This is a genomic window from Nocardioides sp. Soil805 (genome assembly GCF_001429625.1).
Classification (GTDB): Bacteria; Actinomycetota; Actinomycetes; order Propionibacteriales; family Nocardioidaceae; genus Nocardioides.
Genome location: NZ_LMSU01000001.1, coordinates 1,348,610 through 1,462,439, shown reverse-complemented (window position 1 = coordinate 1,462,439; position 113,830 = coordinate 1,348,610). Strand labels below are relative to the sequence as shown.

Annotated in this window: 107 protein-coding genes and 4 tRNA genes (1 of these 111 only partly in view); 79 read left to right on the top strand and 32 right to left on the bottom strand. The window is 71.1% G+C overall.

Features of this window, described 5'->3' with window-relative positions:
• A protein-coding gene (chrA, locus tag ASG94_RS07240) for a chromate efflux transporter (RefSeq protein WP_235537158.1) crosses the window boundary here: on the top strand, window positions 1-563 show its end. It extends 847 nt beyond the left edge of the window; only the last 563 of its 1,410 coding nucleotides appear in the window; its start codon lies off the left edge, out of view; its stop codon occupies window positions 561-563.
• Between the two features lie 31 nt (window positions 564-594).
• Here the strand turns inward: chrA and ASG94_RS07235 are convergent, their stop codons facing one another.
• A complete protein-coding gene (locus ASG94_RS07235) occupies window positions 595-1,314 on the bottom strand; it encodes a class I SAM-dependent methyltransferase (RefSeq protein ID WP_056925630.1) in 720 nt (239 codons plus the stop codon).
• A 237-nt stretch (window positions 1,315-1,551) separates the two neighbouring features.
• On the opposite strand from ASG94_RS07235, the gene ASG94_RS07230 reads away from it, so the two are divergent.
• Window positions 1,552-2,544: a calcium-binding protein gene (locus ASG94_RS07230; protein ID WP_056925629.1), complete on the top strand. Its 993-nt coding sequence runs from the start codon at window positions 1,552-1,554 to the stop codon at window positions 2,542-2,544.
• 97 nt (window positions 2,545-2,641) lie between these two features.
• Entirely contained in the window at window positions 2,642-3,460 is an 819-nt protein-coding gene (locus ASG94_RS07225; protein WP_056925628.1) for an aminoglycoside phosphotransferase family protein, read from the top strand.
• 3 nt (window positions 3,461-3,463) lie between these two features.
• On the opposite strand, the gene ASG94_RS22595 is transcribed toward ASG94_RS07225, so the two are convergent.
• Entirely contained in the window at window positions 3,464-4,666 is a 1,203-nt protein-coding gene (locus ASG94_RS22595) for a lytic transglycosylase domain-containing protein (RefSeq protein WP_327152773.1), read from the bottom strand.
• 191 nt (window positions 4,667-4,857) lie between these two features.
• Between ASG94_RS22595 and hemL the strand changes: the two genes are divergently transcribed.
• From hemL to ccsB, 6 genes are read left to right on the top strand one after another with little or no spacing between them, the layout of a single operon-like run.
• A complete protein-coding gene (hemL, locus tag ASG94_RS07215) occupies window positions 4,858-6,219 on the top strand; it encodes a glutamate-1-semialdehyde 2,1-aminomutase (RefSeq protein ID WP_235537157.1) in 1,362 nt (453 codons plus the stop codon).
• Complete coding sequence (locus ASG94_RS07210) at window positions 6,219-6,890, top strand: histidine phosphatase family protein (RefSeq protein ID WP_056925626.1); 672 nt, start codon at window positions 6,219-6,221, stop codon at window positions 6,888-6,890. Before hemL ends, ASG94_RS07210 begins: the two co-directional genes overlap by 1 nt.
• Window positions 6,891-6,892: 2 nt before the next feature.
• Window positions 6,893-7,492 (top strand): TlpA family protein disulfide reductase, encoded by a 600-nt coding sequence (locus ASG94_RS07205; protein WP_082623984.1) that lies wholly within the window; start codon window positions 6,893-6,895, stop codon window positions 7,490-7,492.
• The gene (locus ASG94_RS07200; protein ID WP_056925625.1) at window positions 7,489-8,238 is read left to right on the top strand and encodes a cytochrome c biogenesis CcdA family protein; all 750 of its coding nucleotides are present in this window, start codon (window positions 7,489-7,491) and stop codon (window positions 8,236-8,238) included. Before ASG94_RS07205 ends, ASG94_RS07200 begins: the two co-directional genes overlap by 4 nt.
• Before the next feature lies 1 nt (window position 8,239).
• Window positions 8,240-9,835 (top strand): cytochrome c biogenesis protein ResB, encoded by a 1,596-nt coding sequence (gene resB, locus ASG94_RS07195; protein ID WP_235537156.1) that lies wholly within the window; start codon window positions 8,240-8,242, stop codon window positions 9,833-9,835.
• Window positions 9,832-10,815 (top strand): c-type cytochrome biogenesis protein CcsB, encoded by a 984-nt coding sequence (gene ccsB, locus ASG94_RS07190; protein WP_056925624.1) that lies wholly within the window; start codon window positions 9,832-9,834, stop codon window positions 10,813-10,815. Before resB ends, ccsB begins: the two co-directional genes overlap by 4 nt.
• Here the strand turns inward: ccsB and ASG94_RS07185 are convergent.
• The gene (locus ASG94_RS07185; protein ID WP_056925623.1) at window positions 10,764-10,988 is read right to left on the bottom strand and encodes a hypothetical protein; all 225 of its coding nucleotides are present in this window, start codon (window positions 10,986-10,988) and stop codon (window positions 10,764-10,766) included. The genes ccsB and ASG94_RS07185 overlap by 52 nt on opposite strands.
• Window positions 10,989-11,059: 71 nt before the next feature.
• Between ASG94_RS07185 and ASG94_RS07180 the strand changes: the two genes are divergently transcribed.
• Window positions 11,060-11,326 (top strand): DUF4229 domain-containing protein, encoded by a 267-nt coding sequence (locus tag ASG94_RS07180; RefSeq protein WP_056925622.1) that lies wholly within the window; start codon window positions 11,060-11,062, stop codon window positions 11,324-11,326.
• A gap of 4 nt (window positions 11,327-11,330) precedes the next feature.
• Here the strand turns inward: ASG94_RS07180 and ASG94_RS07175 are convergent, their stop codons facing one another.
• The 5 genes from ASG94_RS07175 to ASG94_RS07155 all read right to left on the bottom strand — a co-directional run bounded on the left by ASG94_RS07175 (window position 11,331) and on the right by ASG94_RS07155 (window position 16,055).
• Window positions 11,331-12,590, bottom strand: a complete 1,260-nt coding sequence (locus tag ASG94_RS07175; RefSeq protein WP_056925621.1) for a GNAT family N-acetyltransferase — start codon at window positions 12,588-12,590, stop codon at window positions 11,331-11,333.
• 166 nt (window positions 12,591-12,756) lie between these two features.
• Window positions 12,757-13,242, bottom strand: a complete 486-nt coding sequence (locus tag ASG94_RS07170) for an SRPBCC family protein (RefSeq protein ID WP_056925620.1) — start codon at window positions 13,240-13,242, stop codon at window positions 12,757-12,759.
• A gap of 1 nt (window position 13,243) precedes the next feature.
• Window positions 13,244-13,609 carry an ArsR/SmtB family transcription factor gene (locus ASG94_RS07165; RefSeq protein ID WP_056925619.1) on the bottom strand — a complete coding sequence of 122 codons (366 nt, stop codon included), beginning with the start codon at window positions 13,607-13,609 and terminating at the stop codon, window positions 13,244-13,246.
• A 188-nt stretch (window positions 13,610-13,797) separates the two neighbouring features.
• Window positions 13,798-14,670: a 1,4-dihydroxy-2-naphthoate polyprenyltransferase gene (locus ASG94_RS07160; RefSeq protein WP_056925618.1), complete on the bottom strand. Its 873-nt coding sequence runs from the start codon at window positions 14,668-14,670 to the stop codon at window positions 13,798-13,800.
• Between the two features lie 8 nt (window positions 14,671-14,678).
• Window positions 14,679-16,055, bottom strand: a complete 1,377-nt coding sequence (locus ASG94_RS07155; protein ID WP_082623982.1) for an MFS transporter — start codon at window positions 16,053-16,055, stop codon at window positions 14,679-14,681.
• Between the two features lie 170 nt (window positions 16,056-16,225).
• Between ASG94_RS07155 and ASG94_RS07150 the strand changes: the two genes are divergently transcribed.
• Genes ASG94_RS07150 through menD form a run of 3 tightly spaced genes read left to right on the top strand, consistent with a single transcriptional unit; the run spans window position 16,226 to window position 19,793 of the window.
• Window positions 16,226-17,269, top strand: a complete 1,044-nt coding sequence (locus ASG94_RS07150) for an AMP-binding protein (protein ID WP_235537155.1) — start codon at window positions 16,226-16,228, stop codon at window positions 17,267-17,269.
• A complete protein-coding gene (locus ASG94_RS07145; protein WP_056925617.1) occupies window positions 17,266-18,207 on the top strand; it encodes an o-succinylbenzoate synthase in 942 nt (313 codons plus the stop codon). Before ASG94_RS07150 ends, ASG94_RS07145 begins: the two co-directional genes overlap by 4 nt.
• A complete protein-coding gene (gene menD / locus ASG94_RS07140) occupies window positions 18,204-19,793 on the top strand; it encodes a 2-succinyl-5-enolpyruvyl-6-hydroxy-3-cyclohexene-1-carboxylic-acid synthase (protein ID WP_056925616.1) in 1,590 nt (529 codons plus the stop codon). Before ASG94_RS07145 ends, menD begins: the two co-directional genes overlap by 4 nt.
• Here the strand turns inward: menD and ASG94_RS07135 are convergent.
• Window positions 19,765-21,369, bottom strand: a complete 1,605-nt coding sequence (locus ASG94_RS07135) for a hypothetical protein (RefSeq protein ID WP_156411453.1) — start codon at window positions 21,367-21,369, stop codon at window positions 19,765-19,767. The genes menD and ASG94_RS07135 overlap by 29 nt on opposite strands.
• A gap of 60 nt (window positions 21,370-21,429) precedes the next feature.
• Between ASG94_RS07135 and ASG94_RS07130 the strand changes: the two genes are divergently transcribed.
• Window positions 21,430-23,304 (top strand): Na+/H+ antiporter, encoded by a 1,875-nt coding sequence (locus tag ASG94_RS07130; RefSeq protein WP_056925614.1) that lies wholly within the window; start codon window positions 21,430-21,432, stop codon window positions 23,302-23,304.
• Window positions 23,305-23,527: 223 nt separating this feature from the next.
• Here the strand turns inward: ASG94_RS07130 and ASG94_RS07125 are convergent, their stop codons facing one another.
• A complete protein-coding gene (locus ASG94_RS07125) occupies window positions 23,528-24,742 on the bottom strand; it encodes a glycoside hydrolase family 16 protein (RefSeq protein ID WP_056925613.1) in 1,215 nt (404 codons plus the stop codon).
• A 151-nt stretch (window positions 24,743-24,893) separates the two neighbouring features.
• Here ASG94_RS07125 and ASG94_RS07120 point away from each other — a divergent pair, with 151 nt between their 5' ends.
• Window positions 24,894-25,529 carry an MBL fold metallo-hydrolase gene (locus ASG94_RS07120; protein ID WP_056925612.1) on the top strand — a complete coding sequence of 212 codons (636 nt, stop codon included), beginning with the start codon at window positions 24,894-24,896 and terminating at the stop codon, window positions 25,527-25,529.
• Between the two features lie 10 nt (window positions 25,530-25,539).
• Here ASG94_RS07120 and ASG94_RS07115 read toward each other — a convergent pair whose 3' ends face one another.
• Together ASG94_RS07115 and ASG94_RS07110 are read right to left on the bottom strand one after the other, a co-directional pair.
• Window positions 25,540-26,823, bottom strand: a complete 1,284-nt coding sequence (locus ASG94_RS07115; RefSeq protein WP_056925611.1) for an isochorismate synthase — start codon at window positions 26,821-26,823, stop codon at window positions 25,540-25,542.
• Between the two features lie 92 nt (window positions 26,824-26,915).
• A complete protein-coding gene (locus ASG94_RS07110; protein ID WP_056925610.1) occupies window positions 26,916-27,968 on the bottom strand; it encodes a L,D-transpeptidase family protein in 1,053 nt (350 codons plus the stop codon).
• An 82-nt stretch (window positions 27,969-28,050) separates the two neighbouring features.
• Here ASG94_RS07110 and ASG94_RS07105 point away from each other — a divergent pair, with 82 nt between their 5' ends.
• From ASG94_RS07105 to ASG94_RS07020, 18 genes are all read left to right on the top strand, one after another.
• Complete coding sequence (locus tag ASG94_RS07105; protein WP_056925609.1) at window positions 28,051-28,740, top strand: demethylmenaquinone methyltransferase; 690 nt, start codon at window positions 28,051-28,053, stop codon at window positions 28,738-28,740.
• 240 nt (window positions 28,741-28,980) lie between these two features.
• On the top strand, window positions 28,981-29,340 hold the full coding sequence (locus ASG94_RS07100) for an NADH-quinone oxidoreductase subunit A (protein ID WP_056925608.1): 360 nt from the start codon (window positions 28,981-28,983) through the stop codon (window positions 29,338-29,340).
• A gap of 183 nt (window positions 29,341-29,523) precedes the next feature.
• A complete protein-coding gene (locus ASG94_RS07095) occupies window positions 29,524-30,078 on the top strand; it encodes a NuoB/complex I 20 kDa subunit family protein (protein ID WP_056925607.1) in 555 nt (184 codons plus the stop codon).
• Window positions 30,075-30,842 (top strand): NADH-quinone oxidoreductase subunit C, encoded by a 768-nt coding sequence (locus ASG94_RS07090; protein ID WP_056925606.1) that lies wholly within the window; start codon window positions 30,075-30,077, stop codon window positions 30,840-30,842. The genes ASG94_RS07095 and ASG94_RS07090 overlap by 4 nt, the downstream gene beginning before the upstream one ends.
• Entirely contained in the window at window positions 30,842-32,206 is a 1,365-nt protein-coding gene (locus ASG94_RS07085) for an NADH-quinone oxidoreductase subunit D (RefSeq protein WP_056925605.1), read from the top strand. Before ASG94_RS07090 ends, ASG94_RS07085 begins: the two co-directional genes overlap by 1 nt.
• Entirely contained in the window at window positions 32,203-33,105 is a 903-nt protein-coding gene (gene nuoE / locus ASG94_RS07080; protein WP_156411452.1) for an NADH-quinone oxidoreductase subunit NuoE, read from the top strand. Before ASG94_RS07085 ends, nuoE begins: the two co-directional genes overlap by 4 nt.
• Window positions 33,106-33,107: 2 nt before the next feature.
• Window positions 33,108-34,415, top strand: coding sequence for an NADH-quinone oxidoreductase subunit NuoF (gene nuoF / locus ASG94_RS07075; protein WP_056926344.1), 1,308 nt, complete (start codon window positions 33,108-33,110; stop codon window positions 34,413-34,415).
• Window positions 34,412-36,814, top strand: a complete 2,403-nt coding sequence (locus ASG94_RS07070; RefSeq protein ID WP_056925604.1) for an NADH-quinone oxidoreductase subunit G — start codon at window positions 34,412-34,414, stop codon at window positions 36,812-36,814. Before nuoF ends, ASG94_RS07070 begins: the two co-directional genes overlap by 4 nt.
• Window positions 36,815-36,909: 95 nt before the next feature.
• Window positions 36,910-38,259: an NADH-quinone oxidoreductase subunit NuoH gene (gene nuoH, locus ASG94_RS07065; protein ID WP_235537224.1), complete on the top strand. Its 1,350-nt coding sequence runs from the start codon at window positions 36,910-36,912 to the stop codon at window positions 38,257-38,259.
• Entirely contained in the window at window positions 38,256-38,843 is a 588-nt protein-coding gene (gene nuoI / locus ASG94_RS07060; RefSeq protein WP_056925603.1) for an NADH-quinone oxidoreductase subunit NuoI, read from the top strand. The genes nuoH and nuoI overlap by 4 nt, the downstream gene beginning before the upstream one ends.
• Entirely contained in the window at window positions 38,843-39,748 is a 906-nt protein-coding gene (locus ASG94_RS07055) for an NADH-quinone oxidoreductase subunit J (RefSeq protein ID WP_082623981.1), read from the top strand. Before nuoI ends, ASG94_RS07055 begins: the two co-directional genes overlap by 1 nt.
• Window positions 39,745-40,041: an NADH-quinone oxidoreductase subunit NuoK gene (gene nuoK, locus ASG94_RS07050; protein WP_056925602.1), complete on the top strand. Its 297-nt coding sequence runs from the start codon at window positions 39,745-39,747 to the stop codon at window positions 40,039-40,041. Before ASG94_RS07055 ends, nuoK begins: the two co-directional genes overlap by 4 nt.
• A gap of 70 nt (window positions 40,042-40,111) precedes the next feature.
• Window positions 40,112-42,022, top strand: a complete 1,911-nt coding sequence (nuoL, locus tag ASG94_RS07045) for an NADH-quinone oxidoreductase subunit L (RefSeq protein WP_235537223.1) — start codon at window positions 40,112-40,114, stop codon at window positions 42,020-42,022.
• A complete protein-coding gene (locus tag ASG94_RS07040) occupies window positions 42,019-43,593 on the top strand; it encodes an NADH-quinone oxidoreductase subunit M (RefSeq protein WP_056925601.1) in 1,575 nt (524 codons plus the stop codon). Before nuoL ends, ASG94_RS07040 begins: the two co-directional genes overlap by 4 nt.
• Window positions 43,590-45,182, top strand: coding sequence for an NADH-quinone oxidoreductase subunit NuoN (nuoN, locus tag ASG94_RS07035; RefSeq protein WP_056925600.1), 1,593 nt, complete (start codon window positions 43,590-43,592; stop codon window positions 45,180-45,182). Before ASG94_RS07040 ends, nuoN begins: the two co-directional genes overlap by 4 nt.
• On the top strand, window positions 45,179-46,186 hold the full coding sequence (locus tag ASG94_RS07030) for a polyprenyl synthetase family protein (protein WP_056925599.1): 1,008 nt from the start codon (window positions 45,179-45,181) through the stop codon (window positions 46,184-46,186). Before nuoN ends, ASG94_RS07030 begins: the two co-directional genes overlap by 4 nt.
• A 102-nt stretch (window positions 46,187-46,288) precedes the next feature.
• Entirely contained in the window at window positions 46,289-46,840 is a 552-nt protein-coding gene (locus tag ASG94_RS07025; RefSeq protein ID WP_156411451.1) for a hypothetical protein, read from the top strand.
• A 257-nt stretch (window positions 46,841-47,097) separates the two neighbouring features.
• Window positions 47,098-47,580, top strand: coding sequence for a hypothetical protein (locus ASG94_RS07020; protein WP_056925597.1), 483 nt, complete (start codon window positions 47,098-47,100; stop codon window positions 47,578-47,580).
• Window positions 47,581-47,703: 123 nt separating this feature from the next.
• On the opposite strand, the gene ASG94_RS07015 is transcribed toward ASG94_RS07020, so the two are convergent.
• Entirely contained in the window at window positions 47,704-48,258 is a 555-nt protein-coding gene (locus ASG94_RS07015) for a hypothetical protein (protein ID WP_156411450.1), read from the bottom strand.
• Window positions 48,259-48,532: 274 nt separating this feature from the next.
• Complete coding sequence (locus ASG94_RS07010; RefSeq protein WP_056925595.1) at window positions 48,533-49,183, bottom strand: CG0192-related protein; 651 nt, start codon at window positions 49,181-49,183, stop codon at window positions 48,533-48,535.
• A 58-nt stretch (window positions 49,184-49,241) separates the two neighbouring features.
• Between ASG94_RS07010 and ASG94_RS07005 the strand changes: the two genes are divergently transcribed.
• From ASG94_RS07005 to ASG94_RS06995, 3 genes are all read left to right on the top strand, one after another.
• Complete coding sequence (locus ASG94_RS07005) at window positions 49,242-49,895, top strand: pyridoxine/pyridoxamine 5'-phosphate oxidase (RefSeq protein ID WP_156411449.1); 654 nt, start codon at window positions 49,242-49,244, stop codon at window positions 49,893-49,895.
• 66 nt (window positions 49,896-49,961) lie between these two features.
• Entirely contained in the window at window positions 49,962-50,432 is a 471-nt protein-coding gene (locus ASG94_RS07000; protein WP_056925593.1) for an NUDIX hydrolase, read from the top strand.
• 297 nt (window positions 50,433-50,729) lie between these two features.
• Complete coding sequence (locus tag ASG94_RS06995; protein WP_082623980.1) at window positions 50,730-51,620, top strand: sensor histidine kinase; 891 nt, start codon at window positions 50,730-50,732, stop codon at window positions 51,618-51,620.
• A gap of 259 nt (window positions 51,621-51,879) precedes the next feature.
• Here the strand turns inward: ASG94_RS06995 and ASG94_RS06990 are convergent, their stop codons facing one another.
• Together ASG94_RS06990 and rarD are read right to left on the bottom strand one after the other, a co-directional pair.
• Complete coding sequence (locus tag ASG94_RS06990) at window positions 51,880-52,401, bottom strand: SGNH/GDSL hydrolase family protein (RefSeq protein ID WP_162260792.1); 522 nt, start codon at window positions 52,399-52,401, stop codon at window positions 51,880-51,882.
• 22 nt (window positions 52,402-52,423) lie between these two features.
• Window positions 52,424-53,332, bottom strand: coding sequence for an EamA family transporter RarD (gene rarD, locus ASG94_RS06985; RefSeq protein ID WP_056925590.1), 909 nt, complete (start codon window positions 53,330-53,332; stop codon window positions 52,424-52,426).
• Between the two features lie 107 nt (window positions 53,333-53,439).
• Between rarD and ASG94_RS06980 the strand changes: the two genes are divergently transcribed.
• Window positions 53,440-53,856, top strand: a complete 417-nt coding sequence (locus ASG94_RS06980) for a hypothetical protein (protein WP_056925589.1) — start codon at window positions 53,440-53,442, stop codon at window positions 53,854-53,856.
• Window positions 53,857-53,973: 117 nt separating this feature from the next.
• Here ASG94_RS06980 and ASG94_RS06975 read toward each other — a convergent pair whose 3' ends face one another.
• Together ASG94_RS06975 and ASG94_RS06970 are read right to left on the bottom strand one after the other, a co-directional pair.
• Entirely contained in the window at window positions 53,974-55,104 is a 1,131-nt protein-coding gene (locus ASG94_RS06975; protein WP_082623979.1) for a 2-oxoacid:ferredoxin oxidoreductase subunit beta, read from the bottom strand.
• Window positions 55,101-57,032, bottom strand: a complete 1,932-nt coding sequence (locus ASG94_RS06970; RefSeq protein WP_056925588.1) for a 2-oxoacid:acceptor oxidoreductase subunit alpha — start codon at window positions 57,030-57,032, stop codon at window positions 55,101-55,103. The genes ASG94_RS06975 and ASG94_RS06970 overlap by 4 nt, the downstream gene beginning before the upstream one ends.
• 226 nt (window positions 57,033-57,258) lie before the next feature.
• On the opposite strand from ASG94_RS06970, the gene ASG94_RS06965 reads away from it, so the two are divergent.
• The 6 genes from ASG94_RS06965 to ASG94_RS06940 all read left to right on the top strand — a co-directional run bounded on the left by ASG94_RS06965 (window position 57,259) and on the right by ASG94_RS06940 (window position 62,353).
• Entirely contained in the window at window positions 57,259-58,317 is a 1,059-nt protein-coding gene (locus ASG94_RS06965) for a sulfate ABC transporter substrate-binding protein (protein ID WP_056925587.1), read from the top strand.
• Entirely contained in the window at window positions 58,317-59,198 is an 882-nt protein-coding gene (gene cysT, locus ASG94_RS06960) for a sulfate ABC transporter permease subunit CysT (RefSeq protein WP_056925586.1), read from the top strand. The genes ASG94_RS06965 and cysT overlap by 1 nt, the downstream gene beginning before the upstream one ends.
• Complete coding sequence (locus ASG94_RS06955) at window positions 59,191-60,000, top strand: sulfate ABC transporter permease (protein ID WP_056925585.1); 810 nt, start codon at window positions 59,191-59,193, stop codon at window positions 59,998-60,000. Before cysT ends, ASG94_RS06955 begins: the two co-directional genes overlap by 8 nt.
• 27 nt (window positions 60,001-60,027) lie before the next feature.
• On the top strand, window positions 60,028-61,047 hold the full coding sequence (locus tag ASG94_RS06950; protein WP_056925584.1) for a sulfate/molybdate ABC transporter ATP-binding protein: 1,020 nt from the start codon (window positions 60,028-60,030) through the stop codon (window positions 61,045-61,047).
• Window positions 61,048-61,183: 136 nt separating this feature from the next.
• Window positions 61,184-61,825, top strand: coding sequence for a cobalamin B12-binding domain-containing protein (locus ASG94_RS06945; RefSeq protein WP_056925583.1), 642 nt, complete (start codon window positions 61,184-61,186; stop codon window positions 61,823-61,825).
• A 258-nt stretch (window positions 61,826-62,083) separates the two neighbouring features.
• Entirely contained in the window at window positions 62,084-62,353 is a 270-nt protein-coding gene (locus ASG94_RS06940; RefSeq protein ID WP_056925582.1) for a hypothetical protein, read from the top strand.
• A gap of 95 nt (window positions 62,354-62,448) precedes the next feature.
• On the opposite strand, the gene ASG94_RS06935 is transcribed toward ASG94_RS06940, so the two are convergent.
• Window positions 62,449-62,940, bottom strand: a complete 492-nt coding sequence (locus tag ASG94_RS06935; RefSeq protein WP_056925581.1) for a YajQ family cyclic di-GMP-binding protein — start codon at window positions 62,938-62,940, stop codon at window positions 62,449-62,451.
• Between the two features lie 77 nt (window positions 62,941-63,017).
• Between ASG94_RS06935 and ASG94_RS06930 the strand changes: the two genes are divergently transcribed.
• Window positions 63,018-63,100 (top strand) — tRNA-Tyr (locus tag ASG94_RS06930).
• Between the two features lie 67 nt (window positions 63,101-63,167).
• Here the strand turns inward: ASG94_RS06930 and ASG94_RS06925 are convergent.
• Window positions 63,168-64,586: a tannase/feruloyl esterase family alpha/beta hydrolase gene (locus ASG94_RS06925; protein ID WP_056926340.1), complete on the bottom strand. Its 1,419-nt coding sequence runs from the start codon at window positions 64,584-64,586 to the stop codon at window positions 63,168-63,170.
• Window positions 64,587-64,687: 101 nt separating this feature from the next.
• On the opposite strand from ASG94_RS06925, the gene ASG94_RS06920 reads away from it, so the two are divergent.
• Both ASG94_RS06920 and ASG94_RS06915 read left to right on the top strand, forming a co-directional pair.
• Window positions 64,688-66,028, top strand: coding sequence for an MFS transporter (locus ASG94_RS06920; RefSeq protein WP_056925580.1), 1,341 nt, complete (start codon window positions 64,688-64,690; stop codon window positions 66,026-66,028).
• 86 nt (window positions 66,029-66,114) lie between these two features.
• A complete protein-coding gene (locus ASG94_RS06915) occupies window positions 66,115-66,864 on the top strand; it encodes a hypothetical protein (protein WP_156411447.1) in 750 nt (249 codons plus the stop codon).
• 31 nt (window positions 66,865-66,895) lie between these two features.
• Here the strand turns inward: ASG94_RS06915 and ASG94_RS06910 are convergent, their stop codons facing one another.
• The 4 genes from ASG94_RS06910 to ASG94_RS06895 all read right to left on the bottom strand — a co-directional run bounded on the left by ASG94_RS06910 (window position 66,896) and on the right by ASG94_RS06895 (window position 70,609).
• On the bottom strand, window positions 66,896-67,816 hold the full coding sequence (locus ASG94_RS06910; RefSeq protein ID WP_056925578.1) for a metallophosphoesterase: 921 nt from the start codon (window positions 67,814-67,816) through the stop codon (window positions 66,896-66,898).
• 39 nt (window positions 67,817-67,855) lie between these two features.
• Window positions 67,856-68,410: a dihydrofolate reductase family protein gene (locus ASG94_RS06905; RefSeq protein ID WP_056925577.1), complete on the bottom strand. Its 555-nt coding sequence runs from the start codon at window positions 68,408-68,410 to the stop codon at window positions 67,856-67,858.
• An 82-nt stretch (window positions 68,411-68,492) separates the two neighbouring features.
• Window positions 68,493-69,731, bottom strand: coding sequence for a fumarylacetoacetase (gene fahA / locus ASG94_RS06900; RefSeq protein WP_056925576.1), 1,239 nt, complete (start codon window positions 69,729-69,731; stop codon window positions 68,493-68,495).
• Window positions 69,728-70,609: a hypothetical protein gene (locus tag ASG94_RS06895; protein ID WP_056925575.1), complete on the bottom strand. Its 882-nt coding sequence runs from the start codon at window positions 70,607-70,609 to the stop codon at window positions 69,728-69,730. The genes fahA and ASG94_RS06895 overlap by 4 nt, the downstream gene beginning before the upstream one ends.
• 69 nt (window positions 70,610-70,678) lie before the next feature.
• Here ASG94_RS06895 and ASG94_RS06890 point away from each other — a divergent pair, with 69 nt between their 5' ends.
• Complete coding sequence (locus ASG94_RS06890; protein WP_056925574.1) at window positions 70,679-71,914, top strand: homogentisate 1,2-dioxygenase; 1,236 nt, start codon at window positions 70,679-70,681, stop codon at window positions 71,912-71,914.
• Window positions 71,915-71,943: 29 nt separating this feature from the next.
• On the opposite strand, the gene nemA is transcribed toward ASG94_RS06890, so the two are convergent.
• The gene (nemA, locus tag ASG94_RS06885) at window positions 71,944-73,032 is read right to left on the bottom strand and encodes an N-ethylmaleimide reductase (protein WP_056925573.1); all 1,089 of its coding nucleotides are present in this window, start codon (window positions 73,030-73,032) and stop codon (window positions 71,944-71,946) included.
• A gap of 114 nt (window positions 73,033-73,146) precedes the next feature.
• Here nemA and ASG94_RS06880 point away from each other — a divergent pair, with 114 nt between their 5' ends.
• The 3 genes from ASG94_RS06880 to ASG94_RS06870 are packed head-to-tail and all read left to right on the top strand — an operon-like array spanning window position 73,147 to window position 77,325.
• Window positions 73,147-75,579, top strand: coding sequence for an FdhF/YdeP family oxidoreductase (locus ASG94_RS06880; protein ID WP_268788569.1), 2,433 nt, complete (start codon window positions 73,147-73,149; stop codon window positions 75,577-75,579).
• A 7-nt stretch (window positions 75,580-75,586) separates the two neighbouring features.
• Complete coding sequence (locus tag ASG94_RS06875) at window positions 75,587-76,570, top strand: pirin family protein (RefSeq protein ID WP_056925572.1); 984 nt, start codon at window positions 75,587-75,589, stop codon at window positions 76,568-76,570.
• A 41-nt stretch (window positions 76,571-76,611) separates the two neighbouring features.
• Window positions 76,612-77,325, top strand: a complete 714-nt coding sequence (locus ASG94_RS06870; protein WP_056925571.1) for a flavodoxin family protein — start codon at window positions 76,612-76,614, stop codon at window positions 77,323-77,325.
• Between the two features lie 40 nt (window positions 77,326-77,365).
• Here the strand turns inward: ASG94_RS06870 and ASG94_RS06865 are convergent, their stop codons facing one another.
• Window positions 77,366-77,938 (bottom strand): TerD family protein, encoded by a 573-nt coding sequence (locus tag ASG94_RS06865; RefSeq protein WP_056925570.1) that lies wholly within the window; start codon window positions 77,936-77,938, stop codon window positions 77,366-77,368.
• Window positions 77,939-78,070: 132 nt separating this feature from the next.
• Here ASG94_RS06865 and ASG94_RS06860 point away from each other — a divergent pair, with 132 nt between their 5' ends.
• On the top strand, window positions 78,071-78,661 hold the full coding sequence (locus ASG94_RS06860) for a DNA-3-methyladenine glycosylase I (RefSeq protein ID WP_200958029.1): 591 nt from the start codon (window positions 78,071-78,073) through the stop codon (window positions 78,659-78,661).
• 27 nt (window positions 78,662-78,688) lie between these two features.
• On the opposite strand, the gene eda is transcribed toward ASG94_RS06860, so the two are convergent.
• Genes eda through zwf form a run of 3 tightly spaced genes read right to left on the bottom strand, consistent with a single transcriptional unit; the run spans window position 78,689 to window position 82,705 of the window.
• Complete coding sequence (gene eda / locus ASG94_RS06855; protein ID WP_056925568.1) at window positions 78,689-79,345, bottom strand: bifunctional 4-hydroxy-2-oxoglutarate aldolase/2-dehydro-3-deoxy-phosphogluconate aldolase; 657 nt, start codon at window positions 79,343-79,345, stop codon at window positions 78,689-78,691.
• Entirely contained in the window at window positions 79,329-81,221 is a 1,893-nt protein-coding gene (gene edd, locus ASG94_RS06850) for a phosphogluconate dehydratase (protein ID WP_056925567.1), read from the bottom strand. The genes eda and edd overlap by 17 nt, the downstream gene beginning before the upstream one ends.
• Window positions 81,218-82,705 carry a glucose-6-phosphate dehydrogenase gene (gene zwf, locus ASG94_RS06845; protein ID WP_056925566.1) on the bottom strand — a complete coding sequence of 496 codons (1,488 nt, stop codon included), beginning with the start codon at window positions 82,703-82,705 and terminating at the stop codon, window positions 81,218-81,220. The genes edd and zwf overlap by 4 nt, the downstream gene beginning before the upstream one ends.
• Window positions 82,706-82,785: 80 nt before the next feature.
• Between zwf and ASG94_RS06840 the strand changes: the two genes are divergently transcribed.
• The 7 genes from ASG94_RS06840 to ASG94_RS06810 all read left to right on the top strand — a co-directional run bounded on the left by ASG94_RS06840 (window position 82,786) and on the right by ASG94_RS06810 (window position 86,470).
• On the top strand, window positions 82,786-84,009 hold the full coding sequence (locus ASG94_RS06840; RefSeq protein WP_235537154.1) for an ROK family transcriptional regulator: 1,224 nt from the start codon (window positions 82,786-82,788) through the stop codon (window positions 84,007-84,009).
• A gap of 83 nt (window positions 84,010-84,092) precedes the next feature.
• Window positions 84,093-84,165, top strand: a tRNA-Thr gene (locus ASG94_RS06835).
• A gap of 45 nt (window positions 84,166-84,210) precedes the next feature.
• Window positions 84,211-84,287: transfer RNA gene (locus ASG94_RS06830), tRNA-Met, on the top strand.
• Between the two features lie 58 nt (window positions 84,288-84,345).
• Window positions 84,346-84,516 carry a 50S ribosomal protein L33 gene (gene rpmG, locus ASG94_RS06825; protein WP_056887613.1) on the top strand — a complete coding sequence of 57 codons (171 nt, stop codon included), beginning with the start codon at window positions 84,346-84,348 and terminating at the stop codon, window positions 84,514-84,516.
• A gap of 70 nt (window positions 84,517-84,586) precedes the next feature.
• Window positions 84,587-85,030, top strand: a complete 444-nt coding sequence (locus ASG94_RS06820) for an FAS1-like dehydratase domain-containing protein (RefSeq protein ID WP_056925565.1) — start codon at window positions 84,587-84,589, stop codon at window positions 85,028-85,030.
• Entirely contained in the window at window positions 85,027-85,416 is a 390-nt protein-coding gene (locus ASG94_RS06815) for a MaoC/PaaZ C-terminal domain-containing protein (protein ID WP_056925564.1), read from the top strand. The genes ASG94_RS06820 and ASG94_RS06815 overlap by 4 nt, the downstream gene beginning before the upstream one ends.
• Window positions 85,409-86,470, top strand: a complete 1,062-nt coding sequence (locus ASG94_RS06810; RefSeq protein WP_056925563.1) for a UDP-N-acetylmuramate dehydrogenase — start codon at window positions 85,409-85,411, stop codon at window positions 86,468-86,470. The genes ASG94_RS06815 and ASG94_RS06810 overlap by 8 nt, the downstream gene beginning before the upstream one ends.
• On the opposite strand, the gene ASG94_RS22145 is transcribed toward ASG94_RS06810, so the two are convergent.
• Both ASG94_RS22145 and ASG94_RS06800 read right to left on the bottom strand, forming a co-directional pair.
• Window positions 86,471-87,115 (bottom strand): DUF4190 domain-containing protein, encoded by a 645-nt coding sequence (locus ASG94_RS22145; RefSeq protein ID WP_200958028.1) that lies wholly within the window; start codon window positions 87,113-87,115, stop codon window positions 86,471-86,473.
• Entirely contained in the window at window positions 87,112-88,206 is a 1,095-nt protein-coding gene (locus ASG94_RS06800) for an adenosine deaminase (RefSeq protein ID WP_056925562.1), read from the bottom strand. Before ASG94_RS06800 ends, ASG94_RS22145 begins: the two co-directional genes overlap by 4 nt.
• A gap of 133 nt (window positions 88,207-88,339) precedes the next feature.
• On the opposite strand from ASG94_RS06800, the gene ASG94_RS06795 reads away from it, so the two are divergent.
• The 6 genes from ASG94_RS06795 (at window position 88,340) to ASG94_RS06770 (ending at window position 92,069) form a co-directional block, all read left to right on the top strand.
• Window positions 88,340-88,412, top strand: a tRNA-Trp gene (locus ASG94_RS06795).
• A gap of 50 nt (window positions 88,413-88,462) precedes the next feature.
• The gene (secE, locus tag ASG94_RS06790) at window positions 88,463-88,720 is read left to right on the top strand and encodes a preprotein translocase subunit SecE (RefSeq protein ID WP_056925561.1); all 258 of its coding nucleotides are present in this window, start codon (window positions 88,463-88,465) and stop codon (window positions 88,718-88,720) included.
• Window positions 88,721-88,811: 91 nt separating this feature from the next.
• Window positions 88,812-89,687, top strand: a complete 876-nt coding sequence (gene nusG / locus ASG94_RS06785; RefSeq protein ID WP_235537153.1) for a transcription termination/antitermination protein NusG — start codon at window positions 88,812-88,814, stop codon at window positions 89,685-89,687.
• Window positions 89,688-89,756: 69 nt separating this feature from the next.
• On the top strand, window positions 89,757-90,185 hold the full coding sequence (gene rplK / locus ASG94_RS06780; RefSeq protein ID WP_056925559.1) for a 50S ribosomal protein L11: 429 nt from the start codon (window positions 89,757-89,759) through the stop codon (window positions 90,183-90,185).
• 113 nt (window positions 90,186-90,298) lie between these two features.
• Window positions 90,299-91,018 (top strand): 50S ribosomal protein L1, encoded by a 720-nt coding sequence (gene rplA, locus ASG94_RS06775; RefSeq protein ID WP_056925558.1) that lies wholly within the window; start codon window positions 90,299-90,301, stop codon window positions 91,016-91,018.
• A 193-nt stretch (window positions 91,019-91,211) separates the two neighbouring features.
• Entirely contained in the window at window positions 91,212-92,069 is an 858-nt protein-coding gene (locus ASG94_RS06770; protein WP_056925557.1) for a hypothetical protein, read from the top strand.
• Between the two features lie 38 nt (window positions 92,070-92,107).
• Here the strand turns inward: ASG94_RS06770 and ASG94_RS06765 are convergent, their stop codons facing one another.
• Window positions 92,108-93,103: a DnaB-like helicase C-terminal domain-containing protein gene (locus ASG94_RS06765; RefSeq protein ID WP_056925556.1), complete on the bottom strand. Its 996-nt coding sequence runs from the start codon at window positions 93,101-93,103 to the stop codon at window positions 92,108-92,110.
• A 270-nt stretch (window positions 93,104-93,373) separates the two neighbouring features.
• Between ASG94_RS06765 and rplJ the strand changes: the two genes are divergently transcribed.
• The 15 genes from rplJ (at window position 93,374) to ASG94_RS06690 (ending at window position 113,816) form a co-directional block, all read left to right on the top strand.
• Window positions 93,374-94,042, top strand: a complete 669-nt coding sequence (gene rplJ, locus ASG94_RS06760) for a 50S ribosomal protein L10 (protein ID WP_056925555.1) — start codon at window positions 93,374-93,376, stop codon at window positions 94,040-94,042.
• Between the two features lie 89 nt (window positions 94,043-94,131).
• Window positions 94,132-94,521 (top strand): 50S ribosomal protein L7/L12, encoded by a 390-nt coding sequence (rplL, locus tag ASG94_RS06755; RefSeq protein WP_056925554.1) that lies wholly within the window; start codon window positions 94,132-94,134, stop codon window positions 94,519-94,521.
• Window positions 94,522-94,839: 318 nt separating this feature from the next.
• Window positions 94,840-95,796, top strand: a complete 957-nt coding sequence (locus tag ASG94_RS06750) for an ABC transporter ATP-binding protein (protein WP_056925553.1) — start codon at window positions 94,840-94,842, stop codon at window positions 95,794-95,796.
• Between the two features lie 7 nt (window positions 95,797-95,803).
• Complete coding sequence (locus ASG94_RS06745) at window positions 95,804-96,589, top strand: MlaE family ABC transporter permease (protein WP_056925552.1); 786 nt, start codon at window positions 95,804-95,806, stop codon at window positions 96,587-96,589.
• Window positions 96,590-96,591: 2 nt separating this feature from the next.
• Window positions 96,592-97,419, top strand: coding sequence for an MlaE family ABC transporter permease (locus ASG94_RS06740; RefSeq protein WP_156411446.1), 828 nt, complete (start codon window positions 96,592-96,594; stop codon window positions 97,417-97,419).
• Between the two features lie 7 nt (window positions 97,420-97,426).
• The gene (locus ASG94_RS06735) at window positions 97,427-98,728 is read left to right on the top strand and encodes an MCE family protein (RefSeq protein ID WP_235537152.1); all 1,302 of its coding nucleotides are present in this window, start codon (window positions 97,427-97,429) and stop codon (window positions 98,726-98,728) included.
• Window positions 98,728-99,762, top strand: coding sequence for an MCE family protein (locus tag ASG94_RS06730; RefSeq protein ID WP_056925550.1), 1,035 nt, complete (start codon window positions 98,728-98,730; stop codon window positions 99,760-99,762). Before ASG94_RS06735 ends, ASG94_RS06730 begins: the two co-directional genes overlap by 1 nt.
• Before the next feature lie 70 nt (window positions 99,763-99,832).
• Window positions 99,833-100,795 (top strand): MCE family protein, encoded by a 963-nt coding sequence (locus tag ASG94_RS06725; RefSeq protein ID WP_056925549.1) that lies wholly within the window; start codon window positions 99,833-99,835, stop codon window positions 100,793-100,795.
• 1 nt (window position 100,796) lies between these two features.
• Window positions 100,797-101,936, top strand: a complete 1,140-nt coding sequence (locus tag ASG94_RS06720; protein WP_056925548.1) for an MCE family protein — start codon at window positions 100,797-100,799, stop codon at window positions 101,934-101,936.
• Window positions 101,933-103,360: an MCE family protein gene (locus tag ASG94_RS06715; protein WP_056925547.1), complete on the top strand. Its 1,428-nt coding sequence runs from the start codon at window positions 101,933-101,935 to the stop codon at window positions 103,358-103,360. Before ASG94_RS06720 ends, ASG94_RS06715 begins: the two co-directional genes overlap by 4 nt.
• The gene (locus ASG94_RS06710; RefSeq protein WP_056925546.1) at window positions 103,357-104,640 is read left to right on the top strand and encodes an MCE family protein; all 1,284 of its coding nucleotides are present in this window, start codon (window positions 103,357-103,359) and stop codon (window positions 104,638-104,640) included. Before ASG94_RS06715 ends, ASG94_RS06710 begins: the two co-directional genes overlap by 4 nt.
• Window positions 104,637-105,248 carry a hypothetical protein gene (locus ASG94_RS21970; RefSeq protein ID WP_056925545.1) on the top strand — a complete coding sequence of 204 codons (612 nt, stop codon included), beginning with the start codon at window positions 104,637-104,639 and terminating at the stop codon, window positions 105,246-105,248. Before ASG94_RS06710 ends, ASG94_RS21970 begins: the two co-directional genes overlap by 4 nt.
• Entirely contained in the window at window positions 105,245-106,063 is an 819-nt protein-coding gene (locus ASG94_RS21965; RefSeq protein ID WP_056925544.1) for a J domain-containing protein, read from the top strand. Before ASG94_RS21970 ends, ASG94_RS21965 begins: the two co-directional genes overlap by 4 nt.
• A gap of 267 nt (window positions 106,064-106,330) precedes the next feature.
• Window positions 106,331-109,849, top strand: a complete 3,519-nt coding sequence (gene rpoB / locus ASG94_RS06695) for a DNA-directed RNA polymerase subunit beta (protein ID WP_056925543.1) — start codon at window positions 106,331-106,333, stop codon at window positions 109,847-109,849.
• 91 nt (window positions 109,850-109,940) lie between these two features.
• Complete coding sequence (locus ASG94_RS06690) at window positions 109,941-113,816, top strand: DNA-directed RNA polymerase subunit beta' (protein ID WP_056925542.1); 3,876 nt, start codon at window positions 109,941-109,943, stop codon at window positions 113,814-113,816.
• The last annotated feature ends 14 nt before the right edge of the window (window positions 113,817-113,830 follow it).

The following is a 113,830-nucleotide window of genomic DNA, read 5'->3' as shown; positions in this document are numbered from 1 at the left end:
TCGCCTACGTCGCCCAGCAGGCCGTCAACGTCTACGGGTGGCTCGCCCCCGGCGAGATGGTCCGTGGGCTCGCGCTCGCGGAGACCACCCCCGGCCCGCTCATCATGGTGGTCCAGTTCGTCGCCTTCGTCGGCGCCTACCGCGCCCCCGGCGACCTCGATCCGTGGGTCGCCGCGCTCATCGCCGCGCTGCTCGTCACCTGGGTCACCTTCGTGCCCTGCTTCCTGTTCATCCTCCTCGGCGCCCCCTACGTCGAACGCCTCCGTGGCAACCGGACGCTCTCCACCGCCCTCACCGGCATCACCGCCGCAGTCGTGGGAGTCATCGCCAGCCTCGCCGTCTTCTTCGCCCTGCACACGATCTTCGGTGACACCACGCGCATCACCACGGGGCCGCTGGACTTCGAGGTACCCGTCCTCGACACCATCCGCTGGGCCGCCGTCGCCATCACCGCCCTCGGCTGCGCCCTCATCTTCTGGCGCGGCTGGTCGGTGTTGCGCACCCTCGGCACCTGCGCGCTGGCAGGAATCGTCCTCGGCCTGCTGGGCGGGACCGTGATCTGACGGGGACGCCGACCCCCCTGCGCGGTCCGGTTCAGCTCGCCTCGAGCTCGAGGAACAGGAAGCAGATGAACGAGCGACCGTCCGGGTTCGGGAGCAGCTCGGCAGGCGTGTCCGACGCGGGTGCCGGCTCGGTGACCTGGTTGATGCGGAACCCCGCGTCGACGAACGCGGTCATGACGTCCTGCAGGGGCCGGTGCCAGTAGGTCATCCACACGGTCCGGTCGCCGTAGTCGTAGTCCTCGGAGTACTGCGTGAGGGTGAAGTAGTCGGCCTCGGGGTACACGATCGCGTAGACCATGGGGTGGATGATCGAGACGGTGAGCCGCCCGCCGGGCCTGAGCACGCGCCGCAGCTCGGCCAGTGCCGAGGCCCAGTCCTCCACGTAGTGCAGGGCCAGTGACACGACGACGAGGTCGAACGTGTCGTCGGGGTAGGGCAGTGGGGCACCCAGGTCCGCGACCCGCAGGTCCGTGTCCTCGCCCAGCCTCTCGCGGGCCAGCTCGACCATGGCCGGACTCAGGTCGAAGCCGGACACGTGCGCACCCCTCGCGCGCAGCGCCTCCGCCAGGGGGCCCGAGCCGCACCCCGCGTCGAGGACCTCCAGTCCCGCGACGTCGCCGGCGAGACGGATCATCTCCGGCCGCTCGTAGTAGGCGTTGAAGAGGCTCTTCTCGTTCCTGGCCGAGTACGCGGCGGCGAAGTCGTCGTACTCGGCGACCGGGACGGCGGACTCGTTCACCGGATCGGGCATGCAGAGGTTTCTACCCGGGTCGCACGCGCACGCCAACGGGGCGCGCGGTGCGCAGCCAGGACTCCTAGGTGTTCCCTCTGCAGGACGGTCCAGACAGCCGCTCGGCTCTCGCAACCCGACGAACGCCGACAACCAACCATGAGGTCGGCGCGTCTCAGCAAGGACCGTCGCATGCGACGTGACGTCACCGACACGCTGCCCACCGTCATCGGGGGATAGCTCACCCAAGGGGGAACCGTGCTTCGACGTTCGACCACACTTGTTGTCATCGCGCTTGTCACGGGGGCGCTGAGCGCACCGTCATCGTCGGCTTCGGCGACTGCCCAGACCTGCCAAGGCCGGCCGGCCACGATCGTCGGCACTGGCCCGGACGTTCAGGGCACGCCGGGTGATGACGTCATCGTCACCGGCGGCTCCCAGTTCGCCTACGCTGCCGCTGGCAACGACCTGGTGTGCGTGAGCCCGCCCGCCGTGTACGTGTACGCGGGCGACGGCGATGACGTGGTGGACGCGTCCGAGGCTGGGGTGACACAGATCAATGCCTATCTCGGTGCTGGTCTCGACCGCTACGTCGGGGGACCTGGCCAGAACCTGGTGCACGCGGACGGCACGGATGACACCGTGACAGACGCCGACTGGGCGTACCTTACGGTCACCGCGCCTGCGACCGGGACACCTGGCACCTACACCGGTGGCGGGATCGCCGTCTGGTCCGCCGACCATGACGTGGAGATCGACCTGGACACCCACATGGTGACCGTCGGCGGGGTCCATGCGGCCAACCTCTCTGGCATCGTCGGCGCGAACGTAGTCGCACCGCGCGCGGTGTTGCGGGGCAACGCCGCGGACAACTACCTGAGCGGTTCGGGATGCGATGTGCTGTTCGTCGGGAAAGGCGGAAGCGACACCCTCATCGGTGGAGGGATTGTCGAGGACGCCCCCCAGATCAAGTCGGAGTGCGAGGGCATGAAAGCCACGATGCGTGGTGGACCCGGCGACGACAACATCAAGGGGTGGCTGGGCCTCAACCGGCTGGTCGGGAACGCAGGCAACGACGAACTCCAAGGCCGCTCCCGATCAGACGTGCTCCTCGGTGGCAGCGGCCGCGACGACCTCAGGGGCGGCAACGAGTCGGACGTGCTCCGCGGAGGCGGCGGCCGCGACACAGCCGACGGGCAGAACGGCCGGGACCGCTGCGTTGCCGAACGCGAGCGTGGCTGCGAACGCTGAAACCACTAGGGCTGACGATCGCCCTGGGCGCTCATGGGCAGATCCGGACGTCCCAGTGTCGCCGACCTCATGAGGGGCGACACCTAGGGTCGGACGTGTGCAGAACCAGACCCACGACCTGACGTTCACCGACACCGAGGTCCGCAAGCGGTTCGTGTCCTGGGACCGCGGCGAGGCCGAGCGCGAGTGGGGCTGCCTGCGCCTGCTCGCCGAGCACGCGCCGGGCGTCGCGCCGCGGCCGCTGCGCCGCGAGATCGTCGACGGTGCCCCGGTGGTGGTGATGGAGCGACTGCCCGGCGAGCCGCTGGGTGGCGCGCCGCTGACGCTCGCCCAGACCGCCTCGCTCGGCCAAGCGCTGCGCAGGCTGTACGACGTCCCGCTCGCGGCCGCGCGCGACGCCGGCATCAGCGAGCGCGCCTACGGCATCTCCACGCACGCCACGACGGTGGCGGAGTGGCTGGGGGACACCTACGACCTGGCCGCCTGCCAGGACCCGGCGCTGGTCGGGGGAGCGGTCGACCGGGCGCTGACGTGGCTGGCCACGCCGGACGCGCTGCCCGAGCCCGAGCTGCGGGGACTCGGCATCGCCGACCTCAACCCGGCCAACGTGCTCTGGGACGGCGAGCGCTGTCGCCTCGTCGACTTCGAGGACGGCGGGCTCAGCGACCCGGCGTACGAACTCGCCGACCACGTGGAGCACATCGCCGGCCGGCTGACGGGGGTCTACGACGCCGATGCGCTGGTCGACGCCGTCGGCCTCGACGGGGACGCCCGCTGGCGGATGAGCGCCTACCGCCCGCTGTGGGCGGCGTTCTGGCTGGCCATGCTGCTGCCGGGCAACGGCGGATGGCGCCGCAACCCGGCCGGGACGACGGAGGCGCAGGCGCGCCACCTGCTGGCGCAGCTGGACGGCTGAGGGTCAGGGCGTCAGCAGGGCGTTGGCGCAGTCGTCGAGCTCGTTGGTGGCGGTGAGCGGGTTGTCGACCACGCCCTGGGTGGTGCACTGGGCCACGGCCTGGACGTAGGTCAGCGTCTGGTCGAGCGGCGGCACGCTGGTCGACGGCAGGGGCGGCAGCGTGGTCGGGACCGGCAGGCTCGGCAGCGTGGTGGGGACCTTGGTGGGCTCCTTGGTGGGCTGCTGGGTGGGGCTCTGGGTGGGCTGCTGCGTCGGCGACTGCGTGGGGGCCTTCGTGGGCTGCTGGGTGGGCTGCTTGGTCGGGGCGGCGCCGGGGGTGCCGGACACGACCACCGGGGTGCCCTTGCCGCCCTTGGTGCCCTTGCCCGTGTTGCGGGCCGGCTTCGTCGGACGCGTGGGGTCAGGGGCGAAGACACCCGACGAGGTGGTGCGCGTCGGCACCGAGAGGAAGTCGCCGTCCATGTACGCCTGCATGATCGACAGCACCAGGTCGACGTACTCGTTGGAGTGGTTGTAGCGGTAGACGCTGGCCCGCTGGCCCTGCTCCGCGGACAGGTCGTCGTCGCCCGAGCACAGGTAGACGGCGGTCGCGAGCGCCGCGTCGTCGATGTCCTGGGGGTCGCGGCGTCCGTCGTTGTCGCCGTCGACGCCCACCACCGCCCAGGTGGAGGGGATGAACTGCATGGGCCCGACCGCGCGGTCGTACTTCGCGTCCGAGTCGTACTGGCCGGCGTCGGTGTCGGTGATCCGCTGCGTGTCGTTCTTCCCGTCGAGCGCGATGCCGTAGATGCCGGGCTGGGCGACTCCGTCGTCACTGAGGACGTTGCCGCCGAAGCGGCCGTGGTCGGACTCCACCCGGCCGATGGCAGCGATCAGCTGCCAGGGCAGCTCGCAGGTCTTGTCGGCGGCGTTGATGACCGCCTCGGCCCGCTGGTAGGCGGCCAGGGCCGCCGCGGGGATGCCGCTCGTGGAGGCGGCGTCGACGACCTGGGCGGACCGCCCGCGGGGGACGCCCGGCGCGACGACACCAGGCGAGGACACGCTGGCGGGGGCCTCGATGGCCTGGGCGGGGACCGTGGTGCCGTCGGGCAGCGCACCGGAGGGGTCGTCCCCGGCGGCGGCGGAGCCGAGACCGGCGCCGGCCATGCTGATCGTCCAGGCAGCGGAGAGCACGGCCAACGGCACGAGCGCCGTGGCCTGGTGCATGCGGCCGAATGCTGACATCTGCTGGTCTCCCCGTGGTCGTGACGGAACACCGCGGCGACAGGGCCGCGTGTGTTCCCAACGAATGGTGTCACAGTGAGTTACGTCGCAACACCCCGTCGGTCGCGCCGGTGTGCGGGCCGAGCGGGCCTCCCGAATGAGCGTGGGCTTGGGTGCTGGGCGACAATGACGAGGTGACCCAGTCCCTGCCTGCAGACCACCGGGCCACCGCCCCGACCGCTCACAGCAGCGCGCTCTTCGACCGGGCCCGCGCCGTGACCCCCGGCGGCGTGAACTCCCCGGTGCGTGCGTTCAACGCCGTGGGCGGCACCCCCCGCTTCATCCGCTCGGCGTCCGGCGCGTGGCTCACCGACGTCGACGGCAACGAGTACGTCGACCTCATCTGCTCGTGGGGACCCATGCTGCTCGGCCACGCCCACCCCGAGGTGCAGGCCGCCGTCGCGGCCGCGGTCGCGCGCGGGACGTCGTACGGCACCCCCACCGAGCCCGAGGTCGAGCTGGCCGAGGAGATCGTGTCGCGCACGCCCGTCGAGGCGGTGCGCTTCGTCTCGAGCGGCACCGAGGCGACCATGTCGGCGATCCGGCTGGCGCGCGGCTTCACCGGCCGCGACCTGGTCGTGAAGTTCGCGGGCTGCTACCACGGCCACGTCGACGCGCTGCTCGCCTCCGCCGGCTCCGGCCTGGCCACCCTGGCCGTCCCGGGGACGCCCGGCGTGCCCGCGTCCGCGGCCGGCGAGACCATCGTGCTGCCCTACAACGACCGGGCCGCGGTCGAGCAGGCCTTCGCCGAGCACGGCGACCGGATCGCCTGCCTCATCACCGAGGCGACCCCCGGCAACATGGGGATCGTGCCGCCCGAGGCCGGCTTCAACGCGTTCCTCGCCGACACCTGCCGCCGCCACGGGGCGCTGTTCGTCAGCGACGAGGTGATGACCGGCTTCCGCGCCACCCGTCTGGGCGGCTGGGGCCTCGACGGCGCCGTGGAGGGCTGGACCCCCGACCTGATGACCTTCGGCAAGGTGATGGGCGGCGGCTTCCCGGCCGCGGCCTTCGGCGGCCGGGCCGACGTGATGGCCCGGCTGGCCCCGGACGGACCCGTCTACCAGGCCGGCACCCTCTCGGGGAACCCTGTCGCCACCACCGCGGGCCTGACCACGCTGCGCCTGGCCACCGACGAGGTCTACGCCCAGCTCGACGAGACCGCCGCGACCATCGGCTCGGCCGCGGTCGACGCGCTCGTCAACGCCGGCGTGCCCCACCGCCTGCAGTCTGCGGGCACCATGTTCTCGATCTTCTTCGCCGACGGCGAGGTCCGCGACTTCGCCGGCGCCAGCCGCCAGGACACCGCGGCGTACGCCGCGTTCTTCCATGCCATGCTCGACGGTGGCGTCTACCTGCCGCCGTCGGCGTACGAGGCGTGGTTCGTGTCCACCGCCCATGACGACCGCGCCGTGCAGACCGTCATCGACGCCCTGCCCGCCGCCGCCCGCGCGGCTGCCGCCGCCACCACCGACCGGGAAGGGAACCGCTCCTGATGGAGACGATCGTCCACCTGCTCCGCCACGGCGAGGTCCACAACCCCGAGGGCGTCCTCTACGGCCGCCGCGACGGGTTCCACCTCTCCGAGCTCGGCAACCGGATGGCCCGCCGCATCGCCGAGAGCATCGGCGATCGCGACATCGTGCACATCGTGACCTCGCCGCTGGAGCGGGCCCGCGAGACGGGGGCGCCGCTCGCCGCCGTCCGCGGCCTCGAGCCGGTGCTCGACCCGCGCGTGATCGAGTCGGCCAACAAGTTCGAGGGGATCAGCTTCCGCGACGGAGGGATGACCTTCGTCAAGCGGCCGTCGCTGCTGCGCCACATGTACAACCCGCTCACCCCGTCGTGGGGCGAGCCGTACGACGAGATCGCCGCGCGGATGATGGCCGCCGTCCACGACGCGCGCGACGCCGCCCGCGGGCACGAGGCCGTCGTGGTCTCCCACCAGCTGCCGATCTGGACCACCCGCCTGCATGCGGAGGGCCGCTCCTACCTCCACCACCCCAAGAAGCGGCAGTGCACGCTGTGCTCGCTCACCTCGCTGCACTTCGACGGCGACCGCCTGGTGCGGGTCACCTACTCCGAGCCCGCCGGCGACCTGATCCCGGTCGGCGACCGGTCGGCCCCCTTCTCGGCCGGCGGCGCGCCCGCGGAGGACCGGCCCTGATCGTGCGCCCTCCCACCTCGCGCCCCCGCGGCGCCCTCGTCTCCCTGCTCGCCTGCCTGCTGCTCGGCACGGCGGTCCTCAGCGGCTGCTCGTCGCTGGAGGGTGCGGGGGACAAGGGCTACGTCACCAGCGACGGCCAGCTCGAGGTCGTGGCCGCCGCCGACCGCGGCGAGCCGATCGAGCTGGAGGGTGAGGACCTCGACGGCAAGGCGGTCTCGCTCGCCGACCTCCGCGGCAAGCCCGTGGTCGTCAACGTCTGGTGGTCGGCCTGCCCGCCGTGCCGGGTCGAGCAGCCCGACCTCAACGACGCCGCCGCCGAGCTCGACGGCGAGGCCGCCTTCGTCGGGGTCAACATCCGTGACTCCTCGGTCGACCAGGCCCGCGCCTACGTCCGGTCCTTCGAGGTGCCCTACCCCTCCGTCTTCTCCGCCGACGGCAAGGCGCTGGTGCCCTTCTACGGCACCCTGACGGCCTACACCGTGCCGGCGACCGTCGTCCTCGACTCCGAGGGCCGGATCGCGGCCTCGATCCTGGGCCGGCTGCCGTCGAAGCAGACCCTGCTCGACGTCGTGGCCGACACGGCCGCCGAGGGGACGTCGTGACCGACTGGTTCACCGACCAGGCGTCGTCGGGGTCGCTGGCGCTCGCCGTGCCCGTGGCCCTGCTGGCCGGGCTGGTCTCCTTCTTCTCCCCGTGCGTGATCCCGCTCCTGCCGGGCTACCTCTCCTACGCCACCGGGCTGTCGGGTGCCGACCTGGAGAACGCCCGTCGCGGCCGGATGCTCGCCGGCGCGCTGCTCTTCGTCCTCGGGTTCACGGTGGTCTTCGTGGCGATCGGTACGGCGGCCGGCTCGCTCGGCGGCTGGCTGATCGACTGGCAGCGCGAGATCACCGTCGTGCTCGGCCTCGTCACCATCGTCCTGGGCCTGATGTTCGCCGGGTGGCTGCCCGGCCTGCAGCGGGACTGGCGCATCCACCGGGTGCCGGCCGTCGGGCTCGCCGCCGCGCCCCTGCTCGGCTTCCTCTTCGGTCTCGGCTGGAGCCCCTGCATGGGCCCGACCCTGGCGGTGATCACCCAGCTCTCGCTCAACGAGGGCACCGCCGCGCGGGGCGCGCTGCTGTCGGCGATCTACGCGCTGGGCCTCGGACTGCCGTTCATCCTCGCGGCCCTCGCCTACCGCCGGGCGCTGGCCGTCTTCGGCGTGGTCCGCCGCCACCAGGTCGCGGTGATGCGCGCGGGCGGACTCATGCTCGTGCTGGTCGGCGTGCTCCTGGTGACCGGCCTGTGGGACCAGATGATCCAGTGGCTGCAGCTGCGCATGGTCACCTCCTTCGAGACGGCGGTGTGAGGTGAGCACCCACTCGTCCGGCGACGACCGGCAGGCCCAGCCCATGCCCACCGACATGAACGCGCGCGAGCTCGTGCGCTGGTCGTGGCGCCAGCTCACCTCGATGCGCACCGCCCTGGTGCTGCTCCTCCTGCTCGCCCTGGCCGCCATCCCAGGCTCGGTGATCCCGCAGGACGACGTGGACGCCCTGGCCGTCGGTCGCTGGAAGGACGCGCACCCCGACCTGGCGCCGATCTACGCGAAGCTCGGGCTGTTCTCGGTCTACGACTCGCCGTGGTTCTCCGCGATCTACATCCTGCTGATGATCTCGCTCGTCGGCTGCATCCTGCCCCGCTCGGCCGTCTACTGGCGTGCGCTGCGGGCGCGGCCGCCGCGGGCCCCCCGCAACCTGTCCCGCCTCCCGGAGCACGCGTCGTACACCACGGACCAGGGCGTGGACGACGTCCTGGCGGCGGCGGCCACCGAGCTCAGGCGGCGCCGCTACCGCGTCGAGGTGCGCGAGGGCGCGGTGTCGGCCGAGAAGGGCTACCTGCGCGAGGCCGGCAACCTGCTCTTCCACCTCTCGGTGCTGGTCGTGCTCGTCGGGTTCGCGGTGGGCGGGCTGTTCGGCTTCAAGGCCGGCGTCATCGTGGTCGTCGGCAACGGCTGGTCCAACAACCCCACGCAGTACGACGAGTTCGTCCCCGGCAGCCTCTTCGGCGCCGACGACCTGGACGGCTTCTCCGTCGAGGTGGACGACTTCGACATCACCTGGCTCACCGACGGCCCCGCCAAGGGGCAGGCGCGCAAGTTCGTCTCCCACCTCGACTACACCACCGCCGACGGCGACACCGGCACCTACGACCTGCGGGTCAACCACCCGCTGTCCATCGACGACACCGAGGTCTTCCTCATCGGGCACGGCTACGCGCCGGTCGTGACGATCAAGGACGGCAACGGCGACGTCGCCTACAGCGGACCGACGATCTTCCTGCCCACCGGACCGACCTTCGAGAGCTTCGGCGTCATCAAGGCCCCGGACGCCCGCCCCGGACAGGTCGCGCTGGAGGGCACGTTCTACCCGACGTTCGCCCTCGGCGACGGTGCACCCCGCTCGGTGTTCGGCGACGCGGTCAACCCGCTCATGTCGCTGTTCGTCTACACCGGCGACCTCGGCCTCGACGAGGGCGGCAGCCAGTCGGTCTACGTCCTCGACAAGTCCGACGCGACCCAGCTGATGAAGGACGACGGGCAGCCGCTGCGCCTCGACATGCGCCCCGGCGACACCGTCGAGCTGCCCGACGGGCTCGGCACCGTGACCTTCGAGGGCCTGCAGCGCTGGAACAAGCTGCAGGTCAGCGAGACCCCCGGGAAGCTCGTCGCCCTCGCCGGCGTCGTGCTGGCCCTGGTGGGCCTGCTCGGCTCGCTCTTCATCCGCCCCCGCCGGACGTGGGTGCGGGCCCGTGCGGAGGGTGGGGCCACCGTCGTGGACGTCGCCGCCCTCGACCGCTCGAACGGCGGTGACCCCGACCGGGGCGCCGCCGAGCTCGCGGCGATCATGGACACCCTGCGCGCCGGCTCCGGCGACGCAGGCAGCACCACCAAGGAGGACTCGTGACCGACGCATCGTGGGAGACCCTGAGCAACCAGGCGGTCGCGGCCGCCGGGGTGGTCTACTTCCTCGCCCTGATGGCGCACCTGGTCCAGTGGGCCTCGCTGCGCAAGCTGCCGGCCGACGAGGAGGTCAGCGACGGACGGACCGCGATGGCCGGGCGCCTCGCGGTGCTGCTCACCGCCGTCGCCGTGCTGGTGCACGCCGTGGCGCTGGCCGCCCGGGGCATGGCCGCCGACCCCAACCGGGTGCCGTGGGGCAACATGTACGAGTTCACGCTGTCGGGCACCTTCGTGGTCGCCCTGCTCTACCTGGTCCTGCTCCGTCGCTTCGACCTGGAGTGGATGGGCCCGCTCGTCGTGGCCTTCGTGCTCTCGCTGATGATGGTGGCCGTCATCTGGCTCTACTCGCCGGTCGCGCCGCTCACCGAGGCGCTCTACAGCCCGTGGCTGGTCATCCACGTGGTCTCCGCCGTCATCGCCACCGGCGCCTTCACCCTGGGAGGCATCTGCTCGGTGCTCTACCTGCTCAAGGAGCGCTCGACCAAGGAGCGCGGCTACCTCGCCCGGGTCCCGGAGCTGAAGTCACTGGACCGGCTCTCCTACCGGATGCACTCCTTCGGCTTCCCGGTGTGGACCTTCGCGGTGCTCATCACCGGGCCGATCTGGGCGCACCAGGCGTGGTCGTCGTACTGGAACTGGGACCCCAAGGAGGTCTGGGCGTTCATCACCTGGGTCGTCTACGCGGCGTACCTGCACGCCCGGGCCACCGTCGGCTGGAAGGGTCGCAACGCGGCGTACGTCGCCCTCGTCGGCCTGGCGACGCTGTGGTTTAACTTCATCGGGATCAACTTCTTCAGCACCAGCTCGCAGCACTCGTACGCCGCGCCCGCGGTGGTCGAGCCGGGCCCGGCCGCTGCCGTGGAGGCCTCGGCTCAGGTGCCGCTGCCGCCGGTGCCCGGTCCGCCCGCGCCGCCGTCCTCCTGACGGCGCTTGCGGTCGAGGTCACGCAGGAAGTCGGGGTCGTCATCGGGTCCGTGCGGACGCGGTGGGGGCGCCGAGGGGCGTCGCGGTGGGGGGCGCAGGCCACGCTGCTGGGCCACCCGCACCAGCGCGTAGACGACCAGTGCCAGCAGCACGAGGAACACCAGGAACTTCACCCCCCCAATGTAGGCGCCCCCCGCAACCGCCCTCGTGCCGTCGGCTCCCGGCGAGCACCTAGGCTGGTGGCGTGAAGGAGTTCCTCGTCTACACCGCCCTGCGCATCCTGCTGTTCATCGGCATGGTCGGCCTCGTCGTCGGCGTCTGGACCCTGCTCGACGACGACGGGGAGGTCAACCTGCTGTGGCCGGTCGTCATCGCGTTCGCGCTCTCCGGCGTCGCGTCGTACTACGTGCTCAACCGCCAGCGCGACGCGTTCGCCCGCAAGGTCGAGGAGCGGGCCGCCCGCGCCTCGGCGGCCTTCGAGGAGCGCCGCGCCCGCGAGGACCAGGACTGAGGCGCTAGAAGCTCGTCAGCGAGTACGGCGCGGGGCCACCGTCCAGCAGCCGTCCGAGCCGCTCGACCTGCGCGGGGTCGCCGGCCAGCCGCCCGGCGGAGGCCAGTGACGCGACGCGCACGCCGCCGAGGTAGAGCGAGCCCAGGGTCTCCGCGCTCAGGGTGAGGTCGGCGGCGTCGTCGGCGGGCACGACCTTCGCCCGCCCGTCGTGGGCCTCGATGCGCCACGTCCCCTCCGCGTGCCCGAGCGGGTCGGTGACGGCCAGGACGAACGAGTCGTCGGTGTACCACGGTCGCGCCTCCAGCGCCGTCGCGACGTCGAGCACCCGGATCCACAGGTGGTCGTAGACGCTCCTGACCTCGACCACGTCGCTGTTGACCAGCGCCCACCAGAGCGGGTCGTCCGGGTGGCTGTTGCGCACCGCGACCCGCGAGGACAGGTCGATGTCGGCGAGGAAGCGCCACAGGCCCAGGTGTGCGGAGGTGTCGAGCGTGAGCAGCTCGGCGGTCACCGTGGCCGGCTTGTCGCCCTCGCCCTCCGCGTGCTTCCACAGCACGTAGCCGTCGGGCCGCTCGTCGGCGTCGAGGTGGACCGCGGCGCGCAGCTTGTCGTCGGTGCTGCCGGTGGCCGGGTCGAAGCGACCGGTCTGCCAGGCCCGGTAGAAGTGCGGGCGCTCGACCGAGCCGCGCGAGCCGGCGTGGAAGCGGGCGAAGAGGTCGCTGGCGGTGTCCCACAGCTCGGCGGGCTCGACGAGCTCGACGCGGCCCGGGTCCACGAAGTCGCGCAGCGCGAACGTCGACGTCGTGTCGACCTCGATGCGCCGGCGGAACGACGCGGGACCGAAGCCGAAGCGGCCGTAGATCGAGGCCTCGGAGACGGTCAGGGCGGCCACCGGCGCCGAGGTCTGGGCGAGGTCGTCGACCATCATCGTGCGGAGCAGCCCGCGCCGGCGGTGGGCCGGGCTCACCGTGACGTCGCTGATCATGTGGACCGGCACCATCGTGGCCCCCGCGTTGAGCGTCATGTCCCACGAGCTGAAGGTCGCCACCGGCATCGGCCCCGCGCCGTACACGCCCTCGGGCAGCCAGGCGCCGGCGATCCGCATCGAGTCCGCGCGGGCCGTCTCGCGCCAGATCTCGCGGGAGCTCTCCGACGGACGGCCGTCGTGGAAGCCCCGGGACACCGCTCCCATCCAGGCGTCGACCGCCGCCTTCGCCTCGGCGGTGTCGTCGTGCGGGTCCAGGGTCCGGTGCTCGTACTCCACCCTCCTCACGCTAGTCATCGCGGCAACCCGATTTCCGACCGGGCACTTGTGTGCACCTGGATCGTGCCGACCGGGCAGTTCTGTGCACCTGGACGGTGCCGACCGGGCAGTTGTGTGCACCTGGATCGTGCCGACCGGGCAGTTGTGCGCAGGTGGCGTACGCCGTTCAGGCTGCGAGCAGCGCGTCGACCTGGTTGACGGCCTGGGTGATGCCCTCCTCCATCCCCATGTCCAGGACCTTCTGCAGGTCCTCGGCGGTGGGGTACGTCGCGGTCATCACCATCTGGGTGCCGGAGTCGGTGGCGAGGAGATCGACCGTGCTGGACCCGACCGGGGCCGACTCCTGCGGTTCGCCGTCGGCGTCCGCGAAGCCGTCGTCGTACGCCAGACGGCTGGGCTTGGCGACCTCGGTGATGTCCCAGTAGCCCGGGTAGACCTCCCCGTCGGGGCCGGTCATGTAGTACTTCACCCGAGCGCCCGGCGTGAGGTCGTGGTCGGTGAAGGTGGCCGGGTGGGTCGGCGGGCCCCACCAGCGCTCGAGCTGGCGCGGGTCCTCCCAGATCTGCCAGACCCGGTCCACCGGGGCGGCGAACTCGGAGGTCACGGTGATGGTGCGGGACTCGAGGTCCTTGGTGACGTCGGTGACAGGCATGTCAGTGCTCCTTCTTCGGTGTGGTGTCCGTGGTTTCGGTGGTGCCGTCGGCCAGCAGGTCGTCGATCCGGTCGATGCGGCCGCGCCAGATCTCCTCCAACTCGGCGAGCAGCGCGGTGACCGACCGGACGGCCCCCACCTCGCCGCTCGCGAGCTGCTCGCGACCTTGGCGTCGCTTGGATACGAGGCCCGCCCGCTCGAGCACCGCAACGTGCTTCTGCACGGCCGCGAAGCTCATCGGGTAGTGCCGAGCCAGCGCCGAGACCGAGTGCTCGCCCGCCAGGACCCGTCGCAGGATGTCGCGCCGGGTGCGGTCGGCGAGCGCGTGGAAGAAGGCATCCGCCCGGTCCTCCGCGTCATCGATCATGGGACCAACGTACAACCAATCAGTTGTATGTTGTCAAGGGCGACCGGGCACTTTGGTGCGCGTCAGGACCGCCGACTTCCCCCTTCCTTGCACACCAGGTGCACACAAGTGCCCGGTCGGCGGGCGGGAGGTGTCAGGAACTGCCCGGTCGGCGGGCGGGAGGTGTCAGGAACTGCCCGGTCGGCGGGTCAGGCGAGGAGCAGGGGTACGGCGACGAGCACCGACCACAGCAGCTGGCCGACCCCGGTCTGCTGGAGCACCGGGACGAGCGCCGGCCCGACGGCCCCGCCGAGGACGGTGCGCACGGGCGGGACCATCCGCAGGAGGAAGCCCAGGCCCACCAGGACCCACCACGTGGTGGCCGCCGCGACGGCGACCACGGACAGCGCGGCGGCGAGCACGAGCAGGGCGTACAGGCCCCGGGTGCGCTCCGCGCCGAGCTTGACCGCCAGGGTGCGCTTGCCGGCCTCGACGTCGGTGGGGATGTCGCGCAGGTTGTTGGCCACCAGGATCGCGCAGGCCAGCGCGCCGACGCCGACGGCGGCGTACAGGGCGGCCCACTCGAAGGTCTCGGTCTGGACGTACGTCGTGCCGACCACCGCGACCAGGCCGAAGAACACGAAGACCATCACCTCGCCGAGCCCGAGGTAGCCGTAGGGGCGGGACCCGCCCGTGTAGAACCACGCGGCCAGGACGCAGACGAGCCCGACGGCGACGAGCCACCACGCCGTCGTGGCGGCCAGCACCAGACCGGCCACGGCGGCGACCCCGAAGGCCGCGAACGCGGCGGCCTTCACCGACGCGGGGGAGGCGGCTCCGGAGCCGACCAGGCGCATCGGCCCGACCCGGTCGGCGTCGGTCCCGCGGATGCCGTCGGAGTAGTCGTTGGCGTAGTTGACCCCCACCTGGAGGGCGAGCGAGACCACGAGGGCCAGCAGCGCCTTCCACCACACCGCCCCGTCGACGTACGCCGCGACGCCGGTGCCGGCGAGCACCGGGGCGACGGCGGCGGGCAGGGTGCGGGGGCGGGCTCCGGCGAGCCAGTCAGACGGTGATGCCACCGGAGGATTCAAGCACCCGGCCCGACCGCGCCGGAGGGCGAGCCCGGCGTGCCGGGGCTGGCCGGCTGCTCGATCGTCGGGGGACCCACGGGCGCCACGTCGTCGTCGGGGTCGTGGGCAGCCGCGTCGGCGAGGACGTCGGCGGGCACGTGCCTCTCGAGGAAGCGGCGGGCCACGGCGGTCGAGGGGTGGATGGCGACAGCCGCAGCGGTGATCAGGCCCGCGATGACCAGCCAGCCGTAGGTGCTCCAACCCATGGCGAGGAAGGTGAAGACCGCCGGCGCCCAGACCCGACCGAGGGTGCCGCTGAGCTCGGCCGCACCCTGGTACTCGCCGCGACGGCGCGGGTCCATCAGCTCGGCCTCGAAGGTCCAGCTGGCCGCCGAGAGGAAGAGCTCGGCGCCGGTCAGCGTGACGTGGCCCAGGAAGAACAGCAGGATCGTCCACACGCCGACCGTGTGGTGCGTCGACAACGTGATGACGCACGAGATCACGAAGAAGACCGTCGAGACCCGGATCGCCCGCAGCGCCGTGGTCACGTCCTTGACGCCGCGCGCGGCCGCCATCGGCAGGACGATGCACATCACCGTGTTGGTGCCGAAGAGCAGCGACAGGATCACCCACGGGGCGTCGGTCTTGTCGACCAGCCACAGCGGGATGACGACGTTGAGGATGACCTGGTTGGTCCAGAGCATGCCGGTGAAGAAGCTGGTGGCGAGCCAGCCGACGTTGCGCATCGGACCGGGACCGGCGATCTTCACCTGGCGCTCCTCGGCGGTCCGCATGTCGTGCGAGGCGTCGGGCAGGCGGGTGATGTTGAAGGCGTTGAGCAGGAACACCACGGAGGTGAACAGCGGCATCGCCATGAGCAGCGTCAGGGACTCCGGACCCAGGGCGACGATCCCCAGCAGCGAGCCGAGCGTGAAGCCGACGTTGAGGGCGGAGTACATGTAGGCGCGCGACTTGACCCGCTCGTGGGGCGGCAGGACGTCGATCGTGTAGGCGCCGTGCGCCACTCCGCCGAGGGCCCCGATCACCTCCATCACGATCGCCATCGCGAGGTAGCCCTGGAAGCTGTCGATGAACGGCCAGACCGCGAACATCGCGCCCTGGCCCGCCGAGCTGATCGACCAGCAGCGCTTGGCACCGAGGCGGTCGACGATGCGTCCCATCGGATAGGCCGCGATGAACGACGCGATGCCCGCGATCGTCAGTCCCAGCCCCACCTGGACGACGGACAGTCCGACCACCTGGGTGAAGAAGACGGCCGACCCGGCCATGAAGGTTCCCTCGCCGAGGGCGAAGAGCAGCGACTGGGTCGCCAGCCGCCCGGCCAGCGGCGACGGGGGCGTCGCCTGTTGCTTGGCCGTGGTCCAGATGCTCATCGGGTTGCGGTGGTCCTCTCCGAGACCCCTCGGTCGAGGGGGATGTGCTGCGCGTGGTGGTGGTCGCGACCGGCGACCCGGCAGTGTGACCGATACCGGTGGGTGGGTGGTACTCGGCGCGCTGGGTGGCCGCTGCCGACCATTCTCCCCCCGGGACTAGCGTGCGTCTCGTGAATTCTCTGCGCCCGGTGAGGGGCGAGGCCCCCGAGGTGGTCTCCGCGCTGCGCGACTGGCTGGCCGTGATGGCCGAGCCGACGCCGCTGGTGGTGGAGACTTCGGGCTCCACGGGGGTCCCCAAGCGGGTCGAGCTCGCCCGGCACGCGGTCCTCGCCTCGGTGCACGCCTCCGCGCGGCGGCTGGGCGCCAGCGGCCAGTGGCTGCTGGCGCTGCCGGCGGCGTACGTCGCGGGCGTGCAGGTGGTCTGCCGGTCCCTGGTCGCGGGGCACGAGCCTGTCGTGGTGGACGGCACCTTCGCCGAGGCCCTGGCCGGGATGCCGCACCACCGCGACGTCCCGCTCTTCACCTCGCTCGTGCCGACCCAGCTCCACCGCCTCCTCGACGACCCCCGCGAGGTCGAGGCGCTCGCCGCCCTGCACACGATCCTGCTCGGCGGCGGGCCGATCGACCCCGCCCTGCGCCGGCGGGCCGAGGACGCCGGGCTGCACGTCGTCGCGACGTACGGCGCCAGCGAGACCGCGGGGGGCTGCGTCTACGACGGCCACCCGCTCGACGGCGTGGCCCTGGCCATCGGCACCGACGGCCGGATCCGGATCGGCGGGCCGACGCTCTTCGAGGGCTACGTGGGGGACCCGGAGCTCACGGAGCGCACCCTCGTCGACGGGTGGTACCTCACCGCCGATGCCGGACGCCTCGACGAGGACGGCCGGTTGCAGGTGCTCGGCCGCCTCGACGACGTAGTGGTCAGCGGCGGGGTCAACGTGCCGCTGCCCGCGGTCGCCCGGCGCCTGCGCGAGCACCCCGCCGTCGAGGTCGTGGAGGTCTTGGGCGTCGAGGACGAGGAGTGGGGGCACCGGGTGGTCGCGTTCGTGGTCGGTGCCGTCGTGCTCGAGGAGGTCCGCGACTGGGTGGGCAAGGCCCACCCGCGTTCCTGGGCGCCGCGCCAGGTGGTCGCGCTCGACGCGCTGCCGCTGCTCGACAACGGCAAGGTCGATCGCCGGGCACTCGTCGCTCGGGCGGACGAGGGGGAGCGATGAGGGTCTTCAGCATCCCGCTGCGCACCCGCTTCCGGGGGATCACGGTCCGCGAGGGCGTGCTGGTCGAGGGACCGGCCGGGTGGGGGGAGTGGAGCCCGTTCACCGAGTACGACGCCCCGACCGCGCGGCCGTGGCTGCGGGCCGCCGAGGAGGCCGCGGCCGGTGACTGGCCCGCCCCGCTGCGCGACGCCGTACCCGTCAACGTCACGGTGCCCGCCTGCAGCCCCGAGCGTGCCCACGAGATCGTGACCGCCGGCGGGTGCACGACCGCCAAGGTCAAGGTCGCCGAGGTCGGCCAGACCCTCGGCGACGACGAGGCCCGGCTGGAGGCGGTGCGCGACGCGCTCGGCCCGGGCGGGATCGTCCGCGTCGACGCCAACGGCGGCTGGGACGTCGACGGCGCAGTGGGCGCCATCCGGCTGCTGGAGCGCGCCGCCGGCGGCCTGGAGTACGTCGAGCAGCCCTGCGCGAGCGTCGAGGAGCTGGCCGCCGTACGCCGCGCGGTCGACGTGGCCATCGCCGCGGACGAGTCGATCCGCCGCGCCGAGGACCCCTACCGCGTGCGCGACCTCGAGGCCGCGGACATCGCGGTGCTCAAGGTGCAGCCGCTGGGTGGGGTGCGCGCCTGCCTGCGGATCGCCGAGGACATCGGCCTGCCCGTCGTGGTCTCCAGCGCGGTGGAGTCGAGCGTCGGCATCGCGGCCGGCGTGGCGCTGGCCGCAGCCCTGCCCGAGCTGCCGCACGCCTGCGGGCTTGCCACCGTGCAGCTGCTCACCGACGACGTGGTGACCGAGCCGCTGCTGCCGGTGGCGGGGATGCTGCCGGTCCGCACGCCGGTCGTGGACCCGGCCGCGCTGGACCGGCTGGCCGCCGATCCCGACCGGGTCGCCTGGTGGGAGCAGCGGCTGGCGGCGGTGCGGCAGGATCGGTCGTCGTGAACCCCTCCACCGCACTCGCCCGGGCCGTCGTCTCCGCCCTGATGGCGGCCGGCGTGCGCGAGGTGGTGCTGTGCCCCGGGTCCCGCAACGCGCCGCTGTCCTTCGCCGTCCACGACGCCGCCCGGGCCGGCCTGCTGCGGCTGCACACCCGCATCGACGAGCGGACCGCCGGGTTCCTGGCCCTGGGCCTGACCCGGGTGGGCTCCCGGGCCGCGGTCATGTGCACGAGCGGTACGGCGGTCGCCAACCTGCTGCCCGCCGTCATGGAGGCCGCGCACGCCGGGGTCGACCTCGTCGTCGTGACCGCCGACCGGCCGGCGCGGATGCGGGGGACCGGCGCCAACCAGACGACCGACCAGGTGGGGGTGTTCGGGGCGTTCGCCGCGACCACCGTCCTGGAGGCGGGGGACGCCGGGGCCGTCGAGATCGGGCGCGCCGGCGGCCCGGTCCACCTCAACGTCCACCTCGACGAGCCGCTCGTGCCCGAGGACGCCTGGACCGACGCGGCCGCCGACTCCTGGGAGATGACGTGGCGCGACGAGCACGCCGAGTCGGTCGGGCTCCCGGCCGGACCCCGCACCGTCGTGGTGGCCGGCGACGACGCGGGCCCGCCCGCGCGCGTGCTCGCTGAGGCCGCGGGCTGGCCCCTGCTGGCCGAGCCGACCAGCGGCGCGCGCACCGGCGACCACGCGATCCGCACCTACCGGCTGCTGCTCGGCAGCGACCTGGGCGAGCGCATCGAGCGGGTCGTGGTCGCCGGCCACCCGACCCTGTCGCGCCCGGTCGCCCGGCTGCTCGCGCGCGCCGACGTCGAGGTCGTCTCGCTGCGCGCCCGTGGCCTCTGGTCGGCCCGACCCTTCCCGGTGGCCCTCGAAGCAGACCGTTTCGTGGCCGCGGCCGGCGACCCGGGCTGGCTCGAGGAGTGGCGCGAGGCCGACCGCTCGGTCGGCCGCCAGCTCGACCGGCTGCTGGGCGCCGAGCCGGACCTCACGCCGTACGAGGTGGCGGGCGCGGTCAGCCGGGCCCTGCCGGCCGGGGGGCTGCTCCACGTGGGCGCCTCCAGCCCGATCCGCGACCTCGACCTGATGGTCGCGCGCTACGCCGTGGGCGACCGGCGCAAGGTGATCGCCAACCGTGGCCTCGCCGGCATCGACGGCACCGTGTCCTCGGCGATCGGCGCCGCCCTCGGCCGGCCCCGCAGCACCCGGGCGCTGGCCCTGGTGGGGGACGTGACCTTCCTCCACGACGCGACCGGGCTGGTGCTCGGTCCCCGGGAGGAGCGGCCGGACCTCACCGTCGTGGTCGTCAACGACAACGGAGGCTCGATCTTCAGCATGCTCGAGCAGGGCGCCGAGGAGCACCGCGACTCCTTCGACACCCTCTTCGGCACGCCGCACGACGTCGACCTGGCCAGCCTCTGCGCCGCGACCCGCACCCCGCACCTGCGCGTGCGGAGCCTGCCCGAGCTCGAGCAGGCGCTCGCCTCGCCCAACGGGGGCATCGAGGTCGTGGAGGCCGTCGTACGCCGCGACAACCGGCGCGACCTCGACGCGCGGATCAGCGCACTCCGGCCGGGACCTCGCTGAAGGTCGACCCGACCAGCGCGGGGCGACCCCGGTCGGGCAGGTGCACCAGCCCGACCGCGAGCTCGTCGACGACCAGCACGCCGTCCCTCCCGGCCCGGAGCCGGGTGTACGGCGGGTTCCACCGCACCGCGAGGTCCGGTCGTCCCCGCAACCGGGTGACGACCCGCAGGGCCACCACGGCCAGGCGGCCGTCCGCGACGTCGACCACCCGGACCGGGGCGTCCACCGGGGTCGCAGCGACCCCCCAGTCGCGGAAGATCGTCCGCGACCCGAGGTCGGACATGGCCCGCCGCCATGCGCGGGAGGCGTCGTCGACGTCCAGCCCGTCTGCGTCGCCGCCACCGGTGAGGTAGGCGGCCCACGCGTCCCTGGCGGCGATGGCGGCCCCGCGAGCCGCGCCCGTGGGCAGGACTGTGGGGCGCCCGGGGTCCGGGAGGTCGCCGGTGACGTCGGTCCGCGCCTCGAGCAGCCACGGTGACGTCACCGAGTCCCGGACCAGCACGTGCAGCTCAGGATCGCTGCCGGGGGTGCGGGCCGCGACCATGGCCCACATCGGGTAGGCGTCGAAGCGGGCCGCGTAGACCCGCTCGCCGGTGTGGGCCGGGGCGGACGGGGGCCGGAGCGCCATCAGCCGGCGTGCGGCCGTCTCGTAACGGTCCACGTCCAGCGCGAGGCCGCGGTCCACGGAGCGCCACGCACCGTCCCGGTAGGCCGGGGGCCCGGACGCCGCGACGGCCCGTGCCCGCCGGCGGTCGTAGGAGTCGTAGAGAGCCGGCAGGTCGGCCTCGGTGAGCGACACCTTGGACCGTGCCGTGGTGGCGCTCGCCTCTGTGGAGGGGCGAGGCAGCTGGCACCCGCCGGCCAGCAGGACGGCCGCGAGCGAGACCGCGGTGGCGCGGGTACGGCGACCGGGTCGCTCGGCCTTGCGGGCCCCGCCCCGGCGGACGGGGGAGGCCGCGGCACCGGGCGACTCCCCGTCGTGTGGTCCGCGCGTGCGCCGGGACCGCCGGGGACGCAGCAGCTCGACGGCGAGCACGAGCAGCAGCAGGCCGACGCCCGCCACGCCCAGCGCCGCGACGTACGCCCCGTCGACGGTGATCCCGAACGAGACGGTCGTGGGGCCGACCCCGCCGAGCGGGGCGATCACCCACTGCACGGCCGCCGTGGAGCGGTCGAGGGTGAGCTCCTGGGGACCGGGTCCGCTCATCGAGCGGGTCCAGAAGTCGGCGTCCTCGGGGTGCCGCGGCCGGCCGGTCCCCACCTCCGCGGCCAGGACCCCGTCCCGGGTGACGCCCTCGAGCCGCACCCGCGGGGAGTCGCCGACGAAGTCGGCCACGTCGACCGGGTGCGCGGTCCCGATGAAGACACCCCCGGGCGCCTGCGCGCGCAGGGTCACCGTCAGCCCGTCCCACGCCAGCAGGTCCGGGGCGGTGAGCACCGGCCGGCCGTCCGCGCCGAGGTCGGCCGGTCGCGTGAAGACGGTGTCGTCGGAGCCGACGTACGCCGCAGCCCCCGCGCCGGCAAGCAGGAACGCCAGGCCGAGGAGGGCCACCACGATCCTCGCGAGTCGGCGCACGCCCGAAGTATCCCTGTCACCCGAAGCATCCCTGTCACATGGTGCTGCCAGACTCTGCGGGTGGAGATCGCCCTCTTCCTCGTGGCCCTCGTGGTCGTCGTCCTCGCCGGCACCGCCCTGGCCGAGCGCTTCGACGTGCCCGCGCCCCTCCTGCTGATCCTCGTCGGTGTCGTCGGGACCTTCCTGCCGTTCGTGCCCGAGGTGCGCCTCGAGGCCGAGGTGGTGCTCCTCGGCTTCCTGCCACCCCTGCTGTACGCCGCCGCGCTGCAGACCTCGCTCGTCGACTTCAACGCCAACCGGCGCTCGATCCTGCTGCTCTCGGTCGGGCTGGTGCTCTTCACGGCCCTCGGCGTCGGCGCCGTGGTGCACTGGCTGGTGCCGGTCATCTCGTGGCCGCTGTCCTTCGCGATCGGCGCGGTCGTCGCGCCACCGGACGCCGTCGCGGCCACCGCCATCGGGCGGCGGATCGGGCTGCCCCGGCGGATCGTGACCATCCTCGAGGGCGAGTCGCTGCTCAACGACGCGACCGCACTGGTCTCGCTGCGCACCGCGCTGGCCGCCACCTTGGTGGGCGTGGAGTTCGTCGACGTCGGCCGGGACTTCCTGTGGGCCTCGGTGGGAGGCGCGCTGCTCGGCTTCGCGGTGTTCGTCGTGGTCGCCAAGGTGCGCAAGCTGGTCACCGACCCGCTGATGGACACCGCGATCTCGCTGGTGACCCCGTTCGCGGCCTACCTCCTCGCCGAGGAGCTGCACTCCTCGGGCGTCATCTCGGTCGTGGTGACGGGCCTGCTGCTCGGGCACAAGGCGCCGGTCATCCAGACGGCCCAGTCCCGGATCGCCGAGCGCATCAACTGGCGCACCATCGCCTTCCTGCTGGAGAACACCGTCTTCCTGCTCATCGGCCTCCAGGCCCGCTGGATCCTCGAGGGGGTCGCCGACAGCGAGCTGTCACCGGGCCGCATCGCCCTCGTGTGCGGGGCGGCGCTGCTCACCACCGTCGTGCTCCGGATGGTCTGGGTCTTCGCCACCCGCTACGCGCTGGTCCGCCCCGGCCCGGACCCCGACAGCGGCCAGAAGCCGCCGTGGCAGTACACCTTCGTCCTCGGCTGGGCGGGGATGCGCGGCGTCGTCACCCTGGCGGCGGCGTTCGTGATCCCGGAGGACACGCCCCAGCGCGAGGTGCTGCTGCTCATCGCCTTCACCGTGGTCGCCGGCACCCTGTTCATCCAGGGGCTCTCGCTGCCGTGGGTGGCCCGCACGCTGCGCGTGCCCTCGCCCGACCCGCTCGACGACGCGCTGGCCCGTGCCTCGGTGCTCCAGCAGGCCTCCAAGGCCGGCTTCAAGGAGCTCGAGCACATGGAGACCGAGGACCCGCACGGTGTCCTGGACCAGATCCGCCAGCGGGTCGAGCAGCGCAACTTCGCCGCTTGGGAGCGTCTGTCCACCACGGCCGGGCAGGAGTCGCCCAGCGACCTCTACGCCCGGGTCCGGCTGGCCATGATCAACGCCGAGCGCGAGCGGGTGCTCGAGATCCGCAGCACCGGCACCGTGGCCAGCGACGTCATCCGCGACGTGCTGGTGGTGCTGGACGTCGAGGAGTCGATGCTCGACGCCGCGGTCGGGGACGCCGAGGAGCTCGAGGAGGGGCGCAACGCCCGGCTCGTGCGGGGTGACACCTGCGCGCACCTCGACGAGTCCCCCGCACAGCCCCCGACCGAGGTCGGGGCCGACCTGGTCTGCGCGAAGTGCGTCGAGGCCGGGGTGCACTGGGTCTCGCTGCGTCGCTGCCTGACCTGCGGGGACATCGCCTGCTGCGACTCCTCACCCTTCCGCCACGCCACCGAGCACTTCCACGAGACCACGCACCCGGTCATGCAGTCGGCCCAGCCCGGCGAGGACTGGCGCTGGTGCTACGTGCACCACCTCACCGGCTGAGCCACGCGGCGTACGCCGTCCGGCGCTGCAGCCGCGGTGAAGTCCCCGCTCGAGCGGGGACTCCGCCACCGTGTGACCGTTGCAACCGTCACACGGTGACGGACTCCCCGGCTGAGCGGGGACTCCGCCAGGGGGGCTCGGACCACCCCGCAACGCAGCGACGCGCCGTCCCGCCGGAGCGGGACGACGCGTCGTCGGTGGTGCTGGCCCGGGGGCCGGTGGCTCAGGCCTGCCAGACCCGGATCCAGTCGACGTTCATCGTCTGGGGGAGCTTGCTGTCCTTGCCGATCTTCGAGATCTCGTAGTCCGAGGCGAGCATGCTCAGGATCGGGTACTGCGGCTGACCGGAGACGCCCACCTTGGTGCGGTAGGACTCCTTGCCGTCGATGCGGAAGATGTAGACCTTGGGAGTCCACTCGACCGAGAACACGTGGTAGCTCTTGGACCAGCCGTCACGCTTGTTGGCCAGGAAGGACTTGGAGTCCTTGATCCACGAGCCGGTCTTGACGCCCTGGCCCTTCTTGTTCTTCGAGTAGACGAACGAGGTCAGGCCGCCCTCGGGGTGCTTGTCGCCGAAGTACTCGATGACGTCGATCTCGGCACCGGTCAGGCGCGGGTCGGTGGCACCCTCGACGCTGGAGGCGGGCTGCATCCAGAACGCGCCGTGCTGGCCGCGGCTCTTCTGGAACTTGATGCGAGCGGCGGCGAAGCCGTACTTGAACGAGAACGCGCCCTGGGTGCCGATGTGGCCGTTGAGGCGGTAGGCGAACTTGCCGGTGGACTTGCCGTCCTTCTTGGCCACGCACTTGTCGGACCGGCTGGGGTCCTTGATCACGCTGAGGCGAGCGGTGCCGCCGCCGACGGAGACGGCGCGCGGGTCGCCCTTGGAGCAGGCGCGGAGGCTCTCGGCCTCGTAGGTGTCACCGCGGGTGTTCCAGGCGGGGTTCAGCGTGCTGCCGGAGAACTCGTCGGTCCAGGTCGCGGTCAGCCAGCGAGCGGTGCTGACGGACTTGCTCGTGCCGGCCTTGGAGCCCTTGAACGCGGTGGTGGTGGCGCGGTAGGTCAGCGCGGCGCCGCCCTTGGAGATCGGGGCACCGAAGACGGCACGACCCTTCTTGTCCAGCTTGGCCTTCTTGACCGTCTTCCACTTGCTGCCCTTCTGCACCTGCAGGGCGACGGGGCGTCCGGCCTTGCCCGGCTTCACGGTGGCGGTGAAGCCGGCCTTGGCCGAGTTGGCCGACGTGGGGCGCTTGCCCTGGCCGACGATCTGCGGCATGGCCTGCAGCTTCACGCGGGTCTTGGCCCGACGCTCGCTGACGGAGGTCGAGATGGAGTCGTTGCTGTCAGCGCTCGACGAGCTGGTCTGCGTGACCAGGATCATCGACGCGGGCATCAGCAGCGCGAGCAGGGATCCTGCCAGGGCGCGGCGTCCAGACATGGGTTCTCTCAATCGGGTCGGGTGCGGTTGTCATTCCCCCACTGCACTCGAGGGCGACCACACCTTAACTTCCATCGCCTGAACTCCGGCATCGAACACCGTGTCCGGACGGAGGCGTCCGAAATGTGCGGATCCTGCCTACTGTGGGGGGATGCGCCTCACGAAGTTCGGTCACGCCTGCGTCCGCATCGAGCACGAGGAGGCCGTCGTGGTCCTCGATCCGGGCGTCTTCAGCGAGCCCGAGGCCCTCGACGGCGCCACCGCGGTGCTGATCACCCACGAGCATGCCGACCACGTCCACCCCGACCTGCTGCGCGCCTCCGACGCCCCGATCTGGACGATCGAGGCGGTCGCGAGGCTGCTGCGGGAGCAGGCGCCCGACGTGGCCGAGCGGGTGCGCGTCGTACGCCCCGGGGAGCATCTCGAGGTGTCCGGGATCGCCGTCGAGGTGGTCGGGGAGAAGCACGCGGTGATCCACCCGGACTACGACCGCTTCGACAACTCCGGCTACCTCCTGACGGTGGACGGGCAGGCGATCTACCACCCCGGTGACGCGCTGACCGCGCCCGGGCGCCCGGTCGACCTGCTCCTCGCACCGGTGAGCGCACCGTGGCTCAAGGTCGCCGAGGCCATCGACTTCGTCCGCGAGGTCGGGGCGCCGCGGTCGCTGGGCATCCACGACCGGGTCTACAGCGACATCGGCCTCGACATGGTCGCCTCGCACATGGCCAACCTGCTCCCCGAGGGGCAGGAGTACGTACGCCGCCGGGCCGGCGAGGACCTCTAGGTCCGCTCCGTCAGATCTCGCCGGAGAGCGCGTCGCGGACCGGGACGAACTTGGCCTGGGACTCGGCCAGCTCCGCCTCGGGGTCCGAGCTGCCGACCACGCCGCAGCCGGCGAAGAGCCGCACCGTCGAGTCCCGGACGAGCGCCGAGCGCAGGGCGATGCCCCACTCGCCGTCCCCGGCGGCGTCGATCCAGCCCACGGGGCCGGCGTAGCGGTCGCGGTCCATGCCCTCGACCTCGCCGATGAGGGCGACCGCCTCCGGCGTCGGCGTGCCACCGACGGCGGCCGAGGGGTGCAGCGACTCGGCGAGCTGGAGGGAGGAGACGGTGGCCGCGTCGTGCACGACGCCGGCCACGTCGGTGGCCAGGTGCATCACGTTGGGCAGGTGCAGGACGAACGGGGCCTCGGGGACGTTCATCGAGGAGCAGTGCGGCTCCAGGGCGTCGGCGACCGAGCGGACGGCGTACTCGTGCTCCTCGAGGTCCTTGGAGGAGCGCGCCAGCGTGGCGGCGAGGGCCAGGTCGCGCTCGTCGTCGCCGGTACGCCGGATGGTCCCGGCGAGCACCCGGGACGTGACGAGTCCGCGCTCGCGGCGCACCAGCATCTCCGGCGTGGCGCCGAAGAGCCCGTCGACGTGGAAGGTCCAGCACATGGCGTAGTCGGTGGCCAGGCGGTGCAGCGGCCACCGCACGTCGACCGGCTCGTCGCAGGTGGCGACCAGGTCGCGGGCGAGGACGACCTTCTCCAGGTCGCCGGCGTTGATCCGGGCCACGGCGTCGGCGACGACCGACATCCAGGCCTCGCCGTTGAGCGCGCCGTCGCCGAAGCTCAGGCCCACGGGCGCGCGGGGGACGTCGGTGTGCTCCAGCCCCGGTGCCTCGTGGAGCGCGGACTCCCCGACGGTGGTCACCCACGCGCGGTCGCCGCGACGACCGAGCACGACGCAGGGCACGACCAGCACCGAGTCGCCGGGGTCGTCGGCGAAGCCGAACGAGCCGAAGGCGACCAGGCCGGTGCCGGGCTCGACGACCTCGTCGGTGACCTCGGCCCGGGCGGTCGTCTCGGCCCACCACTTGTCGGCGTCGCGGAAGCGCGCCGTGCCGCTGGTGCGCACCTGCGCGGCCACGCCCCAGCCGACGAGTCCCTCGCCGTTGCGCAGCCAGCTGACCGGCGCGTCGGCCGGCAGCAGGTCGAGGAGGCGGGTCGAGCCCGGATCCCCGAGGTCCACCGCGGTCGTCCGCACCACGAGGGGCCCGGACGCCGTCGCCACGGGGGTGGTCGCCGCACTCGTCACGCCCCGGAGCCTACGCGGAGACACCTCGTCGTCCCGAGCCCGGAGCAGCCCCGGCAGACGGGGTCGTGGCGGGGATCACGCCCCCGAGCCGCTCAGGAGCGGTAGACGATCACCTTGTCACCGAGGCGCACCTGGTCGAAGAGCCAGCGGACCCCGTCGTAGTCGCGCACGTTGACGCACCCGTGGGAGGCGCCGTTGTAGCCGGTGGCGGCGAAGTCGGGGGAGTAGTGCACCGCCTGCCCGCCGGAGAAGAACATGGCGAAGGGCATCGAGGTGTCGTAGAGGCTCGACACGTGGTCGCGGCTCTTGCGGAACACCGAGAACGCGCCCTCCCGCGTCGGCAGCTCGTCGGAGCCGAAGCGCACGTCGAAGCGGGTCTTGACCACTCCGTCGACCACCCAGCGCAGCGAGCGTGACGTCTTGTCGACGCACATGGCCCGCCCGGTCATGCAGCGCGGGTCCAGGGTCGGCCCCTGCGGCTCGATGTTGAAGAGCTCGGCCTTGGTGGGCTGGCGGGTCATCGCGGCCAGCCGGTCGAGGGTGCGCCGGTCGACCTCGCCGGTCACCGGGATCCGACGCTTCTCCTGGAAGCCCCGCACGGCCGTGGTGGTGCGTGCGTCGTAGACGCCGGTCACCTCACCGGTCCACCACCGCAGCTGCGCGAGTCGCGCCTGGAGGCGGCGCACGGCCAGTCCCTGGTCGCCGGCCGCGAGCAGGGCGGGACCGGGCGTGTAGATGTTGTGCAGCGCCTCCCGCGTCGGGTCGGTGGTGACCGCCACGAGCCGGGTCCAGGTGCGGGCGTCGACCCGTCCGGTCGTCTCGCGGTGCCGACGGGCCTGGAAGGTGCGCACGCCGTCGCGGGTCTGGGCGTCGAAGCGGCTGGTGACGACCTCGGAGTGCAGGCCGAGCTGGTGGAGCCGGCTCTGCAGCTCGCGCACCCGCCAGCCCGTGTCACCGAAGCGCAGCGGCGTGAAGGCCGCCCGGGCGGCCGGGCCGACACCGTCGGCGGCGCCGGCGGGCGCGCCGAGGGAGGTCGTGCCGAGGCCGGCGAGGCCGAGCGTCAGGACGATCGCCAGCAGGAGGCGGGTGGCAGTGGCGAGGGTCGTCCGGGCGGAAGGCCGGGTGAAAGGCCGGGCGAAAGGCATGGGATCTCCGAGGTAGGCAGGTGTCGTCATCGTAGAGACGCCCACCGACGCCCTGCGGTTGCGTCCGCACTACGCTCGCGGCGTGGCCCGTGCAGAGCTCGACAAGCAGCCGACCGACGTCCGACACATGTTCGACGCGGTCGCGAAGCGCTACGACGTGACCAACGACGTGCTCTCGCTGGGCCAGGACCGACGTTGGCGGCGCGAGGTCATCGCCGCGGTCGGCCCGTCGTACGGCGACCGCGTGCTCGACCTCGCGGCCGGCACCGGCACCTCCAGCCAGCCCTTCGCGGACGCGGGCGCGCACGTCGTCCCGTGCGACTTCTCCCTCGGCATGCTCCGGGTGGGCAAGCGGGCGCGTCCGCACCTGCCCTTCACCGCGGGCGACGGCACCCGTCTGCCGTTCGCGGACGACACCTTCGACGCGGTCACGATCTCCTTCGGACTGCGCAACATCGTCGACCCGGAGGCCGGGCTGCGGGAGATGCGCCGGGTCACCCGCCCCGGCGGGCGCCTCGTCGTGTGCGAGTTCAGCAGCCCGACCTTCCGGCCGTTCCGCACCGTCTACATGGAGTACCTGATGAAGGCGCTGCCGGCGATCTCGCGTGCGGTCTCCTCCTCCCCGGACGCCTACGTCTACCTCGCGGAGTCGATCCGCGCCTGGCCCGACCAGCAGGGCCTCGCCGCGATGATCGCCGCCGCCGGGTGGCAGTCCCCGCAGTGGCGCAACCTGTCGGGCGGCATCGTCGCCCTGCACCGCGCGACAGCCTGACGTCCCGCGTCCGCCGACGCCGCCCCGGCCCGCCATTTAGCCAAGCCTCGCGTGCGGTAAATCCGCAGGTGAGCGGCCGTTCCGGGGTGCCACCCCCCTGCGTGACGCGGCGCACACCGCGTCCTACACTGTGGGCTGCGCCACTAGTGAAGTAGTTCACAAAGTCACATGCGACCCCGGGTCGCGGTGGCTGCTCACGTGGCCGATTCCGCTGCACAGGGACGAGGAGGGGACGGCTCCATGGAGCTCTACACGCCGGTGCTCGTGCTCGCGGCGATCGCCGCGGCCTTCGCGGTCGGCTCGGTCGTGATGAGCGCCTTCGTCGGGCCCAAGCGCTACAACCGCGCCAAGCTCGACTCCTACGAGTGCGGCATCGAGCCCACCCCGCAGCCGGTCGGCGGCGGTCGGTTCCCGGTGAAGTACTACATCACCGCGATGCTGTTCATCGTCTTCGACATCGAGATCATCTTCCTCTACCCGTGGGCCGTGCACTTCGACGCCATGAAGGTCTTCGGGCTCATCGAGATGGTCGTCTTCATCGCCACTGTCTTCGTCGCCTACGCCTACGTGTGGCGTCGCGGCGGACTGGATTGGGACTGAGGCCCGCGATGCACGCACCCTGCCTTCGTTGTCCGACCACCCCACGGAAACGCGCTCCGCTTGCCTTTCCGCAGGGACCCCGGTGGTCGACGACCGCTCCGCTGCGCTCCGCTGAAGGTCGCCTTCCCTCCTCCGCCTTGGCATGGCACGCGCCTCGCGACCCTCAGAGAGAGGTCTGAATCCATGGGACTCGAAGAGAAGCTGCCGAGCGGCGTCCTGCTCACCACGGTGGAGGGCGTCGCCGGCTACATGCGCAAGGCGTCCTTCTGGCCGGCGACCTTCGGACTGGCCTGCTGCGCCATCGAGATGATGACGTCCGGCGGTCCCAAGTACGACCTCGCGCGCTTCGGCATGGAGGTCTTCCGCGCCAGCCCGCGCCAGGCCGACCTGATGATCGTGGCCGGGCGGGTCAGCCAGAAGATGGCCCCGGTCCTGCGCCAGATCTACGACCAGATGGCCGAGCCCAAGTACGTCCTCGCCATGGGCGTCTGCGCCAGCTCCGGCGGCATGTTCAACAACTACGCGATCGTGCAGGGCGTCGACCACGTGGTCCCCGTCGACATGTACCTCCCCGGCTGCCCGCCGCGTCCCGAGATGCTCATCGACGCGATCCTCAAGCTCCACGACCAGGTCCAGGCCACCAAGCTCGGAGCCAACCGGCTCGCCGAGATCGAGGAGCGCGAGACGCACGCGCTCCAGGCCCTGCCGACGAGCCAGATGCGAGGCCTGCTCCGATGAGCAACCCGTCCGACAACCCCTCCGACAAGCCGGAGACCGCGCACGTCGACCAGCCGGCCGTCGAGCAGTCCCCGGAGAACCTCCCCGCCCCCCGCGGCGAGGGCACCGAGGTGCGCTCGGCCGGCCAGCGCCGCGGCATGTTCGGCGTCTCCGGCACCGGTGACACCTCCGGGTACGGCGGCATGGTCGCCCCCATCGTGTTCCCGGGTGCCTCCCAGCGCCCGTACGGCGGGTGGTTCGACGAGGTCGCCGACGCGCTCGAGGCACGGCTCGGCCAGACCGACCTCACCGCCGCCGTCGAGTCCGTGGTCGTCCACCGGGGCGAGATCACCTTCCACGTCCGCCGGCAGGACCTGCCCTTCGTGGCGCAGATGCTGCGTGACGACGAGGCGCTGCGCTTCGAGTTCTGCTCGGGCGTGAGCGGCGTGCACTACCCCGACGACGCGGGACGCGAGCTGCACGCCGTCTACCACCTGCTCTCGATGACCCACAACCGTCGCATCCGCCTCGAGGTGTCCTGCCCCGACTCGGACCCCCACGTGCCCAGCCTGGTGAGCATCTACCCCACTAACGACTGGCACGAGCGCGAGACCTGGGACATGTTCGGGATCGTCTTCGACGGTCACCCCGCCATGACCCGGATCCTGATGCCCGACGACTGGCCGGGCCACCCGCAGCGCAAGGACTACCCCTTGGGCGGCATCCCTGTGGAGTACAAGGGCGGCTCGATCCCGCCGCCGGACCAGCGGAGGTCGTACAACTGATGGCCACGACACAGAACGACTCGACAGCGAACCAGCAGGACCTGTACGCCGACCCCAGCGACACCACGCAGGGCAAGGTCTTCACGGTCACCGGGCAGGACTGGGACTCCATCACCCAGGGGCTCGGCGACTCCGCCGACGAGCGGGTCGTCGTCAACATGGGTCCCCAGCACCCGTCGACGCACGGCGTGCTGCGCCTGATCCTCGAGCTCGAGGGCGAGACGGTCACCGAGGCCCGCTGCGGCATCGGCTACCTCCACACCGGCATCGAGAAGAACATGGAGTACCGCTCCTGGGTGCAGGGCACGACGTTCTGCACGCGGATGGACTACCTCTCCCCGTTCTTCAACGAGGCGACGTACGCCATGGGCGTGGAGCGCCTGCTCGACATCGAGGACGACATCCCCGAGAAGGCCCAGGTCATGCGGGTCCTCCTCATGGAGCTCAACCGCATCTCCTCCCACCTGGTCTGCATCGCGACCGGCGGGATGGAGATCGGGGCGCTGACCGTGATGACGATCGGCTTCCGCGAGCGCGAGCTGGTCCTCGACCTCTTCGAGCTCATCACCGGCCTGCGGATGAACCACGCGTTCATCCGCCCCGGCGGCGTCGCCCAGGACCTCCCGCCCGGTGCGCTCGACGAGATCCGCGACTTCATCTCCCTGATGGAGAAGCGCCTCACCGAGTACGCCGCGCTCTGCAACGCCAACCCGATCTTCAAGGCGCGCCTCGAGGGTGTCGGCCACCTCGACCTGGCCGGCTGCCTGGCGCTGGGCCTCTCCGGTCCGCCGCTGCGCTCCACCGGCTACGCCTGGGACCTGCGCAAGACGCAGCCCTACGCCGGCTACGAGGACTACGACTTCGACGTCCAGACGTGGGACACCGCCGACGCCTACGGCCGGTTCCGGGTGCGCCTCGCGGAGATGCACGAGTCGCTGCGGATCGTGGCGCAGGCGGCCACACGTCTCGCCGACCTCGAGGGCGCCCCGGTGATGGTCGGTGACAAGAAGATCGCCTGGCCCAGCCAGCTCGCCATCGGCTCCGACGGCATGGGCAACTCCCTCGACCACATCCGCCACATCATGGGCGAGTCGATGGAGGCACTGATCCACCACTTCAAGCTGGTGACCGAGGGGTTCCGGGTGCCGGCCGGCCAGGCCTACGTCCCGATCGAGTCGCCCCGCGGCGAGCTCGGTGCCCACGTGGTCTCCGACGGCGGTACCCGTCCGTTCCGGGCCCACTTCCGCGACCCGTCCTTCACCAACCTCCAGGCGACGAGCGTGATGAGCGAGGGCGGCATGGTCGCCGACGTCATCGTGGCCATCGCCTCCATCGACCCCGTGATGGGAGGCGTCGACAGATGAGCTCGATCGACCCCACGACCGCACCCGCCGTCGACCCCGGCATGGCCGTCAGCACCGCGCCGTACGCCGCGCCCAGTCCCGACCGGTTCTCCGAGAACGACGCGGCGCTGACGCCCCAGACGTGGAGCGAGCTGCGCCAGATCGCGGCCCGCTACCCCGAGGCCCGTTCGGGCCTGCTCCCGATGCTGCACCTGGTGCAGTCGGTGGAGGGCCGGGTGACGCCGGAGGGCATCGAGGCGTGCGCCGAGATCCTCGGCATCTCCGCCGCCGAGGTGAGCGGGGTCGCGACCTTCTACACGATGTACAAGCGCAAGCCGGTCGGCGACTACCTCGTCGGCGTCTGCACCAACACCCTGTGCGCGGTCATGGGCGGCGACCTGATCTTCGAGCGGCTCAAGGAGCACCTCGACGTCGGCAACGACGAGACCAGCGCGGACGGCTCCATCACCCTCGAGCACATCGAGTGCAACGCGGCCTGCGACTACGCGCCGGTGATGATGGTCAACTGGGAGTTCATGGACAACCAGACGCCGGACTCGGCGGTCCGGGTCGTCGACGACCTGCGCTCCGGCGCCGAGGTCCGCTCCACCCGCGGGCCCGCCCTGTGCACGTGGAAGCAGGCCGAGCGGGTGCTCGCCGGCTTCCCCGACGACCTCGCCGACGAGGGACCCTCCGCCGGCCCCGCGTCGCTGGTGGGCCTGGGCATCGCCCGCGCCAACGGCTGGACCGCCCCGGGCGGGGAGGCCTCCGGTCGCACTTCCGACGAGCCGGCCGAGGCCGCGACCGGGACCGAGGGCTCCCACGAGGCCGACCGGGCCGACTCCGAGGGCGAGGTCGAGCGCTCCGGCGCCGAGCTCAAGCACGAGGACGACGCCCGGGGAACCGAGGAGGCACAGTGAGCATCGACACCCTGACCCCGGTCCTCACGGACAACTGGGACGCGGAGCGCTCCTGGACGCTGGCGTCGTACGAGCAGCACGGCGGCTACGAGGCGATGCGCACGGCGCTCGGGATGGACCCCGACGCCATCATCGCCGCCGTCAAGGACTCCGGCCTGCGCGGGCGCGGCGGCGCGGGCTTCCCCACCGGCATGAAGTGGGGCTTCATCCCGCAGGACAACCCCAAGCCCAAGTACCTCGTGGTCAACGCCGACGAGTCCGAGCCGGGCACCTGCAAGGACATCCCCCTCATGATGGCCAGCCCGCACACCCTGGTCGAGGGCGTCATCATCAGCTCGTTCGCGATCCGCGCCAACCACGCCTTCATCTACGTCCGCGGCGAGGTGCTGCACGTCGTACGCCGCCTGCAGCGCGCCGTGCAGGAGGCCTACCTCGCCGGTCACCTCGGCAAGGACATCCACGGCTCGGGCTACGACCTCGACGTGGTCGTCCACACCGGCGCCGGCGCCTACATCTGCGGCGAGGAGACCGCCCTGCTCGAGGGCCTCGAGGGCCGCCGCGGCCAGCCGCGCCTGCGTCCTCCGTTCCCCGCCGTCGCCGGCCTCTACGCCAGCCCGACGGTCATCAACAACGTCGAGTCGATCGCGTCCGTGCCGAGCATCATCGGGCGCGGCGCCGAGTGGTTCGCCTCGATGGGCACCGAGAAGTCCAAGGGCTTCGGCATCTTCAGCCTCTCGGGCCACGTCACCCGTCCCGGGCAGTACGAGGCCCCGCTGGGCATCACGCTGCGCGAGCTGATCGACCTCGCCGGCGGCATCCGCGAGGGCCACGAGCTCAAGTTCTGGACCCCCGGCGGGTCCAGCACGCCGCTGCTCACCACCGAGCACCTCGACGTGCCCCTCGACTTCGAGGGCGTCGGCGCGGCCGGCTCGATGCTCGGCACGCGCGCGCTGCAGCTCTTCGACGAGACGACGTGCGTCGTGCGCGCCGTGCTGCGCTGGACCGAGTTCTACAAGCACGAGTCGTGCGGCAAGTGCACGCCCTGCCGCGAGGGCACGTGGTGGTTGGTGCAGACCCTGGCCCGGCTCGAGAAGGGCGAGGGGGCCGAGTCCGACCTCGACCTGCTGCTCGACCAGTGCGAGAACATCCTGGGCCGTTCGTTCTGCGCCCTGGGTGACGGTGCGACCAGCCCGATCTCGAGCTCGATCAAGTACTTCCGCGACGAGTACCTCGCGCACCTCGCCCATGGCGGGTGCCCCTTCGACCCGAACGCCTCGACGGCGTTCGCCCACACCGGAGCCACTGCATGACGACCACCCCGGCCAAGGTCGACCTGGTGACGCTGACGATCGACGGCGTGGAGGTCAGCGTCCCCAAGGACACGCTGGTCATCCGCGCCGCCGAGCAGGTCGGCGTACAGATCCCGCGCTTCTGCGACCACCCGCTGCTCGCCCCCGTCGGGGCGTGCCGCCAGTGCCTGGTCGACGTCCCGGACGCCGGCAACGGCAGGCCGATCCCCAAGCCGCAGGCCTCCTGCACGCTCACCGTCGCCGAGGGCATGGTCGTCAGCACCCAGGCGACGAGCCCGGTGGCCGACAAGGCCCAGCAGGGCGTGATGGAGTTCCTCCTCGTCAACCACCCGCTGGACTGCCCCGTCTGCGACAAGGGCGGCGAGTGCCCCCTGCAGAACCAGGCCATGTCCAACGGCCGGGGCGAGACCCGCTTCGAGGGCGTCAAGCGCACCTTCCCCAAGCCGATCAACCTCTCGGCCCAGGTGCTCCTCGACCGCGAGCGGTGCATCGTGTGCCAGCGCTGCACGCGCTTCTCCGACGAGATCGCCGGCGACCCGTTCATCGCGCTGATCGAGCGGGGCGCGCAGCAGCAGATCGGCATCGCCGACGACGCGCCGTTCCTGTCGTACTTCTCCGGCAACACCATCCAGATCTGCCCGGTCGGGGCACTGACCAGCGCGGAGTACCGCTTCCGCTCGCGCCCCTTCGACCTCGTCTCCACGCCCGGCGTGGCCGAGCACGACGCGTGCGGTGCGGCGATCCGCATCGACCACCGGCGCGGCAAGGTGATGCGCCGGCTGGCCGGCAACGACCCCGAGGTCAACGAGGAGTGGATCAGCGACAAGGACCGCTTCGCCTTCCACTACGCCCGGCAGGACGACCGCATCACCTACCCGATGGTGCGCGAGGACGGCGAGCTCCGCCCGGCCTCGTGGCCCGAGGCCTTCGCCGTCGCCGCCCGCGGCCTGCACGCGGCCGGCAGCGCGGCCGTCCTCACCGGCGGTCGGGTGAGCGCCGAGGACGCCTACGCCTACGCCAAGTTCGCCCGCGTCTCATTGGGCACCAACGACGTCGACTTCCGCGCCCGCCCGCACTCCGCCGAGGAGGCGGACTTCCTGGCCGCCCACGTCGCGCTGTCGATGGACGTCACGTACGACGACCTCGAGCGCGCCTCGGTCGTCGTGCTGGCCGGCCTGGAGCCCGAGGACGAGGCGGCCACGATCTTCCTGCGGCTGCGCAAGGCGTCGAAGCGGACGACCAAGGTCGTCGCGATCGCGCCGTACGCCACGCGGGGCCTGGGCAAGATGGGCGGGCGACTCATCCCGACCGCCCCCGGCCAGGAGGTCGAGGCGCTGCGCGCCCTGGCCGAGGACGGCGTCACAGCCCTCGACTCCGGAGGCGTCATCCTGGTGGGTGAGCGGCTGGCCCAGCACCACGGAGCCCTGACCGCGGCCGTCGAGCTGGCCCGCACCACCGGAGCCCGGCTGGCCTGGGTGCCGCGTCGGGCCGGGGACCGCGGAGCGGTCGAGGCCGGCTGCCTGCCGACCCTGCTGCCCGGTGGCCGCCCCGCCGGCGACGCGTCCGCCCGTGTCGACGCCGCCACCGCCTGGGGTGTCGCGCACCTGCCCGAGGCCGCCGGCCGCGACGCCGACGCGATCGTCGCCGCGCTCACCGACGGCAGCCTCGGCGCCGTGGTCGTCGGCGGCGTGGACCCCGACGACACGACCGACCCCGCCGCGACCCTCGCCGCGCTCGACGCCGCGTCCTTCGTGGTCAGCCTCGAGCTGCGTGAGACCGAGGTGACCCGCCGCGCCGACGTCGTGCTCCCGGTCGCCCCGGTCACCGACAAGGCCGGCACGTTCGTCACCTGGGAGGGCCGTCCGCGTCCCTTCGAGGCCGTCTTCACCAACCCCGGCTCGCTGCCGGACCTGCGGGTGCTGGCCGGGATCTCCGACGAGCTCGCCGCCCTCGGGCAGGGGAGCCCCCTCGGGTTCCGCACCGTCCCCGAGGTGCGCGCCGAGATGGAGGCCATGGGCCCGTGGGACGGCGAGCGTCCCGCCCCGGTCCTCGGCAAGCCCCCGCGCGCCCCGCGCAGCCGTGCCGGTGCGATCGTGCTCTCGACCTGGAAGCAGCTGCTCGACGGCGGGTCCATGCAGGACGGCGACCCGCACCTGGCCGCCACCCGCCGCCCGGCCGTGGCCCGGGTCAGCCCCGGAACTCTGGCGTCGGTCAAGGGCGCCAGCGACGGCGGCGTGGTCGTGACCGGTGACCGGGGCGAGGTCCGCCTGCCCGTCGAGGTCGTGCCGGACATGGTCGACGGCGTGGTCTGGCTCCCGACCCACAGCCACGGACGGGGCCTCCTCGTCGAGCTGGCCTCGCCCGGCAGCACCGTCACCCTGAAGGGAGCCGGCCAGTGATCATCTCCCAGCCCGTCTCGCAGGCGCTCACCCTCGCGGCCCAGGCGCCGCAGGGCGACGGGCTCGAGGCGTTCGGCCAGGACCCGTGGTGGCTCGTGCTGGTCAAGGCGCTGCTGATCTTCGTGGTCCTGGTGCTCCTCACGCTGTTCAACATCTGGTTCGAGCGCCGCGTGGTCGCCCGGATGCAGCACCGCATCGGGCCCAACGTCAACGGCCCCTTCGGCCTGCTCCAGTCGCTGGCCGACGGCGTCAAGCTGGCGCTGAAGGAGGACATCATCCCCAAGGCCGCCGACAAGGTGGTCTTCCTGCTGGCGCCGGTGCTGGCCACCATCCCGGCCTTCGTGACCTTCGCGGTGATCCCGTTCGGCCCCGAGGTCGGGCTGCCGTTCACCGACCGCACCACGCCGCTCCAGCTGACCGACATGCCGGTCGCCGTGCTGTTCGTGATGGCCATCGCCTCGATCGGCATCTACGGCATCGTGCTCGGCGGCTGGTCCTCCGGGTCGACGTACTCCCTCCTCGGCGGGCTGCGCTCCAGCGCGCAGATGATCTCCTACGAGGTCGCCATGGGTCTCGCGCTCGTCGCGGTCTTCCTGTACGCCGGCTCGATGTCCACGTCGGAAATCGTCGCGGCGCAGAACCCCGACCCGCAGTACTGGCTCGGCGTCATCCCGATCCCGACCTGGTACGCCCTGATCCTGCTGCCGTCCTTCGTGATCTACGTGATCGCGATGGTCGGCGAGACCAACCGGGCGCCCTTCGACCTCCCCGAGGCCGAGGGCGAGCTGGTCGGCGGCTTCCACACCGAGTACTCCAGCCTCAAGTTCGCCCTGTTCTTCCTCGCCGAGTACATCAACATGGCGACGGTCTCCGCGCTCGCCACCACGCTGTTCCTCGGCGGCTGGCACGCTCCCTGGCCGATCATCCAGCTGTGGGAGGGCGCCGACTCCGGCTACTGGCCGCTGCTGTGGTTCTTCGGCAAGATGCTGATCTTCATCTTCATGTTCATCTGGCTGCGCGGCTCGCTGCCCCGGCTGCGCTACGACCAGTTCATGGCGTTCGGCTGGAAGCGGCTCATCCCGATCTCGCTGCTGTGGATCATCGCCGTGGCGAGCGTCCGGGTGCTGACCCTCGACGGCGGCCTCGACCGCGACTACCTCATGGGTGCCGCCGGTGTGCTGCTCGTCCTGTTCCTCGTGCTGTTCTTCGTGGGCGGCCGTGGCACGGAGGACGAGGAGGCGCAGGCCCCCGTCGACCGCGAGCCCGTGGACGCCTTCGCCGGAGGCTTCCCGGTGCCCCCGATGCCCACTGGTGGCGCGGTCCGCGGTGCGGCCGCCCCGCTGACCTTCGCCGACCGTCGTACGACGGTGCCGGGCACCTCGAGCACGTCCGTCGCCGACGGCACGGCCACCCCCGGGTCCGTGTCGCAGGAGGAGAAGTCATGAGTGAGCCCAAGGGCTTCAAGGAGCAGTTCTGGGACCCGGTCGCCGGCTTCGGCGTCACGTTCCGGACCATGTTCAAGAAGGTCGTCACCGAGCAGTACCCCTTCGAGAAGATGCCGACGGCGCCCCGCTTCCACGGACGCCACCAGCTCAACCGGTGGCCCGACGGCCTCGAGAAGTGCATCGGCTGCGAGCTGTGCGCCTGGGCGTGCCCGGCCGACGCGATCTACGTCGAGGGCGGCTCCAACACCGACGGGCCCGACGGCGAGCGGTTCAGCCCCGGCGAGCGCTACGGCCGCGTCTACCAGATCAACTACCTGCGCTGCATCCTCTGCGGGCTGTGCATCGAGGCCTGCCCGACGCGGGCTCTCACGATGACCAACGAGTACGAGCTGGCCGACAACAACCGGGCCGACCTCATCTACGAGAAGTCCGACCTGCTGGCCCCGCTGCTGCCCGGCATGGAGCAGCCGCCGCACCCGATGCGCCTCGGCGACGACGAGGGCGACTACTACCGCGGCACGTACGGCGCTCCCACTGACCTGGTCACCGACCGCACCGCGCCCGCGGGGGAGGGGAGCCACTGATGGCCTTCTGGATCCTCGCCCCGATCATGGTGGTGGCCGCGCTCGGCATCCTGTTCGTCCGCAAGGCGGTGCACGCAGCCCTGCTGCTCGCCGTCGTGATGATCAGCCTCGCGGTGCTCTACGCCGTCCTGGACGCGCCGTTCCTGTTCGCCGTGCAGATCATCGTCTACACCGGCGCCATCCTCATGCTGTTCCTCTTCGTGCTGATGCTGGTCGGGGTCGACGCCTCCGACTCGGTGGTCGAGACGATCCGCGGCCAGCGCGCCATGGCCACGGTGCTGGGCCTGGTGCTGGGCCTCGTGCTCGTCACCGCCTTCTCCCAGGTCGCGCTCGGGTCCGCCGTGGGCCTCGACGAGGCCAACGCCGGCGGCAACATCCAGCAGCTCGCCAACATCTTGTTCAGCCGCTACGTCTTCGCCTTCGAGGCGACCAGCGCACTGCTGATCACCGCGGCCATCGGTGCCATGGTGCTCGCCCACCGCGAGCGCCTCACGCCCAAGCCGACGCAGGCCTCGCTGGCCGCGCAGCGGATGCGCGACTACGCCGAGTCCGGCAAGCACCTCGGGCCGCTGCCCTCGCCGGGCGTCTACGCCCGCCACAACGCGGTGGACACCCCGGCGCTGCTGCCCGACGGCACCGCCTCGGAGGCGTCCGTCTCGCGCGTGCTGGCCGCGCGCGGCACCGTCCGCTCGGCCCCGGCGTTCGCCGACGACATCGACGAGGTACGCCGCCAGCTCGGCGGCGGACGCAGCGACGCGGCCGCCGACCCGGACCGGATGCCCGAGCAGTCCGGCAAGGCCGGCGCCCCGGCAAGCACCGAGGAGGACGTGCCCGGCACCCCAGGACGTTCTTCGGCTCCTCCGCTTCGCTCCTCCGACGAACAACGCCCAGGGGACCCCGCATGACCAACGAGTACGTCGTGCTCTCCGCGATCCTGTTCACCATCGGCTGCGTGGGGGTGCTGACCCGACGCAACGCCATCGTGGTCTTCATGTGCGTCGAGCTGATGCTCAACGCCTGCAACCTCGCCCTGGTGGCCTTCGCCAAGCAGCACGGCAACCTCGACGGCCAGATCGCCGCCTTCTTCGTGATGGTGGTCGCTGCTGCCGAGGTCGTCATCGGCCTGGCCATCATCATGACCATCTTCCGCACGCGACGCTCGGCCTCCGTCGACGACGCCAGCCTGCTGAAGTACTGAGGACCTGACTGTGAACCTGACTGTGAACGCGGGCGCCGTGGTGCTCGCCTCCGAGGGCGGGGCCGTCCCGGTGGTGCACCCCGGTGCCGCCGACGGGGTGTTCTCGCTGCTGTGGCTGGTCATCGCGCTGCCGCTGGCCGGTGCCGTCGTGCTGCTGCTCGGCGGCGCCATGGCGCGGGGTGCCCTCGACAGGGTCGGCCACTGGCTCGGCACCGCCACCGTGGCCGGGTCCTTCGCGCTGAGCGTGGCCCTGTTCGTCTCCCTGCTCGGTCGCTCCGAGGAGGAGCGCCAGGTCGGCCAGCACCTCTACACCTGGTTCCAGGTCGGTGGGCTCGACGTGGGCATGGACCTGCTCTACGACCCGCTGTCCGCGCTGTTCCTGCTGCTCATCACCGGCGTCGGCGCGCTGATCCACGTCTACTCCATCGCCTACATGGAGCACGACCCCCGCCGGCGCCGCTTCTTCGGCTACCTCAACCTGTTCGTCGCCGCGATGCTCGTGCTGGTCCTGTCGGCCAACTACCTCGGCCTGTTCCTCGGCTGGGAGGGCGTCGGCCTCGCGTCGTACCTGCTCATCGGCTTCTGGCAGCACAAGCACTCCGCGGCCGCGGCCGCCAAGAAGGCCTTCGTCATCAACCGGGTCGGTGACATCGGGCTCTCGCTGGCCATCGCCCTGATGTTCGCCACCTTCGGCACCACCGACTTCGCGGCCATCAGCGCCGTGTCCGGCGAGGCCGGCCAGGGCACGCTCAACGCCCTCGGCCTCCTGCTGCTGCTCGGTGCGTGCGGCAAGTCGGCGCAGGTGCCCCTCCAGGCGTGGCTGCTCGACGCGATGGAGGGCCCGACCCCGGTCTCGGCGCTCATCCACGCCGCGACCATGGTCACCGCCGGCGTCTACCTCGTCGTCCGCTCCAACTTCATCTACGAGCTGGCGCCGGCCGCGCAGACCGTCGTGGTCATCGTGGCCACCGTCACGCTCCTGTGGGGTGCGATCCTCGGCTGCGCCAAGGACGACATCAAGAAGGCGCTCGCCGGCTCCACGATGAGCCAGATCGGCTACATGATGCTGGCCGCCGGGCTCGGCGTCGCGGGCTACCCGTTCGCGATCTTCCACCTGCTCACCCACGGCTTCTTCAAGGCCAACATGTTCCTCGGCGCCGGCTCGGTCATGCACGGCATGGACGACGACGTGGACATGCGCCACTACGGCGGGCTCTCGAAGTACATGCCGGTGACGTTCCTGACCTTCGCGATGGGCTACCTCGCGATCATCGGCTTCCCCGGGTTCTCCGGCTTCTGGTCCAAGGACAAGATCATCGAGACCGCCCTGGCCGAGAACCTCGTCGTCGGCCTCTGCGCCCTCCTGGGCGCCGGCATCACCGGCTTCTACATGACCCGGCTGATGCTCATGACGTTCTTCGGCGAGAAGCGCTGGTCCGAGGGCGTCCACCCGCACGAGTCGCCGAAGCTGATGACGATCCCGCTCGTCGTGCTGGCCGCGCTCTCGGTCCTCGGCGGGGTGCTGCTCCTCGGTGACTTCGTCGTCGACTTCCTGGCCCCGGTGACGGGCGTCGCCGAGCACCACGAGCCGCCGCTGGCGCCGATCGCCATCACGATCCTCGCCGTGCTGGTGGTCGCGGTCGGCGTCGGTGCCGCGTGGTACCTCGTCGGCCGCCAGGCCGTGCCCCGCGAGGCCCCGCAGGACGTCTCCTTCGCCACCCGCGCCGCGCGCGCCGACCTGTACGGCGACGCCATCAACGACGCGGTCGTCGTCCGGCCCGGCCTGCACCTCGTGCACGGCCTGGTCACCTTCGACCGGGTCGGCGTCGACGGGGCCGTCGAGGGCGGCTCCGCGGCGGTCGGCGGCATCTCCGGCGTGCTGCGCCGCGTCCAGAACGGTTTCGTCCGCTCCTATGCCCTGTCCCTGCTCGGCGGCGTCCTGCTCGTCGTCCTGGCCCTCCTGGCGGTGAACCTGGCATGAGCGACCTTCCTGTGCTGACCATCCTGATCGCGCTGCCCCTCGTGGGCGCGCTGGTCACGGCCTTCCTCCCGGGGGCCACGGCGCGCCTGGTCGGCGTCGGCGTCTCCGGCGTCGCGCTGGTGTGGGCCGTCCTGGCCGCGCTGACTTCGTACACCGTCGACGGCGGCATGCAGCTGACCGAGACCCACACGTGGATCGAGGCCCTGGGCGTGCACTACGCGCTGGGCGTCGACGGCCTCGGGCTGGTCATGGTGCTGCTCACGACGCTGCTCGTGCCGATCGTGCTCGTCGCCTCCTGGCACGAGGCCGACGCGCCCGGCAACGGCGGCAGCCGGGCCTTCGTGGCCTGGGTGCTGGCGCTCGAGGCGATGTCGCTGGCCGTCTTCACCGCCACCGACGTGTTCCTCTTCTACGTCGTCTTCGAGGCCACCCTGATTCCCGCCTACTTCCTCATCGGCGGCTTCGGCCGCGAGGGACGCGGGGGAGCGGCCGTCAAGTTCCTCATCTACCAGCTCGCCGGCGGCCTCGTGATGCTCGCGTCGGTGATCGGGTTCTACGTCGTGTCCGCCGACGCGGGGCGCCCCAGCTTCCTGATCAGCGACCTCGCAGCCCTGGACATCGACCCCGTCACCCAGCGCTGGCTCTTCCTGGGCTTCTTCATCGCGTTCGCGATCAAGGCGCCGCTGTTCCCGGTCCACACCTGGCTGGCCGACACCACCGAGCACGCGACCACGGGCACCTCGGTGCTGCTGGTCTGCGTGCTCGACAAGATCGGCACCTTCGGGATGCTGCGCTTCTGCCTCGGCCTGCTTCCCGACGCCTCGCAGTGGGCGACGCCCGCCGTGGTCGTCCTCGCCCTCATCTCCATCGTGTACGGCGCGCTGGTGGCGATCGGGCAGGACGACGTCCTGCGCCTGATCGGTCTCACGTCGCTGAGCCACTTCGGCTTCATCGTCCTGGGCATCTTCGTGCTCAACACCCAGGGCGGCTCCGGCGCGGTGCTCTACATGGTCAACCACGGCGTCGCGACCGCCGCGCTCTTCCTGGTGGCGGGTTACCTCGTCCAGCGCCGGGGGACCGCCTCGATCCGCGCCATGGGCGGCGGCATCGAGAAGGGCGCCCCGGTCCTGGCCGGCATCTTCCTCATCTCCGGCCTCGCGGCGTGCGGCCTGCCCGGCCTCTCGACGTTCGTGTCGGAGATGCTCGTGCTCATCGCCGCCTTCCAGCACGCCTGGTGGGCCGGCGCCGTCGCGGTCACCGCGATCGTGCTCGCCGCGATCTACGTGCTGTGGCTCTACCAGCGCACCATGACCGGCCCCGAGCAGGTGGACGTCCGTGACCTCGACCGTCGCGAGGTGGGCACCCTGGCTCCGCTGGTCCTGGCCCTGGTGCTCTTCGGCTTCGTGCCGATGCCGCTGCTCGACGCGATCAACCCCTACGTCGAGGACACCCTCGCGGAGGTCGGCGTCACCGACGAAGCCCCGACCGTCCCGGCTGCGGACGACACGGGCGACCACGCAACCGATGAGGCAGCCGACGGCGCGGCCAGCTCGCAGGGAGGCCACGAGTGAACGAGTTCATCAAGCCGACGATCGAGTACTTCGAGCTCTGGCCCCTGCTCGTCGTCTTCGGCGTCGCCTGCCTCGGCGTCGTCGTCGAGGCGTTCGCGCCCCGCTCGGCCCGCTACCTGGCGCAGGTCCTGCTCACCGCTGGCGGGCTCGTCGCCGCGCTCGTGGGCGTCGTGCTGATCGCCCGCGACAGCGAGGTCTACGCCGACGGCGCCGCGCGCGGCGTGCTCGCCGTCGGCGGCACCATCGCCGTCGACGGCCCCACGCTGTTCATCTGGGGCCTGGTCCTGGTCCTCGCCCTGGGCGGGACCCTGCTCTTCGCGGAGCGGCACCTCGACGGCGGCGTCTCGGCGTTCGCCGGCCAGGCGGCCGCGCTGCCGGGCACCGAGGCCGAGCGCGAGGCCTCGACCCGCGGGCTCGACCACACCGAGGTCTACCCGCTGCTGATGTTCGCGGTCTTCGGGATGATGCTCTTCCCGGCGGCCAACGACCTGCTGACCATGTTCGTGGGCCTCGAGGTCCTCTCCCTGCCGCTCTACCTCCTGTGCGGCCTGGCGCGCCGGCGCCGGTTGCTGAGCCAGGAGGCCGCGCTCAAGTACTTCCTGCTCGGCGCCTTCTCCAGCGGCTTCTTCCTGTACGGCGTCGCGCTCGTCTACGGCTACGCCGGCTCGATGCAGTTCGCCGCCATCAACGAGGCCGTCCGCAACGACACCGGCAACAGCGCCCTGCTGCTCATCGGCGTCGGCATGCTGGCCGTCGGCCTGTTCTTCAAGGTCGGTGCGGTGCCCTTCCAGGCCTGGACCCCGGACGTCTACCAGGGCGCCCCGACCCCGGTCACGGCCTTCATGGCCGCAGGCACCAAGGTCGCGGCGTTCGGCGCGATGCTCCGGCTCTTCTACGTCGCCTTCGGCGCGGACCGCTGGTCGTGGCAGCCGATGATGTGGATCATCGCGATCCTCACCATGCTGCTCGGCGCCGTGCTCGCCGTCACCCAGACCGACATGAAGCGGATGCTGGCCTACTCCTCGGTCGCCCACACCGGCTTCCTGCTCACCGGCGTCCTCGGTGTCCAGCAGACGTCGGCGCTGGCCGACGGTGAGCTGACCGCCCTGCAGGCGGTGCTGTTCTACCTCGCGACCTACGGCTTCGCCGTGCTGGGCGCCTTCGCGGTGGTCGGCCTGGTCCGGGACTCGGGCGGCGAGGCCACGGCGATGTCGCGGTGGTCGGGCCTGGGCAAGGAGTCGCCCGTCGTGGCCGGCGTGTTCGCGTTCTTCCTCCTGGCGATGGCCGGCATCCCGCTGACCTCCGGCTTCGTGGGCAAGCTCGCGGTGTTCTCGGTGGCCCTGGCCGCCGGGGCGTGGCCGGTCGTGATCGTGGCCGTGCTGGCCAGCATCATCGCCGCCTTCTTCTACATCCGGGTCATCAAGGCGATGTACTTCGACGAGCCGGTCGGGGACGGACCCACCGTCGCGTACCCGAGCGTGCTCACCGCGACGACCATCGCGCTGGGTGCCGCTGCGACGTTGATGCTGGGGATCCTGCCGGGCCCGTTGCTCGATCTGGCGGGTCTTGCGGGACAATTCATCAGGTGACCACCCCTTCCGCGCCGGCGCTGGCGCTCCCCGTCGTCGACGAGGCCCTCGCACGACGCCTCTCCGCACGGCTCGAGGTCGTCGAGGAGATGCTCGTCGGGCACACCCGTGCGCGGACGGCGTACGTCTCCGAGGCCGCCGGCCACCTGATGCGCGCCGGAGGCAGGCGCTTCCGCCCGTTGCTCGTGCTGCTCGCGGCCGAGGCGGGGGACACCCCCGACGCGGACGAGGTGCTGGCCGCGGCCTGCGTGGTGGAGCTGACCCACGTGGCGTCGCTCTACCACGACGACGTGATGGACGAGGCCGCCATGCGGCGTGGGGCCGACACGGCCAACGCCCGCTGGGACAACCACGTCGCGATCCTCACCGGGGACTACCTGTTCGGGAAGTCGTCCGAGGTGACCGCGCAGCTGGGCCCTGAGGCCGTGCTCATCCAGTCGCGCACCTTCACCGAGCTGGTCGAGGGCCAGATCCTCGAGACCGTCGAGCCGGGGCCCGACGAGGACCCGCTCGAGCACTACCTCGAGGTCGTCGCCGGCAAGACCGGTTCCCTGATCGCCACCTCCGCCGAGTACGGCGCGATGTTCGGAGGCGCCTCCGCCGAGGTGCGCACCGCCCTGCGCGGGTACGGCGAGATCGTGGGCGCGGCCTTCCAGCTCTCCGACGACATCGTGGACATCGCCTCCGAGTCGACCGAGTCGGGCAAGACCCCCGGCACCGACCTGCGCGAGGGCGTGCCGACCCTGCCGGTGCTCATGGCGCGCGCCTCCACCGACCCCGCGGACGCCCGGCTGCACGAGCTCCTCGACGCCGACCTGACCGACGACACCCTGCGCGCCGAGGCCCTCGACCTGCTGCGCAAGCACCCGGCCATGGATGAGGCGCGGGCCTACGTGGTCGCGGAGTCCGAGCGGGCCAAGGCGCTGCTCGGCGTCCTGGAGCCCGGGCCGGTCCGCACCGCGCTCGAGTCCTTCGCCGACATCGTCGCCAGCCGCACCTCCTGAGGCAGACCGCCCCGTCTGGCTGGGTGGGCCGATGGGTGACCTCGCGTGCCGGGATCTGCCGATGTCAGCGTGTCCGGTAGCGCATCATCCAGAATGGCTCGCATGACCGACGACTCACATCGACTGCCCTTGGACAGCCCGAGATGGAGCCGACTGTGGACCCGGATGGGGCCCGGTGCGTATCCGGTTCCGCAGGCGCTCCGGGACCTCGGCGACGACCCGTCGGACCTCGAGCTCTTCCGGGAGATGTGGCCGGAGATCTGCGCCGAGGAGACGACGTACGACGCCGCCTTCGCCGCTGTCCCCTACCTGATGGACTTCGCAGGGCGCCTAGACCCGGCGGATGCGGACGAATACCTCATCGTCGCCGGACTGATCGCAACTTACGCCTCCGACGTGCCGAGCGACTTGGAACCGGCCTTCAGGACAGCGATGCGCCGGGGACTGACCCTTGCGCTCGAGCGCCTCAAGACCTGCAAGACCAATGCAGACCTGCGGTACCTACTGGCATCGGTGGCCGCCATGAGAGGGCGCACGGACCTCGCGGAGGTGCTGCAGGACCTCGACGCGATCCAGGAACCCTGCCCGACGTGCGGAACCGTCGTGTACCCCTCGGCGTTGCAGGCGGCGATCGAACGGGACCGATCGTCCTGAGCCGGAGTCCTTGGACCTCAGGCCATCCGGATCTGCCTCGACGAGTGCACGCTCATGCCGATGACAGGATGCGGTGGGGCACCAATTGGACGGCGCATTTGGCGCGCAGTCTAGACCGGCTAGGCGATGGCCGGATCGTCCTGAACAGTGGCAAGGAGGTCGCTCGGTCAGGTACGGCGAACCCGCGTCGCTCCAGATGCCCAACGGCTGAAGGAGCAGTCATGCGTACAAAAATTCGCCGACTGGCGCTACCGGGCATGCTGATGGTCTGCTCGCTCGGGGTGGGGCTGGTGACCCCAGCGAACGCCGCGGGCACCACCCAGGTCTCCGGGTCGGGAACCTACGCCACTACCGGTAGCGAGTGCGACACGCCGCCCGCGGGGTTCGCCGACTATCCGGGGCTGATCCTCACCGGCGACCTGGAGGGCTGCCTGTACACAGACGTCGTGACGTCCAAGGATCTGGGAGCCCCTAGCGGGATCTACATCGAGACCGGCCGCGAGCTGGTCGTGGCCAGTCTGAACGGCGGGCCCGTCGGCACCTTCACGACGACGTACAAGTTCGAGTCCAAGTGGGCCCCGGACGTGTCGACAGGAGTCGAGGTCAAAGGACGGTGCCAGCACCCGATCACCGTGGGGTCCGGAACCGGCGGCTTCACCGGTGCTACCGGACGGCTCAACTTCAAGGACGAAGTCACCACCGGCACGTACTTCTACCGGGGCCACATCGCGCTCGGCTGACCACCCGGGTCCCGTCGTCCCGCCCGGCGTAGGACGAGCCAGGTCAGCTCGGCGGGCCGAGAGCGCCGCTCTTGAGCCGCGGACGTCGTCCTCGCAGTCAGGTAGATGGGCCGTCACCGGCGTCTACTCGAAACTGCCCCCGGACGAATCAACGGTCAGGTCGTCGATCAGCCACTCGCCGTCCCGGTTCTCGAGCGTCGCGGTGCCGTTCCAGTAGGACTCCCCGGGTGAGCCCGCATCCAGCAGCAGCTCGGTGCCCTCAACGGGGTAGTTCACGCTCGTACCTGTGAACTCAAAGTCGATCCGGATGTCGTCGCCGGCCCAACGCGAGTCCGACAGCTCGACGCGCACGTTCGTGTCGGTGACGCCGGTCGGTCGGCCGCGCATGGCTGCCTCGTACGCCGCGCCGGGGTGGACCTCGCGCGCCGTGAGGTAGGGCGCCTGAGCGTCAATCCGAGCGCTCAGGTCGTCCTGTGCCTGACTCCGCACGGCGAAGAAGGCCCGCAAGGTGCCCTCCGCCGCCCGCATCGCATCAGCGTGAGCTGAGCTCTCGGACTCGGCAACAGCGGCTGGCGCACCATCTGGCGGAGATGACTCTGCCGCGCACGCGGCCGTGGTCAGCGCCAACATCAGCACCGCGCACGCCGCCAGGCTCACTCGGTATCGCCCCGTGCTCATGGGCTGATGCTAGGGAAGTCGACACGTGGCCCGTGCGGAACGCACTCATCTGCCGTGATCCGTGCGTCCGCTCATGCCGAATTGCGGATGCGGGCAACGAGTCGGGTGCTCAACTGGGGCGCACTTCGGGTGCGTCTGTCGTCGTTTGCCGCAATGACGACCCGCGAGATCCTGGCGCGGGAGAGCTGTGAAGAGTGCACGCTCGTGCCGCTGGAAGCGCGTGGAACTGCTGATGAACGGACTGCCCGGCGCCCACGCTGACCATCCGGCGCCGTCAGAGTCCTCTCGCCGTGGCCAGTGGGACTGGCTGCTCCAGACCGGACCAGGTGCCGTGGAGGGCATGCTCGTGGGTCGTGCGTGCAGCGGGATCGACCACGCGGAGCAGCGTCAGCTCATGCGTTCGCGACGTGATGACCGTGCGGTTGCCATCGCTCGAACAATCCACGTCTTCACGCTGCCGAACGGCTGGTGCCCCACGGTCGGTCGGGCCAGTCCCTGTGCCCGTGACGAAGACGGTGGGAGTGCGCCGATCCCGGCGACCGTCGCCCTCGACGTACTCCTCCGCCTGAGTGGCGTAACCGAGAACGACGTCGGTGAGCACGCTCGCATAGACGGGGTCTGCGCATGCGTCATAGACCCAGCGTCGACCCAGGACCGAATGCTGTGTGGTCCCGATCAGAAAGCGCTCGCCGCCGGGAAGCGGTACCCCGCGATAGGTCAGCGGCACCTGAAGAATCGGGCCACCCTCGGCACGAATGAGGTGAGTCTCGATGCCGACTTCTCCCAGGGGATCGTCGAACCTGTAGGCGCCGACAGCCACGAGCTGGGAATGTTCGTCCCCGACGTACCACGACTGAGCCGGAAGCCAACCGCCGAGCAGTTCGAGCTTCGTGGGGCGGAGGTCGGCGCGATGGAGGATGGCCACCGGAAGACGTTAGGCCCCAGCCACGGAGCGGCATGCCTCCCTCATACAGTGGCGTTTCGTGCAGTCGCTTCGCGCAGAGCTCCGCGCTCTACCCGTCCTGTCGTCGGTTCCCCGCCCCTTCGACGTCAACAGCGCCCCGGCCACTCCGCAGGAGCTGTTCGTCGACTGGTTCAGGCAAGCCGTTGATGCCGGCGAGGCAGAACCGCACGCAATGACGCTGTCCACCTGCGACGCGCTGGGGCGGCCTGACGCCCGCGTCCTCATCCTCAAGGACCTCGACGAGCAGGGTTGGTGGTTCGCGACCAGCTCCGCGAGCACCAAGGGTCAGCAACTCGAGCAGCGGCCCACCGCGGCGCTCACCTTCTACTGGCGAACGCTGGGGCGCCAGGTCCGGGTTCGCGGCACGGTCCTCACCGCTTCCGACGAACGGGCGGCCGCTGACTTCCGGGCGCGCGGTCTGGGAGCACGCGCAGTGGCACTCGCAAGCCGGGAGAGTCAGCCCCTCGCGGACCCGTCAGAGTGCAGAGAAGCGGTTCAGGTCGCACGGGCAGCCCTCGAAGCCCACCCCGGACTCGTCTCGCCCAACTGGGCGCTCTACTCGGTCAACCCGGATCAGGTGGAGTTCTGGCAAGCGGACCCGGATCGCCAGCACGCTCGGCTCCGTTATGCGGGCAGCGGATCGAGGTGGGTGCAGACCCTTCTGTGGCCCTGAGCAACAACACAAGGGAACGAACGCGCCGCCGTCTGTCTCGGCACCTACACTCCGGGCGTGCCTCGGATGACGGTCAAGCTGTTGCTGCTGGACGAGGAGGATCGTGTTCTGCTCATTCGCGCGGCAGACCCTCGAACGGGTCGTCAGCGGTGGTACCCAGTTGGTGGAGGTGTTGAGCCCGGCGAGTCGCTTCAACAGGCGGCGAGACGTGAGGCCTACGAGGAAACTGGGCTCGCGGAGCTGCCGATGGGAACGCTCGTCTGGACCCGCGATCACACCTATCGGTACGACGGTCGGACCGTGGACGTCCATGAGGACTGGCTCGTCCACTCCGTGCAGCACTTCGACCCGGCCCCTGCGGACTTGAGCGAGCACGAGACCACGAGCGTCCTGGGGTTCCGCTGGTGGCATGCCCGGCAGTTGTCGCAGACGAAGGACACCGTGTTCCCGCCGGGACTGGGAGACCTGCTGTCAGCGCTACTGCGGGACGGACCGCCGCCCGTGCCGGTAGACATCACCGAGCCGGTCCGCTCCTGATTGTCGAGCCGATCTCACCAACGGGAGGTGAGGTGGCGAGGACGTCCCGGTGCGAGCCTGCCGATGGAGGGCGGCGTCTCGAAGCGGCCACACCGAGGCCCAGGTCGACCCGACCGGGATCCTCCCCGAAATCGAGAAATGACCTGACAGGACCACACCATGACCGCCGTCATCATCGTCGCCGCCATCATCGTCGCCGCCGTCCTTGCGAATGTCGCCAAGCACTTCGGTCTCTGACGCTGTACCCAGGGTCTTTCGCCTCGTGCCCACCCGAGGCATGGGGTGCAGGCTGGATTCATGGATACCGAGGCACTCCCCGTGCATCCGTCTGCCGACGAGCTGCTGCACGCCCTCGGGCACGCCGTGATCGCGACGGACACGCGGGGGACGGTGCTGTTCTGGAACGGTGCCGCCGAGCAGCTGTACGGCTGGCCCGCCGCGGAGGCCGTGGGGCGTGACGTCACGGAGGTGACGGTGCCGGAGCTCTCCCAGCGGGCGGCGGCGGAGATCATGGCTGCTCTGCGGGAGGGCCGTCCCTGGTCCGGTGGATTCCCGGTACGGCGCCGCGGCGGCGAGGTGCTGCACGCGCTGGTCACCGACAGCGGCGTGTACCGCAACGGTGAGCTGGTCGCCATCGTCGGCGCCTCCCTCAACCTCGGCGACGCCGTCCGGCACCTGATGGAGCGTTCCAGCGACGCCGCAGTCCTGGTCGACGCGCACCATGTCGTCAGCTACGCCAGTCCAGCCGTCGCGAACCTCTTCGGTTGGCCGGTCGACGAGGTCGTGGGCAGACCCATCACGGACCGCATCCACCCGCAGGACCTCGACGTCTTCGAGGAGCTGCTGGCCGCCGATCCGACCCGGGCGGAGCGGGTCGGTGAAGTCCGGGTCCGCACCGATGACGCCTGGTCCTGGGTGGAGGTGGCGGCGACCGACCTCTACACCCAGCCCGGGTCGCTGGGCCAGGTCTGCAACATCCGGCGCAGTGAGCGACTTGCCCGCCTCGAGGAGCGCGAGCGCATCCTCGAGGCGGTCCATTCCGAGGTGCTCCAGGACCTGTTCGCGGCCACGCTCGAGATCGACCTTGCGCTGACGGACGCGGCACCCTCGAGCGCGGCGCGGATCGATGCCGCCCGCGAGGCCGTGGGGCGAGCCATCCAAGCCCTCCGCGAGGTCGTCAAGCCGTAGTGGCCGGCGATCCATCCCGGCCCGCCGGTCCGAGCCAGGTCTCGGGGAACCACACGTCAGTGACCTGCAGCTCGCCTCGCAGGCGCGCGGCGAGTGCGGAGAACGCTGACGCCGCATCAAGCCCGAAGCCCCGATCCCCGGCTGTCCGGCATGTGCGCGGTCACCCCCACGATCGTCAGCCGGCCGAAACGCTCCTCGTCGGCCGGCCACAGACAGCGCGCACGTGCCGTTGGCAGTGCGCGCCTGCTACGGCCCGCAGCTATTGGAGTGCTCTGCAGGCTGACGTGATGGCGGGGACCAGGACGCGATAGCCGGTCCCGTTGAGATGGACCCCGTCCTCCGCGAACGCCTTCGCGCCCGACGACTCGAGGAGGAGGTCCGTGCGCACGACGTGCCCGCCGACTCCTTCACACACCTCGATGGCCGCCAGCCGGTACTCGTCGATCACTGCGTTCGTGCGGTCACGAGCTCCTGACAGACGTCCTTCGACCACCCCGGGTGGAGCGACGAGCACCCAGCGCCGCGGCGACTGGGACGCCATGAACGTCGACAGGGTCTGCACGAACTCGGAGACGGGAACGTTCTTCCACGGAGCAGCGTCATTCGTGCCCACCGACAGGACCACGGTGTCCGAGTCGTGCAGACCGACCGCGCCTGCCTGCCTCAGCAGGTCGCGCGAGGATGCGCCACCCTCGGCTGCATTGCGAACGTCGCCGGAGAGCCTCGGTAGCTCCCGGCGCAGCCTGGCCAGGTGGCTGTCCCCGACCAACACCGTGCGCACGAACGCCACCCTAGAAGGACGCTCAACAGGCGGAGGCCTCGGCCACCAGGCGCAGCTGGCGGCGCCGGTGGTTGACCGCCTCGACGGTGAAGATCATCAGCGCGACCCAGACCAGCCCGAAGCCGATCCAGCGCCCGGGCGGCATGGCCTCGTGGAACAGCAGGACGCCGAGCGCGAACTGGATGACCGGAGCGAGGTACTGCAGCAGCCCGAGCACGACCAGCGGCACCCGGATCGCCGCGGCCCCGAAGCACAGCAGCGGGATCGCGGTCACCACCCCGGTCGTCGTGAAGAGCAGCGCGTGCCCCAGTCCCTCCGAGCCCATGCTCGAGCTCCCGGTGAGGACCAGCCACGCGACGTACGCCCCCGCGACCGGGGCGATGACGGCCGTCTCGACGGTCAGGCTGACGACGGCGTCGACGCCGGCCTGCTTCTTGGCCAGCCCGTAGGAGCCGAACGTGAAGGCCAGCACCAGCGCGACGTACGGCAACCGGCCGTAGTCGACGGTGAGCACGACGACGGCCAGCGTTCCGATCCCGACGGCGACCCACTGCAGCTGCCGCAACCGCTCCCCGAGGACGAGGACGCCCATCAGGACCGTGACGAGCGGGTTGATGAAGTAGCCCAGCGACGTCTCCACCACGCGACCGTTGTTGACGCCCCAGATGTACGCCGCCCAGTTGACCGAGATCACCACGGCGGCGAAGGCCAGCAGCCGGAACCTGCGCCGGTCGCGGACGACAGCCATGACGGCCGAGGTCTGCCGCAGCGCGACCATGACGAGGGCCATCGTGACCGCGGACCACATCACCCGGTGGGCGAGGATCTCGACGGCACCGGCGGGCTCCAGAAGCGGCCAGTAGAGCGGGAACGCACCCCACAGCGAGTACGCCGCCACCCCGAAGAGGAAGCCGCGACGAGATTCCTGCACGACTCCGACCCTAGTGGCGTCATGACCTAGGATGCGGCTGGTCTCGAAACCGTGCGGTGCGCTGCGCACCGCCCGACCACACCCGATCCGTCCAAGGGGGACACACCATGCGGAACTTCCGCACCGTGGCAACCGGCGTGCTGGCCTCGCTCGTGGGCTTGGCGGCCGTCGTCGCCGGCCCGACCACCGCGAGCAACGCCCAGCAGTCGAAGCCCGAGCGCGTCATCACCGAGACGCCGCCGAAGCAGGTCTCTTACAACGCCTTCCGCCTCAAGGGCAAGGTCGAGAACCCGCAGGCCGACGGCACCCTGGTGCCGTTCCAGGGCAAGGTGCTGCTCACCAAGAAGGCCTGCAAGACCTGCAATTTCAAGACGGTCCGCAAGATCAAGGTCAACGACAAGGGCGTCTTCAAGGCCCGCCTGACCGTGCCCGATCGGGGCCGCTGGAAGTGGCAGGTCAAGGTCAAGAGCAACGCGACCTACGCCACCACCAAGGGCGAGAAGTGGACGCTCTTCTTCAACTGAGACACGACCGCTGACCCACTCCCCGGAGCGGGCCGCACCGCTTTCCACGACGACCCGGCGCCTCGCGCCGGGTCGTCGTCGCATCCCGGGGACCGCGGTGACTCGGTGGGAGAGCGCTCAGACGACGGTCCACGTGTCGCCGGCGCCGATGAGCGCGGCGAGGCGGGACTGCTGGTCGTCGTCGGCGGCACCGCCGCGGGCGGTGGTGATCTGCGCGCGCGCCTGGTCGTCGTACGTCGCCCGCTCGACCTGACGGAAGATGCCGATCGGCGACTGGTTGAGGTAGCCGGAGTCGGTGAGCCTACTGATCGCGAACGCGGTCGACGGGTCGGGGTGGTGGGCGTCGTGGACGAGGACGTCGGCCTCGTCGACGTCGGCCGAGTCCACGACGAGGACCCCGCTGCCGGCGGGATCGCGGACCAGGGCCTTGGACCCGAGCCCCGACTCCAGGGGCGTCCCGAAGCGGATCGGCTCGCCGTGGACGAGCGGGATGATCGCGTCGGCCTTGGTGTCGGGGTTCTTGATCGCGTCGAACGCGCCGTCGTTGAAGATCGGGCAGTTCTGGTAGATCTCGACCAGCGACGTGCCGCGGTGCGCGGCGGCGGCGGCGAGCACCGACGTGAGGTGCTTGCGGTCGGAGTCGATGGTGCGGGCCACGAAGGACGCCTCGGCGCCCAGGGCGAGCGAGACGGGGTTGAACGGGTGGTCGACCGACCCCATCGGGGTCGACTTGGTGACCTTGCCGGTCTCCGAGGTGGGGGAGTACTGCCCCTTGGTCAGGCCGTAGATCCGGTTGTTGAACAGCAGGATCGTCATGTTGACGTTGCGGCGCAGCGCGTGGATCAGGTGGTTGCCGCCGATCGAGAGCGCGTCGCCGTCGCCGGTGACGACCCAGACCGACAGGTCCTCGCGGGCGGTGGCGATGCCGGTCGCGATCGACGGCGCCCGGCCGTGGATCGAGTGCATGCCGTAGGTGTCGAGGTAGTAGGGGAACCGCGACGAGCAGCCGATGCCGGAGACGAACACGATGTTCTCGCGGCGCAGCCCGAGGTCGGGCAGGAACGACTGGACGGCCTTGAGGACCGCGTAGTCACCGCAGCCGGGGCACCAGCGCACCTCCTGGTCGGAGGTGAAGTCCTTGCCGGTCTGCGTCTCGCCCTCGCCGATCGTGGGGACGCCCTCGGTGCCGGTACGCAGCCCGGGCAGGCCCAGGTCGGTGGCGCTTCCGGTGGCGCTGTCGGTGCTCATGCGATGTCGTCCTCTCCGTCGGTGGTTCCCGTGCCGGCGGGGGAGGTCACGAGGTCGACCTCGATCCCCTCGGCCTCGGCGACGAGGCCGCCGATCACGTCGGCCAGCACGGCCGCCTTGAGGGGCAGGCCGCGCACCTCGTTGTAGCCGACGACGTCGACCAGGTACTTGGCGCGCAGCAGCAGGGACAGCTGGCCGAGGTTCATCTCGGGGACCAGCACCCTGTCGTAGCGGCGCAGGATCTCGCCGAGGTCCTGCGGGAAGGGGTTGAGGTGGCGCAGGTGGGCCTGCGCGACCTGGTAGCCGGCCTTGCGGACGCGGCGTACGCCGGCTCCGATGGGGCCGTACGTGGATCCCCAGCCGAGGACCAGGACCTTGGCGGCGCCGTCGGGGTCGTCGACCTCGAGCGGAGGCAGCGAGGCGGCGATCCGGTCGACCTTCGCCTGCCGGGTGCGGACCATGTAGTCGTGGTTGGCCGGGTCGTAGGAGATGTTGCCGTGCCCGTCGCCCTTCTCCAGGCCGCCGATGCGGTGCTCCAGGCCCGGCGTGCCGGGGATCGCCCACGGACGGGCGAGCGTCTCGGCGTCGCGCTCGTAGGGCCAGAACTCGGCCTCGTCCCCATCGCCGTGATTGGGCACCGTGGCGAAGGCGGGGTCGATCGCCGGCAGCTCGGAGACCTCGGGGATGCGCCACGGCTCGGAGCCATTGGCGAGGTAGCCGTCGGAGAGCAGCATCACCGGGGTGCGGTAGGTGATGGCGATGCGAGCGGCCTCCAGGGCGGCGTCGAAGCAGTCGCCGGGGGAGCGGGGCGCCACGATCGGCACCGGGGCCTCGCCGTTGCGGCCGAACATCGCCTGCAGCAGGTCGGCCTGCTCGGTCTTGGTCGGCAGGCCCGTCGAGGGACCACCGCGCTGCACGTCGATGACCAGCAGCGGCAGCTCGGTCATCACGGCGAGGCCGATCGCCTCGGACTTGAGGGCGATGCCCGGGCCCGAGGTGGTGGTCACCCCGAGGTGGCCGGCGAAGGAGGCGCCGATGGCGGCGCCGACGCCCGCGATCTCGTCCTCGGCCTGGAAGGTCGTCACGCCGAACGACTTGTGCTTGCTGAGCTCGTGGAGGATGTCCGAGGCCGGCGTGATCGGGTAGGAGCCGAGGAACACCTGGAGCCCGGACTGCACGCCACCGGCGACGAGGCCGTAGGCCAGCGCGAGGTTGCCGGTGATGTTGCGGTAGGTGCCCGCCGCCATCGGGGCCGGCTTGATCTCGTAGCGGACGATGAACGTCTCGGTGGTCTCGCCGAAGTTCCAGCCCGCCTTGAACGCCGTCACGTTGGCGTCGCGGATGTCGGGGACCTTGGCGAAGCGGCGCTCGAGGAACGTGATCGTCGACTCGGTCGGGCGCCCGTACATCCACGACAGCAGCCCGAGGGCGAACATGTTCTTGGCCCGGGCGGCGTCCTTGCGTGACAGCCCGAACTCCTTGACCGCCGCGACGGTCATGCCGGTGAGGTCGACGGGGTGCACCGCGAACTCCGCGAGGTCGTCGCCGTCGAGGGGGTTGGCCTCGTAGCCGGCCTTGGCGAGGTTGCGGGCGGTGAAGTCGTGGGTGTCGACGATGATCGTCGCCCCGACCGGGAGGTCGCCGAGGTTGGCGCGCAGCGCGGCGGGGTTCATCGCGACCAGCACGTCGGGTGCGTCACCGGCGGTGAGGATGTCGTGGTCGGCGAAGTGCACCTGGAACGACGAGACGCCGGGGAGCGTGCCCTGGGGGGCGCGGATCTCCGCGGGGAAGTTGGGCAGCGTCACCAGGTCGTTGCCGAAGACGGCCGACTCCTGCGTGAAGCGGTCCCCCGTCAGCTGCATGCCGTCGCCGGAGTCGCCGGCGAACCTGATGATCACCCGATCGAGCTGCTTGACCTGCTTGGTCACGGCCTTGTCACCTCTATGCCTCACTGCCTGTTCGTCCGGCTCACCACTGTAGTAGGGGGCCCACGTACGACGGCTCGTGCGCCGGTGCGTGGACCGGTCGCCGGAGGTGATGCGCGACACGTCCCGAGAAGTGGTGAAAGGAAGCGGGAAACCCTCCTAAGTCATGTAGCCTGCTCGACATTAGTCAGTAACTGTCCATCTCGGGACGTCCGAAAGCGAGCTCCCCATGTTCATCCCCCGCAAGGCCTCCCGGCGGCTGGTCGCCGCTTCACTCACCGGGATGCTGGCCTTGACCGCGTGCTCGACCAACTCGAGCGGCGCGGCCGAGGGCGGTACCGACACGATCGACGTCAACGCGTTCTCCGTCATGGAAGCGGCCAACGAGCCCGTCTTCGAGGACTTCCAGGCCACCTCCGAGGGCGAGGGCGCCGAGTTCGCCACGTCGTACGGCGCGTCCGGTGACCAGAGCCGCGCGGTCGTCTCCGGCGCGGACGCCGACGTCGTCCACTACTCCCTCGAGACCGACGTGACCCGCCTGGTCGACGAGGGCCTGGTCGCCGAGGACTGGAAGGACACCCCGACCAAGGGCATCGCCACGTCCTCGGTCGTCGTCTTCGTGGTCCGCAAGGGCAACCCGGAGGGCATCGAGACCTGGGACGACCTCGTCAAGCCGGGTGTGGAGATCATCACGCCCAACCCGGGCTCGTCGGGCTCGGCCCGCTGGAACATCCTCGCCGCGTGGGCCCACGTCGTCGGCAACGGCGGCACCGAGGACGACGCCACCGCGTTCCTGACCGACATGCTCAACAACACCATCGCCCTGCCGGGCAGCGGCCGTGAGGCCACCACCGCCTTCACCGACGGCAGCGGCGACGTCCTGCTCTCCTACGAGAACGAGGCGATCCTGGCCAAGCAGAGCGGCGCCGAGGTCGACTACATCCTCCCGCCGGACACCCTGCTCATCGAGAACCCGGCGGCCGTCACCGTCGACGCCGACGAGACCGCGCAGGCGTTCCTCGACTTCATCACCGGTCCCGAGGCCCAGGCCGACTACGCCCAGTCGGGCTTCCGCCCGGTCGTGGACGGCGTCGAGATCGAGGACGTCGAGGGTGCCAACGACCCGTCCGACCCGTTCCCCGCCCCCGAGAAGCTCTTCACCATCGACGGTGACTTCAACGGCTGGGGCGAGGCCGCCGACAAGTACTTCGGCGACGGCGAGGACGGCAACCCGCTCGGCATCATCACCCAGCTCCAGCAGGACACGGGCAAGGTCGGCGAGGAGTAATGACCACCGCCCTGCTCGACGGGGCGCACACGCCCGCCGGCCCGGAGTCCCCGCAGGGACCCCGGCGCCGGCGTGCGCGTCGTGCCACCCCGCGCAACACCCTGACCCGGGGCGCCGCCCTGGGCCTGGGCGTCACGATGATGTGGTTCAGCCTCCTGGTGCTGATCCCGCTCACGGCCGTGGTCGCGGCGGCCGCTGAGGGGGGCTGGGACCGGTACTTCTCGGTCCTCACCAACTCCCAGACCTGGGCGGCCGTGACGCTCACCGTCACCCAGGCCCTCCTCGTGACGGCGGTCAACGTCGTGATGGGCACCGTCATCGCCTGGGTGCTGGTCCGGGACCGCTTCTGGGGCCAGTCGCTGCTCAACGTCATCATCGACGTCCCCTTCGCCCTGCCGACCATCGTGGCCGGCCTGGTGCTGCTCTCCCTCTACGGCCCCAACAGCCCGCTGGGCCTGCACTGGGCCTTCACCGAGCGGGCGGTCACGCTGGCGCTCGCCTTCGTGACCCTGCCGTTCGTGGTGCGCACGGTGCAGCCTGTGCTCGAGGAGCTGGAGGCGGACGTCGAGGAGGCGGCCGCGTCTCTGGGCGCCCAGCGGCTCACCGTCTTCCGGCGCATCATCCTGCCGAGCCTGGTGCCCGCCGTGATGGCCGGCGCCGCGCTGTCGTTCGCCCGGGCCATCTCCGAGTACGGCTCGTTGGTGCTGCTCTCGGGCAACCGTCCCTACGAGACCGAGGTCGTCTCGGTGCGGGTGCTGACCTTCATCGAGAACGGCAACAACGCCTCGGCCGCGGCACTGGCCTCCGTCATGCTGTTCGTGGCCCTCGTGGTGATCGTGGCGCTCGACCTGGTGCAGAGGCGGGTGGCCCGCCGTGGTTGACGTCTCCGCTCCCACGAAGTGGCTGCTGCGCCTGCTCGCGGTCGGCTACGTCTTCTTCCTGGTCGCCTGGCCGGTCGCGCTGGTCGTCAAGGAGACCTTCTCCGACGGCCTCGGCAACCTGGTCGAGGCCCTGACCGACAGCCAGGTCACCGGGGCTCTCCAGCTGACGTTGATGGTGGCCCTGTGGGCCGTCGTCATCAACACGCTCTTCGGCGTCGGCATCTCGCTGCTGCTGGTGCGCTACGAGTTCCCCGGCAAGCGGATGCTGTCGGCGATGATCGACATCCCCCTGTCGGTCTCGCCCGTGGTGGTCGGCCTCGCCCTGCTGCTCGTCTACAACGGCCGCACGGGGTGGTTCGGCCCGTCGATCGAGGAGGCCGGGTACCAGGTCATCTTCGACACGCCCGGCATGATCATGGCGACCTGCTTCGTGGCCCTGCCGCTGGTCATCCGCGAGGTCGTGCCGGTGCTCCACGAGATCGGCGACGACCAGGAGCAGGCGGCCCGCAGCCTCGGGGCCAACGCGCCGCAGACCTTCTGGCGGATCACCCTGCCCTCCATCAAGTGGGCGGTCGTGTACGGCGTCGTGCTCTCCCTCGCCCGGTCGCTCGGCGAGTTCGGTGCCGTCAAGATCGTCTCCGGCAACATCACGGGACGCACGCAGACCGCCACGTTGGTGGTGGAGGCGAAGTACCAGAACTTCCAGCAGTCGACCGCCTACGCGACCTCCTTCCTGCTCATCTTCGTGAGCATCGCCTGCCTGGTGGTCGTCGCCTTCCTCCGCCCCAAGCACGACTCCTGATCCTCTCGAGACCCGAGGAAACATCCCATGAGCATTGACGTGTCCGGACTCACCAAGACCTTCCCTTCGACGGGCTCAGGACGGCGCGGGGACTTCGTCGCCCTCGACGACGTCTCCGTCTCGCTGCCCACGGGCCAGCTGACCGCCCTGCTCGGGCCGTCCGGGGGTGGCAAGAGCACCCTGCTGCGCATCATCGCCGGCCTCGACACCGCCGACACCGGCACCGTGACGATCGAGGGTACCGACGCCACCCGGTTGCCCCCGCAGAAGCGCAACGTCGGCTTCGTGTTCCAGCACTACGCCGTCTTCAAGCACATGACGGTGGCCAAGAACGTCGCCTTCGGCCTCGAGATCCGCAAGCGCCCCAAGGCGGAGATCGCCGAGCGGGTCGACGAGCTGCTCAAGCTCGTCCACCTCTCGCAGTTCGCGCACCGGCTGCCCTCCCAGCTCTCGGGCGGCCAGCGCCAGCGCATGGCCCTGGCCCGCGCGCTGGCGGTCGAGCCGAGCGTCCTGCTCCTCGACGAGCCGTTCGGGGCCCTGGACGCCAAGGTCCGCAAGGAGCTGCGTGAGTGGCTGCGTCGCCTGCACGACGAGGTCGCGGTCACCACGGTGTTCGTCACCCACGACCAGGAGGAGGCCCTCGAGGTCGCCGACGAGATCGTGGTCATCAACGAGGGTCGCGTCGAGCAGGTCGGCACCCCCGACCAGCTGTACGACGACCCGGCCAACGACTTCGTGATGTCGTTCCTGGGGGAGGTCACCCACCTCTCCGGGACCGTCGTGCGACCCCACGACATCGACGTGTCGACGTCACCCCAGTTCGCGGGGGCCGTCGAGGGCACCGTCTCCCGGATGCTCCGCGTGGGCTTCGAGGTCCGGCTGCACGTGTTGACGGTGGACGGCGAGGACGTGTCGGTCGTCATGACCCGCACGCACGCCCGGTCCGTGGGCATCCGGGAGGGCAGCACCGTCTGGCTGACCGTGGCGGCCGGCGCGACCGTCGTACCGTCCATGCGCGCGGCCTCGCAGGTCGAGATGGCCGGGTGAGACGCCCGGCCGGGCCCGGTCGAGGAGGCCGCCCGGGAGGGCCGGTACTCCGCCGGTGTCATCCGAACAGGTGAATCCCGCGGTCGAGTCCGGGATCGTGGTCCCGCGGCGGGGATCGCCGGGCTATCGTGCGCAGGTGAAGGTCGTGAGTCCGCTGGACGAGCTGTGGGAGGGCATCGAGGCCTTCGACGAGGACACGGCCGACCGGGCCCTCGTGGGACTGTTGTGGGACGTGCCGCTCGACGAGGCGCTGACCCGGGTCGTGGTCCCCTTCCTCGCCCAGCTCGGCACGCGGTGGGAGGACGGCTCCCTCTCGGTGGCCCACGAGCACTTCGCGAGCAACCTGCTGCGTCGTCGGCTCTCCGCGCTGGCCCACCGGCACGAGGCGCTGCCCGCGCCCGACGGCCAGCGACGGCCGCGGGTCCTGCTGGCCTGCCCGCCGGGCGAGAGGCACGACCTGATGCTGCTCTGCTTCTCGTTGATGTTGAGCGAGGCCGGGTGGCGCACGCTCTTCCTCGGCGCCGACACCCCGGTCACGGCGCTGGTCAGCGCCGCCCGGGCGGTCGACGCGGACGCGGTGGTCCTCGCGGCCACGCGCGCGACCGCGCTCACCGCCCACAGCACGTCGGTGGCCAGGCTCTCGGACGACCACCCGGTCTTCATCGCCGGTCGGGGCGCGGACGAGGAGGTGGCCCGCGTCGTCGGTGCCCGCCTGCTCCCGAGCGACCTCGTGACAGCCCTGGACCTCCTCAGCCCGAGGACGGCTGCTCGGCTGTAGCTGGCGCGCGCGGGCACGACGTCGACCCGGCCTCCTCGGCGGCCGACCGCAGCCGGGCGTGGTCCCGCTCGAGAGCTCGTTCGAGCCGCCTGCGCACCTCCTTTGCGGAGGCCGTGTCGGGCAGCGCTCGAGCGAAGACAGTGCCAGCGGGGAGGTCCGGGCTGGCCCGCTCCACCTGAATGTCCGGTTCGCAGATGAGGGACCGGTGCCGTGGCCTACGTTTCGCAGGAGCTTCAACACCTTCGAAACGGGAGATCGATGACCAACCTGCAGGCTCCTCACGATCCGACGGCACAGGCGGAGCGACTCGTGACCACCATCGGCGCGATTCGCACCCTGTTGCTGGTCCTCACCGGCTTGGCGACCGTGGTCGGAGCGGTCGGAGGGCTGGCCGCTGACGTCCCGGGCGTGGCGTTGGTCGCACTTCTGTACGGCACCATCTCCGGCCTGACGATCTACGTCCTGTTCGGATGGTTCCAGCAGACGCTGGCCATGCTTGCCGGCATCTTCCGGAACACAGCGCGCTAGCTGTACCTGCTCGCGCCGGGGGAACCCCCACGGGCTCCCTGGCGTAGCGCGCCCCAGGCGGTCCCGGGCCACCTTTGACGCGTGCGACCCCGACGTCAGCGGTAGTTGGTGAACTGCACCGCGAAGTCGTAGTCCTGCGCCTTGACCAGCGCCTGCACCGCCTGCAGGTCGTCACGCTTTTTCGACGACACCCGCAGCTCGTCGCCCTGCACCTGCGCCTTGACGCCCTTGGGGCCCTCGTCGCGGATCAGCTTGCCGATCTTCTTCGCGTCCTCGGAGGTGATGCCCTCCTTGAGCGCGATCGAGATCTTGGACTGCTGCCCGGACGCGCGCGGCTCCGAGGCGTCGAGGATCTTCAGGCTCTGGTTGCGCTTGACGAGCTTGTCCTTGAAGACGTCGAGCACCGCGGTGGCGCGGTCGTCGGCGGAGGCCGTGATCTCGATGGCCTGCTCGCCCTGCCACTCGATCGTGGCGCCCGTGCCCTTGAAGTCGAAGCGGGTGGCGATCTCCCGCGCGGCCTGTCCCAGCGCGTTGTCGACCTCCTGACGGTCCAGCTTGCTCACGATGTCGAAGCTCGAGTCGGCCATGGGTCCCTCCGGTTTCTCCTGTACGTCGGACAGACGCTATCCTCTCTTGCTGTCGATCCCCACAGGGGTGACGCACTGGCAGATTGCCCGAGCGGCCAATGGGAGCGGACTGTAAATCCGTCGGCTTACGCCTTCGAAGGTTCGAATCCTTCATCTGCCACACACGAACGGCCGGACCCGCACGGGTCCGGCCGTTCAGTGCGTCCGGGGGCCTGTCGCCTCGTGGCTCAGAGCGAACAGGTGTTGAGCAGGTCGCCGTCCGCCGGCCGGGGACGGAGGCCGTCGGCGGGCGGCGCCACCCCGTCCTCCACCCAGGCGGTCAGCAGGTCGAAGGCGTCCCGGGCGCAGGGCAGCAGCGGACGCAGCCGGTCCGGGTAGGCGGTGTAGAGGCCGTCGGTGTGCGTGCCGTCCTCGACGAGGTAGTAGCGGTGCAGCCGTCCGCTCCCGGCGCGGTCGACCAGCGCGTCGTACACGTCCGAGTCGACGGCCGGCGGCAGGAGGGTGTCGAGGGAGCCGTGCACGGTGATCATCGGGCGGCGGATGCGACCGGTCAGCGAGATGGACCGGACGGCGTCCTTCACCGACTGCGGGCGTGAGGCGTAGTCGTAGTCCGCGTCGCACGCCGGCGTTCCGCTGGCGCAGAAGGGGACGCCGGCGTCCAGCGCGCCGTCCCACGTGGGGTCGAGCTCCTCACGGTAGATCCGCTGGGTGAGGTCCCAGTAGTAGGAGTGGTGGAAGGCCCACAGGAACTCCGACCCCGGCGCGAAGCCGGCGCCGATGATCGCGTCGTGGGCCGCGGCGTCCCCGGTCGCGGCGTACGCCGGGTAGTTCTTGAGCGCCGTCGGCAGGAAGGTGAGCAGGTTCGGGCCCTCGGCGCGGAAGAGGGTGCCCTCCCAGTCGAGGCCGCCGTCGAAGAGCTGCGGGTTGTTCTCCAGCTGCCAGCGCGTGAGGTAGCCGCCGTTGGAGATGCCGGCCATGTAGGTGCGCTCGGGCTGTGCGCCGTACGCCTGGCGGACCACGCGCTTCGTCGCGCGGGTCAGCTCGGTGACCCGCTGGTGCCACTCGCGGATCGAGCCGCCGGGCGTCGAGCCGTCGCGGTGGAACGCCGGCCCGGTGTTGCCCTTGTCGGTGGAGGCGAACGCGTAGCCCTTGCTCAGCACCCAGTCGCTGATGATGAAGTCGTTCGCGTACTGCCCGCGCACGCCGGGGGCGCCGGTGACGACGATCCCGCCGTTCCACTCCTCGGGGAGCCGGATGACGAACTGGGCGTCGTGGTTCCACCCGTGGTTGGTGTTGGTGGTCGAGGTGTCCGGGAAGTAGCCGTCGACCTGGATCCCCGGGACGCCGGTCGGGTTGCGGGTGCCGGCCGCGTGCAGGCCGTTCCAGTCGGCCTGGTTGGTGTGGCCGGACGCGACCGTGCCGGCGGTGGTGAGGTCGTCGAGGCAGGCCGAGACCTGGAGCTCGGCGCCCTTCACCACGAGCGCGTCGTGGGCCGCGCACCAGCCTGGCCCGGCCGGGTGCTGGCGGGTGGCGGAGGCGTCCGGTCCGGCGTGGGCGGCGGCGCCGGGCAGCGTGCCGGCCAGCGCTGCTCCGGTGAGCACGACGAGGGCGGTGGCCCGGGCGATGAGGTGCGGAGGAGGGGTCATGCGGTCCACCCTGTGACCGATGTCACGCGCCGACAATGTGGGCTCCTCACACATCGGACCGCCCCGCGTGTGGCCCGGCCACGCGGGGCAGACTGGCGCCCGTGAGCAGCCTCCAGATCCACGACATCGGCCGTCGCCGGGCGTGGTCCATCTGGTCGGTGGCACTGGCGGTCTACGTGCTCGCGGTCCTCCACCGCAGCTCCCTGGGCGTCGCCGGCCTGCTGGCCGCGGAGCGCTTCCACATCAACGCGACCAGCCTGGCGGCCTTCACGGTCCTCCAGCTCGTCGTGTACGCCGCGATGCAGGTGCCCGTGGGCGTCATGCTGGACCGCTTCGGCTCGCGGGCGATGCTGCTCGCCGGGCTGGCGATGATGACGGTCGGGCAGCTGGTCTTCGCGTTCACCACGTCGTTCGGCGGGGCCGTGCTGGCCCGCGCCGTGCTCGGGGCGGGCGACGCGATGGTCTTCGTCAGCGTCATCCGGCTGGTGACGGTGTGGTTCCTCGTCCGCCAGGCCCCGCTGGTCACCCAGCTCACCGGGCTCGTGGGCCAGATGGGAGCGATCCTCGCGGCGGCGCCGCTGGCGTTCCTGCTGGACCGGCTGGGGTGGACCGGCGCCTTCGGCCTCGTGTCGAGCCTGGGGGTCGTGCTGCTCATCGCCGTGGCCCTGCTCGTGAAGGACTCGCCGTACCGGCGCGACGAGGTGGTCCAGGTCAAGCTCCGCGCCCTCGCGCAGTCGGTCCGCACCCTGTGGGGCAACCCCGGCACCCGCCTCGGCATGTGGTCGCACTTCACCTCGCAGTTCGCCGCCACCGTCTTCACGCTGCTGTGGGGCTACCCGTTCCTCGTGCAGGGACTGGGCTGGTCCGAGGCCGCCGCGAGCACGCTGCTCATGGCGATGACCGGGTGGGCCGTGCTCAGCGGACTGGTGCTGGCCCGGCTGGTCGGCCGGCTGCCCTACTGGCGCTCGTGGATCGTGATCGGGATCGTCGCCGCGATGGTGGTGCCGTGGACCGCGGTCCTGCTGTGGCCCGGCCCCGCGCCGGCGTGGATCGTGGTGGTGATGGCCTTCACGACCGCGACGGGCGGTCCGGCCGCGATGGTGGGCTTCGACCTCGCCCGCACGTTCACCCCCGTGCAGGCCATCGGCCGCGCCAACGGGCTGGTCAACGTCGGCGGCTTCACCGCCGCGCTGCTGACGATGGCCCTCATCGGTGTCGTCCTCGACCTCGTGGAGCCGGGCGGCATGGACGCCTACACCCTCGACGACTACCGCCTGGCGCTGTCCGTGCAGTACCTGTTCTGGGGGTTCGGCGTGGTGCAGATCCTGCGCTACCGACGCCGGGGCCTGGCCCACCTCGAGCGCGTCCACCCGGGCGCGACCGAGCAGATGAGGGCGGGGCAGCCCTTCGTGCACCCCGGCATCGGCACCGAGGGCGTCTGAGTCGACCGGACCAATCCGGTGACGCAGGTCACTCCGAAGCGCGCGCAACCGCCGACCGGCGGTGTCCGCCGATGAAGGGTCCCACCATGCGTCCATCCACCAGGCGTCTCCCCTCCCTGCGCCGCCCCTCCCCGTCCATGGCCGTCTCCGTCATGGCGCTCGTCGTGGCCTCGACCGGCACGTCGTACGCCGCCGGCCTCATCGGCTCCGACGACATCCGCAACGACTCGGTCAAGTCGGTGGACGTCAAGGACAACAACCTCAAGGGTCGCGACGTGAAGAACGGCTCGCTCGGCTCGATGGACATTCGCGACGAGTCGCTCAAGGCGCGCGACTTCGCCCCCGGCCAGCTCCCCGCCGGTCAGCAGGGCCCCGCCGGCCCGGCCGGCGTCGGCCGGTGGGCGCTGGTGGACGCGACCGGCGCGATCGTCGCCCAGTCCGGCGGCTTCACCGTCGCCGCGGCCTACCCGACGCTCGCCCCCGTGGGTGCCGACGTCAACGGCCTGCGCGCCAACGGCAACGTCTACATCAACGCGGGCGAGAACCTCGCCAACAACGGCGTCCTGGCCGTGGTCGCCCTCCAGAACACCGTCGACCAGAACGGCGACACCGTGACCAACGGCCGCGCCGCAGGCGCGGACGCCAACCCGGAGTTCTCCGGCGAGGTCGCGGTGGCCATGTGCCAGCCCGGCGTCGTCAACTGTGCGCCCCCGGGCACCGGCAACAGCAACCACCTCGTGGTGAGCCCGCGGCTGAGCGACGGCAGCGTCACGACCCCCGACAACCGCAAGCGCTTCTACGTCGTGGTGACCGGGGACTCCAGCGACCGCTCCTGAGACCCGCGGGCGGCGGGGCGCGGCGTGGGGCCTACGCCCCGCCGTCCGTGTTGAACGGTGACGACTTGCTCGAGGCCAGCTCGACGGCCTCCTCCAGGCTGATCGACTCCAGTGCGTCCCGGATGTCGAGGCCGACACCGTTGACCTCCGGACTCGGCACCAGGGGCACGATCGTGTGCACCAGCCGGTCGTCGTACGCGTGGACCATCGTGAAGGAGTGCGAGCCGTCGACGCCGGAGACGAACCGGTCGACGGGGGCGGGGTCGGTGGTGTAGCAGGACGCCGAGGCGACCGAGACGGGCACGCCGGCGAAGGTCGACCAGGTCGAGAAGTGCAGGTGGCCGGCCAGGATCCCCCGCACGTCGGTCCCCTCGACCACCGCCGCGAGCCGGTCCTGCTCGTGCAGCTCGATCAGCTCGGCCGCACGCAGCATCGGCAGCGGGACCGGGGGGTGGTGCATCGCGAGCAGCGTGCCGTGCGGTGCCGGCGTCGCGAGCACCTCACCGAGCCAGGCCAGCTGTGCGCCGGTCAGGTCCCCGTGGTGGTAGCCGGGGACGCTCGTGTCCAGGGCCACGATCCGCAGTCCGTCGACCTCGTGCACCCGGTCCTGCGGGCCCTCGTCGTCGGAGCCGAAGAGGCTGCGGGCGTACGGCGCCCGCTCGTCGTGGTTGCCCATCGTCCAGACCACGACGGCGCCCATCGCGGCGGCGGCCGGCTCGACGAGTGCCCGCAGCCGCTCGTACGCCGCCGGCTCGGCCCTGTCGGCGAGGTCCCCGGTGAAGACCAGCGCCTGCGGGGCCGGGTCCACGGCGGCGAGCCGCTCCAGGGCCCGGACCAGCCCGGCCTCGGTGTCGACGGCGCCGTACTGCAGCCGTCCCTGCGCGAGCAGGTGCGGGTCGGACAGGTGTGCGACGACGTGCCGGGGCGGCGGGTGCTGGCCGAGCTGCTTCATGTCCGGCAGGCTAGCCCGCCCTGCTCGCCCGGAGCGGGCTCAGACCTGCGGCGCCGGGCCGTAGGCCAGGTGCACGACGCCGTTGGCGTAGACGTCGTGGGCCAGCAGGCCGAGCCGCGTCGGGCCCTCGCCCTCCGCCCAGAACCGCTCGCCCTCACCCAGCGCGATCGGGTAGACGAACAGGTGGAGCTCGTCGACGAGCCCGTCGGCCAGCATGCCGCGGACCAGCCGGCCGCTGCCCGAGACGTACAGGGTCCCCTCGCGCTCGGCCTTGAGCGCGCGCAGGGCGTCGGCGTCGTACGCCCCGAGGGGAGTGGTGTGGGCCCATCCCTCCCCGAGCGGGCGGGCGCCGACGACGAGCTTCTCGGTCTCGTTGAAGAACGGGGCGCCCGGGTCGTCCTCGACCGTCCGGTCCCTCCAGGCCGGAGCGAACATCTCGAACGTGCGGCGGCCCAGCAGGATGGCCGTCGCCGCCCCGGTGATGCCCGCCAGCGTCTCGCCCATGGCGGGGTCGAAGCCGAAGTCGAAGGTCCAGCTCGGCGACTCGAAGACGCCGTCGGCGGAGATGAACTCGTGCACTGCGATGGTGGCCACGGTGGGTCCTTCCGTAGGGGCTTCCTGACAGACCGACGAACGGGACCGTCCCGGTGCGACACGGGTCGGGAGAACTCTTCGCTCAGCGGGCCGGCACGACCCGTCCCGTGACCTCGCCGAGCGCGATCCGGCCGCCCGCCGTGCCGGGGGCGGTGTAGCGCAGCGTGACCACGTCGCCGTCCTCGAGGAAGGTGCGCTCGCGTCCGGCGACGGTGAACGGCTCCTTGCCGCCCCAGCTCAGCTCGAGCAGCGAGCCGCGCTGGTCGACGTCGGGGCCCGAGACGGTGCCCGAGCCCCACAGGTCGCCGGTGCGCACGGTCGCGCCGTTGACGGTGGTGTGGGCGAGCATCTGGGCGGGCGACCAGTACATCGAGGAGTACGGCGGCCGGGAGACGACCTCGCCGTCGAGCACCACCTCGACCGCGATGTCCAGCCCGGCCGGCCCGTCGACGCGCAGGTAGTCCAGCGGCTCGGGGTCCTGGCCGGGCAGCTCTGTCCACGCGGCGTCGAGGGCGGCCAGCGGGGTGACCCAGTGGCTGATCGAGGTGGCGAACGACTTGCCCAGGAAGGGCCCCAGGGGCACGTACTCCCACGCCTGCACGTCACGCGCCGACCAGTCGTTGAGGCCGACGACGCCGAAGGTGTGCGCGGCGAAGTCGGCGGTGGACACCCGCTCGCCGAGCCGGCTCGGGGTGCCGATCACGAAGCCGAGCTCGGCCTCGATGTCGAGTCGCCGGCTCGGTCCGTACGTCGGGGCGTCCTCGGTGGGCGCCTTGCGCTGCCCGCAGGGGCGGACGATGTCGGTCCCGGACGGCACGACGGTGCCCGCGCGGCCGTGGTAGCCGACCGGCAGGTGCTTCCAGTTGGGCAGCAGCGGCTCCTGGTCGGGCCGGAAGATCCGGCCGACGTTGGAGGCGTGGTGCTCGGAGGCGTAGAAGTCGACGTAGTCGCCGACCTCGATCGGCAGGTGGAGGGTGACGTCCGCCAACGGGTGCACGTGCGGGGCGGTGCGCGCCTCGTGCACGTCGTGGCCGAGCACCTCGGTGATCCACTCCCGCGCGATCGCCCACTGCTCGGGACCCATCGCCATGAAGGCGTTGAGGCTGGGCGTGCGCCACGCCGCCGCCAGCACGGAGGCGGGGCTCTGCCCATCAGTGACAGCGATCTCCGCCACCGGCGCCAGGTCGAGCACGTGGTCGCCGATGCGCACGCCCACGCGGGGGCTGTCGTCGGTGAGCGAGAAGACGCCGTACGGCAGGTTGTCGAGGTCGAAGAGGGAGCCGGCGGCTCCCGCCACCCAGGTGGTGGGCATCTCGGTCATCGGGGCGGCTCCGTGCTGTCGTGGGGAAGGAGGTCGAGGGCGCGCAGGTCGGCGACTGGCTCGTCGACGGAGCATGTGCCGAACGAGGTGAACCAGCGCCGGGCGCGGGTGATGCGCTCTTCGGTGACCTCGAGGCGGGCGGGGTCGCGCTCCTCGAGCACCGCCACGGTCTCCGCGCGGGAGGCGCCGTCGAAGGCCGCGACGGTGGCGAGCAGGACGTTGAGGAAGCCGTGCTGCTCGAAGCCCTCGGGCGAGGTGTGGCGGACGGCGTGGTGCAGGCCGGCGGTGCACTTGAAGGGCAGCTCGCGGTCCAGCGCGGCGTCGATCCACGCCGCGAGCCGATCGGCGGTGGGGAAGAGGTGGGCCTCGACGCCGCCGGTGCGCAGCTTGAGGCGCAGCTCGGCCGCGGCCACCTCGTCGGCCGCCGCCTCCCAGCCGTACGTCGGGTCGCCCTGGGGCAGCTCGACGTGGACCGGCACCTCGTCGTCGAGCACCCCGTCCGCGCGGGCGTGGTCGACGGCGGCGACCACCCGACGGGCGTTGCCGGCGAGGTCGTCGGGGTCGCGCAGCGCGATCTCGAGCCCGGCGACCCGCAGGCCCAGGCGTGCCGCGGCCCCGAGCGGTCCGGCGACCTGGCCGGCCCCTCCGGTGACGACGACGGAGAGGGCGTGGGGGACCCCGCGCACCAGGGGCAGGTCGGTGTCGCGGAGGACGAACGAGCCCAGCAGGTCGCCGTACGACGCCTCGCGGTGCGCGCCGTGGGCGACGGTGGCCTCGTGGAGCGGGACGTCGCCCGGCGGGAAGATCGCGGCGTCGTCGAGCAGGCCGGACCAGGCGGTGGACGGGACGGGCGACGTGGCTGGTCGTGGGTCGGGCACGGCGCTACTCTAGCCATGACCCAGATAGCGGACGAGCGTGTCCGATTAACGGACGACAGGCGGGCGACGATGACGCACTACCGGAGCGCGGGGACGATCCCCCCCAAGCGGCACACGCAGCACCGTGACGCCGACGGGCGGCTCTACTTCGAGGAGCTGATGGGCGAGGAGGGGTTCTCCTCCGACTCGTCCCTGCTCTACCACCGCGGCGTCCCGTCGGCGCTGGTCGACAGCACAGTATGGGAGCTCTCGGACCAGTCCCGCACGCCCAACCACCCGCTCAAGGCGCGGCACCTGCGCCTGCACGACCTCGAGACCGGCGCCTGCCCGGTCGAGGGGCGCCGCCTCGTGCTCGGCAACAACGACGTCCGCATCGCCTACGTCCTCACCGGCACCGAGCCGTCGCCGCTCTACCGCAACGCCATCGGCGACGAGTGCGTCTACGTCGAGCACGGCTCCGGCACCGTGGAGACCGTCTTCGGCGTCGTCGCCTACCGCACCGGGGACTACGTGGTCGTCCCGCGCGCGACCACCCACCGCTGGGTCCCGGCGGAGCCGAGCCGCCTCTACGCCATCGAGGCCAACAGCCACATCCACCCGCCCAAGCGCTACCTCTCGCGCTTCGGCCAGCTCCTCGAGCACGCGCCGTACTGCGAGCGGGACCTCCACGGCCCCGTCGACCTCGACGCCCTCGTCGAGGGCAGCCGCGACGAGGTCGACGTCGACGTGCTGGTCAAGCACCGCACCAGTGCCGGCATCGTCGGCACCCGGATGACCTACGCGACGCACCCGTTCGACGTCGTCGGCTGGGACGGCTGCCTGTACCCCTACACGTTCAACATCGACGACTTCATGCCGATCACCGGCAAGGTCCACCAGCCGCCGCCGGTGCACCAGGTCTTCGAGGGCTGGAACTTCGTGATCTGCAACTTCCTGCCCCGCAAGGTCGACTACCACGAGCTCGCGGTGCCGGTGCCCTACTACCACTCCAACGTCGACAGCGACGAGGTCATGTTCTACGTCGGCGGCGACTACGAGGCGCGCAAGGGCTCGGGCATCAACCTGGGCTCGATCTCGCTGCACCCGGGTGGCTACGCCCACGGACCCCAGCCGTCGGCCATCGAGGCGTCCCTGGGGGCCGACTACTTCGAGGAGTCGGCCGTCATGGTCGACACCTTCGCGCCGCTCGACCTCGGCGAGGGCGGGCGCGCCGTCGAGGACCCCGCCTACGCCTGGACGTGGGCGGGACGGGGTCCCGACGCGGACGGCACCGACGGGGGTCCGGCGGTCTTCAGCAACAGCTGATCAGTCCGACGCCGGACAGCGACAGCTGATCAGGCGTACGCCGGGTAGTCGACGTAGCCGGCGGCACCGCCGCCGTAGAAGGTCGAGCGGTCCTGCTCGTTGAGCGGCAGCGACTCCTCGAGCCGCCGCGGCAGGTCGGGGTTGGCGATGAACGTCCGCCCGAACGCCGCGGCGTCGATCCAGCCACGCCGCAGCACCTGCTCGGCCTTGTCCTTGTCGTAGGCGCCCGCGCCCACGATCACCCCGTCGTACGACGCCCGCAGCTCGTCGCGGAACGCGTCGGTGAGCGGCTCGCCCCCCGCCCAGTCGGGCTCGGAGAGGTGCAGGAAGGCGAGCCCGCGGGAGGAGAGCTCCCGGGCCAGCGCGAGCCCGGTCACGTCGCCGTCCGGGTCCTCGAGGCCGTTGAACGCCCCGATCGGGGAGATCCGGATGCCGACCCGGTCGGGGGACCACGCCTCGGCGACCGCGTCGACGACCGCGAGCGGCAGCCGGAGGCGGCCGGCGAGGTCGCCGCCCCACCCGTCGGTGCGGGTGTTGACCGTCGAGCTGAGGAACTGGTGGAGCAGGTAGCCGTGGGCGCCGTGGATCTCGACGAGGTCGAAGCCGGCGTCGCGGGCGTTGCGGGTCGCTGCGGCGTAGTCCTCGACCAGCCGGGGGAGCTCGTCGGTGTCGAGCGCGCGCGGCGTCGGGCAGTCGGCGCGGAAGACGGCGCCGTCGGCGTCGACCAGGCTGGTGCGGGACCGGAAGGGCTGGTCGGTCGCGGAGACGGGGAGGGCGCCGTCGTGCAGCGACTCGTGGTCGACGCGGCCGGTGTGCCAGAGCTGGGCCGCGACGAGCCCGCCCTCCGCGTGCACGGCGTCGGTCACCGCGCGCCAGCCCTCGACCTGCTCGGGGCTGTGGATGCCGGGGGTGTCGGCGTACCCCTTGCCCTCGGCCGAGATCTGGACGCCCTCGGTGATGACCAGGCCGGCGCTGGCGCGCTGGCGGTAGTAGTCGACCGCGTGGCGCGACGGCAGGTCGCCGGGCTGCTCGGCGCGCTGCCGGGTGAGCGGGGCCATGAAGACGCGGTTGCGGGCCGTGACGGCGCCGAGGTCCAGGGGGGAGAAGAGATCGGTCACGGGGAGGCCAACGGGCGTCACGGAGCCGACATTCCCCGGCGCGACCTTCCTCACGCGCTCCGGGGACCCCTCCGGGCGGTGTGCGATGAACGCGTGCGGGGCAGGATGGGGGCCGTGAGCCTCCTCTCCCAGCTGCGAGACGTCCCTGCCCGACTGCGCAACGAGTCGCGGCAGGTCCCCACCCACGACATCGACGAGTCGGAGGTCGAGGTCGACTCCACGTCCCACGCGGCTGCCGGTGCCACGGCGGTCGCCGTGGCCATGCGTCGCGCCATCGGCCAGATGGGCGTGCGCCGTACGGCGTCGACGCTCACCCGGCTCAACCAGGTCGACGGCTTCGACTGCCAGGGCTGCGCGTGGCCCGACCCCGAGGCCGGGCACCGGCACGCGGCGGAGTTCTGCGAGAACGGCGCCAAGGCCGTGGCCGAGGAGGCCACCCGCCAGAAGCTCGACCGGGAGTTCTTCGCGACCCACTCGGTCGCCGAGCTCGCCGAGCGGAGCGAGTTCTGGCTCGGCAAGCAGGGCCGGATCACCGAGCCGATGGTGCTGCGTCCCGGCGCCACCCACTACACGCCGATCTCGTGGGACGACGCGTTCACCACGATGGCCGGCCACCTGCGCCGCCTCGACGACCCCGACCAGGCGGTGTTCTACACCTCGGGCAAGACCTCCAACGAGGCCGCGTTCGTCTACCAGCTCTTCGTGCGCGCCCTGGGCACCAACAACCTGCCCGACTGCTCCAACATGTGCCACGAGTCGTCCGGCTCGGCGCTCAGCGAGACCATCGGCATCGGCAAGGGCTCGGTCAGCCTGGAGGACATCCACCAGGCCAAGCTCATCGTCGTGGTGGGCCAGAACCCGGGCACCAACCACCCGCGGATGCTCTCGGCCCTGGAGATCGCCAAGGAGCGCGGCGCGAAGATCATCGCGATCAACCCGCTCCAGGAGGCGGGCCTGGTCCGCTTCAAGAACCCCCAGAACGCCAAGGGACTCACCGTCGGCACCGGGATGGCGGACCTGCACCTGCCGGTCCGGCTCAACGGCGACCTCGCCCTCTTCCAGGCCATCGGCTCGCTGCTGGTGGAGTGGGACGCGCTCGACCACGACTTCCTGTCCGAGTACACCACCGGCTACACCGAGTACGCCGCCCACGTCGCCGACCTCGACTGGGCCAAGGTCGAGGCCTCGACCGGCCTGACCCGCGCCCAGATCACCGAGGCCGCGCGGATGTTCGCCGACTCCCCGGCCACGATCACCTGCTGGGCGATGGGCATCACCCAGCACCACAACGCGGTCGCCACCATCAAGGAGATCGTCAACGTCGCCCTGCTGCGCGGCGACATCGGCAAGCCCGGCGCCGGTGTCTGCCCGGTCCGCGGCCACTCCAACGTCCAGGGCGACCGGACCATGGGCATCTGGGAGCGCGTCCCCGACCACTTCCTCGACGCCATCCGCGACGAGTTCGGCTTCGAGCCGCCGCGCGAGCACGGCTTCGACACCGTCGGCGCCATCCAGGCGCTGCGCGACGGCAAGGCCCGCGTCTTCATGGGGATGGGCGGCAACTTCGTCGGCGCCGCCCCCGACACCGAGGCCACCGAGGCGGCGATGCGCAACGCCGCCCTCACGGTGCACGTCTCCACCAAGCTCAACCGCTCGCACGTCGTGCACGGCGGCGAGGCCCTCATCCTCCCGGTCCTCGGCCGCAGCGAGAAGGACCTCACCGGCGGTCGGGTCCAGCGCGTCACGGTCGAGGACTCGATGTCGGCCGTGCACGCCTCGAAGGGCCCGCTCGAGCCCGCCTCGGAGCACCTGCGCTCCGAGGTCGACATCGTCTGCTCGCTGGCGCTGGCCACCCTCGGCGAGGACTCGCCGGTGCCGTGGGCCGCGTTCCGCGACGACTACTCCGAGATCCGCCGCCGCATCGCCCGCGTCGTGCCCGGTTGCGCGTCGTACGACGAGAAGGTCGACCAGCCCGGCGGCTTCGTGCTCCCGCACCCGCCGCGCGACAACCGCATCTTCGAGACCGAGAGCGGCAAGGCGGTCATCACCTCGACCCCCGTCGAGGTGCTGGACGTGCCGGAGGGGCGCTTCCTGCTCCAGACGATGCGCTCGCACGACCAGTTCAACACCACCATCTACGGCCTCGACGACCGCTACCGCGGCGTCAAGGGTGGCCGGCGCGTCGTGTTCGTCCACCCTGACGACATCCGTGACCTCGGCTACGCCGACGGTGACCTCGTCGACCTGGTGAGCGAGTGGAAGGACGGTGTCGAGCGGGTGGCGAAGTCCTTCCGCGTCGTGCCCTACGACCAGCCGCGCGGGTGCGTGGCCGCCTACTACCCGGAGGCCAACCCGCTGGTGCCGCTCGACTCGACGGCCGAGAAGAGCAACCAGCCGGTCTACAAGTCCATCGTGGTCCGTCTCGAGCGAGCGGCCCCGGGCGCGGGGCAGGGCGACGGCCGACGTGAGGAGCGGACGGGATCCCACGGGTCCGACGAGCAGGGCACCGGCTCGATGCGCACCGACCACCCGCACCACCTGGCCTGAGCCCGCCATGACCAACCCGGAGCGCGATCCCGACGAGGTGGCCCTCGCGGCCGGCGACACCTCCTGCGGTGTCGAGGTGCTGACCGCGCGGGAGGTCCCGTTGGGCGGGCCACGGGCGATGACCGTACGCCGCACGCTCCCGCAGCGCGGTCGCTCGCTGATCGGCGCGTGGTGCTTCGTCGATCACTACGGGCCCGACCTCGTGGCCGAGACCGGCGGGATGAAGGTCGCCCCGCACCCGCACACCGGGCTGCAGACGGTGAGCTGGCTGTTCACCGGGGAGATCGAGCACCGGGACTCCGCGGGCCACCACGCGCTGGTCCGCCCGGGTGAGGTCAACCTGATGACGGCCGGTCGCGGCATCAGCCACTCCGAGGTCTCCACGCCCGGCACCACCGAGCTGCACGGCGCCCAGCTGTGGGTGGCGCTGCCCGGCGACTCCCGCGGCGTCGAGCCCGCGTTCGAGCACCACGTCCCCGACCCGGTGTCGGGGGACGGGTGGGAGGCCCGGGTCTTCCTCGGCTCCCTGCTCGGCGTCACCTCGCCGGTGGCGACGCACACTCCGCTCCTCGGTGCCGAGCTGATCGTCACGGCGGGCACCACGCTGGTCCTCGACGTGGACCCGGACTTCGAGCACGGGCTCCTGCTGGACTGCGGGGTCGCCACCGTCGACGGCCAGGAGGGCAAGCCCGCGGAGCTGGTCTACGCGGCGCCCGGCCGCGACACGCTCACCGTCGAGGCCCACGAGGACGTGCGGGCCCTGCTGCTGGGCGGCCCGCCGTTCGGGGAGTCGATCGTCATGTGGTGGAACTTCGTGGGCCGTACCCACGAGGAGGTCGTCGCCTTCCGCGAGGAGTGGCAGGCGCAGGTCGACGGCGTCACCGACAGCCAGGACGTCCGACCCGGTCGGTACGGCGTGGTGGTCGGCGACCACCTGGCCCCGATCCCCGCCCCGCCCCTGCCCAACGCGAGGCTGCGCGAGCGCCGCTGAACCCCTTGCGTGCCGTCCCCGTGGCGGGGACAGTTCGGTCCATGAGCGAGTGGGACTTCTCCGGCCTGTCGGCCATGTTCGTCAACTGCACCCTCAAGAAGAGTCCCGAGGTGAGCAACACCGAGGGACTCATCGACGCCAGCGCCGCGATCATGCTCAAGCACGGCGTCTCGGTCGAGGTGCTGCGCGCCGTCGACCACGACATCGCCACGGGCGTCTACCCCGACATGACCGAGCACGGGTGGGAGCGCGACGCCTGGCCGGACATCTACCCCCAGGTGCTGGCCAGCGACATCCTGGTGATCGCCGGCCCGATCTGGCTGGGGGACAACTCCAGCATCACCAAGAAGGTCATCGAGCGGCTCTACTCGCTGTCCGGGGAGCTCAACGACAAGGGCCAGTACCTCTTCTACGGCCGGACGGCGGGCTGCATCATCACCGGCAACGAGGACGGCATCAAGCACTGCGCCCAGAACGTCCTCTACTCCCTGCAGCACATCGGCTACACGATCCCGCCCAACGCCGACGCCGGATGGATCGGCGAGGCCGGGCCCGGGCCGTCGTACCTCGACCCGGGCAGCGGTGGCCCCGAGAACGACTTCACCAACCGCAACACCACGTTCATGACGTGGAACCTCATGCACACCGCGCAGATGCTCAAGGACGCCGGCGGAGTGCCGGGCCACGGCAACCAGCGGACCGCGTGGGACGCCGGAGCCCGCTTCGACTACGAGAACCCCGAGTACCGGAGCTGACGCCGCCCCTCGGGCACGCCGACGGTCGGGCGCTGGTGGGTCAGGCGTAGGGGAGCAGCACCGAGACGTCGTCGGTGGGCGTTTTGAGGGCGACCCCGGCGCCGATGGCGCGAAGCCGCCAGCCGGCACCGTCGCGGACGAGCGCGGCCATGACCAGACCGGTCTCGCGGACGCCGAGGGTCAGGGTGAAGCGGGCCAGCTCGGTGCCCGTGTCGTCGACGAGGCGGCAGTAGGCGTTGCGGATGAACTCCAGCGTGTGGCCCTGGTAGCTGCTCACCAGGAAGACGATCGAGTCGACCTTGCCGTAGACCTTGGACAGGTCGACGGTGAGGACCTCGTCGTCGCCCTCGCCCTTCCCGGTCAGGTTGTCGCCGAGGTGCACGACCGACCCGTCCCGCGTCTCGAGGTGGTTGAAGAACGCGAGGTCGAAGAGGGCCCCGCCCGCGAACTGCACCGCGGAGGCGTCCAGGTCGATCGGCGCCGCACCCGAACCGGCGAAGCCGGCCTTGTGCTCGTGGTCCCAGCCGACGCCCATCCGCAGCCGGGTCAGCGGCTTCCCGTCGCCCGCGGTCAGCGCCAGCTCCTGGCCCTCGTCAAGCTCGATCACGTCCACGTCCCGACCCTCCGCCCGGCGGTGCCCTCACCGCGTGCGTCCGAAACTACCCGTCCGCCCGTGACGGCCTCCCGAGCGGTGCCCGCGGCCAGCGCGCCGGGGGTGTCGGTGGCGTGCGCGAGGATGGCGCACATGAGCGCACCGGTGATCGGCGACGACGGGCTGGCCCGCTGTCCCTGGGCGGCGGGCGACCCCGTCAACCGGGACTACCACGACACCGAGTGGGGGCAGCGCGTCACAGGTGAGGCGGCGCACCTCGAGCGGCTGACGCTGGAGGCCTTCCAGTCGGGCCTGTCGTGGCTGACCATCCTCAACAAGCGCGAGGCGTTCCGCGAGGTGTTCGCCGGCTTCGACGCCGACGTGGTGGCGGCGTACGACGACACCGACGTCGAGCGGCTGATGGCCGAGCCGCGGATCGTGCGCAACCGCCGCAAGATCGAGGCGGCCGTCGCCAACGCCCGCGCCACCGTGGCGCTGCGCGAGCAGGGCGGGCTCGAGGCGTTCATCTGGTCGTTCCGGCCCGACGAGACGCCGGAGCCCGAGCACACCGGGCAGATGGCGACCACCTCGCCGGAGTCCCTCGCGCTGAGCAAGGCGCTCAAGAAGGCCGGCTTCGCCCACGTCGGGCCGACGACGATGTATGCCCTGATGGAGGCGGTCGGGCTGGTCGACGACCACCTCGTCGGCTGCCACCGGCGGGGCGCCAGCGGCGTCTGGGCCTGACCGGGCGCGGCCCGAGGCCGAGCGACCTCAGCCCAGTGCAGCGGCCTCGGCGGCGAACGCGCTCACCCGGTCCCAGTCGCCGGTCGCGAGCGCGTCGGCCGGGGTGAGCCACGAGCCGCCGACGCAGCCCACGTTGGGCAGGGCGAGGTACGACGGCGCGCTGGCCGCGGTGATCCCGCCGGTCGGGCAGAAGCGGGCGGCGGGCACCGGGGAGGCGATCGACTTCAGGTACGCCGCGCCGCCGGACGCCTCGGCCGGGAAGAACTTCATCTCGCTGAAGCCCGCCTCGAGGACGGCGAGGGCCTCCGAGACCGTCGCCGTGCCGGGCAGGAACGGCAGCCCGGAGTCGGCCATCGCCGCGAGCAGCGTCGGCGTCGAGCCGGGCGAGACCAGGAACTGCGCGCCCGCGTCGCGCGCCTGCTTCACCTGCCCGGGCGTCACGATCGTCCCCGCGCCGACCCGGATCTCGGGCACCGCGGCGGCGATCGCGTGGATCGCGTCCAGGGCGACCGGCGTCCGCAGCGTCAGCTCGATCACCGGCAGCCCGCCGGCGACGAGCGCCCGCGCGACCGGGACCGCGTGGGCCAGGTCCTCGATGACGACGACCGGCACCACCGGGACGAGAGAGAGCAGGGAGTCGGCGCCGAGGGCGTCGGCACCGTGGGACTCAGACGTGCTGGACAAGGGGGGCCTCCTCGGTGGGGGCGGGCAGGGGACGGATGACGCTGGCGCCGGTCTCGGCGGTGCCGACGATGGCCCGGAAGCCGGAGAACAGCTCGCGTCCGGTGCCCGCCCACTCGACGTCGTGGGGGGCGCGGCTGGTGGCCTCGCGGCGGTCGAAGTCGGCGTCGGGGACGTCCACCTCGAGCACGCCGGTCGCGGCGTCGACGGTGACCAGGTCGCCGTCGCGCACCCGGGCGAGCGGTCCGCCGAGGGCGGCCTCCGGGGTCACGTGGATCGCCGCCGGGACCTTGCCCGACGCACCCGACATCCGGCCGTCGGTCACGATCGCGACCTTCTGGCCGCGGTCCTGGAGCACTCCGAGCGCCGGCATCAGCTTGTGCAGCTCGGGCATCCCGTTGGCCGCAGGTCCCTGGTAGCGCACGACCGCGACGAGGTCGCAGCCGTCGAGACGGCCCTCGGCGAAGGCCGCGAGGAAGTCGGCCTGGTCGTCGAAGACCATCGCCGGGGCGGTGACCACGCGGTGCTCGGGCGCGACCGCGGAGGTCTTGACCACGGCGCGGCCCAGGCGCCCGGACAACATCCGCAGGCCCCCGTCGGGTGCGAACGGGTCGTCGGCCGGACGCAGCACCGAGGTGTCGAGCGAGGACTTGGGGCCCTCCTCCCACACCACCGCGTCGCCGTCGAGCCGGGCCTCGCGGGTGTGCCGCCACAGGCCCCGTCCCGAGACGGTGAGCACGTCGTCGTGGAGGTAGCCGTGCTTGAGCAGCGTGTGGACGAGGAACGGCGTCCCGCCGGCGGCCGCGAAGTGGTTGATGTCCGCGGTGCCGTTGGGATAGATCCGGGTCAGCAGCGGCACGGCGGCCGACAGGTCCGACAGGTCGTCCCAGGTGAGCGTGATGCCTGCGGCGGCCGCCATCGCGACGAGGTGCATCGTGTGGTTCGTCGAGCCGCCGGTCGCGAGCAGCGCGACACAGGCGTTGACGATCGCCTTCTCGTCGACCAGGTGCCCGACCGGGGTGGGCTCGCCGCCGGCGTGGGTGATCGCCACGATGCGCTCGCCCGCGGCGCGGTCCAGCGCCGCCCGCAGCGGGGTTCCCGGGTTGACGAACGTCGCGTCGGGCAGGTGCAGGCCCATCACCTCCATCAGCATCTGGTTGCTGTTGGCGGTGCCGTAGAAGGTGCAGGTGCCCTTCGAGTGGTACGACTGCGACTCGGCCTCGAGCAGCTCCTCGCGCCCGACCTTGCCCTCGGCGTACAGCTGGCGCACCCGCGCCTTCTCGCCGTTGGGCAGCCCCGAGGTCATCGGCCCGGCGGGCACGAAGACGGTGGGCAGGTGGCCGAAGGACAGCGCCCCGATCAGCAGCCCGGGCACGATCTTGTCGCAGACGCCGAGCATCATCGCGGCGTCGAACATGTCGTGCGAGAGCGCGACCGCGGTCGACATGGCGATGAGGTCCCGGCTGAAGAGCGAGAGCTCCATGCCGGCGCGGCCCTGGGTGATGCCGTCGCACATGGCGGGGACGCCGCCGGCGAACTGCGCCAGCCCGCCGGCCCGCACGACCGACTTCTTGAGCACCTCCGGGACGTCACGGAAGGGCTGGTGGGCCGAGAGCATGTCGTTGTACGACGACACGATGGCCACGTTGGGCTTGCGGCCGGAGCGGAGCCCGGTCTTCACCGGCTCCTCGGAGGCTGCGAAGCCGTGCGCGAGGTTGGCGCAGGCCAGCCGGCCCCGGGCCGGCCCCTTGTCGGCGGCGGCGTCGATGCGGGCGAGGTACGCCGAGCGGGTCGCGGCGCTGCGCCGGGCGATCCGCTCGGTGACCTCCGCGACGACGGGATGGACGCCGGGGTGGACGGGACGGGACGAGGTGCTCATTCGGTCTCCTGCCAGGATCGGCCGTCGCGCTCGAGGAGCGTGGCGGCGGCGACGGGTCCGTGCGTGCCGGCGGGGTAGCGCCGGGGTCGGTGCGTGGGCCGCGACCAGCGGTCGAGGATCGGGGCCACCCACGCCCAGGCCGCCTCGACCTCGTCGCGACGCATGAACAAGGTGGTGTTGCCGCGCACGACGTCCATGAGGAGCCGCTCGTAGGCGTCGGGTGAGCGACCGCCGAAGGCGGCGGCATAGCTGAGGTCGAGCGAGACCGGCCGCAGCCGGATGCCCCCGGGGCCGGGCTCCTTGGCCGTCATGTGCAGCCGCATGCCCTCGTCGGGCTGGACGCGGATGTGCAGGCGGTTGGGCTCGGTGGGGCCCTCGCTGTGCGGGAACATCGGGTGCGGCGGCTCCTTGAAGACCACGACGATCTCCGAGACCCGCTCGGCCATCCGCTTGCCGGTGCGCAGGTAGAACGGGACGCCGGCCCAGCGCCAGTTCTGCACCTCGGTGCGCATCGCGACGTACGTCTCGGTGCTGCTCTCGTGGCCGACCTCGGCGGCGTACGACGGCGCGGGTGCCCCGTCACAGAGCCCGGCGGCGTACTGACCGGCCACGATGTCGCGGTCCACCAGCTCGGGGGTCAGCGGTCGCAGGGCCTGGAGGACCTTGAGCTTCTCGTCGCGGACCGTCTCGCGGTCGACGTACGTCGGGGGCTCCATCGCGACCAGGCAGACCAGCTGGAGCAGGTGGTTCTGCACCATGTCGCGCAGCGCGCCGGAGCGGTCGTAGTACGAGCCGCGCTCGCCGACCCCCAGCGACTCCGAGACGGTGATCTGCACGTGGTCGACCCAGCGGCTGTTCCACAGCGGCTCGAGGAAGGTGTTGGCGAAGCGGGTGACGAGGAGGTTCTGGACGCTCTCCTTGCCCAGGTAGTGGTCGATGCGGAAGATGTGCGACTCGTCGAAGACCCGGCCCACGGCCTCGTTGACCGTCCGGGCGGTGTCCAGGTCGGTGCCGATCGGCTTCTCCAGCACCACCCGGGAGCGGTCGGTGGCCAGGCCGACCTGGTCGAGGTGCTCGCAGATGGGCCCGAAGAGCGCCGGTGCGACCGCGAGGTAGAAGACCCGGATGACGTCCTCGCTCGCGGCGCCGTCCTTGAGCCGGTCGTGGAGGCGGTGCCAGTCGCTGACGTCCTCCACGTCGAGGGTGACGTGGTGCAGGCGGCCGACGAGGCGGCGTACGACGTCGTCGGTGAGCTCGTCGGCGGCGACGTGCTCGGACAGGGCGTCCTCGACCATCGAGCGGTAGCCCTCGTCGTCGACCTCGGCCCGGGAGACGCCGATGATCCGGAACCCGTCGGGCAGCTGGCCGTCGCGGTCGCGGAGGTAGAGGGCGGGGAGCAGCTTGCGCAGGGCGAGGTCCCCGGTGCCGCCGAAGACGGTGAAGTCGCAGGGCTCCACGGGGGTGGCCGCCGTTGGTCCGTTCATGGGAGACCACCGTACGGAGCATTAGGCACTCCGGCAACCGAAGTTCGGTTTTTTCAGGACGTAAGTCATGCAGTGCTTGAATGCCGAGCACCATGTCCCTGCCCGCGAGCGCTCCACCGCCCCCACCGCCGACGCCGCCGTCGCCCGGCGCCACTGCCGGCGACCTCCTCGAGCTCATCCGGTCCGGGCGGGCCACGACGCGCGGCGAGCTGGGTCGCGTCACCGGTCTCTCGCGCACCGCGGTGAGCGCGCGGCTGACCTCCCTCGTCGCTGCCGGCCTCGTGCTGGAGGGCGAGGAGGAGTCCGCGACGGGCGGACGTCCGGCCTCGACCCTGGTGCTCGACCGGGACGCCGGCCTGGTCCTCGCCGTCGCGGTCGGCCGCAGCCGCTCGCAGATGTCCGTCTGCGCCCTCGACGGCACCGAGCTGGCCTCGGTCAGCCACGACCAGGAGGTCGGCCTGGGCCCCGACGTGCTGATGCCCGTGGTCGCCGGCCACCTCGCCCGGATGCTGGCCGACCTGGGCCGCGCGGGCGACGAGGTCCGCGGCATCGGGATGTCGCTGGCCGGCACGGTCGATCGCGACCGGGGCGTCAGTGTGGACTCGCCGGCGCTGTCGGGCTGGGACGGCGTCCCGCTCGCGCCCTACCTGCGCGAGGTCGCCGACGCGCCGCTGGTCGTCGACAACGACTGCAACGTGATGGCCGCCTCCGAGCGTGACGGCCACCTGATCGACCACGACGACGTCCTCGTCCTCAAGGCCTCCACCGGCCTCGGCCTCGGCATCGTGGCCGGTGGGCAGCTCGTGCGCGGCCACCGCGGGGCGGCCGGCGAGCTCGGCCACGTCAAGGTCCCGGCCGCGGCCGGGCTGCCGTGCCGCTGCGGCGACACGGGTTGCCTGGAGGCGGTCGCCGGGGGGTGGGCACTCGTTGAGCGACTGCGCGAGAGTGGCCGCGAGGTCCACCACGTCCGGGACCTGGTCGCCCAGGCCGTGATCGGCCACGGCGAGGCGCGCGCGATCGTGCGCGAGTCAGGGCGCCGGGTCGGGGAGGCCCTGGCCGCCACCGTCACCGTCCTCAACCCACGGGCCGTGGTCGTCGGCGGTGACATGGCCGGCGCCTTCGACACCTTCGCCGCGGGCCTGCGCGACACCCTGTTCCCCGGCACCACGGCGCTCGCCGGACGCGACCTGCAGGTGCTCCCGGCGACGTACGGCGAGCGCGCCGGCCTGGTCGGCTGCGTCCGTCTGGTCCTCGACGAGGTGCTCTCCCCGCGGGCCGTCGACGCCCTCCTGGCCCGGCCTTGATGAGCCTGATTTAGGGCCGTGGGACGGCAGGGTGGAGGCGATTTCTCGTATCCCCGGAGCCGTGTGTATTCTCTTCCGCTGTTGCCCCTTTAGCTCAGTCGGCAGAGCGTCTCCATGGTAAGGAGAAGGTCTACGGTTCGATTCCGTAAAGGGGCTCTGGTTGGAGCACCGTCGTAGACTTCGGCGGTCGCCCCTCCCGGCGGCGGGGTAGCTCAGGTGGTTAGAGCACACGGCTCATAATCGTGGTGTCGCGGGTTCGAGTCCCGCCCCCGCTACCACCAAGACCAGCACCATCCAGGCGCAGCCCGCATCACGCACACCGACGAAGGACTTCCCGTGGCCAGCAAGAGCTCTGACGTTCGCCCCAAGATCACGCTCGCGTGCGTCGATTGCAAGGAGCGGAACTACATCACCAAGAAGAACCGCCGCAACGACCCCGACCGCATCGAGCTGAAGAAGTTCTGCCCGCGTTGCCGCACCCACACCGCGCACCGCGAGACCCGCTGAGCGAGCGGCCCCCTCTCCACCACCGACCCGTCGAGGATCTCGACGGGTCGGTGTCATTTAGTCTCTGACCATGCCTGTCGACCAGTCCCTGGTGGGGCGCGAGTTCCCGCCGACCGCCCCCCTCGAGGTGACCGTGGAGCGGGTGGCCGCGTTCGCGGCGTCCCTCGGCACGTCGTACGACGACGCCGGCACCCCACCCGCGGTGCCCCCGACGTACCCGATCGTGCTGGCCTTCGACGCCATGCAGGCCTTCCTGGCCTCCGAGCAGATCGACCTGTTCCGCATCGTGCACGGTGAGCAGCGCTTCACCTACGAGCGCCCGGTCCGGCTCGGCGACGTGCTGACCGCCACCCTCAGCGTCGTCAGCCTGCGCCAGATCGGCGGCGCCGACATCATCGGCACCAGCAGCGCCATCACCGACGCCGACGGCGCCCTCGTGTGCACGGGTCGGGCCACGCTCGTCCACTCGGCCGCTCCCGCGGCCACCCCGTCCGCAGAGCAGGAGACGGCATGAACGCCGGCGACGCCCTCACGCCCCGCACCTTCGCGATCACCCGCGCCGACCTCGTGGCGTACGCCGAGGCGGCCGGCGACCCCAACCCGATCCACCAGGACGAGGCGGTCGCCCGCAGCGTCGGCCTGCCCGGCGTCATCGCCCACGGGATGCTCACCCTCGGGCTCGTCGGGCGTGCCGTCGAGGAGTGGACCGGCGGCGCCGAGGTCGTGGAGCTCGGCTGCAAGTTCACCCAGCCGGTGGTGGTGCCCGCCGAGGGCGCGGCCGAGGTCGTCGTCGCCGGCACCGTCAAGAGCGTGGCCGACGGCCTGGTCACCTTGGCGCTCGAGGTCACCTGCGAGGGCACGAAGGTGCTGGGCATGCCCAAGGCCGTCGTCCGTGCCTGACGCCCCCGTCCTGCTGCGCGACCACACGACCCTGCGACTCGGCGGGCCCGCCCGCGAGTGGGTGCGGGCGACGAGCGAGCAGGAGCTGGTCGACGCGGTCGCCGAGGCCGACGACGCCGGGACCCCGGTGCTCGTCCTCGGCGGCGGGTCCAACCTCGTGGTCGCCGACGCGGGCTTCGAGGGCCGCGTCGTCGAGGTCGCCACGCGCGGCATCAGTGCCGACACGGACGGTGAGGACGGCGCGGTGTGCGGCGGGGTCGTGGTCCGCGTCGCCGCAGGGGAGGGCTGGGACGACCTGGTGGCCACCGCCGTCGAGCGGGGCTGGGTCGGCGTCGAGGCGCTCTCGGGGATCCCCGGCAGCGTCGGTGCGACCCCGATCCAGAACGTCGGCGCCTACGGCCAGGAGGTCAGCCAGACCATCGCGTCCGTGCGCGTCTGGGACCGGACCCTGCGCGGGGTGCGCACCTTCGCGGCTGCCGAGTGCGACTTCGGCTACCGGCACTCGCGGTTCAAGGGCGACCCGGGGCGGCACGTCGTGCTGACCGTCGACTTCCAGCTGCCGGTCGGCACCCTGGGCGCTCCCATGGCGTACGCCGAGCTCGCCCGCACCCTCGGCGTCGAGCTGCACGGTCGGGCTCCGCTCGCCGACGTCCGTGCGGCCGTGCTGGGCCTGCGTGCGGGCAAGGGGATGGTCCTCGATGCCGACGACCACGACACGTGGAGCGCCGGCTCGTTCTTCACCAACCCGTTCCTCACCGCGGAGCAGGCGGCCGCGCTGCCCGACGACGCCCCGCGCTGGCAGCAGCCCGACGGTCGCACCAAGTCCAGCGCGGCGTGGCTCATCGAGCACGCCGGCTTCCGCAGGGGCCACGGGCGCGACCTGCGGGGTGGTCGCGCCAGCCTCTCCACCAAGCACACCCTGGCCCTCACCAACCGCGGCGGTGCCAGTGCCGACGACCTGCTGGCGCTGGCCCGCGAGGTCCGCGACGGTGTCGAGGCGGCGTACGGCGTCCGGCTGGTCAACGAGCCGGTGCTCGTCGGCTGCGAGCTCTGACTAGAGGTTCGACTCGAACGTCGTGGTCGAGTCGACCGTGCTGACCTCCCCGGTCACGGCCACCGCCAGGACCACGAGCCCGACGACCGCCAGGATGCCCAGCACCAGCAGCACGGTGCCGATGATGCCCATGATCCGGCCCGCCTGCGCCTGCTCGCGCCCGCTCCAGCGACCGGGCTGCGCGTCGATCTCCTTGACCACGCGGCCGCCGGTGCGCCAAGCGAACGGCGCGGCGAGGACCGGGAAGATGCAGATGAACAGGCCGATGAGCGACACCAGGCCGAGCACCAGCGCGGTGGTCGCCTGGGGGTGCGGCGGCGGCGCTGCGTAGCCGGGTTGCGCGTACCCGCCGTACTGCCCCGGCTGGACCGGTTGGCCGTAGGTGCCGGGCGGCTGGGCGTAGGGGTCCTGGCCGTAGGGCGACGGCTGCACGCCGTACGGCTGCGTGGGCGGCTCGCCGCCGTAGGGCGTGTGCGTCGGGGGAGCGCCGTACGACGAGGTGTCCGCGTCGCCGTAGGGGTTGGCCGGCTCGGCGCCCTGCCCGGGGTACTGCGGCGTCTGCGACCCGTCCGGGTTGGTGTGCAGGTAGTCCTCGGGGCGGTGCTGCGGGTCCGGCTGCTGGCCGGGCTGGTCCTCGGTGCTCACGAGGACATACTCCCAGCCGGGACGGCGTCGCGCAGGTGGTCTGCACCGGCGAGCCAGGCGTCGACCTCGGCCAGCGCACGGCGGCGTACGTCGTCAGGGGCGCGGGACGCGGCGAACGACGAACGGGCCAGCGACGCCAGGTCGGCGTCGGTGAGCTCGTGCGCGGCCCGCATGGTGGCGTACTGCCCGGCCAGCCGGGAGCCGAAGAGCAGCGGGTCGTCGGCGCCCAACGCGATCGTGGCCCCCGCGGCCATCAGCTGGGGGAGCGGCACCGAGGTGAGGTCGGAGTAGACCCCGAGCGCGACGTTGGAGACGGGGCAGACCTCGAGGGCCACCCCGGCCTCGACGATGCGGTCGAGCAGGGCGGGGTCCTCGGCGGCGCGCACGCCGTGGCCGAGCCGGTCGGCGTGCAGGTCGTCGAGGCAGAGCCGGATGTGGTCCGGACCGCGCAGCTCGCCCCCGTGGGGGACCAGCAGCAGCCCGGCGCGCTCGGCGATCGCGAAGGCCGGCGCGAAGTCGCCGGTCACGCCGCGGCGCTCGTCGTTGGAGAGCCCGAAGCCGACCACCCCGCGGTCGGCGTACTGCGCGGCGAGCCGGGCCAGGGTGCGGGCGTCGAGCGGGTGCCGGGTGCGGTTGGCGGCCACCACCACCGCGATCGCCAGGCCGGTGCGCTCGGAGGCGTCGCGGACGCAGTCCAGGACCAGGTCGGTGAAGGCGGTGATGCCGTCGAAGCGGGCGGCGTACCCGCTCGGGTCGACCTGGATCTCCAGCCAGCGGCCCCCGTCGGCGACGTCGTCCTCGGCGGCCTCGAGGACCAGGCGTCGTACGTCGTCGGGTGTGCGCAGCACCGACCGGGCCACGTCGTAGAGGCGCTGGAAGCGGAACCAGCCCTTCTCGTCGGCGGCCGAGAGCTGCGGCGGCCAGTCCTCCACCAGCGAGTCGGGCAGGGCGATCCCGTCCCGCTCGGCGAGCTCGAGCAGCGTGCCGTGGCGCATGGAGCCGGTGAAGTGGAGGTGGAGGTGCGCCTTGGGCAGTGCTCGCACGTCCCGGCGTGCTGCCCGGCTGTCCCCGTCGTTCCCGGCGTGACCCATGGCGGCGATCGTAGGCGGAGCGACGCCGGTTCGACGCGGCTGGGGCCCGCCCCGTATGCTTCCCGTTTGGTGGATTCCCCGCATGCTTCGCCATGCCCGTCACCGGGTGCGGCAGCCGCGGGGGGACCGTCGGAGGGCACTAGCTCAACTGGCAGAGCATCGGTCTCCAAAACCGAAGGTTGGGGGTTCAAGTCCCTCGTGCCCTGCGAAACAACACTGCAAGGACAAACGGATCAACGAGTGAGAGGTGGCAGGCGTGTCGGACTCCCCGGCTGTGCACGAGCCGCGTGAGGAATCGCGCGGCGACGATCGCCAGCGCACGGGTCCGGTCACCTTCTACCGCCAGGTGATCGCCGAGCTCCGCAAGGTCGTGTGGCCCACGCAGGAGCAGCTGACCACCTACTTCCTCGTGGTGATGGTGTTCGTGATCGTGATGATGGCCTTCGTGTCGGTGCTGGACCTGGCCTTCGGCAAGCTCGTCTTCGCGATGTTCACGGGCAACTCCGACCAGTGACCCGACGCCGGCTCGTCCGGCGCGCAGTCCCCATCCACCCCGGCCCACCACTGGGCCGGGACACCTGTACACCGACGTGACGGAGCAAGCCGTGTCCGACCAGTTCGACTCCCCGGACCAGAACGACGCCGAGGCGTCCACCGACGAGACCCCCGAGGTCGCGTCGCAGGACGCCACCACCGGCGACGACCTGGTGACCGACGAGTCGGTGCCGTCCGGCGTCCAGACCGTCGACGCGTCGCTCACCACCGAGGCGCTCACCGACGCCGAGGAGCCCGCCCCGACGGACGAGGCCGGCGACGAGACCGACGAGCAGGCCGACGAGCAGGCCGCCGACGCCGACGACCCCCTCGAGGCCTTCCGCCGCGAGCTGTGGGCCAAGCCGGGCGACTGGTTCGTCGTGCACACCTACTCCGGCATGGAGAAGCGGGTCAAGCAGAACCTCGAGAACCGCATCATCTCCCTCAACATGGAGGACTACATCCACGAGATCGTGGTCCCCACCGAAGAGGTCGCCGAGATCAAGAACGGCCAGCGCAAGATGGTCACGCGGACCGTCCTGCCCGGCTACGTGCTCGTCCGCATGGACCTCACCGACGAGTCCTGGTCGGCCGTGCGCCACACGCCCTCGGTCACCGGCTTCGTCGGCCACAGCCACCAGCCCGTGCCGCTGAGCATGAGCGAGGTCGAGGACATGCTCGCCCCCGCCGTGGTCGCCGTCGCCGAGGCCGAGGCTGCTGCTGCCGCCGGTGACAAGCCGGCCGCGGCCGCCGCGGCCAAGAAGCCCGTCGAGGTCGCCGACTTCGACGTGTCCGACTCCGTGATGGTGGTCGACGGTCCGTTCGCCACGCTGCACGCGACGATCACCGAGATCAACGCCGAGTCCCAGAGGGTCAAGGCCCTCGTCGAGATCTTCGGCCGGGAGACCCCGGTCGAGCTGAGCTTCAGCCAGATCCAGAAGGTCTGACGCTCACCCGCAACACCCGTGGCAGGGGGCACCCGCCCTCGTCAGGACCACAGAGAACAGGAAGAGAACATGCCTCCCAAGAAGAAGATCGCTGCGCTCGTCAAGGTGCAGCTCCAGGCCGGTGCCGCGACCCCGGCCCCCCCGGTCGGTACGGCGCTCGGCCCGCACGGCGTCAACATCATGGAGTTCTGCAAGGCCTACAACGCGCAGACCGAGTCGATGCGCGGCAACGTGATCCCCGTCGAGATCACGATCTACGAGGACCGCAGCTTCGAGTTCATCACGAAGACGCCGCCCGCCGCCGAGCTCATCAAGAAGGCCGCCGGCCTGTCGAAGGGCTCCGGCGTCCCGCACAAGGAGAAGGTCGGCAAGCTGAGCAAGGAGCAGATCCGCGAGATCGCGACCACCAAGCTCCCCGACCTCAACGCCAACGACATCGACGCCGCGATGAAGATCGTCGAGGGCACCGCTCGTTCCATGGGCGTCACCACCGACTGATCACCTCCGAGGCGCCGCGCCCGCGGCACCGACGGACATCCCGGCTCCCCAGCCGACACCCCGTGGCAGGACCGCGCTGGTCCACTGACCACAACTGACGAAAAGAGACAGACATGCAGCGCAGCAAGACCTACCGCGCGGCGGCCGAGCAGTTCGACAAGGACGAGCTCCACGCCCCGCTGACCGCCATCAAGATCGCCAAGGGCGGCTCCAAGAAGAAGTTCGACGAGACCGTGGACGTCGTCATGCGCCTCGGTGTCGACCCGCGCAAGGCCGACCAGATGGTCCGCGGCACCGTCAACCTCCCGCACGGCACCGGCAAGACCGCCCGTGTCCTGGTGTTCGCCAACGCCGACAAGGCCGAGGCCGCCCGTGAGGCCGGCGCCGACTTCGTCGGTGGCGACGAGCTCATCGAGAAGGTCAACGGCGGCTGGCTCGACTTCGACGCCGTCGTCGCGACGCCCGACATGATGGGCAAGGTCGGCCGCCTCGGTCGCGTCCTCGGCCCCCGCTCGCTGATGCCCAACCCGAAGACCGGCACGGTGACCCCCGACGTCGCCAAGGCCGTCACGGACATCAAGGGCGGAAAGATCGAGTTCCGCGTCGACCGCCACGCCAACCTGCACTTCATCATCGGCAAGGCGTCCTTCTCCGAGGCCCAGCTCGCGGAGAACTACGCCGCCGCCCTCGAGGAGGTGCTGCGTCTCAAGCCGGCCAGCTCCAAGGGCCGCTACATCAAGAAGGTCACCGTCTCCACGACGATGGGCCCCGGTGTCCAGGTCGACCCCAACCGCACCAAGAACGTCGCGGTCGAGGACGACGCCCAGGCCTGAGCCGCACTCCGGCACAGCCTGAGCGGCACCCCGCTCCACCGACGCCCCGGTCATCCACGTGATGGCCGGGGCGTCGTCGTCCGCTGGGACCGGGTGGGAGGATGAGGAGGCGCGCGGGTACCGACACGCCGGGTTTGTCACGGGGACGGCCGGGTAGGCACCTCGTCGCGACCACCACGACGAAGGAGCCCCCATGGCCCGCCCCACCCTCGCCCGACGCCTCGGCGCCGCCACCTTGCTGACCACCCTCGCCCTGTCCACCGCCGCGTGCGGCAGCGACAGCGGCTCGGAGGCCTCCAGCGGCACCGACGCGAGCGGGACGAGCGAGTCCTCGGACGAGGAGTCGCCCGAGGCGTCCGGTGACCTCGAGGAGCTCGACGCCGCGGAGTTCTACCCCTCCGTGATGGAGGCCCTCCAGGACGCCGAGACGTTCGCGTTCACCATGAGCAGCAGCACGGAGGGCTCCGATGCGGGCTCCATGGACATGCAGGGCGTCATGCGGTACGACGACGACGGCGTCGACCTCCAGGCCACCGGCACGGGCCAGGGGGCCGACGAGCTGGAGATGATCATGCTGGACAAGGTGCTCTACATGAGCGGCGTCGGCATGGACCTCGGCGGCAAGAAGTGGCTCAAGATCGACATGAGCGACCCCGACAGCCTGTTCGGCATGCTCGGCAAGTCCACGGACCCGGAGCTGATGTTCAAGGCGATGGAGGAGCCGAAGGAGTTCGAGCTGCTCGGGACCGAGGAGGTCGACGGCGTCGATACCAACCACTACAAGGTCGTCATGGACACCGCCGCCTACGTGAAGGCGATGGAGATGCCGGCCGAGCTCGCGTCCTCGATGCCCGAGGACATCGCGGTCGAGATGTGGGTGGACGCCGACAACCTGCCGCGCCAGTTCCGGCAGGAGCTCGAGGTCCCCGGCATCGCCGGCGGCGAGGCCAGCACCAGCAGCACCGAGGGCACCTACACCGACTACGGCACCGATGTGACCATCGAGGCGCCGCCCGCGTCCGAGGTCGCCGACAAGATGCCCGGCATGTGACCCGCACGTGACCGGCAGGCGAGCGGCTCGCCGGGCAGCTACTCGACGAACACCCGGTCGTCGATCAGCTGCTCGGCGACCTCGCGGCCGTCGGGCTCGAAGCGGCCCTGGTCGAAGCGCTTCTTGTACTCCAGCTCGATGCTGTCGCGACCGAACCGGTTCTTCTCCACGCTCAGCACCGCCCACTGGCGGAAGCGCTCGGCGTTGCCGAGGTCGTAGGTCAGGTGGTGCTTGGCGACGACGTCGAACTTGTTGCTCAGCACCAGGATGACGTCGGCCTCGTAGGCCAGCGCGGAGGACCCGCGCAGGTGGTGGGTGCGCATCCGCATCCCGGTGCGCAGGGCCTGCTTGTCGGCCGCGACCACCGCGAGGACCGGGGCCGCGAGGTCGATGGCGAGGTCCTTGAGCCCCTCGACCACCACGGTGCTGCGCTCGACCTCGTCGCCCACCCGGCCGGGAACCAGCACCTTCTGCAGGTAGTCGACCACGACCATCGGCGTGGTGCCCGTGGCCGCGCGCACCTCGTCGACCCGCTCACGGATCTGGGCGAGGTCCGTGCGGGCGCCTGTGGAGCGGTGCACGAAGAGCATCTCGGCGTACGACCGGACCTCGGCCAGAGCCCTCAGGGCCCCGGGGACGTGCGCGAGCCGCTCCTCGAGGGGGCCGGCGTCCACCGCGTCGAAGGCCTCCCGGATGGAGCTCAGGCGGACCTGGTGGGAGTCGTCCTTCTCGCCTGCCTCGAGGGCCATCAGCTTGAGGACGAGGTCCTCGGCGTCGTGCTCGAAGGAGAAGTACACGACCGGGCGGCCGGTGCGGGCCACGGTGCGGCAGACCTGCACCGCGAAGGTCGTCTTGCCCAGGCCCTGGGGCCCGGCGAGCAGCACCAGCGAGCCCGCCCGCAGGCCGCCGCCGATGAGGGGGTCGAGGGCGCCGAAGCCGGTCGGCCACAGGCGCTCGGAGATCCGGCGGCCCCCGCGCATCCGTTCCTCGGTGTGTGCCAGGGTCGCGCCGATGGTGCTGAGCTTGTCGTCCACGGGACCATGGAACCAACTGTGCGCCGTCGGCGTGGGAGATCGACGATTTGTCCCTCTCCCTCCAGGCGCCTAGTGTTGCCCCCTGAAACCAGAGACCGCCGGTAGTCGAGGGGCATCAGCCCCGAGATCGAAGGTTCCGCACAGTGCGGACGGCCAGCGCAGGTGGGAGCACGATCCGCAGTGATGCGGGTTCCACGCCCCGAGCCTGTGCTCGGGGCGTTCGTCGTCGTACGGGGTCCTTCGCCGGTGGTCACATCCGGAAGGAGACCCATGGCGCGGCCAGAAAAGACTGCCGCCGTAGCGGACATCGTTGAGTCCTTCAACGATTCCGCCGGTGCTGTGCTGACCGAGTACCGCGGTCTCACCGTGAAGCAGCTGCAGGACCTGCGGCGCTCCCTCGGCGAGAACGCCAACTACGCCGTGGTCAAGAACACGCTCGCCAAGATCGCCGCCACCGAGGTCGGCATCGAAGGCTTCGACGACCTGCTCACCGGCCCCACGGCCATCGCCTTCATCAATGGAGACGTGGTCGAGGCAGCCAAGGGTCTGCGTGACTTTGCCAAGGCAAACCCCGCCCTCGTCATCAAGGGCGGTGTCCTGGACGGCAAGTCCCTCGACGCTGCGGAGGTCGCCAAGCTGGCTGACCTCGAGTCGCGTGAGGTCCTCCTGGGCAAGCTCGCGGGCGGCATGCTCGCGTCGCTGTCCCAGGCCGTCTACCTCCTCAACGCCCCGCTCGCCCAGGCTGCCCGGCTCGCCGGCGCCCTGGAGGCGAAGGCGACCGAGGACCCCTCGATCCTCGCAGGTGGTGCCGGCACGCCGGCCGCTGCCGAGGAGAGCCCGGCCGCCGAGGAAGCCGCCCCCGCCGAGGAGACCGAGGCTGCCGCCGACGTCCCCGCGGCAGAGGCAGCCGACGAGGCGTCCGAGTCCACCGACGCCTGACCGGGCCGACGTACACCACCTGAAACCCATCGGGCGGGCGTGACGCTCCGCGCCACGCTGCCGCCCATCAAACGGAAGGAAACGCCACCATGGCGAAGCTCACCACCGACGAGCTGCTCGACGCGTTCAAGGAAATGACCCTCATCGAGCTCTCCGAGTTCGTGAAGCAGTTCGAGGAGACCTTCGGCGTCACCGCTGCCGCCCCCGTCGCCGCTGCCGCCCCGGCCGCTGCCGGTGGCGCCGCTGCCGCTGACGAGGCCGCCGCCCAGGACGAGTTCGACGTCATCCTCGAGGCTGCCGGCGACAAGAAGATCAACGTCATCAAGGAGGTGCGCGCCCTGACCTCCCTCGGCCTGAAGGAGGCCAAGGACCTCGTTGAGGGTGCCCCCAAGCCGGTGCTCGAGAAGGTCGCCAAGGACGCTGCTGACAAGGCGAAGGAGTCCCTCGAGGCTGCCGGCGCCACCGTCACCGTCAAGTGACCCACCCGGTGCCGGTCTGACCGGCACCACCGCGGCCCCAGGCCGCACCCGTCCTCAGGGCGGTCACCTCCGGGTGGCCGCCCTGAGGCCATTTCCGAGCGCCGTCCGCCCCCACCCGGTGCCGCCACCGGCGCGGGGTTACCGCCGGGTAGGAGAGAAGTCGTCACGCGGAGTGACACTTTGCGTTCGGCTGGTGACGTGGAGGCAATTCCCGCGTAACCTCGCGGCGACGTCCGCGTTGGTCCCCCGTCGGGAGCGACGCGGAGTCGCTCTGTTCGGCACCGACGTACGACGAGTGAGCCAGAGGGAGGCTGCGACATGGGCGTGGAGATCAAGGTCGACGACCTGACCAAGTCCTTCGGCAAGCAGCTCATCTGGGGCGACGTCAGCCTGACCATCCCGGCCGGCGAGATCTGCGTGATGCTCGGGCCGTCGGGCACGGGCAAGTCGGTCTTCCTCAAGACCCTCATCGGCCTGATCAAGCCCGACAAGGGCTCGATCCTCATCGAGGGCACCGACATCGCGAGCTGCTCGGAGAAGGACCTCTACGAGATCCGCAAGCTCTTCGGCGTGCTGTTCCAGGACGGCGCGATGTTCGGCTCGATGAACCTCTACGACAACGTCGCCTTCCCGCTGCGGGAGCACACCAAGAAGTCCGAGTCCGAGGTGCGCGACGTGGTCATGGAGAAGATGGACCTCGTCGGTCTCGTCGGCTCCGAGGACAAGCTCCCCGGCGAGATCTCCGGCGGCATGCGCAAGCGTGCCGGCCTGGCCCGGGCCCTGGTGCTCGACCCGGAGATCGTGCTCTTCGACGAGCCGGACTCGGGCCTCGACCCGGTGCGCACGGCCTTCCTCAACCAGCTGATCGTCGACCTCAACGCCCAGATCGACGCCACGTTCCTCATCGTCACCCACGACATCAACACCGCTCGCACCGTGCCCGACAACATCGGCCTGCTCTACCACCGCCACCTGGCGATGTTCGGTCCCCGCGAGATGCTGCTGAGCTCCGAGGAGCCGGTGGTGCGCCAGTTCCTCAACGCCCAGAAGGTCGGCCCGATCGGCATGTCGGAGGAGAAGGACGCCGACGAGCTGGCCGCCGAGCAGGGCCAGGAGCTGCCGCCGCTGCCGCCCATCCCCATGCAGCTGGACCCGTCCAACGGCGTCCCGCGACGCAGCCAGCGCCCGCCGGGGGAGTGGTGCGCGGCCCACGGCGTGACGCCTCCGCCCGGCTCGTTCGAGAGCTCCAACGCCGGCCTGGCTCCGGGGGCCTGATCGCGTCGTGTCCTCCCTCACCGCATCCCGGGCCCTCGCCCCGGTCGGCGCCGCCGGCAAGCTCTTCGCCTTCGCCCTCGACGTCGCCCGGGCGAGCGTCCGGCGTCCCTTCCAGCTGCGCGAGTTCATCCAGCAGGCCTGGTTCATCGCCTCGGTCACGATCGTGCCGACCGCCCTGGTCGCCATCCCCTTCGGCGCGGTCATCGCGCTCCAGGTCGGCGGGCTCATCAAGCAGTTCGGCGCCCAGTCCTTCACCGGCTCCGCGTCGGTCCTGGCGGTCATCCAGCAGGCCGCGCCCATCGGCACCGCCCTGCTGATCGCGGGGGCCGGTGGCTCGGCGATCGCCGCCGACCTCGGCGCGCGCAAGATCCGCGAGGAGCTGGACGCGATGATGGTTCTCGGCATCGACCCGATCCACCGCTTGGTCGTGCCCCGCGTGCTCGCCTGCATGCTCGTCGCCTTCTTCCTCAACGGCATGGTCAGCGTCGTCGGCGTGGCCGGCGGCTACGTCTTCAACGTCGTCCTCCAGGACGGCACCCCCGGTGCGTACGTCGCCAGCTTCACCGCGCTCGCCCAGCTGCCCGACCTGTGGATCGGCCTCTTCAAGGCGCTGGTCTTCGGCCTCATCGCCGCCATCGTCGCGTCGTACAAGGGCATGAACGCCGGCGGCGGTCCCAAGGGTGTCGGCGACGCGGTCAACGAGTCCGTCGTCATCACGTTCCTGCTGCTCTTCGTGGCCAACTTCGTCCTGAGCATGATCTACCTCCAGGTCGTGCCCCCGAAGACGGGATGACCATGGCCGATCTCAGGAGCATCTACCGCACACCGCTCAGGTCGCTGGACGACCTCGGCGGGCAGCTCGCCTTCCACATCGGCGTGATCAAGGCCGTGCCCCGGTCGGTGACGCGCTACCCCAAGGAGATCCTGCGGATCCTGGCCGAGGTGACCCTCGGCTCCGGTGCCCTCGCCGTCATCGGCGGGACCGTCGGCGTCATCCTCGGGATGACGTTCTTCACCGGCGCCCAGGTCGGCCTGTCCGGCTACGCCGCCCTCAACCAGCTCGGCACGGCCGCCTTCTCCGGCTTCGTCTCCGCCTACTTCAACACCCGCGAGATCGCCCCCCTGGTGGCCGGCATCGCGCTGGCCGCCACCGTCGGCTGCGGCTTCACCGCCCAGCTCGGCGCGATGCGCATCTCCGAGGAGGTGGACGCCCTCGAGGTGATGGCCATCCCGTCGATGCCGTTCCTGGTCGCCACCCGGGTGATCGGCGGCCTCATCGCCATCGTCCCGCTGTACGTCGTGGGCCTCCTGTCGTCGTACTTCGCCAGCCGGCTCGTCGTCACCATGTTCTACGGCCAGTCGACCGGCACCTACGACCACTACTTCAACGCGTTCCTGCCGCCGGGCGACGTGCTGTGGTCCTTCGGCAAGGTGCTCGTCTTCGCGGTGACGGTCATCCTCATCCACTGCTACCACGGCTACAACGCCTCGGGTGGCCCCGCGGGCGTGGGCGTGGCCGTGGGCCGCGCGGTCCGCACCAGCATCGTGGCCGTCAACGTCATCGACCTGTTCCTGTCGATGGCCATCTGGGGCACCACCACCACCGTGAGACTGGCGGGGTGAGGCGCGGATGAATCCCCTGCGTGCCCTCACGGGCAACCACAAGGTGCTCGGCGTCGTCTTCCTGTGCCTGATCCTCGCCGGCGTCTGGCTGTCGTACGGCGTGTTCACCAAGAAGTTCACCGACTACGACGAGGTGACCCTCCGGACGTCCAAGATCGGCCTCCAGCTGCCGATGCGCGCCGACGTCAAGATCCGCGGCGTCCAGGTCGGCGAGGTGATCGCCATCGACGCCGACTCCGACGGTGCCAGCCTGACCCTGGGCCTCTACCCCGACGAGCGCGGGCAGATCCCGGCGAACGTGACCGGCTCGATCGTCCCCAAGACCCTCTTCGGTGAGAAGTACGTGTCGCTCGTCGTGCCCGAGCAGGCCTCCGACGACAGCCTCGGCGTCGACGCGACCATCGAGCGCACGGAGGTCTCGACGGAGGTCGAGCAGGTGCTCTCCGACCTCTACCCGCTGCTGCGCGCCGTGCAGCCCGCCGAGATCAACATGACCCTCAACGCCATCGCCACGGCGCTCGAGGGCCGCGGCGACCAGCTCGGCGAGAACCTCGAGGTCCTCGACGGCTACCTGCGGCGCTTCAACCCCGAGATCCCGGCGCTCGTGGAGGACCTGCGGCTGACCGCGAAGGTCTCCGACATCTACGCCGACGTGCTGCCCGAGGTCGCCACCATCCTGCGCAACACCATCACCACCACCCAGACCCTCGAGGGCCGCGAGGACAAGCTCAACGCGCTCTTCAAGGACATCGGCCGCTTCTCCGCGACCACCGAGCGCTTCCTCGACGCCAACGGCGACAACCTGATCCGGCTCGGCGAGCTGGGCCGCACCCAGCTTCGCGTGCTCGCCAAGTACGCCCCCGAGTACCCCTGCCTGCTCGAGGGCATCGTCAAGGCCGGGGACCTGCAGGCCGAGGCGTTCCGCGGCTTCACCCTGCACATCGTCCTGGAGACCCTGCCCAACCAGCCGCGCGGCTACGGGCCGCAGGACGCCCCCGTGTACGGCGAGACCCGCGGCCCGCACTGCGGCTCGCTGCCGAACCCTCCCGGGGACCAGGCCGACCCCTTCGACGGCCAGCCCGACTTCGTGGACGGCATCGACGAGCCCACCGGCAAGGGCACCTCGCGGGTCGCGACCGGCTGGGCCGGTGGCGACGGCTACACCGGGGGCCGCGACGAGGCGGCGCTGCTCAAGGGGCTGCTCGGGACCTCGATCGGGACCACCGCCGCGGACGTGCCGGACCTCGGCGTGCTGCTCGTCGGACCCATGGCGCGGGGCGCCACTGTGACGCTGGGGGAGGCCCGCTGATGCCGCTGCTCGACTCCAGGACCTCCCTCGACCTCACCAAGCTGATGGTCTTCATCCTCGTCACGACGCTGGCCACCGCCGTCCTCGTCGTCACCATCGGCAACCTCACCTTCGGCCAGACCCGCACCTACCGGGCGGTGTTCGCCAACGCGACCGGCGTGGTCAAGGGCGACGACATCCGCGTCGCCGGCGTCAAGGTCGGGGTGGTCGAGGACATCGAGGTCGCCGACCGCACCCAGGCACGGCTGACCTTCACGGTCGACGAGGACACCGCGGTCACCGGGGCCACGTTCGCCACCATCAAGTACCGCAACCTCGTGGGGCAGCGGTACGTCGCGCTGACCCAGGAGATCGGCGACACCGCGCGGCTGCCGGACAACGCGGAGATCCCGGTCGAGCGCACCAAGCCGGCCCTCGACCTCACGGTGCTGTTCAACGGGTTCAAGCCGCTGTTCCAGGCGCTGTCGCCCTCGGACATCAACCAGCTCTCCTACGAGATCGTCCAGGTCTTCCAGGGGGAGAGCGGCACCCTCGAGGGGCTGCTCCAGCACACGGCGTCGGTGACCTCCACGCTGGCGGACCGTGACGAGGTGATCAGCGACCTCATCGTCAACCTCAACGAGGTGCTCGACCACGTCGGCGACCGCGACGAGCAGCTGTCGCGCCTGATCACCTCCTTCCGCACCCTCGTCGGCGGGCTCAAGGACGACCGGCAGGCCATCCTCGGCTCCCTCGACGAGATCTCCGACCTGTCGGTCGAGACCTCCGACCTGCTGTCGGGCATCCGCCGCCCGTTCGTCAAGGACATCAAGGAGCTGCGCACCGTCGCCGGCAACATCGACAAGAACAAGGCCGAGCTCGACCGGGCGCTCCAGGTGCTGCCCATCAAGCTGGAGAAGGTCGGGCGCACCGCCATCTACGGCTCGTGGTTCAACTTCTACCTCTGCGAGTTCCAGGGCCGGGTCAAGCTGCCCGGCAACCTCAACGTCCCGGTCTCCTACCAGCCGGGCTCCGATCGGTGTGATCTCGGATGAACTCACCCCACGACCTTCTCCGCTCCCCCCGCTGCGCTCCTCCCGCGGACAACGCCGAGGGGACCCCGAGATGATTCCCTTCCGCGAGCGCAACCCCGTCGTCATCGGGTTCATCAGCCTCGTCGCCCTCGGCCTGCTGCTCACGGCGGCGCTGCGCGCCGACGACCTGCCGCTGATCGGCGGCGGCGACACCTACCGCGCGGCCTTCACCGAGTCCGGCGGGCTCAAGAAGGGCGACGAGGTCCGCATCGCCGGCGTCCGCGTCGGCAAGGTCGACGAGGTGGCGCTGGACGACGGGCACGTCGTGGCGACGTTCAAGGTCGACCGCGCCGAGTCCTTCGGCCCCGACACCCGGGCCGCGATCAAGGTCAAGACGCTCCTCGGAGCGATGTTCCTCTCCCTCGAGCCGGCCGGCGAGGGCCAGCTCGCCGAGGGCTCGACCATCCCGGTCGAGCGCACGTCCTCGCCGTACGACGTGGTGGAGGCCTTCGAGGGCCTCGCCGACACCTCGGAGCGGATCGACACCGACCAGCTCGCCGGTGCGCTCACCACGCTGGCCGACCTGACCCGCAACACGCCCGAGGAGTTCCGCTCGGCGCTGGACGGCGTCACCCGCCTCTCGGCCAACGTGGCGGCCAAGGACCAGCAGATCAACGAGCTGCTGGTCAACCTCGACAAGGTCGCCACGGTGCTCGACGCGCGGGACGAGGACATCGTCGCCCTGATGCGGGACGCCGACGTGCTGTTCCGCGCGCTCGTGGGTCGCCGGGAGGCGATCCACGACCTCCTCGAGTCGACCTCGACCCTGTCGCAGGAGCTGACCCTGCTGGTCCGGCAGAGCCGCGAGGACCTCAAGCCCGCCCTGACGCACCTGGAGAACGTCGTCGCCGTGCTCAACAAGAACGAGGACAACCTCGACAACAGCCTGCGGCTGATGGCGCCGTTCTACCGGGTGTTCGCCAGCACCCTTGGCACCGGCCCGTGGTTCGACACCTACATCCAGAACCTGCCTCCGGCACCGCAGGTGGGCTGACATGGAGACCCTGCGCAAGCTCGCCGTCCCGCTCGTGGTCATCGCCCTGGTGACCGCGGCGGCGATCACCATGTTCACCGGCACCGACTCCAAGCGGCTGGTCGCCCACTTCCCGCGCACCATCTCGATCTACGAGGGTAGCGAGGTGCGCGTCCTCGGGGTGCCGATCGGCAACGTCGAGTCGGTGGAGCCCTCGGGCACCGACGTCGTCGTGACCATGACCTACGACAGCGAGGTCGAGCTGCCGGCGGACGCCAAGGCCGCGATCGTGGCGCCCTCCATCGTCGGCGACCGCTTCATCCAGGTCACCCCCGCCTACACCGGCGGGGAGGTGATGGCCGACGGCGTCGAGCTCCCCGTGGAGCAGGCCGGGGTGCCGATCGAGCTCGACCAGATCTACGCGAGCCTCGACACCCTCAACGTCGCCCTCGGCCCCAACGGCGCCAACCGCGACGGTGCGCTGTCCGACCTGCTCGCGGTGACGGCCGACAACTTCGACGGCCAGGGCGAGAACCTGCGCTCGACCCTGGGCAACGTCGCCCGGCTGACCGCCACCCTCGACAACAACAAGGAGGAGCTGTTCGGCAGTGCCGAGCAGCTCGGCAAGTTCGTCAGCACCCTGGCCGAGAACGACCAGACCGTCCGCAGCTTCAACCGGTCGCTGTCGGACGTGTCCGGCCTCCTCGAGGGCGAGAAGGAGGAGCTGTCGGCCTCGCTGCGCAACCTGTCGGTGGCGCTCACCGAGGTGTCCTCCTTCGTCAAGGACAACCGTGAGGTGCTGGGTCGCAACATCTCCGGGCTCAACCGGGTCTCCAAGGTCCTGGTCAAGCAGCGCGACGCCCTCGACGAGATCCTCCGCGTCGGCCCGCTCGCCCTCAACAACCTCGCGCTGACCTACAACCCGCAGTCCGGCACGCTCGACACCCGGGCCAACCTCGGCGAGCTCGTCAACCAGCTCACGGCCGACCCGGCGACGTACCTGTGCGGGCTCACCAGCCAGGTCAAGGGCGCCGGCGGCGTGTGCGACACGATCAAGCAGGTCCTGCCGCGCTCGGGTGCGCTCCCGAAGGGACCCGTGCCGGCGCGGCCCGACCAGCGGTTCGACCCCACCCTCGGTGGTCTCGTGGAGGTGTCGCGATGAACCGCGTCAAGGCCGTCGTGCTGCTCTTCGTCACCGCGCTCGCCCTGTCCGCGTGCGACTTCGACGTCTACGAGCTGCCGCTGCCCGGGGGGCCCGACGTGGGCTCCGACCCGATGACGGTGCGGGTGCACTTCGCTGACGTCCTCGACCTGGTGCCGAGGTCGACGGTCAAGGTCAACGACGTCACCGTCGGGCAGGTGAGCGACGTGTCGCTGGACGGGTACGCCGCGGTGGTCGAGCTCGAGATGCGCAACGACGTCGAGCTGCCGGACAACGCCGTGGCCGAGATCCGCCAGACCAGCCTGCTCGGCGAGAAGTTCGTCTCGCTCGCGGCGCCCGCGGAGGGGGCCAGCAGCAACCCGCTCGAGAGCGGCGACGAGATCCCGCTCGAGCGCACCGGGCGCAACCCCGAGGTCGAGGAGGTGCTCGGTGCGCTGAGCCTGCTCCTCAACGGCGGCGGTGTCGCGCAGCTCAAGACCATCACCCAGGAGCTCAACCTGGCCCTCGAGGGCAGGGAGGGCACCGCCCGCTCGGTGCTGCGCCAGATCCGGGACTTCATGGCCCAGCTCGACGACAACAAGGGCGACATCGTCGACGCCATCGAGAAGCTCAACCGGCTGGCCCTGGGGATCCGCAAGGAGCAGCCGACGATCGACGCGGCCCTCGAGGAGCTGCCCAGCGCGCTCGACTCGATCGACCGCCAGCGCGAGGACCTGGTCGCCATGCTGCGGTCCCTGGAGGACCTCAGCGCGGTGGGCGTCCGGGTCATCCGCGCGTCCAAGGAGGCGACGATCGACTCGCTCGAGGCGCTCGACCCGGTGCTGACCCAGCTCGCGGCGTCGGGCGACGACTTCACCAACGCCTTCCACGTGTTCCTCACCTACCCGTTCGTCGACGAGGTGGTCGGCCGGGACCCGCAGGTCGCCCGCAACCTGCACATGGGCGACTACACCAACCTCTCGATCACCCTCGAGGTCGACCTCTCCCAGGGCGCGACCGGGCTGCCCACGCTGCCCACCAACCTGCCCACGCCGATCGACCCCACCGTCATCGTGGACAACGTCCTGGAGTGCATCGCCAGCGGCGACCTGAACAGCCCGGCCTGCCAGAAGGTCCTGGCCACGCCCACCGAGCTGCTCAAGCTCCAGCAGGAGTGCCGCAAGGACGCCAACAAGGACAAGGACGTGTGCCGCGAGCTCAACCAGCTGCCCAACCTGCCCCTGCCCACGGAGACGACGACCATCCCGGGTGTCCCGGTCCCGCTGCCCAGCGTGCCGACCGCCACGGGGCTGCCCACCCTGCCGGGCCTCGGCCGCGCCGGCACGCAGGAGCGGACGCCTCAGGGCCCGACGTACGGACAGCTGATGGACGCCTACGACCCCGCCCTCGTCAGCCTGCTCGTCCCCGGGATGGTGCTGCGATGATCACCCGTCGTACCAAGCTGCAGCTGCTGGTCTTCGCCATCATCACGCTGCTCGGCGTGAGCTACGTCGGCGCGCGCTACGCGCGGCTCGACCGGGTGTTCGTCGACGACACCTACACGGTGGTCGCGCACTTCAAGGACTCCGGCGGGGCGTTCGCCGGGGCCGAGGTGTCCTACCGCGGGGTGCGCATCGGCGAGGTGTCGCAGATGGTGCTCACGGACGAGGGCGTCGACATCCACCTCGACATCGACAAGGAGCAGGACCGCATCCCCGCCGACAGCCTGGCGCTGGTCGGCAACCGCTCGGCGGTGGGGGAGCAGTACGTCGAGCTCCAGCCGCAGGTCGACGACGGCCCCTACCTGGAGGACCGCTCGCAGATCGCCGTCGACCGCACCCGCACGCCGATCCAGACCGACACCCTGCTGACGCACCTGTCCGAGACCGTCCGCAGCGTCGACGAGCGCGACCTGCAGACCGTCACCACCGAGTTCGGCGCGGCGTTCGGCGGTGCGGGGCAGGACCTTCAGACGATCATCGACTCGGGCACCGCCTTCATCGACGCCGCCGACGCCAACTTCGAGGTCACCACCAAGCTGATCCGCGACGGCAACGTCGTGCTCAACGGGCAGATCGACTCCGAGAGCGCGCTGCGCTCCTTCGCCCGCGACCTCAGCACCTTCTCCACCTCGCTGGCCGGGTCCGACAAGGACCTCCGCTCGGTGATCGACAACGGCAGCGCGACCGCCACCCAGCTGCGCACCTTCATCGAGGACAACGAGGTCGAGCTCGGCGAGCTCCTCAACAACCTCGTCACCACGGGCGAGGTCGTGGTGAAGAACATCAAGGGCGTCGAGCAGCTGCTCGTCATCTACCCGTACGTCGTCGAGGGCGGGTTCACCGTCGTGTCGAAGACCTCGGCGACCGGCAACTACGACGCCCACTTCGGCATGGTCCTGACCGAGGACCCGGCGGTGTGCCACGCCGGCTACGAGGGGACCGACACCCGGCCGCCGCAGGACGGGGAGAACCGGGCCATGAACACCGCGGCCCGCTGCACCGAGCCCGCCTCGCAGTCCAACGCGCGCGGCGGCCAGCACGCGCCCCGCCCGGCGGCGTCGTACGCCCCACCGGTCGCCGCCTACGACCCCGACACCGGCGAGCTGGTGTGGGGCGAGGCGGAGGCCGCCCGCCTCGAGTCGCGCGGTAGCGTCGCGCCCCGGACCCTCGGAGAGGAGTCATGGAAGTGGTTGTTCCTCCAGCCCCTGCTGACGCAGGAGTGACGCGCACCGACCCCGCCACCGCCACAGCCCCCGCGGTCGAGCGCCGGACCGCCGGCTTCCGCACGGTCCTGCTGGCCGTCCTGGTGGTCCTGGCCCTGGTCGCGGCCGGCCTGCTGGCGTGGCTGCTCCTGGCGCGTGGCGACGACGGCGACGACGTCCAGTCCTCCCGCGAGGAGGTGATGGCGCAGACCGAGCAGTTCATGCTGCGGATGGGCACCTACGGGCCCGACCTGCTCGACGAGAAGGGCGCGATGCCCGAGTACCGCGAGCGCGTCACCGACGTCATCACCGACAAGTTCGCCGCGTCCTTCGAGCAGGAGGCCGGCACGGCGGAGCAGCTGGTGGCCCAGGCGGGCGTGACCCGGGTCGCCGACGTCTTCGCCACCGGGGTGTCCAGCATCGACCAGGACTCGGCCCGCACCCTGGTCGCCGGGACGTTCAGCGACTCCTACGACGTCAAGGGCAAGACCGTCGACCAGGAGCCGATCCCCTTCCGCATCGAGGTCAGCCTCGTCGAGGTCGACGGCGAGTGGCTCGTCGACGACTTCGACCCGGTCTCGGGCGACGGGGCGGCCCCGACCGAGCCCGACCCGGGAGCCCAGCCGTGAGCGACCTCAAGCCCTCCACCCACAGCCCCAGCTGGTACGACGTCCTCGACGTCGAGCCCAGCGCGTCCGCCGACGAGGTGCGCGCGGCCTGGCGGGCCGGCATCGCCGACCTCGAGCCGGGCTCGCGCCGCTTCGCCTCGCTCAACGCGGCCGCCGAGGTGCTGCTCGACCCGGCCCGCCGAGCGGCGTACGACGCGTCGCTCCCCGAGCGCGAGGCCGCGCCCGCCGTGGTCGAGGAGGAGCCCGTCGAGGACGGGCCCGACAGCGCCGGCACCACCGGTGCCGCCGAGACCGCCGGCACTGCCGGTGTGGTCGGGGCGCCGCCCCGCGCCGTCCCGGCCTGGCTCCTGGCCGTCGTCGGCCTGCTGCTCGCCGGTCTGCTCGCCGGCTGCGCGTGGGCGTGGCAGACGACGTCGGGGGAGACGACCGAGGAGGCGACGCGCGCCGCCCAGGCCGCCGCCGAGCGCGCCATCGTGCCGGTGCTGTCCTACGGCTACGAGTCGCTGGCGGAGGACCAGGCGCGGGCGCAGGGCTACCTCACCTCCGACTACCGCGCCGACTACGACAAGCTCTTCGCGGTCATCTCCGACAACGCCCCGCAGACGCAGACGACCGTCGAGGCACGGGTGGTCGCGTCGGGGATCGTGCGCTCGGGCCAGGACCGGGTCGACGTCCTCGTGTTCGTCGACCGGCCGACCACCAACAAGCTGACCCCGGAGCCGGAGACCTACAAGGACCAGGTCACCGTCACGATGCAGAAGGTCGGCGACGAGTGGCTGGTCGACAACCTGGTGACCTCCCCGGCGCAGGGCTGAGCGGGGCCGGTCACGGGTCCCCGCGACGCCCCGAGGGGGGTCGGTGCTTGACCTGTCCCCGGCCGCCGGTCATCATCGTCGGCAACGCGTGAGCGAACGGCGAGCACGAGCAGTGGAATGCCATCGACCCCGCCTTTGAAGCGAGCCCTGTGTTGCGGTAGCCTGTGACTTTGCGCCTGCCCTCATATGCCCTTCACCCTGCCCGGACGGGTGTCGTGGTGGTCGGCCGGCGATCTCTTGGATCACGATCCTTCGAAGGACACCCTCTTGGCCGCGCGCAGCTCCGCTGGTAACTCCCTGCTCAAGTCCAACCGCACCTCTTTCGCGAAGATCGCCGAACCTCTCGAGGTTCCCGCTCTCCTCTCCCTCCAGACCGACAGCTTCGAGTGGCTCGTCGGCGGCGAGAAGTGGGAGGAGATGGTCGCGGCCCGTCGGGCCGCGGGCGAGGACGTGTCGGAGAAGTCTGGTCTGCAGGAGATCTTCGAGGAGATCTCCCCGATCGAGGACTTCTCCGAGACGATGATGCTCTCGTTCGACAACCCCGTGTTCGTCGACCCGAAGTACACCGAGGAGGAGTGCAAGGAGAAGGACTTCACCTACTCCCGCCCCCTCTACGTCTCGGCCGAGTTCATGAACCACGAGACCGGTGAGATCAAGGGCCAGACGGTCTTCATGGGCGACTTCCCCATGATGACCCGCAAGGGCACCTTCATCATCAACGGCACCGAGCGTGTCGTGGTCTCCCAGCTCGTGCGCTCGCCCGGCGTCTACTTCGAGCGCTCCGCGGACAAGACGTCCGACAAGGACATCTACACCGCCAAGCTCATCCCGAGCCGCGGCGCCTGGCTCGAGTTCGAGATCGACAAGCGCGACCTCGTCGGCGTCCGCCTCGACCGCAAGCGCAAGCAGAACGTCACCGTCCTGCTCAAGGCCCTCGGGTGGACCGCGGAGCAGATCCGCGAGGAGTTCGGCCAGTACGAGTCGATGATGCTCACGCTGGAGAAGGACACCCCGCAGACCCAGGACGAGGCGCTCCTCGACATCTACCGCAAGCTGCGCCCGGGCGAACCGCCCACGCGTGAGGCCGCGCAGACGCTGTTGAACAACTACTACTTCAACAACAAGCGCTACGACCTCGCCAAGGTCGGCCGGTACAAGATCAACAAGAAGCTCGGCCAGGCCGAGGCCTTCGACCAGCAGACGCTGACCGTCGACGACATCGTCGCGGCGATCCGCTACATCGTCGAGCTGCACGCGGCCGGCACGCCGGTCGAGGCGCCCGACTTCGTCGACGCGGCCGGCAACGTGGTCATGGGACCCGACGACAAGCCCGTCAAGGTCCAGGCCGACGACATCGACCACTTCGGCAACCGTCGCATGCGCACGGTCGGCGAGCTGATCCAGAACCAGCTCCGCACGGGCCTGGCCCGCATGGAGCGGGTGGTCCGTGAGCGGATGACGACCCAGGACGTCGAGGCCATCACGCCGCAGTCCCTGATCAACATCCGTCCCGTGGTCGCGGCGCTGAAGGAGTTCTTCGGCACCTCGCAGCTCTCGCAGTTCATGGACCAGACCAACCCGATCGCCGGCCTGACGCACAAGCGTCGCCTCTCCGCGCTCGGCCCCGGCGGTCTGTCCCGTGACCGCGCCGGCATGGAGGTCCGTGACGTCCACCCGTCGCACTACGGCCGCATGTGCCCGATCGAGACCCCGGAAGGCCCGAACATCGGCCTGATCGGCTCGCTCGCGTCGTACGGGCGGATCAACCCGTTCGGCTTCGTCGAGACGCCCTACCGGCGCGTCGAGAAGGGTGTCGTCACCGACAAGGTCGACTACCTGACCGCCGACGACGAGGACCGCTACGTCATCGCCCAGGCCAACGCCCCCCTCGACCCGAACAACAAGTTCGCCGAGGAGCGCGTGCTCGTGCGCCAGAAGCACGGTGAGGTCGACGCGATCCTGGCCGAGGAGGTCGACTACATGGACGTCTCGCCGCGCCAGATGGTGTCGGTCGCGACGGCCCTGATCCCCTTCCTCGAGCACGACGACGCCAACCGCGCCCTCATGGGTGCCAACATGCAGCGCCAGGCCGTGCCGCTCATCACGAGCGACTCGCCGCTGGTCGGCACCGGCATGGAGTACCGCGCCGCCGTCGACGCCGGTGACGTCGTGGTGGCCGAGAAGGCCGGCGTCGTCAAGGAGGTGTCCGCCGACTTCATCGAGACGATGAACGACGACGGCTCCTACCAGACCTACAAGCTGGCCAAGTTCCGTCGCTCCAACCAGGGCACCTGCATCAACCAGCGCCCGCTGGTGGTGGAGGGCGACCGCCTCGAGGTCGGCTCGCCGATCGCCGACGGTCCGTGCACCGACCAGGCGGAGATGGCGCTCGGCACCAACCTGCTCGTGGCGTTCATGCCGTGGCAGGGCCACAACTACGAGGACGCGATCATCCTCAGCCAGCGCCTGGTGCAGGAGGACGTCCTCACCTCGATCCACATCGAGGAGCACGAGGTCGACGCCCGCGACACCAAGCTCGGCCCCGAGGAGATCACCCGGGACATCCCGAACGTCTCCGAGGAGGGTCTGGCCGACCTCGACGACCGCGGCATCATCCGCATCGGCGCCGAGGTCACCACCGGTGACATCCTCGTCGGCAAGGTCACGCCCAAGGGCGAGACCGAGCTGACCCCCGAGGAGCGGCTGCTCCGCGCGATCTTCGGCGAGAAGGCGCGCGAGGTGCGCGACACCTCGATGAAGGTGCCGCACGGTGAGTCCGGCACGGTCATCGGCGTCCGCGTCTTCGACCGCGAGGACGGCGACGAGCTGCCCCCGGGCGTCAACCAGCTGGTCCGCGTCTACGTCGCCCAGAAGCGCAAGATCTCGGTGGGTGACAAGCTCGCCGGCCGTCACGGCAACAAGGGCGTCATCGCCAAGATCCTGCCGATCGAGGACATGCCGTTCATGGAGGACGGCACCCCGGTCGACGTCGTGCTCAACCCGCTGGGTGTGCCGCGTCGTATGAACATCGGCCAGATCCTCGAGCTCCACCTCGGCTGGCTGGCCAAGCAGGGCTGGGACCTCAACCTGCACGACGACCAGGGCTCCGCGGAGTGGAAGGACCGCCTCATGGCGATCCACGCCGAGAAGTCCGAGCCCGGCACCAAGGTCGCCACGCCCGTCTTCGACGGTGCGCGCGAGGACGAGATCACCGGCCTGCTGGGTGCGACGTACCCGACGCGTGACGGTGTCCGGATGATCGACGAGACCGGCAAGGCGTCGCTCTTCGACGGCCGCTCCGGCGAGCCGTTCCCCGAGCCCGTCTCGGTCGGCTACATGTACATCCTCAAGCTGCACCACCTCGTGGACGACAAGATCCACGCGCGCAGCACCGGCCCCTACTCGATGATCACCCAGCAGCCGCTCGGCGGTAAGGCCCAGTTCGGTGGCCAGCGCTTCGGTGAGATGGAGGTCTGGGCGATGGAGGCGTACGGCGCCGCCTACGCCCTGCAGGAGCTGCTGACGATCAAGTCCGACGACGTGCCCGGTCGCGTCAAGGTCTACGAGGCCATCGTCAAGGGCGAGAACATCCCCGACTCCGGCATCCCCGAGTCGTTCAAGGTGCTCGTCAAGGAGATGCAGTCGCTGTGCCTGAACGTCGAGGTGCTGTCGCACGACGGGTCGGCCATCGAGCTCAAGGACGCCGAGGAAGACGTCTTCCGGGCTGCCGAGGAGCTGGGCATCGACCTGTCGCGTCGCGAGCCGAGCTCGGTCGAAGAAGTCTGAGTGACGAGGCGGTGCGCCGATCCCCGGCGCACCGCCCCTCCTCGGTCCCTCACCCACTGAATTTCGTACCAACTGAAGGGTTGCAGCCATCGTGCTCGACGTGAACTTCTTCGACCAGCTTCAGATCGGCCTGGCCACCGCGGAGGACATCCGCGGGTGGAGCCACGGCGAGGTCAAGAAGCCGGAGACCATCAACTACCGCACGCTCAAGCCGGAGCGTGACGGCCTCTTCTGCGAGAAGATCTTCGGTCCCACCCGGGACTGGGAGTGCTACTGCGGCAAGTACAAGCGCGTGCGCTTCAAGGGCATCATCTGTGAGCGCTGCGGCGTCGAGGTCACCCGCTCCAAGGTCCGCCGCGAGCGGATGGGCCACATCGAGCTCGCCGCCCCGGTGACCCACATCTGGTACTTCAAGGGCGTCCCCTCGCGCCTGGGCTACCTGCTCGACCTCGCCCCGAAGGACCTCGAGAAGGTCATCTACTTCGCGGCGTACATGATCACCTCGGTCGACGAGGACGCGCGTCACCGCGACCTGTCCTCGCTCGAGGGCAAGGTCGGCCTGGAGCGCGAGCGCCTCGAGAAGCGTCGCGACACCTCCATCGACGACCGCACCAAGAAGCTGGAGGAGGACCTCGCGGCCCTCGAGGCCGAGGGTGCCAAGGCCGACCAGCGTCGCAAGGTCAAGGACGGCGCCGAGCGGGAGATGAAGCAGCTGCGCGACCGTGCACAGCGCGAGATCGACCGCCTCGACGAGGTCTGGAACACGTTCAAGTCCCTCAAGGTGCAGGACCTGCTCGGCGACGAGCTCCTCTACCGCGAGATGAAGACGTGGTTCGGCAAGTACTTCGAGGGCTTCATGGGCGCCACGGCGATCCAGAAGCGCCTCCAGGACTTCGACATCGAGGCCGAGGTGGAGTCGCTGCGCGACACCATCGCCAACGGCAAGGGCCAGCGCAAGGTCCGCGCCCTCAAGCGCCTCAAGGTCGTCGACGCCTTCCGCAAGACCGGCAACCAGCCCATCGGCATGGTGCTGGACGCCGTCCCGGTCATCCCGCCGGACCTGCGTCCGATGGTGCAGCTCGACGGTGGCCGCTTCGCGACCTCCGACCTCAACGACCTGTACCGCCGCGTCATCAACCGCAACAACCGCCTCAAGCGACTGCTCGACCTCGGTGCGCCCGAGATCATCGTCAACAACGAGAAGCGGATGCTGCAGGAGGCCGTGGACAGCCTCTTCGACAACGGTCGTCGTGGTCGTCCGGTCACGGGCCCGGGCAACCGGCCGCTCAAGTCGCTCTCCGACATGCTCAAGGGCAAGCAGGGGCGCTTCCGCCAGAACCTCCTCGGCAAGCGCGTCGACTACTCGGGCCGTTCGGTCATCGTGTCGGGCCCGCAGCTCAAGCTGCACCAGTGCGGTCTGCCCAAGCAGATGGCGCTCGAGCTGTTCAAGCCGTTCGTGATGAAGCGCCTCGTCGACCTGTCGCACGCGCAGAACATCAAGTCCGCCAAGCGGATGGTCGAGCGCGCCCGCCCGGTCGTGTGGGACGTCCTCGAAGAGGTCATCACCGAGCACCCCGTGCTGCTCAACCGTGCGCCCACGCTGCACCGCCTCGGCATCCAGGCCTTCGAGCCCCAGCTGATCGAGGGCAAGGCCATCCAGATCCACCCGCTCGTGTGCGGCGCGTTCAACGCCGACTTCGACGGTGACCAGATGGCGGTGCACCTGCCGTTGTCGGCCGAGGCCCAGGCCGAGGCCCGGATCCTGATGCTGTCGACCAACAACATCCTCAAGCCGTCCGACGGCCGTCCGGTGACCATGCCCTCGCAGGACATGATCATCGGCCTGTTCTGGCTGACGACCGACCGTGACGACCAGGTCGGCGACGGCCGGGTCTTCTCGACCCCGTCCGAGGCGATCATGGCCTACGACCGGGCCGAGATCACCCTGCAGAGCAAGGTGCGGATCCGTCTCGACGACATCGTGCCGCCGCTCGAGGACGAGGCCGGCGCGGACTGGGAGCAGGGCCGCTCGGTGCTGCTCGAGACCACGCTGGGCCGGGTGCTCTTCAACGACACCCTGCCGGCCGACTACCCGTTCGTGAACTACGAGGTGGGCAAGAAGGCCCTCGGCGCGATCGTCAACGACCTCGCCGAGCGCTACACCAAGGTCGAGGTCGCGGCCTCGCTCGACGCCCTCAAGGACGCCGGCTTCCACTGGGCCACCCGCTCCGGTGTGACCGTCTCGATCGACGACGTCACCACCCCGGGCAACAAGGCCGAGATCCTCGCCGACTACGAGGCGCAGGCGGAGAAGGTCCAGAAGCAGTTCGAGCGCGGTCTCGTGACCGACGACGAGCGTCGCCAGGAGCTCATCGAGATCTGGACCCAGGCGTCCAACGACGTCGCCAAGGCGATGGAGGCCAACTTCGACCGGACCAACCCGATCTACATGATGGTCGACTCGGGTGCCTCCGGAAACATGATGCAGATCCGTCAGGTGGCGGCCATGCGTGGTCTGGTGGCCAACCCGAAGGGCGACATCATCCCGCGGCCCATCAAGGCCAACTTCCGTGAGGGCCTCTCGGTCCTGGAGTACTTCATCTCCACCCACGGTGCCCGCAAGGGTCTGGCCGACACCGCGCTGCGTACCGCCGACTCGGGCTACCTGACCCGTCGTCTGGTGGACGTCTCGCAGGACGTCATCATCCGTGAGGACGACTGCGGCACCGAGCGCGGCCTGCCCAAGCGGATCGGTGAGCGGGGCGAGGACGGCCTCGTGCGCAAGCACGAGAACGCCGAGACCGCGGCGTACGCCCGCTCGTCGGCCGTCGAGATCACCCACCCGGACACGGGCGAGGTGCTCGCGGGCGCCGGTGACGACCTCGGCGACGTCAAGATCGGCGAGCTCATCGCGGCCGGCATCGAGGAGGTCAAGGTCCGCTCCGTGCTGACCTGTGACGCCCGGACCGGCACGTGCGCGAAGTGCTACGGCCGTTCGCTGGCGACCGGCAAGCTCGTCGACATCGGCGAGGCCGTCGGCATCATCGCGGCCCAGTCGATCGGTGAGCCCGGCACGCAGCTGACGATGCGTACCTTCCACACCGGTGGTGTGGCCTCGGCCGACGACATCACGCAGGGTCTGCCCCGCGTGGTCGAGCTCTTCGAGGCCCGCTCGCCCAAGGGTCGCTCGCCGATCGCCGAGGCGGCCGGTCGGGTCGAGATCGAGGAGACCGACAAGGCCCGCAAGGTCCTGGTCACCCCGGACGACGGCTCGGAGGTCCAGGAGTACCCGGTCAGCAAGCGCTCGCGCCTGCTGGTGGCCGACGGCGACCACATCGAGGTCGGCCAGAAGCTCACCGTCGGTACCGAGGACCCGCAGGACGTCCTGCGCATCCTGGGTGTCCGCAAGGCCCAGGAGCACCTGGTCGACGAGGTGCAGAACGTGTACCGCTCGCAGGGTGTGTCGATCCACGACAAGCACATCGAGATCATCGTGCGGCAGATGCTGCGCCGGATCACGGTCATCGAGTCGGGTGACACCAACCTGCTGCCGTCCGACCTGGTCGACCGCGTGCGCTTCGAGGAGGAGAACCGCCGCGCGGTCTCCGAGGGCACCAAGCCCGCCTCGGGTCGTCCGGTGCTCATGGGCATCACCAAGGCCTCGCTCGCGACCGAGTCGTGGCTCTCGGCGGCCTCCTTCCAGGAGACCACCCGGGTGCTCACCGACGCCGCGATCAACGGCCGCTCCGACAGCCTGCGTGGCCTGAAGGAGAACGTGATCATCGGCAAGCTGATCCCGGCCGGCACCGGCCTGGAGCGGTACCGGAACATCCGGGTCGAGCCGACCGAGGAGGCCCGCGCCGCGGCGTACTCCGTGACCGGCTACGACAGCTACGACTACGACTTCGGCAACGGCGGCCAGGCCGTCGCGCTGGACGACTTCGACTTTGGTTCGTACCAGAACTGAGCGAAGCTCAGGTC

Bases quoted from the DNA above. Each gene is read 5' to 3' on its own strand.
- ASG94_RS22595 (WP_327152773.1), bottom strand. From the start codon at position 4,666: ATGCACCAGGCCACGGCGCTCGTGCCGTTGGCCGTGCTCTCCGCTGCC.
- ASG94_RS07095 (WP_056925607.1), top strand. From the start codon at position 29,524: ATGGGACTCGAAGAGAAGCTGCCGAGCGGCGTCCTGCTCACCACGGTG.
- ASG94_RS06940 (WP_056925582.1), top strand. From the start codon at position 62,084: ATGACCAACCTGCAGGCTCCTCACGATCCGACGGCACAGGCGGAGCGA.
- ASG94_RS06915 (WP_156411447.1), top strand. From the start codon at position 66,115: ATGCGTCCATCCACCAGGCGTCTCCCCTCCCTGCGCCGCCCCTCCCCG.
- ASG94_RS06950 (WP_056925584.1), top strand. From the start codon at position 60,028: ATGAGCATTGACGTGTCCGGACTCACCAAGACCTTCCCTTCGACGGGC.
- ASG94_RS06725 (WP_056925549.1), top strand. From the start codon at position 99,833: ATGATTCCCTTCCGCGAGCGCAACCCCGTCGTCATCGGGTTCATCAGC.
- ASG94_RS07145 (WP_056925617.1), top strand. From the start codon at position 17,266: ATGAGGGTCTTCAGCATCCCGCTGCGCACCCGCTTCCGGGGGATCACG.
- ASG94_RS06730 (WP_056925550.1), top strand. From the start codon at position 98,728: ATGCCGCTGCTCGACTCCAGGACCTCCCTCGACCTCACCAAGCTGATG.
- ASG94_RS07120 (WP_056925612.1), top strand. From the start codon at position 24,894: ATGCGCCTCACGAAGTTCGGTCACGCCTGCGTCCGCATCGAGCACGAG.
- ASG94_RS06720 (WP_056925548.1), top strand. From the start codon at position 100,797: ATGGAGACCCTGCGCAAGCTCGCCGTCCCGCTCGTGGTCATCGCCCTG.
- ASG94_RS07085 (WP_056925605.1), top strand. From the start codon at position 30,842: ATGGCCACGACACAGAACGACTCGACAGCGAACCAGCAGGACCTGTAC.
- ASG94_RS07170 (WP_056925620.1), bottom strand. From the start codon at position 13,242: ATGCCTGTCACCGACGTCACCAAGGACCTCGAGTCCCGCACCATCACC.
- rplL (WP_056925554.1), top strand. From the start codon at position 94,132: ATGGCGAAGCTCACCACCGACGAGCTGCTCGACGCGTTCAAGGAAATG.
- ASG94_RS07165 (WP_056925619.1), bottom strand. From the start codon at position 13,609: ATGATCGATGACGCGGAGGACCGGGCGGATGCCTTCTTCCACGCGCTC.
- ASG94_RS07155 (WP_082623982.1), bottom strand. From the start codon at position 16,055: ATGAGCATCTGGACCACGGCCAAGCAACAGGCGACGCCCCCGTCGCCG.
- ASG94_RS07040 (WP_056925601.1), top strand. From the start codon at position 42,019: ATGAGCGACCTTCCTGTGCTGACCATCCTGATCGCGCTGCCCCTCGTG.
- ASG94_RS06740 (WP_156411446.1), top strand. From the start codon at position 96,592: ATGGCCGATCTCAGGAGCATCTACCGCACACCGCTCAGGTCGCTGGAC.
- ASG94_RS07210 (WP_056925626.1), top strand. From the start codon at position 6,219: ATGGAGACGATCGTCCACCTGCTCCGCCACGGCGAGGTCCACAACCCC.
- ASG94_RS06995 (WP_082623980.1), top strand. From the start codon at position 50,730: ATGGATACCGAGGCACTCCCCGTGCATCCGTCTGCCGACGAGCTGCTG.
- ASG94_RS07235 (WP_056925630.1), bottom strand. From the start codon at position 1,314: ATGCCCGATCCGGTGAACGAGTCCGCCGTCCCGGTCGCCGAGTACGAC.
- rplK (WP_056925559.1), top strand. From the start codon at position 89,757: ATGCCTCCCAAGAAGAAGATCGCTGCGCTCGTCAAGGTGCAGCTCCAG.
- ASG94_RS06875 (WP_056925572.1), top strand. From the start codon at position 75,587: ATGACCAACCCGGAGCGCGATCCCGACGAGGTGGCCCTCGCGGCCGGC.
- ASG94_RS06815 (WP_056925564.1), top strand. From the start codon at position 85,027: ATGAACGCCGGCGACGCCCTCACGCCCCGCACCTTCGCGATCACCCGC.
- zwf (WP_056925566.1), bottom strand. From the start codon at position 82,705: ATGAACGGACCAACGGCGGCCACCCCCGTGGAGCCCTGCGACTTCACC.
- ASG94_RS06870 (WP_056925571.1), top strand. From the start codon at position 76,612: ATGAGCGAGTGGGACTTCTCCGGCCTGTCGGCCATGTTCGTCAACTGC.
- ASG94_RS06910 (WP_056925578.1), bottom strand. From the start codon at position 67,816: ATGAAGCAGCTCGGCCAGCACCCGCCGCCCCGGCACGTCGTCGCACAC.
- ASG94_RS06860 (WP_200958029.1), top strand. From the start codon at position 78,071: ATGAGCGCACCGGTGATCGGCGACGACGGGCTGGCCCGCTGTCCCTGG.
- edd (WP_056925567.1), bottom strand. From the start codon at position 81,221: ATGAGCACCTCGTCCCGTCCCGTCCACCCCGGCGTCCATCCCGTCGTC.
- nuoE (WP_156411452.1), top strand. From the start codon at position 32,203: ATGAGCTCGATCGACCCCACGACCGCACCCGCCGTCGACCCCGGCATG.
- ASG94_RS07055 (WP_082623981.1), top strand. From the start codon at position 38,843: ATGGCCTTCTGGATCCTCGCCCCGATCATGGTGGTGGCCGCGCTCGGC.
- fahA (WP_056925576.1), bottom strand. From the start codon at position 69,731: ATGACCGAGATGCCCACCACCTGGGTGGCGGGAGCCGCCGGCTCCCTC.
- ASG94_RS07025 (WP_156411451.1), top strand. From the start codon at position 46,289: ATGACCGACGACTCACATCGACTGCCCTTGGACAGCCCGAGATGGAGC.
- ASG94_RS06735 (WP_235537152.1), top strand. From the start codon at position 97,427: ATGAATCCCCTGCGTGCCCTCACGGGCAACCACAAGGTGCTCGGCGTC.
- rplA (WP_056925558.1), top strand. From the start codon at position 90,299: ATGCAGCGCAGCAAGACCTACCGCGCGGCGGCCGAGCAGTTCGACAAG.
- ASG94_RS06975 (WP_082623979.1), bottom strand. From the start codon at position 55,104: ATGAGCACCGACAGCGCCACCGGAAGCGCCACCGACCTGGGCCTGCCC.
- ASG94_RS06715 (WP_056925547.1), top strand. From the start codon at position 101,933: ATGAACCGCGTCAAGGCCGTCGTGCTGCTCTTCGTCACCGCGCTCGCC.
- ASG94_RS07100 (WP_056925608.1), top strand. From the start codon at position 28,981: ATGGAGCTCTACACGCCGGTGCTCGTGCTCGCGGCGATCGCCGCGGCC.
- ASG94_RS06890 (WP_056925574.1), top strand. From the start codon at position 70,679: ATGACGCACTACCGGAGCGCGGGGACGATCCCCCCCAAGCGGCACACG.
- ASG94_RS06800 (WP_056925562.1), bottom strand. From the start codon at position 88,206: ATGGGTCACGCCGGGAACGACGGGGACAGCCGGGCAGCACGCCGGGAC.
- ASG94_RS06710 (WP_056925546.1), top strand. From the start codon at position 103,357: ATGATCACCCGTCGTACCAAGCTGCAGCTGCTGGTCTTCGCCATCATC.
- ASG94_RS06965 (WP_056925587.1), top strand. From the start codon at position 57,259: ATGTTCATCCCCCGCAAGGCCTCCCGGCGGCTGGTCGCCGCTTCACTC.
- ASG94_RS07015 (WP_156411450.1), bottom strand. From the start codon at position 48,258: ATGAGCACGGGGCGATACCGAGTGAGCCTGGCGGCGTGCGCGGTGCTG.
- ASG94_RS07110 (WP_056925610.1), bottom strand. From the start codon at position 27,968: ATGCCTTTCGCCCGGCCTTTCACCCGGCCTTCCGCCCGGACGACCCTC.
- nuoK (WP_056925602.1), top strand. From the start codon at position 39,745: ATGACCAACGAGTACGTCGTGCTCTCCGCGATCCTGTTCACCATCGGC.
- ASG94_RS07020 (WP_056925597.1), top strand. From the start codon at position 47,098: ATGCTGATGGTCTGCTCGCTCGGGGTGGGGCTGGTGACCCCAGCGAAC.
- ASG94_RS06840 (WP_235537154.1), top strand. From the start codon at position 82,786: ATGCCGAGCACCATGTCCCTGCCCGCGAGCGCTCCACCGCCCCCACCG.
- ASG94_RS07070 (WP_056925604.1), top strand. From the start codon at position 34,412: ATGACGACCACCCCGGCCAAGGTCGACCTGGTGACGCTGACGATCGAC.
- ASG94_RS07125 (WP_056925613.1), bottom strand. From the start codon at position 24,742: ATGTCTGGACGCCGCGCCCTGGCAGGATCCCTGCTCGCGCTGCTGATG.
- ASG94_RS06820 (WP_056925565.1), top strand. From the start codon at position 84,587: ATGCCTGTCGACCAGTCCCTGGTGGGGCGCGAGTTCCCGCCGACCGCC.
- ASG94_RS06935 (WP_056925581.1), bottom strand. From the start codon at position 62,940: ATGGCCGACTCGAGCTTCGACATCGTGAGCAAGCTGGACCGTCAGGAG.
- rplJ (WP_056925555.1), top strand. From the start codon at position 93,374: ATGGCGCGGCCAGAAAAGACTGCCGCCGTAGCGGACATCGTTGAGTCC.
- ASG94_RS06750 (WP_056925553.1), top strand. From the start codon at position 94,840: ATGGGCGTGGAGATCAAGGTCGACGACCTGACCAAGTCCTTCGGCAAG.
- nuoI (WP_056925603.1), top strand. From the start codon at position 38,256: ATGAGTGAGCCCAAGGGCTTCAAGGAGCAGTTCTGGGACCCGGTCGCC.
- ASG94_RS07000 (WP_056925593.1), top strand. From the start codon at position 49,962: ATGACGGTCAAGCTGTTGCTGCTGGACGAGGAGGATCGTGTTCTGCTC.
- ASG94_RS06980 (WP_056925589.1), top strand. From the start codon at position 53,440: ATGCGGAACTTCCGCACCGTGGCAACCGGCGTGCTGGCCTCGCTCGTG.
- cysT (WP_056925586.1), top strand. From the start codon at position 58,317: ATGACCACCGCCCTGCTCGACGGGGCGCACACGCCCGCCGGCCCGGAG.
- ASG94_RS07090 (WP_056925606.1), top strand. From the start codon at position 30,075: ATGAGCAACCCGTCCGACAACCCCTCCGACAAGCCGGAGACCGCGCAC.
- ASG94_RS06770 (WP_056925557.1), top strand. From the start codon at position 91,212: ATGGCCCGCCCCACCCTCGCCCGACGCCTCGGCGCCGCCACCTTGCTG.
- ASG94_RS06925 (WP_056926340.1), bottom strand. From the start codon at position 64,586: ATGACCCCTCCTCCGCACCTCATCGCCCGGGCCACCGCCCTCGTCGTG.